This window comes from Bradyrhizobium sp. BRP19 (assembly GCF_020194195.1).
In the GTDB taxonomy this organism is placed as follows: domain Bacteria; phylum Pseudomonadota; class Alphaproteobacteria; order Rhizobiales; family Xanthobacteraceae; genus Bradyrhizobium; species Bradyrhizobium yuanmingense.
In genome coordinates this window covers 1-112,939 of the sequence record NZ_JADYVZ010000006.1, presented here as the reverse complement: position 1 = coordinate 112,939, position 112,939 = coordinate 1, and the positions used below count along the sequence as shown (strand labels likewise).

General features: G+C 65.1%; 108 protein-coding genes and 1 tRNA gene (1 of these 109 cut by a window edge). 37 read left to right on the top strand and 72 right to left on the bottom strand.

The window, feature by feature from the left end; all coding sequences use genetic code 11:
* Positions 1-198, top strand: the end of a protein-coding gene (locus I6F36_RS20450) for a glycoside hydrolase family 5 protein (protein ID WP_225172029.1). The gene continues 822 nt to the left of window position 1, outside the view; the window shows 198 of its 1,020 coding nt (coding positions 823-1,020); its start codon lies beyond the left edge, outside the window; the stop codon is at positions 196-198.
* 231 nt (positions 199-429) lie between these two features.
* Complete coding sequence (locus tag I6F36_RS20445) at positions 430-1,269, top strand: outer membrane protein (RefSeq protein ID WP_225172028.1); 840 nt, start codon at positions 430-432, stop codon at positions 1,267-1,269.
* 36 nt (positions 1,270-1,305) lie between these two features.
* On the opposite strand, the gene I6F36_RS20440 is transcribed toward I6F36_RS20445, so the two are convergent.
* Together I6F36_RS20440 and I6F36_RS20435 are read right to left on the bottom strand one after the other, a co-directional pair.
* The gene (locus I6F36_RS20440; protein WP_036009173.1) at positions 1,306-1,932 is read right to left on the bottom strand and encodes a GNAT family N-acetyltransferase; all 627 of its coding nucleotides are present in this window, start codon (positions 1,930-1,932) and stop codon (positions 1,306-1,308) included.
* 96 nt (positions 1,933-2,028) lie between these two features.
* Positions 2,029-2,664 (bottom strand): TetR/AcrR family transcriptional regulator, encoded by a 636-nt coding sequence (locus I6F36_RS20435; protein WP_057026598.1) that lies wholly within the window; start codon positions 2,662-2,664, stop codon positions 2,029-2,031.
* Positions 2,665-2,981: 317 nt separating this feature from the next.
* On the opposite strand from I6F36_RS20435, the gene I6F36_RS20430 reads away from it, so the two are divergent.
* Genes I6F36_RS20430 through I6F36_RS20420 form a run of 3 tightly spaced genes read left to right on the top strand, consistent with a single transcriptional unit; the run spans position 2,982 to position 6,550 of the window.
* Positions 2,982-3,785, top strand: coding sequence for an SDR family NAD(P)-dependent oxidoreductase (locus I6F36_RS20430; RefSeq protein WP_225151962.1), 804 nt, complete (start codon positions 2,982-2,984; stop codon positions 3,783-3,785).
* Positions 3,786-3,823: 38 nt separating this feature from the next.
* Positions 3,824-4,954: a DUF5938 domain-containing protein gene (locus I6F36_RS20425; protein WP_036024411.1), complete on the top strand. Its 1,131-nt coding sequence runs from the start codon at positions 3,824-3,826 to the stop codon at positions 4,952-4,954.
* Between the two features lie 57 nt (positions 4,955-5,011).
* Positions 5,012-6,550 (top strand): AMP-binding protein, encoded by a 1,539-nt coding sequence (locus I6F36_RS20420; protein WP_225172027.1) that lies wholly within the window; start codon positions 5,012-5,014, stop codon positions 6,548-6,550.
* A gap of 101 nt (positions 6,551-6,651) precedes the next feature.
* Here I6F36_RS20420 and I6F36_RS20415 read toward each other — a convergent pair whose 3' ends face one another.
* From I6F36_RS20415 to I6F36_RS20405, 3 genes are read right to left on the bottom strand one after another with little or no spacing between them, the layout of a single operon-like run.
* Positions 6,652-7,572, bottom strand: a complete 921-nt coding sequence (locus I6F36_RS20415) for a xanthine dehydrogenase family protein subunit M (RefSeq protein WP_225172026.1) — start codon at positions 7,570-7,572, stop codon at positions 6,652-6,654.
* Complete coding sequence (locus I6F36_RS20410) at positions 7,569-10,256, bottom strand: molybdopterin-dependent oxidoreductase (RefSeq protein WP_225172025.1); 2,688 nt, start codon at positions 10,254-10,256, stop codon at positions 7,569-7,571. The genes I6F36_RS20415 and I6F36_RS20410 overlap by 4 nt, the downstream gene beginning before the upstream one ends.
* Complete coding sequence (locus I6F36_RS20405) at positions 10,253-10,894, bottom strand: TetR/AcrR family transcriptional regulator (RefSeq protein ID WP_225172024.1); 642 nt, start codon at positions 10,892-10,894, stop codon at positions 10,253-10,255. Before I6F36_RS20405 ends, I6F36_RS20410 begins: the two co-directional genes overlap by 4 nt.
* A gap of 917 nt (positions 10,895-11,811) precedes the next feature.
* On the opposite strand from I6F36_RS20405, the gene I6F36_RS20400 reads away from it, so the two are divergent.
* The 3 genes from I6F36_RS20400 to I6F36_RS20390 all read left to right on the top strand — a co-directional run bounded on the left by I6F36_RS20400 (position 11,812) and on the right by I6F36_RS20390 (position 14,033).
* Positions 11,812-12,840 carry a restriction endonuclease gene (locus I6F36_RS20400; protein WP_225172023.1) on the top strand — a complete coding sequence of 343 codons (1,029 nt, stop codon included), beginning with the start codon at positions 11,812-11,814 and terminating at the stop codon, positions 12,838-12,840.
* On the top strand, positions 12,840-13,352 hold the full coding sequence (locus I6F36_RS20395; RefSeq protein WP_225172022.1) for a hypothetical protein: 513 nt from the start codon (positions 12,840-12,842) through the stop codon (positions 13,350-13,352). The genes I6F36_RS20400 and I6F36_RS20395 overlap by 1 nt, the downstream gene beginning before the upstream one ends.
* A 186-nt stretch (positions 13,353-13,538) precedes the next feature.
* A complete protein-coding gene (locus tag I6F36_RS20390; RefSeq protein WP_225172021.1) occupies positions 13,539-14,033 on the top strand; it encodes a hypothetical protein in 495 nt (164 codons plus the stop codon).
* Between the two features lie 243 nt (positions 14,034-14,276).
* On the opposite strand, the gene I6F36_RS20385 is transcribed toward I6F36_RS20390, so the two are convergent.
* The 8 genes from I6F36_RS20385 to I6F36_RS20350 form a co-directional block, all read right to left on the bottom strand.
* Complete coding sequence (locus I6F36_RS20385) at positions 14,277-14,549, bottom strand: DUF1150 domain-containing protein (RefSeq protein ID WP_007598581.1); 273 nt, start codon at positions 14,547-14,549, stop codon at positions 14,277-14,279.
* Positions 14,550-14,599: 50 nt separating this feature from the next.
* Positions 14,600-15,025, bottom strand: coding sequence for an Hsp20 family protein (locus tag I6F36_RS20380; RefSeq protein WP_024338612.1), 426 nt, complete (start codon positions 15,023-15,025; stop codon positions 14,600-14,602).
* Between the two features lie 268 nt (positions 15,026-15,293).
* Positions 15,294-16,382 (bottom strand): sn-glycerol-3-phosphate import ATP-binding protein UgpC, encoded by a 1,089-nt coding sequence (locus tag I6F36_RS20375; RefSeq protein ID WP_225172020.1) that lies wholly within the window; start codon positions 16,380-16,382, stop codon positions 15,294-15,296.
* A 108-nt stretch (positions 16,383-16,490) separates the two neighbouring features.
* Positions 16,491-17,339 (bottom strand): sn-glycerol-3-phosphate ABC transporter permease UgpE, encoded by an 849-nt coding sequence (ugpE, locus tag I6F36_RS20370; protein ID WP_225172019.1) that lies wholly within the window; start codon positions 17,337-17,339, stop codon positions 16,491-16,493.
* Positions 17,339-18,220, bottom strand: a complete 882-nt coding sequence (gene ugpA, locus I6F36_RS20365; protein ID WP_036009149.1) for a sn-glycerol-3-phosphate ABC transporter permease UgpA — start codon at positions 18,218-18,220, stop codon at positions 17,339-17,341. Before ugpA ends, ugpE begins: the two co-directional genes overlap by 1 nt.
* A 47-nt stretch (positions 18,221-18,267) precedes the next feature.
* Positions 18,268-19,584, bottom strand: coding sequence for a sn-glycerol-3-phosphate ABC transporter substrate-binding protein UgpB (gene ugpB / locus I6F36_RS20360; protein WP_036009146.1), 1,317 nt, complete (start codon positions 19,582-19,584; stop codon positions 18,268-18,270).
* 282 nt (positions 19,585-19,866) lie between these two features.
* Complete coding sequence (locus I6F36_RS20355; RefSeq protein ID WP_225172018.1) at positions 19,867-21,069, bottom strand: CaiB/BaiF CoA-transferase family protein; 1,203 nt, start codon at positions 21,067-21,069, stop codon at positions 19,867-19,869.
* Positions 21,070-21,246: 177 nt separating this feature from the next.
* Positions 21,247-21,672: an organic hydroperoxide resistance protein gene (locus I6F36_RS20350; RefSeq protein WP_225172017.1), complete on the bottom strand. Its 426-nt coding sequence runs from the start codon at positions 21,670-21,672 to the stop codon at positions 21,247-21,249.
* A 155-nt stretch (positions 21,673-21,827) separates the two neighbouring features.
* On the opposite strand from I6F36_RS20350, the gene I6F36_RS20345 reads away from it, so the two are divergent.
* Positions 21,828-22,286 carry a MarR family winged helix-turn-helix transcriptional regulator gene (locus I6F36_RS20345; RefSeq protein ID WP_074447577.1) on the top strand — a complete coding sequence of 153 codons (459 nt, stop codon included), beginning with the start codon at positions 21,828-21,830 and terminating at the stop codon, positions 22,284-22,286.
* Between the two features lie 3 nt (positions 22,287-22,289).
* On the opposite strand, the gene I6F36_RS39875 is transcribed toward I6F36_RS20345, so the two are convergent.
* From I6F36_RS39875 to I6F36_RS20330, 3 genes are all read right to left on the bottom strand, one after another.
* Positions 22,290-22,526, bottom strand: coding sequence for a GIY-YIG nuclease family protein (locus tag I6F36_RS39875; protein WP_225172016.1), 237 nt, complete (start codon positions 22,524-22,526; stop codon positions 22,290-22,292).
* A gap of 158 nt (positions 22,527-22,684) precedes the next feature.
* Positions 22,685-22,760, bottom strand: a tRNA-Ala gene (locus tag I6F36_RS20335).
* A 97-nt stretch (positions 22,761-22,857) separates the two neighbouring features.
* Positions 22,858-23,265 carry a TIGR02300 family protein gene (locus I6F36_RS20330; RefSeq protein ID WP_036009126.1) on the bottom strand — a complete coding sequence of 136 codons (408 nt, stop codon included), beginning with the start codon at positions 23,263-23,265 and terminating at the stop codon, positions 22,858-22,860.
* Positions 23,266-23,423: 158 nt separating this feature from the next.
* Here I6F36_RS20330 and aroA point away from each other — a divergent pair, with 158 nt between their 5' ends.
* The 12 genes from aroA to I6F36_RS20270 all read left to right on the top strand — a co-directional run bounded on the left by aroA (position 23,424) and on the right by I6F36_RS20270 (position 35,760).
* Positions 23,424-24,761 (top strand): 3-phosphoshikimate 1-carboxyvinyltransferase, encoded by a 1,338-nt coding sequence (gene aroA / locus I6F36_RS20325; protein WP_225172015.1) that lies wholly within the window; start codon positions 23,424-23,426, stop codon positions 24,759-24,761.
* On the top strand, positions 24,758-25,396 hold the full coding sequence (cmk, locus tag I6F36_RS20320) for a (d)CMP kinase (protein ID WP_036024437.1): 639 nt from the start codon (positions 24,758-24,760) through the stop codon (positions 25,394-25,396). The genes aroA and cmk overlap by 4 nt, the downstream gene beginning before the upstream one ends.
* 266 nt (positions 25,397-25,662) lie before the next feature.
* Positions 25,663-27,369 (top strand): 30S ribosomal protein S1, encoded by a 1,707-nt coding sequence (rpsA, locus tag I6F36_RS20315; RefSeq protein ID WP_036009120.1) that lies wholly within the window; start codon positions 25,663-25,665, stop codon positions 27,367-27,369.
* Between the two features lie 376 nt (positions 27,370-27,745).
* Positions 27,746-28,726, top strand: coding sequence for a signal peptide peptidase SppA (sppA, locus tag I6F36_RS20310; RefSeq protein WP_036024439.1), 981 nt, complete (start codon positions 27,746-27,748; stop codon positions 28,724-28,726).
* A 172-nt stretch (positions 28,727-28,898) separates the two neighbouring features.
* Complete coding sequence (locus I6F36_RS20305) at positions 28,899-29,204, top strand: integration host factor subunit beta (protein ID WP_025032949.1); 306 nt, start codon at positions 28,899-28,901, stop codon at positions 29,202-29,204.
* A gap of 82 nt (positions 29,205-29,286) precedes the next feature.
* Entirely contained in the window at positions 29,287-29,679 is a 393-nt protein-coding gene (locus tag I6F36_RS20300; RefSeq protein ID WP_036009133.1) for a lipopolysaccharide assembly protein LapA domain-containing protein, read from the top strand.
* A 67-nt stretch (positions 29,680-29,746) separates the two neighbouring features.
* Positions 29,747-30,418, top strand: a complete 672-nt coding sequence (locus tag I6F36_RS20295) for a phosphoribosylanthranilate isomerase (RefSeq protein ID WP_225172014.1) — start codon at positions 29,747-29,749, stop codon at positions 30,416-30,418.
* Positions 30,415-31,629, top strand: coding sequence for a tryptophan synthase subunit beta (gene trpB / locus I6F36_RS20290; protein ID WP_225144107.1), 1,215 nt, complete (start codon positions 30,415-30,417; stop codon positions 31,627-31,629). Before I6F36_RS20295 ends, trpB begins: the two co-directional genes overlap by 4 nt.
* On the top strand, positions 31,626-32,462 hold the full coding sequence (gene trpA / locus I6F36_RS20285; protein WP_036024448.1) for a tryptophan synthase subunit alpha: 837 nt from the start codon (positions 31,626-31,628) through the stop codon (positions 32,460-32,462). Before trpB ends, trpA begins: the two co-directional genes overlap by 4 nt.
* 171 nt (positions 32,463-32,633) lie before the next feature.
* Positions 32,634-33,575 carry an acetyl-CoA carboxylase, carboxyltransferase subunit beta gene (gene accD / locus I6F36_RS20280; RefSeq protein ID WP_225128048.1) on the top strand — a complete coding sequence of 314 codons (942 nt, stop codon included), beginning with the start codon at positions 32,634-32,636 and terminating at the stop codon, positions 33,573-33,575.
* Positions 33,572-34,915, top strand: a complete 1,344-nt coding sequence (locus tag I6F36_RS20275; protein WP_225128049.1) for a folylpolyglutamate synthase/dihydrofolate synthase family protein — start codon at positions 33,572-33,574, stop codon at positions 34,913-34,915. Before accD ends, I6F36_RS20275 begins: the two co-directional genes overlap by 4 nt.
* A 104-nt stretch (positions 34,916-35,019) precedes the next feature.
* Positions 35,020-35,760: a metallophosphoesterase gene (locus I6F36_RS20270; protein WP_225172013.1), complete on the top strand. Its 741-nt coding sequence runs from the start codon at positions 35,020-35,022 to the stop codon at positions 35,758-35,760.
* Between the two features lie 99 nt (positions 35,761-35,859).
* Here the strand turns inward: I6F36_RS20270 and I6F36_RS20265 are convergent, their stop codons facing one another.
* From I6F36_RS20265 to ubiE, 12 genes are all read right to left on the bottom strand, one after another.
* Positions 35,860-36,867 carry an ATP-dependent DNA ligase gene (locus tag I6F36_RS20265; RefSeq protein WP_225128106.1) on the bottom strand — a complete coding sequence of 336 codons (1,008 nt, stop codon included), beginning with the start codon at positions 36,865-36,867 and terminating at the stop codon, positions 35,860-35,862.
* A 156-nt stretch (positions 36,868-37,023) separates the two neighbouring features.
* Positions 37,024-37,344: a thioredoxin gene (gene trxA, locus I6F36_RS20260; protein WP_008540017.1), complete on the bottom strand. Its 321-nt coding sequence runs from the start codon at positions 37,342-37,344 to the stop codon at positions 37,024-37,026.
* A gap of 70 nt (positions 37,345-37,414) precedes the next feature.
* A complete protein-coding gene (gene addA, locus I6F36_RS20255) occupies positions 37,415-40,924 on the bottom strand; it encodes a double-strand break repair helicase AddA (RefSeq protein WP_225128051.1) in 3,510 nt (1,169 codons plus the stop codon).
* A complete protein-coding gene (gene addB / locus I6F36_RS20250) occupies positions 40,918-44,061 on the bottom strand; it encodes a double-strand break repair protein AddB (protein ID WP_225172012.1) in 3,144 nt (1,047 codons plus the stop codon). The genes addA and addB overlap by 7 nt, the downstream gene beginning before the upstream one ends.
* A gap of 197 nt (positions 44,062-44,258) precedes the next feature.
* A complete protein-coding gene (locus tag I6F36_RS20245; protein ID WP_036024455.1) occupies positions 44,259-44,981 on the bottom strand; it encodes a nucleotidyltransferase family protein in 723 nt (240 codons plus the stop codon).
* A 119-nt stretch (positions 44,982-45,100) separates the two neighbouring features.
* Positions 45,101-45,418, bottom strand: a complete 318-nt coding sequence (locus tag I6F36_RS20240) for a PilZ domain-containing protein (protein ID WP_036024457.1) — start codon at positions 45,416-45,418, stop codon at positions 45,101-45,103.
* 87 nt (positions 45,419-45,505) lie between these two features.
* Positions 45,506-47,023: a tRNA (adenosine(37)-N6)-threonylcarbamoyltransferase complex ATPase subunit type 1 TsaE gene (gene tsaE / locus I6F36_RS20235; protein ID WP_225172011.1), complete on the bottom strand. Its 1,518-nt coding sequence runs from the start codon at positions 47,021-47,023 to the stop codon at positions 45,506-45,508.
* Positions 47,020-49,524 (bottom strand): PAS domain-containing sensor histidine kinase, encoded by a 2,505-nt coding sequence (locus I6F36_RS20230; protein ID WP_225142417.1) that lies wholly within the window; start codon positions 49,522-49,524, stop codon positions 47,020-47,022. Before I6F36_RS20230 ends, tsaE begins: the two co-directional genes overlap by 4 nt.
* Before the next feature lie 205 nt (positions 49,525-49,729).
* Positions 49,730-50,185: a dUTP diphosphatase gene (gene dut, locus I6F36_RS20225; RefSeq protein ID WP_225142415.1), complete on the bottom strand. Its 456-nt coding sequence runs from the start codon at positions 50,183-50,185 to the stop codon at positions 49,730-49,732.
* The gene (gene coaBC, locus I6F36_RS20220) at positions 50,182-51,624 is read right to left on the bottom strand and encodes a bifunctional phosphopantothenoylcysteine decarboxylase/phosphopantothenate--cysteine ligase CoaBC (protein ID WP_225142414.1); all 1,443 of its coding nucleotides are present in this window, start codon (positions 51,622-51,624) and stop codon (positions 50,182-50,184) included. Before coaBC ends, dut begins: the two co-directional genes overlap by 4 nt.
* 56 nt (positions 51,625-51,680) lie before the next feature.
* The gene (ubiB, locus tag I6F36_RS20215) at positions 51,681-53,255 is read right to left on the bottom strand and encodes a 2-polyprenylphenol 6-hydroxylase (RefSeq protein WP_225142412.1); all 1,575 of its coding nucleotides are present in this window, start codon (positions 53,253-53,255) and stop codon (positions 51,681-51,683) included.
* The gene (gene ubiE, locus I6F36_RS20210; protein WP_225142410.1) at positions 53,252-54,013 is read right to left on the bottom strand and encodes a bifunctional demethylmenaquinone methyltransferase/2-methoxy-6-polyprenyl-1,4-benzoquinol methylase UbiE; all 762 of its coding nucleotides are present in this window, start codon (positions 54,011-54,013) and stop codon (positions 53,252-53,254) included. The genes ubiB and ubiE overlap by 4 nt, the downstream gene beginning before the upstream one ends.
* A gap of 81 nt (positions 54,014-54,094) precedes the next feature.
* On the opposite strand from ubiE, the gene mutM reads away from it, so the two are divergent.
* Positions 54,095-54,976, top strand: coding sequence for a bifunctional DNA-formamidopyrimidine glycosylase/DNA-(apurinic or apyrimidinic site) lyase (gene mutM, locus I6F36_RS20205; protein ID WP_036009051.1), 882 nt, complete (start codon positions 54,095-54,097; stop codon positions 54,974-54,976).
* Between the two features lie 234 nt (positions 54,977-55,210).
* Here the strand turns inward: mutM and I6F36_RS20200 are convergent, their stop codons facing one another.
* The gene (locus I6F36_RS20200; RefSeq protein WP_225172010.1) at positions 55,211-55,954 is read right to left on the bottom strand and encodes a ParA family protein; all 744 of its coding nucleotides are present in this window, start codon (positions 55,952-55,954) and stop codon (positions 55,211-55,213) included.
* 273 nt (positions 55,955-56,227) lie between these two features.
* Positions 56,228-57,586, bottom strand: a complete 1,359-nt coding sequence (locus I6F36_RS20195) for a serine protease (protein ID WP_225172009.1) — start codon at positions 57,584-57,586, stop codon at positions 56,228-56,230.
* 106 nt (positions 57,587-57,692) lie between these two features.
* On the opposite strand from I6F36_RS20195, the gene I6F36_RS20190 reads away from it, so the two are divergent.
* Entirely contained in the window at positions 57,693-58,496 is an 804-nt protein-coding gene (locus I6F36_RS20190; protein WP_225172008.1) for a molybdopterin-synthase adenylyltransferase MoeB, read from the top strand.
* A gap of 401 nt (positions 58,497-58,897) precedes the next feature.
* Here I6F36_RS20190 and I6F36_RS20185 read toward each other — a convergent pair whose 3' ends face one another.
* Positions 58,898-59,899, bottom strand: a complete 1,002-nt coding sequence (locus I6F36_RS20185; RefSeq protein ID WP_036009043.1) for a D-glycerate dehydrogenase — start codon at positions 59,897-59,899, stop codon at positions 58,898-58,900.
* Between the two features lie 323 nt (positions 59,900-60,222).
* Between I6F36_RS20185 and I6F36_RS20180 the strand changes: the two genes are divergently transcribed.
* A complete protein-coding gene (locus I6F36_RS20180; RefSeq protein ID WP_225172007.1) occupies positions 60,223-60,753 on the top strand; it encodes an SH3 domain-containing protein in 531 nt (176 codons plus the stop codon).
* 179 nt (positions 60,754-60,932) lie between these two features.
* On the opposite strand, the gene irrA is transcribed toward I6F36_RS20180, so the two are convergent.
* Positions 60,933-61,421, bottom strand: coding sequence for an iron response transcriptional regulator IrrA (gene irrA, locus I6F36_RS20175; RefSeq protein ID WP_036009037.1), 489 nt, complete (start codon positions 61,419-61,421; stop codon positions 60,933-60,935).
* A gap of 348 nt (positions 61,422-61,769) precedes the next feature.
* Here irrA and fabA point away from each other — a divergent pair, with 348 nt between their 5' ends.
* The 3 genes from fabA to fabI all read left to right on the top strand — a co-directional run bounded on the left by fabA (position 61,770) and on the right by fabI (position 64,491).
* Positions 61,770-62,291, top strand: coding sequence for a bifunctional 3-hydroxydecanoyl-ACP dehydratase/trans-2-decenoyl-ACP isomerase (gene fabA, locus I6F36_RS20170; RefSeq protein WP_036009034.1), 522 nt, complete (start codon positions 61,770-61,772; stop codon positions 62,289-62,291).
* A 39-nt stretch (positions 62,292-62,330) separates the two neighbouring features.
* Positions 62,331-63,554, top strand: coding sequence for a beta-ketoacyl-ACP synthase I (gene fabB / locus I6F36_RS20165; protein ID WP_036024480.1), 1,224 nt, complete (start codon positions 62,331-62,333; stop codon positions 63,552-63,554).
* 136 nt (positions 63,555-63,690) lie between these two features.
* Complete coding sequence (gene fabI, locus I6F36_RS20160) at positions 63,691-64,491, top strand: enoyl-ACP reductase FabI (protein WP_225128065.1); 801 nt, start codon at positions 63,691-63,693, stop codon at positions 64,489-64,491.
* Positions 64,492-64,621: 130 nt separating this feature from the next.
* Here fabI and I6F36_RS20155 read toward each other — a convergent pair whose 3' ends face one another.
* The 4 genes from I6F36_RS20155 to I6F36_RS20140 are packed head-to-tail and all read right to left on the bottom strand — an operon-like array spanning position 64,622 to position 67,543.
* Positions 64,622-65,218, bottom strand: a complete 597-nt coding sequence (locus I6F36_RS20155) for a glutathione S-transferase family protein (protein WP_225128066.1) — start codon at positions 65,216-65,218, stop codon at positions 64,622-64,624.
* A 12-nt stretch (positions 65,219-65,230) separates the two neighbouring features.
* A complete protein-coding gene (locus tag I6F36_RS20150) occupies positions 65,231-66,094 on the bottom strand; it encodes a hypothetical protein (protein ID WP_225128067.1) in 864 nt (287 codons plus the stop codon).
* 47 nt (positions 66,095-66,141) lie between these two features.
* Positions 66,142-66,609 carry a GNAT family N-acetyltransferase gene (locus tag I6F36_RS20145; RefSeq protein WP_225128068.1) on the bottom strand — a complete coding sequence of 156 codons (468 nt, stop codon included), beginning with the start codon at positions 66,607-66,609 and terminating at the stop codon, positions 66,142-66,144.
* Between the two features lie 7 nt (positions 66,610-66,616).
* The gene (locus I6F36_RS20140; RefSeq protein ID WP_036009013.1) at positions 66,617-67,543 is read right to left on the bottom strand and encodes a hydrogen peroxide-inducible genes activator; all 927 of its coding nucleotides are present in this window, start codon (positions 67,541-67,543) and stop codon (positions 66,617-66,619) included.
* Positions 67,544-67,657: 114 nt separating this feature from the next.
* Between I6F36_RS20140 and katG the strand changes: the two genes are divergently transcribed.
* The gene (gene katG, locus I6F36_RS20135) at positions 67,658-69,832 is read left to right on the top strand and encodes a catalase/peroxidase HPI (protein WP_036009010.1); all 2,175 of its coding nucleotides are present in this window, start codon (positions 67,658-67,660) and stop codon (positions 69,830-69,832) included.
* Between the two features lie 64 nt (positions 69,833-69,896).
* Here katG and I6F36_RS20130 read toward each other — a convergent pair whose 3' ends face one another.
* The 9 genes from I6F36_RS20130 to rimP all read right to left on the bottom strand — a co-directional run bounded on the left by I6F36_RS20130 (position 69,897) and on the right by rimP (position 81,201).
* On the bottom strand, positions 69,897-70,628 hold the full coding sequence (locus I6F36_RS20130) for a superoxide dismutase (protein ID WP_275945398.1): 732 nt from the start codon (positions 70,626-70,628) through the stop codon (positions 69,897-69,899).
* Positions 70,629-70,833: 205 nt separating this feature from the next.
* Positions 70,834-72,996, bottom strand: coding sequence for a polyribonucleotide nucleotidyltransferase (gene pnp, locus I6F36_RS20125; protein ID WP_225157641.1), 2,163 nt, complete (start codon positions 72,994-72,996; stop codon positions 70,834-70,836).
* Positions 72,997-73,373: 377 nt separating this feature from the next.
* Complete coding sequence (gene rpsO / locus I6F36_RS20120; RefSeq protein ID WP_008540131.1) at positions 73,374-73,643, bottom strand: 30S ribosomal protein S15; 270 nt, start codon at positions 73,641-73,643, stop codon at positions 73,374-73,376.
* Positions 73,644-73,645: 2 nt separating this feature from the next.
* A complete protein-coding gene (gene truB / locus I6F36_RS20115) occupies positions 73,646-74,764 on the bottom strand; it encodes a tRNA pseudouridine(55) synthase TruB (protein ID WP_036009001.1) in 1,119 nt (372 codons plus the stop codon).
* Positions 74,761-75,192 (bottom strand): 30S ribosome-binding factor RbfA, encoded by a 432-nt coding sequence (gene rbfA, locus I6F36_RS20110; protein WP_036008998.1) that lies wholly within the window; start codon positions 75,190-75,192, stop codon positions 74,761-74,763. The genes truB and rbfA overlap by 4 nt, the downstream gene beginning before the upstream one ends.
* Positions 75,193-75,349: 157 nt before the next feature.
* Positions 75,350-78,055: a translation initiation factor IF-2 gene (infB, locus tag I6F36_RS20105; protein ID WP_225128072.1), complete on the bottom strand. Its 2,706-nt coding sequence runs from the start codon at positions 78,053-78,055 to the stop codon at positions 75,350-75,352.
* 70 nt (positions 78,056-78,125) lie between these two features.
* Entirely contained in the window at positions 78,126-78,809 is a 684-nt protein-coding gene (locus tag I6F36_RS20100; protein WP_025032907.1) for an RNA-binding protein, read from the bottom strand.
* 23 nt (positions 78,810-78,832) lie between these two features.
* A complete protein-coding gene (nusA, locus tag I6F36_RS20095; protein WP_036008974.1) occupies positions 78,833-80,443 on the bottom strand; it encodes a transcription termination factor NusA in 1,611 nt (536 codons plus the stop codon).
* A 2-nt stretch (positions 80,444-80,445) separates the two neighbouring features.
* Positions 80,446-81,201: a ribosome maturation factor RimP gene (gene rimP, locus I6F36_RS20090; protein WP_225172006.1), complete on the bottom strand. Its 756-nt coding sequence runs from the start codon at positions 81,199-81,201 to the stop codon at positions 80,446-80,448.
* Between the two features lie 368 nt (positions 81,202-81,569).
* On the opposite strand from rimP, the gene I6F36_RS20085 reads away from it, so the two are divergent.
* Positions 81,570-82,652 carry a DUF2336 domain-containing protein gene (locus tag I6F36_RS20085; RefSeq protein WP_225172005.1) on the top strand — a complete coding sequence of 361 codons (1,083 nt, stop codon included), beginning with the start codon at positions 81,570-81,572 and terminating at the stop codon, positions 82,650-82,652.
* A gap of 165 nt (positions 82,653-82,817) precedes the next feature.
* On the opposite strand, the gene trmB is transcribed toward I6F36_RS20085, so the two are convergent.
* From trmB to I6F36_RS20020, 13 genes are all read right to left on the bottom strand, one after another.
* Entirely contained in the window at positions 82,818-83,528 is a 711-nt protein-coding gene (trmB, locus tag I6F36_RS20080; protein ID WP_225172004.1) for a tRNA (guanosine(46)-N7)-methyltransferase TrmB, read from the bottom strand.
* Positions 83,525-84,682, bottom strand: coding sequence for a M20 family metallopeptidase (locus tag I6F36_RS20075; protein WP_225172003.1), 1,158 nt, complete (start codon positions 84,680-84,682; stop codon positions 83,525-83,527). Before I6F36_RS20075 ends, trmB begins: the two co-directional genes overlap by 4 nt.
* A gap of 85 nt (positions 84,683-84,767) precedes the next feature.
* On the bottom strand, positions 84,768-85,181 hold the full coding sequence (locus I6F36_RS20070; RefSeq protein WP_018319423.1) for a helix-turn-helix domain-containing protein: 414 nt from the start codon (positions 85,179-85,181) through the stop codon (positions 84,768-84,770).
* A gap of 219 nt (positions 85,182-85,400) precedes the next feature.
* Positions 85,401-87,014, bottom strand: coding sequence for an apolipoprotein N-acyltransferase (gene lnt / locus I6F36_RS20065; protein ID WP_225172002.1), 1,614 nt, complete (start codon positions 87,012-87,014; stop codon positions 85,401-85,403).
* Positions 87,011-88,129, bottom strand: coding sequence for a hemolysin family protein (locus I6F36_RS20060; RefSeq protein WP_036008986.1), 1,119 nt, complete (start codon positions 88,127-88,129; stop codon positions 87,011-87,013). Before I6F36_RS20060 ends, lnt begins: the two co-directional genes overlap by 4 nt.
* A gap of 1 nt (position 88,130) precedes the next feature.
* The gene (ybeY, locus tag I6F36_RS20055) at positions 88,131-88,640 is read right to left on the bottom strand and encodes an rRNA maturation RNase YbeY (protein WP_036008983.1); all 510 of its coding nucleotides are present in this window, start codon (positions 88,638-88,640) and stop codon (positions 88,131-88,133) included.
* 59 nt (positions 88,641-88,699) lie between these two features.
* Complete coding sequence (locus I6F36_RS20050; protein WP_036008958.1) at positions 88,700-89,695, bottom strand: PhoH family protein; 996 nt, start codon at positions 89,693-89,695, stop codon at positions 88,700-88,702.
* A gap of 64 nt (positions 89,696-89,759) precedes the next feature.
* A complete protein-coding gene (gene miaB, locus I6F36_RS20045; RefSeq protein ID WP_225172001.1) occupies positions 89,760-91,154 on the bottom strand; it encodes a tRNA (N6-isopentenyl adenosine(37)-C2)-methylthiotransferase MiaB in 1,395 nt (464 codons plus the stop codon).
* 190 nt (positions 91,155-91,344) lie between these two features.
* The gene (locus I6F36_RS20040; RefSeq protein ID WP_225128083.1) at positions 91,345-92,025 is read right to left on the bottom strand and encodes an HAD family hydrolase; all 681 of its coding nucleotides are present in this window, start codon (positions 92,023-92,025) and stop codon (positions 91,345-91,347) included.
* 5 nt (positions 92,026-92,030) lie between these two features.
* Positions 92,031-92,486 carry a Fur family transcriptional regulator gene (locus tag I6F36_RS20035; protein ID WP_036008950.1) on the bottom strand — a complete coding sequence of 152 codons (456 nt, stop codon included), beginning with the start codon at positions 92,484-92,486 and terminating at the stop codon, positions 92,031-92,033.
* Between the two features lie 39 nt (positions 92,487-92,525).
* Entirely contained in the window at positions 92,526-93,011 is a 486-nt protein-coding gene (rimI, locus tag I6F36_RS20030) for a ribosomal protein S18-alanine N-acetyltransferase (RefSeq protein ID WP_036008947.1), read from the bottom strand.
* Entirely contained in the window at positions 93,008-93,703 is a 696-nt protein-coding gene (gene tsaB, locus I6F36_RS20025; RefSeq protein ID WP_225172000.1) for a tRNA (adenosine(37)-N6)-threonylcarbamoyltransferase complex dimerization subunit type 1 TsaB, read from the bottom strand. The genes rimI and tsaB overlap by 4 nt, the downstream gene beginning before the upstream one ends.
* A gap of 337 nt (positions 93,704-94,040) precedes the next feature.
* Positions 94,041-94,682, bottom strand: coding sequence for a carbonic anhydrase (locus tag I6F36_RS20020; RefSeq protein WP_036008941.1), 642 nt, complete (start codon positions 94,680-94,682; stop codon positions 94,041-94,043).
* 101 nt (positions 94,683-94,783) lie between these two features.
* Between I6F36_RS20020 and I6F36_RS20015 the strand changes: the two genes are divergently transcribed.
* Positions 94,784-95,665 carry a CoA ester lyase gene (locus I6F36_RS20015; protein ID WP_036008938.1) on the top strand — a complete coding sequence of 294 codons (882 nt, stop codon included), beginning with the start codon at positions 94,784-94,786 and terminating at the stop codon, positions 95,663-95,665.
* A gap of 41 nt (positions 95,666-95,706) precedes the next feature.
* Here I6F36_RS20015 and I6F36_RS20010 read toward each other — a convergent pair whose 3' ends face one another.
* Both I6F36_RS20010 and I6F36_RS20005 read right to left on the bottom strand, forming a co-directional pair.
* Positions 95,707-96,519 (bottom strand): Crp/Fnr family transcriptional regulator, encoded by an 813-nt coding sequence (locus I6F36_RS20010; RefSeq protein WP_036024531.1) that lies wholly within the window; start codon positions 96,517-96,519, stop codon positions 95,707-95,709.
* Positions 96,520-96,897: 378 nt separating this feature from the next.
* Positions 96,898-97,653 (bottom strand): SDR family NAD(P)-dependent oxidoreductase, encoded by a 756-nt coding sequence (locus I6F36_RS20005; RefSeq protein ID WP_225171999.1) that lies wholly within the window; start codon positions 97,651-97,653, stop codon positions 96,898-96,900.
* Between the two features lie 194 nt (positions 97,654-97,847).
* On the opposite strand from I6F36_RS20005, the gene I6F36_RS20000 reads away from it, so the two are divergent.
* On the top strand, positions 97,848-98,741 hold the full coding sequence (locus I6F36_RS20000) for an AraC family transcriptional regulator (protein ID WP_225128089.1): 894 nt from the start codon (positions 97,848-97,850) through the stop codon (positions 98,739-98,741).
* Positions 98,742-98,752: 11 nt separating this feature from the next.
* Positions 98,753-99,526: an N-acyl homoserine lactonase family protein gene (locus I6F36_RS19995; RefSeq protein ID WP_225128090.1), complete on the top strand. Its 774-nt coding sequence runs from the start codon at positions 98,753-98,755 to the stop codon at positions 99,524-99,526.
* A 9-nt stretch (positions 99,527-99,535) separates the two neighbouring features.
* On the opposite strand, the gene I6F36_RS19990 is transcribed toward I6F36_RS19995, so the two are convergent.
* From I6F36_RS19990 to I6F36_RS19975, 4 genes are all read right to left on the bottom strand, one after another.
* Complete coding sequence (locus tag I6F36_RS19990; protein WP_036008979.1) at positions 99,536-99,955, bottom strand: hypothetical protein; 420 nt, start codon at positions 99,953-99,955, stop codon at positions 99,536-99,538.
* A 237-nt stretch (positions 99,956-100,192) separates the two neighbouring features.
* On the bottom strand, positions 100,193-100,978 hold the full coding sequence (locus I6F36_RS19985; RefSeq protein WP_036024535.1) for a hypothetical protein: 786 nt from the start codon (positions 100,976-100,978) through the stop codon (positions 100,193-100,195).
* 79 nt (positions 100,979-101,057) lie between these two features.
* The gene (gene leuD / locus I6F36_RS19980; RefSeq protein WP_027573022.1) at positions 101,058-101,663 is read right to left on the bottom strand and encodes a 3-isopropylmalate dehydratase small subunit; all 606 of its coding nucleotides are present in this window, start codon (positions 101,661-101,663) and stop codon (positions 101,058-101,060) included.
* 171 nt (positions 101,664-101,834) lie between these two features.
* Entirely contained in the window at positions 101,835-102,233 is a 399-nt protein-coding gene (locus I6F36_RS19975) for a metallopeptidase family protein (protein ID WP_225171998.1), read from the bottom strand.
* A 156-nt stretch (positions 102,234-102,389) separates the two neighbouring features.
* Between I6F36_RS19975 and I6F36_RS19970 the strand changes: the two genes are divergently transcribed.
* The 3 genes from I6F36_RS19970 (at position 102,390) to I6F36_RS19960 (ending at position 103,679) form a co-directional block, all read left to right on the top strand.
* A complete protein-coding gene (locus tag I6F36_RS19970; RefSeq protein WP_036008907.1) occupies positions 102,390-102,665 on the top strand; it encodes a hypothetical protein in 276 nt (91 codons plus the stop codon).
* 26 nt (positions 102,666-102,691) lie between these two features.
* Complete coding sequence (locus I6F36_RS19965) at positions 102,692-102,952, top strand: hypothetical protein (RefSeq protein ID WP_036008904.1); 261 nt, start codon at positions 102,692-102,694, stop codon at positions 102,950-102,952.
* Positions 102,953-103,139: 187 nt separating this feature from the next.
* A complete protein-coding gene (locus I6F36_RS19960) occupies positions 103,140-103,679 on the top strand; it encodes a hypothetical protein (protein WP_036040773.1) in 540 nt (179 codons plus the stop codon).
* Positions 103,680-103,903: 224 nt separating this feature from the next.
* Here I6F36_RS19960 and leuC read toward each other — a convergent pair whose 3' ends face one another.
* From leuC to ffh, 6 genes are all read right to left on the bottom strand, one after another.
* A complete protein-coding gene (gene leuC, locus I6F36_RS19955) occupies positions 103,904-105,310 on the bottom strand; it encodes a 3-isopropylmalate dehydratase large subunit (RefSeq protein ID WP_036024581.1) in 1,407 nt (468 codons plus the stop codon).
* 324 nt (positions 105,311-105,634) lie between these two features.
* Complete coding sequence (gene rplS / locus I6F36_RS19950; protein WP_036008895.1) at positions 105,635-106,015, bottom strand: 50S ribosomal protein L19; 381 nt, start codon at positions 106,013-106,015, stop codon at positions 105,635-105,637.
* A gap of 110 nt (positions 106,016-106,125) precedes the next feature.
* A complete protein-coding gene (trmD, locus tag I6F36_RS19945; protein ID WP_225171997.1) occupies positions 106,126-106,881 on the bottom strand; it encodes a tRNA (guanosine(37)-N1)-methyltransferase TrmD in 756 nt (251 codons plus the stop codon).
* A gap of 115 nt (positions 106,882-106,996) precedes the next feature.
* Positions 106,997-107,554, bottom strand: coding sequence for a ribosome maturation factor RimM (gene rimM, locus I6F36_RS19940; protein WP_036024556.1), 558 nt, complete (start codon positions 107,552-107,554; stop codon positions 106,997-106,999).
* Positions 107,555-107,563: 9 nt separating this feature from the next.
* Positions 107,564-107,896 (bottom strand): 30S ribosomal protein S16, encoded by a 333-nt coding sequence (gene rpsP / locus I6F36_RS19935; protein ID WP_025032875.1) that lies wholly within the window; start codon positions 107,894-107,896, stop codon positions 107,564-107,566.
* Positions 107,897-107,996: 100 nt separating this feature from the next.
* On the bottom strand, positions 107,997-109,547 hold the full coding sequence (gene ffh, locus I6F36_RS19930; protein WP_036024559.1) for a signal recognition particle protein: 1,551 nt from the start codon (positions 109,545-109,547) through the stop codon (positions 107,997-107,999).
* Positions 109,548-110,000: 453 nt separating this feature from the next.
* Here ffh and I6F36_RS19925 point away from each other — a divergent pair, with 453 nt between their 5' ends.
* Entirely contained in the window at positions 110,001-111,065 is a 1,065-nt protein-coding gene (locus I6F36_RS19925) for an MBL fold metallo-hydrolase (RefSeq protein WP_225171996.1), read from the top strand.
* 175 nt (positions 111,066-111,240) lie between these two features.
* A complete protein-coding gene (locus I6F36_RS19920; RefSeq protein ID WP_225113772.1) occupies positions 111,241-111,651 on the top strand; it encodes a hypothetical protein in 411 nt (136 codons plus the stop codon).
* 89 nt (positions 111,652-111,740) lie between these two features.
* Here I6F36_RS19920 and I6F36_RS19915 read toward each other — a convergent pair whose 3' ends face one another.
* Together I6F36_RS19915 and I6F36_RS19910 are read right to left on the bottom strand one after the other, a co-directional pair.
* Positions 111,741-112,445 (bottom strand): SIMPL domain-containing protein, encoded by a 705-nt coding sequence (locus tag I6F36_RS19915; RefSeq protein ID WP_036024562.1) that lies wholly within the window; start codon positions 112,443-112,445, stop codon positions 111,741-111,743.
* A gap of 5 nt (positions 112,446-112,450) precedes the next feature.
* The coding region (locus tag I6F36_RS19910; protein WP_225171995.1) for a GyrI-like domain-containing protein at positions 112,451-112,939 on the bottom strand (489 nt) is incomplete at its 5' end.

Here is a 112,939-nt window from a genome sequence, read left to right as displayed (position 1 = left end):
CTCGGTGAGTTCGGCGTATACGAGGCCGCGCCAGCCGAAGCACGGACGAGATATCTGTCGTTCGTGGCGCGAAGCGCGGAGCGGCTCGGCTGGGCCTGGGCCTATTGGCAATTCGATCATGATTTCGCAGCCTTCGACAGCGCGCGTCAAAGCTGGAAGCCGGAGATCATGCGGGCGCTGATTCCGGCGGGGCGGTGAGGCAGGGGCGTGACCTGAACTCGGCCGCGCCGGTGCGAAGCCATCCGACGATCGGATAGTTCAGCCTGGAGCGCCGTCATCAGGCTTAAGGCGCCGTGTTGCGGCGCGTTGTGATCAAACAGTATCGAAGTACCAAATGTATCGGAGTGTTGCTCCTCGAATACAGCGCGCGGAGGCCGGCCGATGTACCTTACCGGAGATTTCTATCGCTGATTGCTTCGGGGGTGACGAATGAAACGACTGCTGCTGGCGACGTCGGCTCTGATTGTCGCAGGCTCCGCTCAAGGTGCCGATCTGGGAGCTCGTCCCTACACGAAAGCGCCGGTTGCGGCGGCCGTGCCTTTCAGTTGGACCGGCTGCTATGTCGGGGGTCATGTCGGCGGCGGTGCGAGCCGAACGGGCTTCACGGATCCCGGCATCGGAACGGGGGCGGTCATCTCGCCTGCAATGACTATAGGCAGTGTGCCTGGTGATCGCATTGGGGTGAACGGAGACGTCGGAATTGTAGGAGGCGTTCAGGTAGGTTGCGACTACCAATTTGCCAGCAATTGGGTGCTCGGGATTGCCGGCGATTTCACGGCCACCGATCTTCACGGCACCGCCAACGATCCCTTCTTCGCCGGAAAGACCGGCGCGCCCGCCACTCTATCGAGCCGCACCGAGTGGGTCGCCAGCGTCACGGGTCGGGTCGGCTACACATGGGATCGCTTGCTCGTTTATGGCAAGGGCGGCGTCGGGTTTGCGCATGACCGATACAATCTGAACAATTTCTCGTCGATTGGCGGCTTCTTTTGTCCCGGTGTGGGATTCCTCGTTTTTGAGCCCTGCAATTCAAGCGCCAGCACCGATCGTGTCGGCTGGGTGGCAGGTGCCGGTGTCGAGTGGGCCTTCGCCCCGAACTGGTCGGCCTTGGTCGAGTACACTCACTACGGCTTCGACAGCAAGCGCGTGGGATTCGCCAATCCAGCCGCCGCCACCACCGCGTTGATCGATATTCGTCAGGACATCGATATCGTGAAGGTAGGTATCAACTATCGGTTCGGCGGGTCACCCGTCGTCGCGAAGTACTGATTGATCGCTTAAGCAGACAAAGGGAGCGGCCGGGGCTCAACCTCGCGCCGCTTCCATGCGATTCACGATCCGCTGCCCGATCGGGCTCTTCAACCAGGCCTGGAAACCGGGCCGGTCCCAGATCATCCGACGCAATACCAGAAGCGATCCATCCGTATGCGATCGCACCGGTTTTTCGGGTTCGGGCTCGAGCGTCCATCCGAGCTTGGACAGATATTGAATGGTCGTCTGATTGCGCTCCAGCACGAACGCGCGGATGCGGCTCAGCTTGAGATCGTCGAACACGAATCTGAGCAGCGGAATGAAGGTGTTCACCGTCGCTCCGGCATTGCGGTGCTCCTTTTCTCCGATCACGGCGCTGACGAGCGCCTCGCTCGCCGCCGCGTTGATGTCGAGGCGGATGAAGCCGACATGGATGCGGCTGCCGCGCTCGAATATCCCGAGCAGGAGCCGTTCGCGCTGATCGAAGGATTTGATGTAGTCGGCGATCTCCGCCTTGGTCATCGCGCGCGGTGACGTGTTGAGGACATGCACGGTCCAGGGATCGGACAACCAGTCCGCCCAGCGCTGCGAGGCGTCATCGCGCTTGATGGTGCGCAGAAAATAGCGCCCGGCCGGAAACCACAATTGCTGCTTGGGCAGACGTTCGACTTTCGGCGGCATGCCGCATCTAAGCAGTTTCGAGTCGGACGATCAATTTGGATGGCGTAACGTGCAGGCCTCGAGCGGCGACGCCTTCGTGGGCGCCACTTCCGCGCTTCAGCAGACCGTCGGCAGCAGGCGCCGGACTTCGTCGAGCAGTTCGGGGACCGCCCTCCTGTCACCCGCGAGGTGCTTGAGCAGCGCACTCTGGAACAGACCGTCGAACAGCGCGTAGAGCGCGCCTGGCGACGACGCCGGCCGCTTGCCGCCGAGCTCGGCATAGCGAGAGGCAATGCGCCAGATCATCGCCTCCAGGCTCTTGTCGATCTCGAGGACATCCTTGCGAAACGCCGCCTCGAACATCGCCTGCGAGCGCAAATCGTACCAAAGCCGGTGCATGCGGGCTTCGTTCTGCAGCGTTGCTGCGAGCTTGGCGAGGAAGCCTTCCGTCAACTCGTCGCGGCTCGTTGCCGTCGCGACGACCTCGTCATAGCGCGTCACGCACTTGGCCTTGTAGTGGCGAACGCAGCAGCAGATCAGGTCGAGCTTGTCGCTGAAATAATAGTGGAACACGCCGTGCGTGAACGCCGAGTTCTGCGCGATCTCCCGCAGGCTGGTCCGGGCGAAGCCGAGCTCTCCAAGCGTTTCGAGCGCCGCCTCGGCAAGCTCGATGCGTCGCGCGTTGAACTTGTCGTCCCGCACGATCTCCGCCACGGCCTCTCGCTTCGCCGCTCCTGTCGCTTGCCGCGCCATCGTCGCGCTGTCTCCCGTCTCTTGGTCACCACGATCACGTCGTCGGTCATCGTCTACAGACCATCCTCTTTGACAACTGTCAAATTTTTTCCTTGACAACTGTCAAGTTCCAGGAGGAGTGTGCGCGCCAAGAAATTTGGACAGTCGTCAAGACGTCAGCAAATGGAGGAAATGCACCCGCCGGCGCCGCGCCGCCGGAACGGACTCGCATGCCGTTGCGCAACCGCGCCGGCACCGTGCTGCCAATCGCAGCGCGCACCGATCATCAGCGAACAGATCAGTCCAACAGATCAGTCCAAGCAAAGGGAGGACGTGCGATGAGTGAGAAGAGTCTTGATGGCCGCAAAGCCCTGGTCACCGGCGGAGCCCGCGGGATAGGAGCGGCTATTGCAGAAGCACTGGCGCGCTCCGGTGCGGCGGTCATGATCGGCGACATTCTCGATGACGCCGGCAAGGATAGCGCCGGCAAGATCGCCAGGCTCGGAGTGAAGACCGGCTTCGTGCATCTCGATGTCGCCGACGATGCGCAGTGGGAGAAAGCGACTGCTGCGACGGTCGCCACCCTCGGCGGCTACGACATCCTCATCAACAATGCCGGCATCGAGATCACGTCGCTGGTCAGCGAGATCAGGGCCGAGGATGCGCGGCGGATGTGCGACGTCAACATCGTCGGCACCGTGCTCGGCATGAAGCACGCCTTCCGCGCGATGCGGCCGGGCGGAGCGGCGGGCAAAGGTGGCGCGATCGTCAATATCGCGTCTGTCGCGGCGACGATCGCCTTCCCGAGCATCGCGGTCTATTCCGGCACGAAATCTGCGGTCGATCGCATGACGCGGGTCGCGGCGATGGAGGCCGGCAAGCTCGGTTATGGCGTCCGCGTCAACTGCATCTATCCTGGCTTGATCCCGACCGACATGGGCCTGCAGCTCGCCAACGACATCGTCAAGATCGGTCTCGCGCCCGACGTCAACGCCGCGGTCGGCTCGGTGGTGGAGCAGACGCCTCTCGGCAAGCTCGCGGAGGTCGGCGACATCGCCAATGCTGCGGTGTTCCTGTGCTCGAACGAAGCCCGCTTCATCACCGGCATCGGACTGCCGGTCGATGGCGGCATGGGAATGTGAGCTGCAAACCCGACAACGAACATTTCGGAGGAACGAGAATGAGCGCGAAGAAGCCCGTCATCGTCTATGGCGCGTCCGGCTACACCGGCCGCCTGGTCTGCGAATACTTACGCGAGTACAACATCCCCTTCATCGCCGCGGGGCGCAGCGCGGAGAAGCTCAACGCCGCAATGAAAGCGAACGTGGCCGGTATCGAGACCGCCGACTACGAGGTGGTGGAAGTGCCGCACACCGTGAGCGCACTGACGGAGCTGTTCAACGGCGCCTCGGTGGTGCTCAACACCGTGGGCCCCTTCGCCAGGTTCGGTGCCGAGGTGGTGCAGGCTTGCTGGGCGTCCCGATGCCACTACACCGACACGACAGGCGAGCAGGACTGGCTGATCACGCTCGAGCAGGAATGGGGCACCAAGTTCGCCAATGCCGGCCTGCTGCTCGCGCCGGGCATCGCGCAGATGTACACCACCGGCGAGATCGCCGCGCAGCTGTGCCTGGAGACGCCCGGCCTCGACACGCTCGACATCGCCGTGTTCTGGGGCGGCAGCCCGACCATCGCCTCGACGCAGACCATCCTGGTCAACGCCGCGATGGCCAAGGCCTACTATCTGGAGCAGAACAAGTATGTCGAGCATCAGGCGGATGCCGGCCTCTACAACCTCGCCATCCCCGGCCAGCATGAGCTCGCCCTGGCGCTGCCCTGGGGCGGCACCTCGCACCCGGTGTGGTTCAAGCGCGATCCGCGCGTGGCCAACGTGAAGGTGCTGGGCGGCGTGTTCAACCGCGCGCTGATGCTGGGCGTGCCGCAGATCGTCGCCGCCGCGCTGGACGCGACCAAGAACATGAACCCCGACGACCGCTACACTGCTTTGGCGCAGACCGCCGCCGGCGTGATGAACACCATGCCGCCGCGCGAGAACCCGCGCGTCAACAAGTCGCTGGATTCGGTGCATGCCTCCGGCCCGCTCGGACGCGCGCACTGCGTCATCAACGGCAACAGCAATTACAAGCAGACCGGCTTGTTGCAGGCCTATGCCGCGGCGCATCTGCTGCAGCAGCCGCCCAAGCGCGTGGGTTTCGCCTCCGGCTGCCAGGCATTCGGTCACCACGAGCTGCTCGGCCAGCTGCGCAGCTTCGGGCTGGTCAGCAGACCGATCCTCACCGTGCACGACTGAGCAAGATCACGGGTGGCGCGGCCGCGCGCCACCGGCCAGCTGCTTCCGGGATTGATCATGCGCTTCATCGATTACCTCGACAAAGGTGCCTCGCTCGGCGCCGATGCGCCGTGCCTGACCATGGACGGTCGCGATCTCAGCTATCGCGAGGTGCAGCAGCTGAGCTACCGCGTCGCGCGCGGGCTCGCGCGATCGGGTATTGCTGCCGGCGAGAAGGTCGCAATCCTGTCCGGCAACGATCCGGTCGCGTTTGCATGTGTGTTCGGCATTTCCCGCGCGGGCTCGGTTTGGTGCCCGATCAATCCACGCAACGAGGCTGCCGAGAACCGGCTCGTCCTCGACCAATTCGACTGCAGCCTGCTGCTGTTTCACTCGAGCTTCGCGCCGATGGTCGAGGCGGTGCGTGCAGAGCTGCCGAAGCTGCGCGTCCTCGTCTGCCTCGATGCCGAGTTGCCCTTCGCGCCCTCGTTCGACGGCTGGCTCGCTGGCCTTGCCACCGACCAATATCAACGCGAGACGGTCGACGATCTCGCGATGCTTCCGGGCACCGGCGGCACCACCGGAAAACCGAAGGGGGTCATGCTGTCGGGCCGCAACATCGAAGCCATGACGGCGCTGACGCTGATGGGCTATCCCTTCAGGGGGCGTCCGATCTATCTCGCGCTCGCGCCGTTGACCCATGCGGCCGGTGTGCTGTGTTTCCCGATTATGGCGCTCGGCGGTCGCATCGTGATCATGCATCGCCCCGACATCGCGGAATTCCTCGAATTGATCGAGCGCTACCATGTCACGCACACCTTCCTGCCGCCGACATTGATCTACATGCTGCTCGATCATCCCAAGCTCGACTCGGCGAAGCTCGGGTCTCTGCAATGCTTCTGGTACGGCGCGGCACCGATCTCGGCCGCACGGCTTGCGGAGGCGCTCCGGCGCATCGGGCCCATGGCGCAGTTGTTCGGTCAGACTGAAGCCCCGATGATGATCTCGATGATGGCACCGGATGAGCATTACAATGCCGATGGCACGATCGCGATGGAGCGCCTCGCCTCGGCGGGGCGGATCAGCCCGTTGGTGCAGGCCGGCATCATGGATGGCGACGGCAATTTGCTGGCGACCGGCTCACGCGGCGAGATCGTGGTTCGCGGCTCGCTGGTGATGGAAGGCTACTACAAAAATCCCGAAGCCACGGCGGAGGCCTCCGCGCATGGCTGGCACCACACCGGCGACATCGGCTACATCGACGACGATGGCTACCTCTACATCGTCGATCGCGCCAAGGACATGATCATCACCGGCGGGTTCAACGTCTATTCGATCGAGGTCGAGAACGCGCTGCGGGCGCATGAGGCGGTACAGGATTGCGCCGTGATCGGCCTTCCGGACGAGAAATGGGGTGAGCGTATCGTTGCCGTGGTGCAGCCCCGTGCCGGCCAGAGCGTCGATGCGACGGCGCTGGCGGCCTTCGTCAAGCAGCGGATCGGCAGCGTCAAAACACCGAAGCAGATCGAAGTCTGGGACGATCTGCCGCGCTCCAAGGTCGGCAAGGTGCTGAAGCCGGATATCCGTGGGCGGCTGGCAGGTCGCTCAGGCGGCTAGCTAAAGCATGATCCTGAAAAGTGCGAAGCGCTTTTCCGGAGAGATCATGCGTGAACAACAACCTAAAGCGCGATGATGATTCATCCCATTCTCATCGCGCTTTAGTCCGAAAGCCGCTCTAGCACGTCGCGCACCAGCCCTTGCAGGAGATCGAGCTTGTAGGCCGTCATCGGCAATGGCTTGGCACCTGAGCTCGCCGCTTTCGCCGCCTCTGCGATCGATGCCGCATTGGCAAGCTTGCCGCTGAGCTGGACTTCCACGGCGGTGAGGCGAAGCGGCACGGGCGCGACGCCGCCGGCAGCGAGACGCACCAGCTGGAACTTGCCGCCGGCGATCACGACGCGGGCGCAGAGTTCCACCAGCGGCCATTCGGCATAGGTCCGGCTGATCGCCCGCTTGTAGGAAGCGCGCTCGCCTTGATGCGGAGCAGGAAGCGCAATGCTCTTGATCATCTCGCCTGCTGCGAGTGCGTGATCGGCGTGTGAGAGCGAGCCGTCGCCGAGCAGGCCGGCAATCGTCAATCCGCTGCGCCGGTCGGTGGTGATGGTCGCATCATAGGCGAGCAGAGCCGCCGCCATGGTCGAGGGATGCGGCGCGATGCACGGTCCGAGATCGAAGGCAACGCCATAGAGATGATTGCCGGAACGGGCAGGGCAGGTGCTGCCGCCTTTCTTCAGGCAATCGATGTCGGCCCGGCGGAAATACCAGCAGCGTGAACGCTGCGCGAGATTGCCGCCGAGCGTTGCAACGTGGCGCACCTGTGGCGTGGCGAGTCCCTGCGCGCTCGCCGCAATGCCGGGATAAGCGGCGAGGATGCGAGCGTCGGTCGCGATCGTGGCGATGGTGGCGAGCGCGCCGATCCGGGCCGCTCCATCGGCTCCCCAGCTGATCGTCTTGTCGCCGCTGGTCGAGATATCGATCAGCATTCCCTGCGACACGCCGCTGCGGCGGCGTTCGCTGAAGTCGGTGCCTCCGGCGCGGAATTCAGGCGTGGGATTGGCGGTGATGACGGCGACACTCATGCTGCATCCCTCCCTTTCAGCGCGGCCACAAGACGATCGGGCCGGAACGGAATTTCAGTCAGTCTCACGCCGATCGCATCGCGGATGGCGTTGGCGATCGCGGGCGAGGTCGGCACGGTGGCGACTTCGCCGATGCCGACGCTGCCACCCGGCACATGCTCGAAACCGGCCTCGTCGAAATGCACGTCCAGTTTCGGCATGTCGGCAATCCCCGGGATGCGGTAATCCTCCATGCTGCCGCTCAAGATGTGGCCGCTCGAGGGATCGGTCTCCCGCGTCTCATAGAGTGCGTAGCCGATGCCCTGGATCACCGCGCCCGCGGCCTGGCTTCGCGCCAGCGCCGGCGCGGCGAGCTTGCCGACCGCGAGGCCCGTATAGGCGTTGAGCACGCGCACATGGCCGAGCCAGGTATCGACCTCGACTTCCATCACCTGCACCGAGCTCGGCACGCCGGCGCCGACCACCATGTGATTTATCAGACGCAGCACCCAACCGAACACCCGGCCCATGATGCCCGCCTCGTGCAGCGCGGGCCTGACGCCGGGCGGCGGCTTGCCGTCCTCCTGGCGTTTGGCCGACACGGCGATATCAGGGGAGGCCGCGATCATCTCGCGCCACGGCGCGTTCGAGCCCGGAGCAGGTGTGCGAGACGCCGTGCGCCTGATTTCCGCTTTCAGCTTGTCGATGGCGAGCAAGGTCGGCGGCACCACTGAGGCGGTGACGCGGCTGCCGCCGGAGCCCGGTCCGCGCGGCAGGCTGGAGCGGCCGATGCGAACGTCCACATCATGCGGCTCGAGATCGAACGCCTTCGCGACGGTGTTCGCGATCACGCTGCGTGTGCCCGTGCCGATATCCTGGACCGCGCAGCTTGCGACGATGCGGCCGCCCTTGATCGCGAGTTCGACCGAGGAGCCGGTCTGCCACAGATAGAGCCAGTAACCGGTGGCGACGCCGACGCCGCGCCGGTAGCGGCCGGTCTGCGATGCGGCCGGCTTGCGGTTCTTCCAGACGTCGAGGCCGGCAGCCCAGTCGTACAGTCGCTGGCGGTTGGGATCGGGGTCCCAGAGCTTGCGCAGCTGAATCGGATCCATCTTCATGCGCTGCGCCGCTTCGTCGACCGCCTGCTCCAGCGCAAACGACATCGGCGGACCGCCGGGGCCGCGGAACGGCGCGCCGGGCGGCAAATTGCTGAGCACGTCGAAGTCGACGAGCTCCTTTGCTTCGGCCGGATAGATCAGCCGCGCCAGGCCCGCGATCAGCGAGTTCACGGCGGCGCCGGTGTCTGCATGGGCAGTGAGCGACAGCGCCTTGAGGCGGCCTTCCGCAGAAGGCAGCAAGGACAGCTTCAGCTCGGCGGCCGGACGATAGCCGGTGACGGAAAGCTCCTCTTCACGATCGAAGGCGACGCGCACCGGCGCTTTCGCGGCGCGCGCAAGCTCGATCGCGGCGATGGTCTCCAGCCCAACGCTGCCCTTGGAGCCGAACCCGCCGCCGACATGATCGGCGATCACACGCACCTTGTCGTGCGGAAGGCCATAACGCTTGGCGATCTTCTCCATGCTCTCGTGGATGGCTTGGGTCGAGATGTGCACAATGAGCTGATCGCCATCGAACCTGGCCACGGCGGCATGTGGTTCGAGGCTTGCGTGCTGTTGCGTCGAGACGCGAAAGGTCTCCTCGACCAGCAGCGGATTGCGTTGCTGGCGCGCCTCGTCAAGCCAGCTCTTGGCGCGCTTGGCTTTCTGCGAGAACGGCGCAGAAGGCCCGCGCACATTGCCCTTCCACGACACCGGAGCGCCACCTGCGCCCTCGGACACGTTGCCGGCACGCTTGCGGTCCTTCTTTTCGAACACGACCGGTGCATCGTCGCGTCGCGCTGCATCGAGCCCGATCACAGCGGGCAAAGGCTCGGGCTTGAAGCTGATCGCGGCGATGGCCTGCAGTGCGGTGCGGCGATCCTTGGCCGCGACGGCTGCAATCGGCGCGCCGACGAAGCGGACCATGTTGTCGTCGTCGAGCAGCGGAACGACCGCGGCAACACCGGCAATGGCGCGCGCCGGCGCCAGATCAAGGCCGGTGATCCTCGCATGCGCGACGTGCGCGCGCAGGATGACGCCTTCGAGCTGGCCGTCATGGTGGACGTCGACGGTGTAGCGGGCGAGGCCCGTCACCTTGTCGCGGGCTTCCAGCCGCGGCGCGATCGGCTCGATGCCGTCGAAGCGGCCCGAACAAGCCTCCGCCACAGCGCGAAAAATGCCTTCATAGGCGCCGCAGCGGCAGAGATGTCCAGATAGCGCGGCGGCGATCTCCTCGCGCGAGGGTGTCGCCGCGCCCCTGGTCGCGCGCCAGCCGTCGTGGAAGGCGGCGGCTTCGACGACGAAGCCGGGTGTGCAGAAGCCGCATTGCAGGGCATCGTGCGCCATGAACGCCTTCTGCACCGGGTGCAATCCGGCGGCTCCGACGCCCTCGACGGTCGTCAGCGATTTGCCCGCGGCCGCCTGCGCCGGCAACAGGCAGCTCACGACCGGCGTGCCGTCGAGCAGCACGGTGCAGGCGCCGCAGACGCCGGAGCCGCAGACGAGTTTGGTGCCGGTGAGGCCGCCATCGCGGATCACGTCGATCAAAAGCGCATCCGGATCGTCGGGCAGCGCCAGAGGCCGTCCATTGATGGTCGTGCTGGTCATTTTCGAACTCCCGTTTTGCGTTGGGACTTCTTTGCGGACGGCGCCATCGCGCCGGCGATCAGCATGCGCAGCATGGTCTCGAGCTGTTTCAGGAACGCGTCAACCGGCTGCATGGCAGGGAAAGCGGATTTGGTGCCGTGGATCGCCATCTCGACGCAGCGCGCGAGCTCGCGCACGCTGACGCCGCTTTCGAGGTTAAGCTTTCGCTTGCGGCACACCCGCGCGATCGTGGTTGCGATCTCTTCGGCGAAACGGCTGGAATAGCTCTGGTAGAGGTCGCGCGCCTGCGCGAGGTGCTCGGAAAACAGCTCCTCGGTATGGGGCGAGTCCTTCAGCGAAGCGAGCAGCGACTGCATTCGCGCGCCGATCTCGGCGACCAGGATGTCGGCAAGCTCGAGGCCCGCTTCTTCCGCCGCCTTCGCGGCCGCGATTTCCGCAGCGAGCCCCTGCGCGTAGATCCGCTCGAGCACGGCGCGAAACAGCGCCTCCTTGGAGGCGAAGTGATGATAGAGCGCCTGCCGCGTCAGTCCGGCTTCCTCCGCCGCCAGCTCGATCGAGGAGCGGCGGAAGCCGTGGCGCCGGAACACGCGCAAGGCAGCGTCGAGGATCCGGTCCTGGGGAGGGGCCTTGGCCTGCATTTTGTCAGATTTGACAAACGCGAACGAAATGTCAAATCACGGATTGATGACGGGTCTCGTGTGTGAGTAAGCCGGGTGCTTCGCCGGGGTGGTCATCTGGCTTGACTCCCCATCGCGCCGTTCTACGCTGGTTGCATGGGGGAGACAGATAAAGCGGTACGCGAGTGCCGCATTCAGATTGCAGTCGAGATCGAGCGCCAAGGCGGTGACAGCGATGCCTTCGCTGCCGAGTTCCTATGCGCGATGATTGCCCAATCTCACCGCCAAGGCGAGCGTACCATACGGGCGCTTGCCAATGAGGTTGATGCGTGGCGCCGAGCCCGCCGTACCTCGCGGCATCATTTTTCGAGTTGGGCACCGGTTAGGCGCTAATGAGTAGGTGGCTCGCCATATTGGTGGTAGGGCTCGCGTTAGGCGGTTGTGGTGCGGTCAACACGGTCATGCCAGTGAACGCAGACGACGTATCTGCCTGTCTTCAGCAAGGAACCTATTACGATCGCGCCACTCGACAGTGCGCACCGGTCCGGCCCGCACCTCCGCCAACGGCCGAGGAGCAAGCGGCACAAGCGGACTTCCACAGACGGGTGCAGGCTCGTGCGGCGAAATGCACGACCGGCTCTAAAGAGATGTGTCGCGTCTACGCTGAGCAAGAAGAGATCGGAGCGCGGGATTTCTGCCTAGGGTCATACGGCTCAGCGGCGTACAACATCGTTGGTTATCGGACTATTGGCTGGCCGGCGGAGATGACTGCCGAAACCATTGCTAAGGCCGATGCGAGGTTTCCGCCCGATCTCCTCGCGCGACTTGTTCGCGCGGGTTACGCGGACAAGGCGAGATCGGCGGAAGACTTCCAGCGCGAAGCGCGGCAGCGATGTACGGACGGCAATCCTTTTTGATCGGTGACGAGGGCGCTAGAAATGGCATTTTGGGTTGTGAGGGCCGGCAAGCACGGCGTCAACGAAGACTACGCGGTTGAAAACAACGTTGCCGTCATCGGTTGGGACTCGGTAGGCGATCTGTCTGGTATCGCCACAAAGGAGGCGATGCTAGCGCACGTTCAAGGCGTGTATCATGAGAAGTCGCTAGGTGTGCAACGCATCTGGGCGGGCGAGCTATGGGCATTCAAAGACAAAATTCGCAACGGCGACTGGATCGCAGTGCCTCTAACATCGCGCTCGGCAATCGCCATCGGTCGGGTCGCGGCATCGTATCGATACGTTGCGGATGCGCCAGCGGGCGCTGGTCATCAACGTCCTGTGGAATGGGTCCGGACTGATCTACCGCGATCAGAGATTGACCAAGACCTTTTGTATACTCTTGGCTCAACACTGACGGTGTTTCAAGCCAAGCGCAACAATGCCGAAGAGCGACTTGCCGCGCTGGTGCAAGGGCGTACATCCGCGAGCAGCCTTCCAAGAAATGCCGTTGACGCCGAGCCGACAGACACAGCGGACGATGGCGCAATTGATATCGAGCAGTTCGCTGCCGATCAGATTACAAAATTCATTGGTCGAAATTTTGCGGGCCATGAACTAGCACGCCTTGTCGGCGAGATTCTGAAGGCAGAAGGCTATCAAGTTCAAGTCTCAAAGCCGGGCGCGGATGGCGGCGTTGACGTGATAGCAGGAACCGGACCGATGGGTTTCGGTCAGCCGCGCATCGCAGTTCAAGTTAAGTCCGGGGCGACACCGGCTGATGTGAGCGTTTTGCGTGAGCTTCAAGGCGTCATGCCGCGCTTTGGTGCCGATCACGGTCTGATCGTGTCTTGGGCAGGCTTCAAGGATTCTGTTATTCGCGAAGCGCGACAATTGTTCTTTGAAGTGCGGCTTTGGGATGCGGGCGACCTTGTCGCAGCGCTTCAGAAGAACTTCGATGCCCTGTCGGAAGAGCTGCAAGCGGAGCTGCCGATCAAACGCATCTGGCTATTGGTCGAGCCGGAGTCCTGATGCACCTCTCAGTCGATCTATTCCCGCGCGACCCGTCTTTAGAGGCTTTCGTCAACCATTGGTCACGCGGCTACCGGGATGCAGACCGCGATGCATCGCTCTACGAACCCAACATCTTGAAGGACCTTGAGACGGAACGCCTCGCGCTATGGCCTCTGTTCGAGTGGAAAAACGGCACGCGTCTGTCCGATGCGAAGCGAGAGACCGTGCGCATCAATTACGTTGAACGTTGGAAACTGGAGCAGAACCTTGAGCAGTGCTATCTCGATCCCGCCCAGCCGGGCCATCGAGCGGTTTGGAATATTTTCTATCTGCATTGCCGGCGCCCCGACGTTTATCCGATCTATGATCAGCACACCTATCGGGCGATGCGCTACATGACAAAGCAGTCGATCGCCGAGATACCCGGAGCTCAGGCCCAGGTTTACGCGACCTACTCGATATATCGGGGCTTCGTCGATCAACTGAGCGCGTCGTTGCAAACCATGATGCGCGAAACGCCATCCGCATAATCGATCAGGCGCTCTTCTCGTTCGGCAAGTTTTTGAAGGTTGCTAAAAGGTATGCGATCGAGTCGTTGGTCGTCCCGGAGGGATAAGTCCCACACATTCACGGTTCTTTCGCGCGCAAGCGAGTCGCCGCTAGGCCGAGAGAGGTTCACACCGTACTACGTTGAGGGCGTGAGAGGAGAACTCGCCATGACCAATAGCGAAGACGAACAATCGGAATTCGAGCGACGGCAGTTGGAAGACGTTTACGCTTCAGTTGCTGCCGACCTCCAGCGTGCCGAGCCGATCTACAGCCACGCAATCAACGCATTGTGGGCCGGTAACGGTGCTGCAAGTCTTGCTGTTGCGACCGCGATGAAGGGAGGCGGACTGGGCAAGGCTGCACTTCTGCCACTTGCCTGCTTTCTACTAGGTCTGATTTGCATGTGTGCCGGATCAATGGAGTCGCTTATCCGGCTGTCCAGCACCGTCAGGCGCAAGGAGCGGGCGTCCTCGATCCTGCAATTCCGCATCGATGATTTTAAGTCGCCATCCGAAACTGCCGGCCTAAGCCTGCGTCATCCGCGAACACGTTGGGCTCTGATCGCTGGCTCGTTGTTCATTCTTGGCTGCATCTTTGGCTTTCTTGTGTTGGCCTTCGATGCTGGGACGCCAACGATCGCGTCTATTCCGGCAGAAAAATGATCCGAGCCGATTTGCGCAGCGTCGCGACCTCTCATTTGGATAGATTTTTCAAAAACGGACTTCACAACATAGTTGCGATCAGGAGCTAGGTATGATCCGGACCCGGACGGCCGCGATAGCGGAAAGTGTCAGCGGTTTTCCGAAAAGATCAAAGGGCGAGGCCGCATTTCACAAATGATAACGGGCACGCCTTCGTGCGAAGGCATGCCCGCCAAAACTCTCTTCGCGCGACGCTTGCGCGCTTCAGTGCACGCTCACCGCTTGCAGCTCGTTGCTCCAGGCGTTGGCGATCGCAGCTTCGCGGCTGTCGGTCAGCATGATCGGCGTGCCGTCGGCGGCGTGGAGCGCGAAAAGCTTGAGGCCCGGCGCGATCTTGGGCGCCTCGGGGAACAGGCCCGGCACGTCCTCGGAGCGGATCTGCTTCACATAGGCGATATGGCCTTCGCCCAGGGTTGCCAGTGTCTCCGGAGAGACGTTCTTGGCTTCGTATTCGAACGCAACGTGACCTTCACTCATGGTCTCGACTCCTCTGGAACACTAAGCGGTCGAGTCCGCTACTCGTTCCATTATTCGTGCTCATTGATAGCGATTGTCTTAACGATCCGCTCCGGTTCAGGCCGGGCCAGATCGATCGACAACAACCCGTTCTTCAGATCCGCACCCAGCACCAGCATCCCCTCCGCCAGCACGAAGGTGCGCTGGAAGTGGCGCGCGGCGATGCCGCGATGGATGTATTGCCGGGTCTTGTCGTCCTGCTGCCGCCCGCGGATCACGAGCTGGTTTTCCTCAATGGTTACATCGAGTTGGTCGCGCGTAAATCCGGCGACCGCCAGCGTGATGCGCAAACGCTCGGGCTGGCCGTCCGTGCGGTCGCACCTCTCGATATTGTAGGGAGGATAACCGTCGGCGCCTTTGACGACCCGATCGAGCACGCGCTCGATCTCGTCAAAGCCCAGCAGGAAGGGACTGGAGAGCGTTGGAACACGAGACATAGTTTACAAAGTCCTCTCGAAGCGACTTTGGTGCATCAGGGCCCGCGAGCGGCGCCCCTTGATCAGCAATATGGGCATGTTCCCCTGTGGGTTCAAGCAGGTAGCGGGGGAGGCTGTGGACGGACCACTTTCCGCCATCGCCCGAATGCCTGGTTCGTCATGGTTGGCATGACGCGTCGTGCGAGGCGATTTATCCCAACGAAAACAGAGCCCCTTCTACTGTGCATGGGGTTGTTTTCGCACTTTTGTCGTCGGGCCCCGGAGCCGCTCAGCCCTTGAGCCGCGTCCGCCCGTCGTCACTGAACAGATGCAGCTTCGCCCGCACCGCCGCGACACGGATTCTCGCGCCGATGGCGGGCGCTTGGGTTCCTGGAATGCGGACGATGACCTCGCCGGGCGGCAGCTCGCCGGGCGTGGCGGCGACGCCCTGGTCCTCCTGCTCGCGGGAGCCGTAGACGAAGGTCTCGGCGCCGACGCGCTCGATGGCTTCGACGGTGAGCGGCAGGGCGAGGCCGCCGGCCGGCGTCTCGTCGGTGATGACAAAATCCTCCGGGCGGATTCCGACGATGCCGGCATCGGCCGCGGCGCTGCCGGCGAGCTGCGACCGGATCTCCTCGGGCCGCGTCGACATCAAGTTCATCGGCGGCGCGCCAATGAAGGAGGCGACGAAGGTCGTCGCCGGTTTCTCGTAGATATCAAGCGGATTGCCGACCTGCTCGACCTGGCCGCCGTTCATCACCACGAGGATGTCAGCCAGCGTCATCGCCTCGAGCTGGTCATGGGTGACGTAGATCGACGTCGTGTTGAGCCGGCGCTGCAATTTGCGGATCTCGACCCGCATCGCGATGCGCAGCTTGGCGTCGAGGTTGGACAGCGGCTCGTCGAACAAAAACACCTTCGGCTGGCGCACGATGGCGCGGCCCATGGCGACGCGCTGGCGCTGGCCGCCGGAGAGCTGGCGCGGCTTGCGCTCTAGCATGGCGGAGAGCTCGAGCACGCGCGCGGCTTCCTCGACGCGGGTCTTGATCTCGGCCTCGGCCATGCCGCGGTTGCGCAGGCCATAGGCCATGTTGTTGTAGACGGTCATATGCGGATAGAGCGCGTAGTTCTGGAACACCATCGCGATGTCGCGATCGGCGGGCTCTACTCCGTTGACGACGCGGCCGCCGATGTCGATCTCGCCGCCGGTGACCGTCTCCAGCCCCGCGACCATGCGCAGCAGCGTGGACTTGCCGCAGCCGGAGGGGCCGACCAGCACGCAGAACTGTCCGTCGCCGACATCGACATCGACGCCCTTGATGGCCTCGAAGCCGCCGGGATAGGTCTTGCGGACGCTGCGCAGGGTGACGTTAGCCATGGGTTGCACCGGCGAGTAGCGAGTAAGTAATGGCGAATGGGGACTTGTTAGCACGCAAGGCGGACGCCGCGACCCCATTCGCCGCTCGCCCTTCACTATTCGCCATCTTCACTTTTCCGTCTCGACCAGGCCGCGCACGAACAATTTCTGCATGGCGACGACGACGAACACCGGCGGCAGCATGGCCAGCACGGCGGTTGCCATCACGATCGGCCATTCGGTCAGCGCGTCGGTGGTGGTGATCATCTTGCGGATGCCGATCTGGATGGTCTGCATGTCGTCGCGCGTGGTGATCAAGAGCGGCCAGAGATATTGATTCCAACCGAGGATGAACAGGATCACGAACAGCGCCGCCATGTTGGTGCGCGACAGCGGCAAGAGCGTATCCCAGAAGAAGCGGAAGGGGCCGGCGCCGTCGATGCGCGAGGCCTCCAGCAGCTCGTCCGGCACGGTCATGAAGAACTGGCGGAACAGCAGCGTCGCGGTGGCCGATGCGATCAGCGGCAGCGACAGGCCGGCATAGCTGTCGAGCATGTGCAGGTCGGCGACGATCTTGTAGGTCGGATAGATGCGGACTTCGACCGGCAGCATCAGCGTGATGAAGATCAGCCAGAACAGCGCCATCCGGAACGGGAAGCGGAAATACACGATCGCATAGGCCGAGATGATCGAGACCGCGATCTTGCCCAGCGCGATCAGCAGCGCCATCACCAGCGAGTTCAGCATCATGTTGCCGACCGGCTCGCGGGTCGAGCCGCTCGTGCCGATGAAGATGGTCTGGTAGTAGGTCTGGAAGAAATGACCCCCGGGCAGCAACGACATCTGCCCGTTGGCGATTACCGCGTTCTCCTGGGTCGACGCCACGAAGGCGAGATAGACCGGGAAGGCGACGATCGCGATCCCGATCCAGAGGATGATATGGGCAATGTAGCGCCGAAAGCCTTCTTCCTCGACCATCAGTAGGTCACCTTGCGTTCGACGAAGCGGAACTGGATGCCCGTCAGCACGATCACCATGATCATCAGGATCACCGATTGTGCCGCGGAGCTGCCGAGGTTTCCGCCGAGCAGGCCGTCGGTATAGACCTTGTAGACCAGCGTCTCCGTCGACTTGCCCGGACCGCCGCGGGTCATGGTGTCGATGATGCCGAACGTGTCGAAGAAGGCGTAGACGATGTTGACGACCAGGAGGAAGAAGATGGTCGGCGACAGCAGCGGGAAGATCACGGTCCAGAACCTGCGCATCGGGCGGGCGCCGTCGATCGCAGCCGCCTCGATCACGCTTCTGGGGATGCTCTGCAGGCCGGCGAGGAAGAACAGGAAGTTGTAGGAGATCTGCTTCCAGGCGGCGGCCAGGATGATCAGCGCTGCGGCCTGGTCGCCGTCGAGCAGTGGATTCCAGTCGATGCCCAGCGCCCGCAGGTAGCGCGAGAGCACGCCGAGCGAGGGATGCAGCATGAAGATCCAGAGCACGCCGACGACCGGCGGCGCCACCGCATAGGGCCAGATCAGCAGCGTGCGGTAGAGCATCGAGCCGCGCAGCGGCTTGTCTGCCATCACGGCCAGCAGCAGCGCGAACGACAGCGACGACACCGCGATCGCGAATGAGAAGAAGAAGGTGCGCAGGATCGCCTCGAAATAGGCGGGCTCCTTGAACAGCTCGATGTAGTTCTCGAACCAGACGAAGCTGGTCGACAGGCCGAAGGCGTCCTGCAGCAGGAACGACTGGATCATCGCCTGCAAGGCCGGCCAGTAGAAGAAAATCAGGACGATCGCGAGTTGCGGCGCAACCAGCGCATAGGGCAACAGCTTCGATTGGAAAATGGCTTGCTTTTGCATGATGCCCCAGCGCGGCAGGCCGGGGGACCGGCCTGCCGCTTGTCGCCTTACTTCACGGCGGTCTTTTCGAACTGGCGCAGCATGGTGTTGCCGCGCTCGACGGCCGCGTCCAGCGCCTGCTTGGCGGTCTTCTTGCCGGCCAGCGCCTGCTCGATCTCCTCCGCCCAGACGTCACGGAGCTGCACCATGTTGCCGAGGCGCAGGCCGCGCGAATTCTCGGTCGGCTCCTTGTTGGTCAGCTCGAGCAGCGGCGTCTCCAGATAGGGCTGGTCCTTGTAGAAGCCATCCGCCTTGGCCTTCTCATAGGCCGCCTTGGTGATCGGCAGATAGCCCGAGGCCTTGTGGATGTAGACTTGGCGATCGGTGTCCGAGAGGAAGGAGAAGAATTTGGCGACGCCCTTGTAATCGTCCGCCGGTTTGCCGCCCATTACCCAGAGCGAGGCACCGCCGATGATCGAGTTCTGCGGCGCGCCCTTAGCGTCCGGGTAATAGGGCATCGGCACCGCGGTGAAGGCAAACTTGGCCTGCGCCTTGACGTTGCCGAAGAACGCGGACGAGGTCAGATAGAGCGGACATTCGCCCGACGTGAAGCGGCCTTCGCCGGTGTTGGTGCGGCCGGCATAGTCGTAGGTCTTGTCCTTCTGGAGCTCGACCAGATTTTCGAGATGCTTGACCTGGAGCGGACCGTTGAAGGACAGCACGGTGTCGAAACCGTCGAGGCCGTTGGCCTTGCTGGCGAGCGGCACGTTGTGCCAGGCGGAGAGCTGCTCGAGATTGACCCAGGTGACCCAGGAGTTGGAGAAGCCGCAGGTGGCGTGGCCGGCCGCCTTCAGCTTCTTGGCGGCGTCGAACACTTCGGGCCAGGTCTTCGGCACCTCGACATTCGCTTTCTTCAGTGCGTCGAGGTTGACCCACATCACGGTCGAGGACGAGTTGAACGGGAAGGACAGCATCTCGCCCTTCGAGGTCGAGTAATAGCCGGTGATCGCAGGCAGATAGGCCTTCGGATCGAACTTCTCGCCGGTCTCGGCCATCAGCTTGTAGACCGGCTTCACGGCGCCGGTCGCGGCCATCATGGTGGCGGTGCCGACCTCGAACACCTGCATGATGTGCGGCGCGTTGCCGGCGCGGAACGCGGCGATGCCGGCGTTCATCGTGTCGGCGTAGTTGCCCTTGTAGGTCGGGATCACCTTGTAGTCGCTCTGCGTGGTGTTGAAATCGTTGGCGAGCCTGACGATGACGTCGTTGTTGGCGCCGGTCATCGCGTGCCACCACTGGATTTCGGTCACGGCAAGCGCCGGCGACGCCCCGAGACCAATTGTGAGTGCGACGGCCGCCGCCGTGCCAAAATGTCGAAGAGCCATCAAGAACCTCCCTTGCCCGTCACTAAAGAAGCGCTTGCGCTAGCAGCGCCATATGACGTTCACATGACTGTGTAAGCGGGAGAAACGAAAGCAGCAAGCGCGGCCAAATGGGAAGTTGTCAAATAGGCCAAGACGGAGCCGTCAGCCAACTCGTTCGCGCTGCACATGCGTGCGCGCGCCGCAGTGCGGCATTGAGATGAGGCACTATCGCGCCGCGGGCTCCGAACCTCTCCCACTTGCAAGCGGGAGAGGGAGCGCACCACCGTTGACGCTCGCCTTAGCTCAGCGTTTCCGCTCGGGACCGCAGACCGTGCCTTTTTCGACCATCGCGTCGATCTCGGCCTTGGAGTAGCCGAACTCGCCCAGCACCTCGGCCGCATGCTGGCTGAATTTCGGCGGCACGCGGCGCAGGCTCGGCTTGCTGCGGTCGAGCCGGATCGGCGAGGCAACGCCCTTGTACCAGTCCTTCTCAATAATATCGCCACGCGCGATCGTGTGCGGATTGGTCAACGCCTGGTCGATCTTCTGCACGGGACCTGCAGGCAGGCCGGCCGCGAGCAGGCGGTTGCACAGCGGCTCGGCCTCGTGCTGGCTGAACACGGCGGCAAGCTCGGCGCGCAGTGCCTCGCGATTGGCGATGCGGTCCTTGTTGCGGGCAAAGCGCGGATCGGAGCCGAGCTCGGGCTTGCCGATCTCCTTCGCCAGCTTGCGGAAGGTGCCGTCATTGCCGACGCCGATGAAGATGTTGTCGGTCTTGGTCGGGAAGATCGCGTAAGGCACGAGGTTCGGGTGCTCGTTGCCGGTGAGACCAGGCGGCTTGCCATGCATGAAATAATTCGCGGTGTGCGGATGCATGATGGCAAGGCCGGTCTCGTACAGCGTCGTCTCCAGGAACTGCCCCTTGCCGGAGCGCTGCCGCTCCGACAGCGCCATCAATATGCCGATTGCCGCATAGAGCCCGGTGGTGATGTCGACCAGGGGCACGCCGATCCGCATCGGCCCGCTCTCGGGCGAGCCGGTCGCTGCGATCATGCCGGTCATGGCCTGGATGATGGCATCGTAGCCGGGGTTGCCGCCGCGCGGGCCGTCGGCGCCGAAGCCGCAGATCCGGCAATGCACGAGGCTGGGATATTTCTTGCTGAGGACGTCGTTGCCGATGCCCCATTTCTCCAGCGTGCCCGGCTTGAAATTCTCGATCAGGACGTCGGCGGTCTCCAGCATCTTGAGCAGCACGATTCGGCCGCCCTCGGAGGCGAGGTCGAGGCCGATCGAGCGCTTGTTGCGGTTGATGCCGACGAAATAGGCCGCATCCTCCTCGTGGAACGGAGGGCCCCATTCGCGCACCTCGTCGCCCGCGGGCGGCTCGACCTTGATCACGTCGGCGCCGTGGTCGGCGAGGATCTGGGTGCAGTAGGGACCGCCGAGCACGCGCGTGAGATCGATGACGCGCAATCCGCTCATGGCGCCCGTTGCTGCTTCAGTCATGCCTTCGCTTCCCTGTGTCGATCATTGGATCACAGGCCTAGCGAGGTTTGTTTGCGCCAGCAATGGCGCCGAGCGTGGAGCCGTATGCGCCGCCGAGCAGCCATGCCGCGGGGTGGCAAATTCCCTCGTAAGCGGCCGGCCCGAGGGGGCCCCGGGCCAGCCGATCCGCGCTGCCGATCAGACCACCGTCAGGCGAACGTCGACATTGCCGCGCGTGGCATTGGAGTACGGGCACACCTGGTGCGCCTTCGCCACCAGCGCCTCGGCGTCTGCGCGGGTAAGGCCCGGCAGCGAGACCGCGAGGTCGATATCGAGGCCGAAGCCGCCCTCGGAGCGCGGGCCGATGCCGACGGTCGAGGTGACCGAGGCGTCGGCAGGCACCTTCGGGCCGCCCTGCGAGGCCACGAACTTCATCGCGCCGATGAAGCAGGCGGCATAGCCGGCCGCAAACAGCTGCTCGGGATTGTTGCCAGCGCCGCCGCCACCGCCGAGCTCCTTCGGCGTGGTGAGCTTGACGTCGAGCGCGCCGTCGAGGGTCGCAGCATGGCCGTCGCGGCCGCCGGTGGCCTTGGCGCTGGTCTTGTAGAGGACGTTCACGGACATTGTCGTCTCCTCGGGTCTTTCCGGGTTGGGGTGTAAGCTTTATCGCAGACAATTAGATTGCGCGCAATCTAATTCGTCGCGCCTCACATTTAATTGTTCGCAATTGAATGTGGCGCCGGCCGGGCCCAGAATGGGAGAAACGCGCAGGATTCTTCATGGCCCGGAAATCAACGGCGGTAGACCCGCTTCGTCTCGACAACCAGATCTGCTTCGCGGTCTATTCCGCTACGCACGCCTTTAACCGCGTCTACAAGCCGCTGCTCGATCGGCTCGGCCTGACCTATCCGCAATATCTGGTCATGCTGGTGCTGTGGGAGCGCGACGACGTGCCGGTCAAGGAGATCGGCGAGAAGCTGTTCCTGGATTCGGGCACGCTGACGCCGCTGCTGAAGCGGCTCGAGGCCGCCCATCTCGTCAGGCGCACCCGCTCGCGTGAGGACGAGCGTCAGGTTCTGATCGCCCTGACGCCGCAGGGCCATGCACTGAAGGAGAAGGCCCGCAGCGTGCCGCAATCGATCCTGGCGGCATCGGACTGCTCGGTGTCGGAGCTGGTCGCGATGAAAGACGAGATCGTCGCGCTGAGGGATCGGCTGAATGCGGTGATCGGGGAGTAGGGGCTAAAGCCGCTTCTTGGCGAAGGAGCCGCCTGATGCTGACTTCAAGTACTTTTCGAATGCGACGGCCTGCTTCTCGTCGCTGAATGCGACGTAAGTCTTGAGCCGCCAAGGTCCGTATTTCGAAGTGTGGGGCACCTCGCCAGCATTGTGCTTTGCCAGTCGGGCGCGGAGGTCGTCAGTGATCCCGACATAGAAGTGGAGAGAATCAAGGCTCTCAAGGATGTAGACGTACTTCACGGGCACACTCCTCGGTAGGCGAGGAGAGCTTACACCCGCTCTTGTTTTGCTGAAGCCCGGCTTCGCCCTTCGGGCTTCGCCGCGGCAGCCTTCGCTAGCTTCGCCACGAGGGAGCGGAGCTGGCTTGCCGAGCCGTAGCTGGCGAAGCCAGCGAAGGCTGGTGGAGCCAGGCGGGATCGAACCGCCGACCTCTTGCATGCCATGCAAGCGCTCTCCCAGCTGAGCTATGGCCCCTTAGTCCAAATGGGAGGATCCTGGGGGACCCGTCCCGGCCGGCGAGCGCTCTAGGCGACTCGCGCGGTGCACCCTTTTTCACAGATCAGGGCTGATCTCAAGTCTCTTCATCACCGCCGACATCACCAATGATGTCGGTCACGTCCTCATCGCCCTCTTCCTCGTCGGCAATGAAGGTCGAATCGTCGTCATCATCGTCGTCGAGGGTCTCGTCGACCTCGATATCGTCCTCCGATTCGGGCACGACCGCCTTGACCTTGCCGGTGTTCTCCTCGGCATCGGCCTCCTCGAGCGAGACCAACTCCTCGGTCTCCGCCGGCTCCGGCGCGTTGTCCTGGGCCATGTTGCGGGCCTCGGCCGCACGGGGGCCGCGGGCAGGAGCGACCGGGGCGATCGGCACCACTTCGCCGGTATAGGGCGAGATCACCGGATTCTTGTTGAGGTCATAGAATTTCTTGCCCGTGGTCGGGCAAATACGTTTGGTTCCGAGTTCGGACTTGGCCACGGCAGGAATCCTGGGAATGTCTGAAAAGCGGTGCTTCACTTGGCTAGTTGGCGGCCCGCTGTCAATAGCGCATTACGGGAGAACGACATGCCCGTGACGGGGCGCGGACCATGTGGTACCTGCGCGCCAGCCCACCGGGCCTATTCAAGGACACAATCTTGACCCATTCCGATCAACCGAGGCCGCTCCAGTCTCGCGCCAGCGGTCCCCTGACCGGGAAAGTACGGGTGCCCGGCGACAAGTCGATCTCCCACCGCGCCCTCATCCTGGGCGCGCTGGCGGTCGGCGAGACCAGGATTTCGGGCCTGCTCGAGGGCGAGGACGTCCTCAACACCGCCAAATCGATGCAGGCGCTGGGCGCCAGCGTCGAGCGCACCGGCGATTTCGCCTGGACCGTCAACGGCGTCGGGGTCGGAGGCTTCGCCCAGCCCAAGGCAGCACTGGATTTCGGCAATTCCGGCACCGGCTGCCGGCTGGTCATGGGCGCCGTCGCCGGCTGCCCAATTTCGGCGGTGTTCGACGGCGACGCCTCGCTGCGCAGCCGTCCGATGCGCCGGATCCTCGATCCCCTGGAAAAGATGGGTGCCAGAGTCACCGCCGGCGGCGAGGGCGGGCGCCTGCCGCTGACCCTCCAGGGCGCGCGCGCCCCCCTGCCGATCGTCTACAAGACCCCGGTCGCCTCGGCCCAGATCAAATCGGCCGTGCTGCTGGCGGGCCTCGCCGCTCCCGGCACCACCACGGTCATCGAGACCGAGGCCAGCCGCGACCACACCGAGCTGATGCTGAAGCATTTCGGCGCCGACATCACCTCGGTCCAGGAAGGCCGGCACGGCCGCCGCATCACGCTGGTGGGCCAGCCCGAGCTGCATGGCGCCAATGTCGTGGTGCCCGCCGATCCCTCTTCGGCCGCCTTCCCGATCGTCGCGGCGCTGATCGTGGAGGGCTCCGATGTCGTGCTGTCCGACGTCATGACCAATCCGCTGCGCACCGGGCTGTTCACCACGCTGCGCGAAATGGGCGCCTCCATCGAGGAGAGCGAAGTGCGCGGCGATGCCGGCGAGCCGATGGCGCGCTTGCGCGTGCGGGCGTCGAAGCTGCGCGGCGTCGAGGTGCCGCCGGAGCGCGCGCCGTCGATGATCGACGAATATCTGGTGCTGGCGGTGGCGGCGTCGTTCGCCGAAGGCACCACGATCATGCGCGGCCTGCAGGAGCTGCGTGTCAAGGAATCCGACCGGCTTGAAGCCACCGCCGCCATGCTGCGCGTCAACGGCGTCAAGGTCGAGGTCTCCGGCGACGATCTGATCGTGGAGGGCCGCGGCCACGTCCCGGGCGGCGGCACTGTCGCCACCCATATGGACCATCGCATCGCGATGTCTGCGCTGGTGATGGGCTGCGCCTCCGATCAGCCCGTGACCGTCGACGACACCGCCTTCATCGCCACTAGCTTCCCGGACTTCATTCCGATGATGCGTTCGCTAGGGGCCGAGTTTTCATGATCATCGCCATCGACGGGCCCGCGGCTTCGGGCAAGGGCACGCTCGGCAAGCGTCTCGCCCACCATTACGGCTATCGTCATCTTGATACCGGCGTGATCTATCGCGCGGTCGCCTACGCCTTGATGCAGTCGGGGCACGATCTCAACGATGAGGCGGCCGCGGTGCAGGCCGCGTTGGAGCTCGATCCCGAAAAGTTCGGTAATCCTGCGCTGAAGACCCAGAAGGCCGGCGAGGGGGCCTCGATCGTCTCGGCAATCCCTCGGGTTCGCGAGGTCCTGGTCAATTTCCAGCGCCAGTTCGCCGCCGATCCGCCCGGCGCCGTGCTCGACGGCCGGGATATTGGAACCGTGATCTGCCCCCATGCCGACGTGAAGATCTTCGTGGTCGCCGACCCCAAGGTCCGCGCGCGGCGCCGCACCATGGAGGCCAAAGCGCGGGGCGAGGAGGCGGACGAGGCGGCCGTGCTCGCCGACATCCTCCAGCGTGACGAACGTGACAAGAATCGGCCGATTGCGCCTCTGAAACCGGCCCCGGATGCTTACTTGCTAGATAACTCCCAACTGGATATAGAAGGCGGCGTCCGGGCCGCCATCGACATTATCGAGGCTGTCCGAGCGGGCCGGTCGCGGGGTTAAGCCGCCGCCGTCATTGGAGGAAGTGCCCGCTCCCGCTCTTTGAGGTCGATACGCTTCGTCCCGGTTTCGGGACCGGCGCGATCCAGGTTCCGGACAAGCTTTCAACGTATCGAACGCGCGGGCCTCAGCCGGCCCGCTTCCGCTGTTCTGGTCGCTAGATCAGGGCAACGAGCGGTCGCTCGAAGGTCTTGCGGACCTTCCGACACTGCGCGCGCGATGCGCCCATGAACCCAACGGCCGGCAAGACATCCGCAACTGGAGAACAAATGGCTTCGACTTCTGCTGATACCTATAGCCCGTCGCGCGACGATTTCGCCGCGATGCTCGACGAGTCCTTCGCAGGTGGCAACCTGCAGGAAAGCTCCGTCGTCAAGGGCAAGGTGGTTGCAATTGAAAAGGACATGGCCGTCATCGACGTCGGCCTGAAGACCGAGGGCCGCGTCGCGCTGCGCGAATTTTCCGGCCCCGGCCGTGAGAGCGACCTCAAGGTCGGCGACGAGGTGGAAGTGTTCCTCGATCGCATCGAAAACGCTCTCGGCGAAGCCGTGCTGTCGCGCGACAAGGCGCGACGCGAAGAGAGCTGGGGCAAGCTGGAGAAGGCGTTCCAGAACAACGAGAAGGTCAACGGCGTCATCTTCAACCAGGTCAAGGGCGGCTTCACCGTCGACCTCGACGGTGCCGTGGCCTTCCTGCCGCGCTCGCAGGTCGACATCCGGCCGATCCGCGACGTTGCGCCGCTGATGAACAACTCGCAGCCGTTCCAGATCCTGAAGATGGACCGCCGCCGCGGCAACATCGTCGTGTCCCGCCGCACGGTGTTGGAAGAGACCCGCGCCGAGCAGCGCCAGGAGCTGGTGCAGAACCTCGAAGAGGGTCAGGTCATCGACGGCGTGGTCAAGAACATCACCGATTACGGTGCGTTCGTCGACCTCGGCGGCATCGACGGCCTCCTGCACGTCACCGACATCGCGTGGCGCCGCGTCAACCACCCGACCGAGGTGCTCTCGATCGGCCAGACCGTGAAGGTCAAGATCATCAAGATCAACCACGAGACGCACCGCATCTCGCTGGGCATGAAGCAGCTGCTGGACGATCCGTGGCAGGGCATCGAAGCCAAGTACCCGCTGGGTGCCCGCTTCACCGGCCGCGTCACCAACATCACCGACTACGGTGCGTTCGTCGAGCTCGAGCCGGGCATCGAAGGCCTGATCCATGTCTCCGAGATGTCGTGGACCAAGAAGAACATGCACCCCGGCAAGATCGTGTCGACCTCGCAGGAAGTCGACGTGCAGGTGCTGGAAGTGGATTCCGTCAAGCGCCGCATCTCGCTCGGCCTCAAGCAGACCATGCGCAACCCCTGGGAGGTCTTCGTCGAGAAGCACCCGACCGGTTCGGTGGTCGAGGGCGAGGTCAAGAACAAGACCGAGTTCGGTCTGTTCCTGGGCCTCGAGGGCGACGTCGACGGCATGGTCCACCTCTCCGATCTCGACTGGAAGCTTCCGGGCGAGCAGGTGATCGACAACTACAAGAAGGGCGACATGGTGAAGGCCGTGGTGCTCGATGTGGACGTCGAGAAGGAGCGCATCTCGCTCGGCATCAAGCAGCTCGAAGGCGATCCCTTCGCCGAGCCGGGCGATGTCAAGAAGGGTGCGGTCGTGACCTGCGAAGTGCTCGAAGTGAAGGAAAGCGGTATCGAGGTGAAGATCGCCGGTACCGACTTCACCACCTTCATCAAGCGCTCCGAGCTCGCCCGTGACCGCAACGACCAGCGCGCCGAACGCTTCGCCGTCGGCGAGAAGGTCGATGCCCGCGTCATCCAGTTCGACAAGAAGGCCCGCAAGGTCCAGGTGTCGATCAAGGCGCTCGAAGTCGCCGAAGAGAAGGAAGCCATCGCGCAGTACGGCTCCTCGGATTCGGGTGCGACGCTGGGCGACATCCTCGGCACCGCGCTGAAGAACCGCGACAGCAAGTAAGCGAAACGTCCGTTTTGCGACATCAAGGCCCCGGCGCAAGCCGGGGCTTTTTTGTTGCTGTCTCCACGAACTCCGCTGTCGTCCCGGACAAGCGACGCGAAGCGGAGCGCCGATCCTGGACCCATAACCCCAGGGAGAAGTTTGACGAAGACTCGGAGTTGCCAGCTCGCTCGACGACTCCTCCTTGGGGTTGTGGGTCCCCGCCCCCGTGCGCAATTGCGCACTAGGCGGGATGACGACCGAGTCTGCGACGACTTGCTTGCCCCACACGAGGCCTTGTTTTCTTCAAATTGCGCCGCAATTGATGTATCGAGATAGGCCAATGGTCACGCCGTGACGGCACAACGCGCCTGATCTTTCATTTGGAGATATTCCGATGTCGCTCGATTCGGACATCATCGTCGATCGCCGCAGGATCCGCCGCAAGCTGACGTTCTGGCGGGTGATGGCGGCGCTGATCGCGATCGCGGCGATTGCAAGCTTCGCGCTGATTGCGACGCCCGGTGCACGCGGCACCCTCGCATCCGCCGGCTCGATCGCGCGCGTCCAGATCGAGGGATTGATCCGCAGCGATTCCGACCGCACGCAGGCGCTGGAGCGGCTCGAGAATTCGCAGGCCGCCGCCGTCATCGTTCACATCAACTCGCCCGGCGGCACCACCGCCGGCTCCGAGCAGCTCTATGACTCGCTGGTCCGTCTCAAGGCGAAAAAGCCGCTGGTGGTGGTGGTGGAGGGGCTGGCCGCCTCCGGGGGCTACATCACCGCGATTGCGAGCGACCACATCGTCGCCCAGCAAAGCTCCCTGGTCGGCTCCATCGGCGTGCTGTTCCAGTACCCCAACCTCTCCGAGCTCATGAAGACGATCGGCGTCAAGGTCGAGGAGGTGAAGTCCTCGCCGCTGAAGGCGGCGCCCAACGGTTTTGAGCCGACCAGTCCCGAGGCGCGCGCCGCGCTCGATGCGCTGGTGAAGGATTCCTATGCCTGGTTCAAGGGGATGGTGAAGGAGCGGCGTGGCATGGATGACACGCAGCTCGAAAAAGTCGCCGATGGCCGCGTCTTCACCGGGCGCCAGGCGATCGATCTCAAGCTGATCGACCAGATCGGCGACGAGAAGACGGCCGTGACCTGGCTGGTCGAGCAGAAGGGCGTCAAGAAGGGGCTACCGGTGCGCGACTACAAGCTCCAGCCGCGCTTCGGCGACCTGCCGTTCCTGAAGACGGCGGCCGCATTGACGCTGGAAGCGCTCGGTTTGGGCTCGATCGCGCACCAGATCGGGCAAACCGGCGTCGCGCAGGCGGTAGATCGGCTCGGAATGGATGGAATGCTGGCCTTGTGGCAGCCGGCTGCGTCCAACTAACCGTCGGCAGGCGAGTTTCAGAGCTTTTTCGCGTCTGACGCGTGCTGGCGCAGCCTGCTTTTTCGGCATTTGTCACGCATTTTCACGACGCCCATCCTTGATTTAGCGTCTTGACAGATCACGGTATTTTCACGGAAATGGTCATCCGCACGCTCCCGGGTCCTATCTCTCGATGATCAAATCCGAACTTGTTCAGCGTATCGCCGAGCACAACCCGCATCTGTACCAGCGGGATGTCGAGAACATTGTGAATGCGATTCTCGAAGAGATCGTAGCGGCGCTTGCACGCGGTGACCGCGTCGAGCTGCGCGGCTTCGGTGCCTTCTCGGTCAAGCATCGCCCTGCGCGCGCAGGGCGCAATCCACGCACCGGCGCCCATGTGCCCGTCGATCAGAAGAGCGTTCCGTTCTTCAAGACCGGCAAGGAAATGCGCGAGCGGCTGAACCGCGACCATCCGGATCCCGGCGGCGTAGACTGAAGCGCGACGTGAGCGCGCTTTGGGGTTTTTCGCGGTCGCACAGGATGCGGCCGCAAGCTTGATTCAAGGCGAGCGAAGCCAGATGCGAAAGTTCCTGACCGCGCTGATCGTACTTCCGCTGGGCCTGATCCTGGTGGCGTTCGCCGTCGCCAACAGGCATTTCGTCACGGTCTCCTTCGACCCCTTCATTGCCGACGACCCCTCGCTGTCGATCACCCTGCCGCTGTTCCTGTTGCTGATCCTGGCGGCGGCCCTGGGCGTTGTCGCGGGCGGCTCCGCCGTCTGGCTCGGCCAGCGGCGCTGGCGGCGCGCCGCGCGCCGGAATGACGCGGAGGCCCGGGCCGTCAGGGCCGAACTGGCCGATCTGCGGGCCCAGGCGACGGCAGCGAAGGCGGAGTCCCAGCGCCTTCCCGTTCCCTCCGGGATGGGCCTGTACGGGCCCGTCGGGCGAGACAAGCAGCGCGCGACGTTGTAGAAGCGGCCCCGACCGAAAAGCCCCGTTTTCCGGCCGCGGACCCGCGGCCTCTACCCGCTTTGAGACCATGTCCCTGCTCGTCAAGATCTGCGGCCTGTCCACGCCCGAGACGCTCGAAACGGCGCTCGAGGCGGGCGCCGACATGGTCGGGTTCGTGTTCTTTCCGCCGTCGCCCCGGCACCTGTCCCTGGAACTCGGCCGTGACCTCGGCCGTCAGGTCAAGCGGCGCGCGCTCAAGGTGGCGCTCACGGTCGATGCCGATGACGCAACGCTCGACAACATCATGGACGCGCTGTCGCCGGACATCTTCCAGCTCCACGGCGGGGAGAGCGTGGCGCGGCTGCGCGACCTCAAGCAACGCTTCGGCCGCCCGGTGATGAAGGCGGTCCCGGTCGCGACAGCGGCCGATCTCGCGGTGCTGCCCGGCTACGCCGCGGTCGCCGATCGCATCCTGTTCGATGCGCGCGCGCCGAAGGACGCGACGCGGCCCGGCGGCCTCGGGGAGCCCTTCGACTGGCACCTGCTCGAAAAGCTCGATCTGAAACTGCCCTATATGGTTTCGGGGGGGCTGCACGCCGAGAATCTCGCCGAGGCCCTTCGTGTCACCCGCGCCAGCGGCGTCGACGTGTCCTCCGGTGTCGAGAGCGCTCCCGGCGTGAAAGACCCAGAGATGATCAAGGCCTTCGTCCGCGCCGCGCGCGCAAGCAAAGATGCCAGTCAAGAGTTGAGCGTCCGATGAACATTGCCAAGCCAAATTCCTACCGCAGCGGCCCCGACGAGCGCGGCCATTTCGGCATTTTCGGCGGGCGCTTCGTCGCCGAAACCTTGATGCCGCTGATCCTCGACCTGGAGAAGGCCTACACCGCGGCCAAGGCCGATCCGGCGTTTCAGGCCGAGATGAACGGCTATCTCAAGAACTATGTCGGCCGGCCCTCGCCGCTCTATTTCGCCGAGCGCCTGACCGAGCATCTCCGCGGCGCCAAGATCTACCTCAAGCGTGAAGAGCTCAACCACACCGGCTCGCACAAGGTGAACAACGTGCTCGGCCAGATCATGCTGGCACGGCGCATGGGCAAGAAGCGCATCATCGCCGAGACCGGCGCGGGCCAGCACGGCGTTGCCACCGCGACGCTGTGCGCGCGCTTTGGCCTCGAATGCGTGGTCTATATGGGCGCCGTCGACGTCGAGCGGCAGCAGCCCAACGTCATCCGCATGGAGATGCTGGGCGCCAAGGTGATGCCGGTGCAGTCGGGCACGCGCACGCTGAAGGACGCCATGAACGAGGCGCTACGCGACTGGGTCACCAACGTGCACAACACGTTCTATTGCATCGGCACGGTGGCCGGTCCGCATCCCTATCCGACCTTGGTGCGCGATTTCCAGTCGGTCATCGGCGACGAGACCAAGGCGCAGATGCAGGAGATCGAGGGGCGCCTGCCGGATTCGCTGGTGGCCTGCATCGGCGGCGGCTCCAACGCGATGGGCCTGTTCCATCCGTTCCTCGATGATCCCTCCGTCGAGATCTTCGGCGTCGAAGCCGCCGGCCATGGCCTGACGCAGCTGCATGCGGCCTCGATCGCGGGCGGCCGTCCCGGCGTTCTCCACGGCAACCGCACCTATCTCTTGATGGATGCCGACGGCCAGATCCAGGACGCGCATTCGATCTCGGCCGGTCTCGATTATCCCGGCATCGGCCCCGAGCATTCCTGGCTGCACGAGGTCGGCCGCGTCAATTATCTCTCCGCGACCGATGACGAGGCGCTCGCCGCGTTCCAGCTGCTGTCAAAGCTCGAAGGCATCATCCCCGCGCTCGAGCCCGCGCATGCCATCGCCAAGGTGATGGAGCTCGCGCCGAAGCGGCCGCGGGACCACCTGATGGTCGTCAATCTCTCCGGCCGCGGCGACAAGGACGTCCCGCAGGTCGGCGACATCCTGAGGGGCAAGAAGTGACCACGCGTATCGATACCCGTTTTGCCGAGCTGAAAAGCCAAGGCCGCGCGGCCTTTGTCACCTATGTGATGGCCGGCGATCCCGATCCCGCGACCTCGCTCGAGATCGTCAAGGCGCTGCCGAAGTCCGGCGCCGACGTCATCGAACTCGGCATTCCCTTTACCGATCCGATGGCGGACGGTCCTTCGATCCAGGCTGCAGGCCTGCGTGCGCTCAAGATCGGCATGACCTTGAAGAGGACGCTGGAGCTGGTGCGCGACTTCCGCAAGGACGACAATGTCACGCCGCTGGTGCTGATGGGCTATTACAATCCGATCTACATCTACGGCGTCGACAAGTTCTTGGCTGATGCCAAGACGGCCGGCGTCGACGGCCTGATCATCGTCGATTTGCCGCCGGAGGAAGACGACGAGCTCTGCATTCCCGCGCTGAAGGCGGGGCTCAACTTCATTCGCCTGGCGACGCCGACCACCGACGACAAGCGCCTGCCTGCGGTGCTCGCGAACACATCAGGCTTTGTCTATTACGTCTCGATCGCCGGCATCACCGGTGCAGCGGCGGCGGACGCCAATGCCGTCGGCGAAGCTGTCGCGCGCATCAAGCGGCATACCAGGCTGCCGATCTGTGTCGGTTTCGGCATCCGCACGCCGGAGGCGGCGCGCGCCATTGCCGAGAAGGCCGATGGGTCGGTGGTCGGCACCGCGCTGGTGGACGCCCTCAAGAACAGCCTCGATGCCGAGGGACGGGCGACCGCCAAGACCGTTAACGCCGTCGCCGAATTGACGGCCGCTCTGGCCCAGGGCGTCAAGGGCGCGCAGCAGGCGGCGGAATAGGCCATAATTCCGCTGTAGCTCTTTAGTTTGGGCATGATCTGGTCGGAAAACCGCTTCACACTTTTCCGGATCATGCTCTAACGCGGGCGACACGGCGGCTTGCCGGGCAGATGTCCGGCCGCCATATATCCTTCAGGCGATTCCCGGCGGGATCGCACATCGGAGCAAACCATGAACTGGCTTACCAACGTGGTCCGGCCGAAGATCCGCAACATGCTGCGGCGGGAGACGCCGGAGAACCTGTGGATCAAGTGCCCGGATTCCGGACAGCTCGTGTTCTACAAGGACGTCGAGGCCAACCAGTTCGTCATCCCCGGCTCGAACTATCACATGCGCATGGGCGCGGTCGCGCGGCTCAAGTCGATCTTCGACAACGAGACCTGGTTCGACGTGGCGCTGCCCGAGGTCACCCCTGACCCGCTCAAGTTCCGCGACGAGAAGAAATATGTCGACCGCGTCAAGGATGCGCGGGCGCGGACCAATCTGAACGATGCGGTCAAGGTCGGCTACGGCAAGCTCGAAGGCTCCGCCGTCGTCGTCGCCGTGCAGGATTTCGACTTCATGGGCGGCTCGCTCGGCATGGCCGCGGGCGAAGCCATCGTGCGCGGGATGGAGCTCGCGGTCGAGAAGAAGTCGCCGTTCATCGTGTTCGCGGCCAGCGGCGGCGCCCGCATGCAGGAAGGCATTTTGTCCCTGATGCAGATGCCGCGCACCACCGTAGCCGTGCAGATGCTGCGCGAGGCAAAGCTGCCCTACATCGTCGTGCTGACCAATCCGACCACCGGCGGCGTCACCGCGTCCTATGCGATGCTCGGCGACGTCCAGATCGCCGAGCCCGGCGCGCTGATCGGCTTTGCCGGTGCGCGCGTGATCGAGCAGACCATCCGCGAGAAGCTGCCTGAAGGTTTCCAGCGCGCCGAGTACCTTAAGGAGCACGGCATGGTCGACATGGTCGTGCATCGCCACGAACTGCGGCCGACGCTGGCGCGGCTCTGCCGCCTCTTGACCAAGGCGCCGGCGCAGGAGGGTGCATCGAAGTCCGTGCAGCCGGTCGCAAGCCCGGCGCAGATCGTATCGGCCGCCGACACGGCGCCGGCTGCGCCGCACGCGTGAACGCCTCCCCTGACAGTGCAAAGACACCGCTCGATGAAGTGATCGGGCGGCTGTCGGCCCTGCATCAGAAGCGAATCGATCTCGGGCTGGAGCGGATGCACCGCCTGCTCGCTCGGCTCGGCCACCCCGAGCGCAAGCTGCCGCCGGTGATCCACATCGCCGGCACCAACGGCAAGGGCTCGACGCTCGCTTACCTGCGCGCGACGCTGGAGGCTTCAGGTCTGCGCGTCCACGCCTATACGTCCCCTTATCTCGTCCGCATCAACGAATGCTTCCGGCTCGGCCGCTTCAGTGGCGGTGTGCTCGTCGGCGACGACGAGCTGCGCGCGGCGTTGGAAGAGGTCGAGCGCGTCAATGCCGGCGAGGCCGCGACATTGTTCGAGCTGAAGACGGCGGCCGCTTTCCTGCTGTTCGCGCAGAACCCGGCCGACATCGTGCTGCTCGAAGTCGGCCTCGGCGGCCGGCTGGATTCGACCAACGTGGTCGATCAGCCGGCGGCCTCTGTGATTACGCCCGTCAGCATGGATCACATGGATTTCCTCGGCGATACGTTGGCGTCGATTGCCGGCGAGAAGGCCGCGATCATCAAGCGCGGCGTGCCCGTGATTTGCGCCGAGCAGATGCCGGAGGCGATGGCCGTGATCGAAGCGCAGGCGAGGCGCATGCGTGCGCCGCTGTTCGCCGCAAACGAGAGCTGGCACGTCAATGTCGAGCGCGGGCGTCTGGTCTATTCCGACGACCGCGGCTTGATGGATCTGCCGGCGCCGCGTCTGTTCGGCCGCCACCAATTCGCCAATGCCGGGCTTGCGATCGCGACGCTACGTGCGCTGCCGACCATCAAGGTCAACCACGCCGCGTTCGAGGCCGGCATCGTCGGTGCCGACTGGCCGGCGCGGATGCAGCGCCTCACCTCGGGCGAGTTGCTGTCCTGGGGTCCGCAGGGCTCGGAGATCTGGCTCGACGGCGGCCACAATGCCGAGGGCGGGCGCGTTGCGGCGGCCGCGCTCGGCGACCTCGAGGAGCGGGTGTCGCGGCCGCTGGTGATCATCGCCGGCATGATGGCCAACAAGGATGCGCACGCCTTCCTCGCCAATTTCGCCGGCCTCACCCGTCACATCATCGCAGTGCCGATTCCCGACACGGAGAATGCGATGCCGGTCGACCGTCTCGCCGATGCCGCGCGCAGCCTCGGCATGCGCGTCGAGCCCGCCCCCGGCGTCGAGGCCGCCCTGCGCGCGCTGGCGCAGCTCGCCTACGAGTTGCCGCCGCGGATCCTGATCACCGGCTCGCTGTATCTCGCCGGCCACGTGCTGGCCATCAACGGCACGCCGCCTGCATAGAGGTTGCCGTAGCCCGGATGGAGCGAAGCGCAATCCGGGATCGTGCCACAAGCAAGGAAGGTCCCGGATTACGCTGCGCTCCATCCGGGCTACAGGAAATGCCAATGCGCTTCGCCGCGATTGCCGATGTCCACGGAAACTATCTCGCGCTGGAGGCCGTGCTCGCCGACATCCGCGCGCTCGGTATTGCCGACATCGTCAATCTCGGCGACATGCTGAGTGGCCCGCTCGATGCGCGCCGCGCCATCGAGATCCTGATGCCGCTCGATGCCGTGCACGTCCTAGGCAATCACGACCGCTATCTGCTCGACCGTCCGCCGGAGAAAATGGGCTCGTGGGATCGCCCCGCTTACGAACAGCTCGACGCTGTGCACCTCGACTGGCTGCGCGCGCAGCCGATGGCACGGGTCTTCCGCGACCAGGTGTTCCTCTGCCACGCGACGCCCGGCAGCGATGAGGTGTACTGGCTCGACAGCGTGCATCCCGACGGCACGGTGGCGCTGTCCGCGCTCGACCACATCGAGCCACTCGCCCAAGGCATCACGCAATCGCTGATCCTGTGCGCCCACACCCATCTCGCCCGCGCGGTGCGCCTGCGTGATGGCCGGCTGATCGTCAATCCCGGCAGCGTCGGCAGCCCTGGCTTTCGCGACAAGCATCCGTACCCGCATGTCGTCGAGGCCGGCACGCCGCACGCGCGCTATGCGATCCTCGAACGCGTCGATGCTGCCTGGCAGGTGACGTTCCGCCACGTCGCCTACGATCACGAAGCCATGGCCGCGCTGGCGCGGCGCAATGGTCAGCCGGAGCTTGCGAACGCGCTGGCGACGGGGTGGATCAAGTAGGTGTTGCTGCGTAGCCCGGAGGGAGCGGAGCGCAATCCGGGGCCATCGTTGCTTGGGGCATGATTCCCGGATTACGCTCCGCTCCATCCGGGCTACGGGCTACTTCAACAGCTTCATCGGATCGGCCGCCTTCTGCTTCAGCTGCTCGAATGTGCATTGCCGCGGCGCCTTGTCCGGGCGCCAGCGCAGGATCGAGGTGCCGTGGCGAAAACGTTCGCCGCTGAAATGGTCGTAGCAGACCTCGATCACCAGCTTCGGCTTGAGCGGACACCACTTTGCGGAACGCTCGGTCGACCAGCGGCTCGGCCCGCCCGGCGCGTTGCCGGTGAAGCCGGGCTCGCCGATCAGTGCTTCGAGCCGATCGGTCATACCAGGCTTCGCCTCCGCCTTGATCGCCGAGGTGAAGCCGACGTGATGCAGCAGGCCGTCATCGTCGTAGAGCCCGAGCAGCAGCGAGCCGACGACGTTCCGGCCGGCGATCTTGTTGGTGGCATAGCGGAAGCCACCGACCACGCAATCGGCGCTGCGGAATTTCTTGATCTTCTGCATGCCGTCGCGATTTCCCGCCTGATAGGGCAGATCGATGCGCTTGGCGATGACGCCGTCCGAGCCGCCGCCGGATTGCGCGAGCCACTTTTTGGCTGTGGCGTAGCTCGTCGTCGTCGGCGAAAGACGGAAGAGGCTGCCCTTGAGGTTGGCTTTCGCGAAGGCTTCCAGCGCCGGCCGCCGTTCGCGCAGCGTCTTCTCAGCCAGGCCCTTCTGTCCGGATGTCGCGAGCAGATCGAAGACGAGGTAGAGCGCCGGTGTCTCCACCGAGAGCTTCTTCACGCGGCTTGCCGCCGGATGAATGCGTTGCAGCAGCGCGTCGAAGGAAAAGCTCTTGCCGTGCGGCACGACGATTTCGCCGTCGAGCGTGAAACGGTCGGCCTTCAGCTCCAAGGCAGCAGTGACGACTTCCGGGAAGTAGCGCGCGAGGTCTTCGCCGGATTTGGAGCGCAGGTCGACGTTGCTGCCGTTGCGCGCCAACAGGCAGCGGAAGCCGTCCCACTTGGGTTCATATTGCCATTCACCGCCGCGCGGGATCGCGTCGACCGAGCGCGCCTCCATTGCGGCGAGAGCGGTGGGCTTGCGGTCGCGCTTTCGGGGAGGAGCAGGCAAGGGCGGGACTCGTCATACGCTGAACACGTCCCATCAACGCCAAACGGCCGGCTTTCGCCGGCCGTTGTCGAAAATAATCTTGCGCCAATAATCCTGGCCAGTTGATCAGACCGCGGAGGTGATCCACTGCTGCAGCTTCGCCTTCGGCGCGGCGCCGACCTGGCGCGAGGCCATCTCGCCGCCCTTGAAGATCATCAGGGTCGGGATCGACATCACGCCGTACTTCGAGGCGGTCTTCGGGCTCTCGTCGACATTGAGCTTCACGATCTTGACCTTGTCGCCCATCGCGCCGGCGATCTCGTCGAGCGCGGGTGCGATCATGCGGCAGGGGCCGCACCATTCGGCCCAGAAATCGACGACCACGGGGCCGTTCGCCTTGAGCACTTCGGCTTCGAAATCGGCGTCGGAAACCTTGCTAACGGCCATTGGGAGTACCTCACTCGGTTGAAAGAGAATCGGCGCGACCTGGAATCGCGCCCGGGATCATGCGGTCAACCTATGAACGGCCCCTTGCCGGGTCAAGGACGCTCACACCGAGATGAAGGGATGCCAGCGCCGCGTCCAGCGCGGGGGGCGAAATCTCCATATATTCAAGGGCCTCGGTCCAGAGCAGGACGGCCCTGACCGGCTTTTGGGGATAAAGCCGCGACAGCACCGCCCGGTACAGCGCAAGCTGGAGGACATAGGTCGCCGGCGCCTCGGCCGCGCTTTTGGGCGCTGCCTGGTTGGTCTTGAAGTCGACGATCAGGACCTCCTCGGGGCGCACGACCAGCCGGTCGATCTGCCCCGACACCAGGGCCGGCGTGCGGCCCGGCCGCTCCAGCCGCCCGGCGATCGCGACCTCCGCCCGGCTGCCGGCGGCAAAGACGGGCGCGAAACGCGGCTCCGTGATCAGGGCGAGCACCTTGTCGGCCAGTGCGATGCGATCGGCCTCCGGCCAGTCCGCGGCGTTGCGCGCCATGAAGCCGAGCGCGGCCTCGCGCCGGCGCTCGCCGGCGATCTCGGGCAGCGATTGCAACAGGCGATGCACCAGCGTGCCGCGTTGCAACGCCAGCGCGCGCGACTGCACCGATTCGCCCGATCGGACGCTGCGGCCCTCCTCGGCAGGCTGGCCCGAGGGGCGCACGGGATCCTCGTCGATGGTCTCGCGCGGGGCCGGTGTCCGCAGCCACTCCGGCAGCGCGATGGTCTGGTGCACGGAGGCCGCCGGCGCGCCCAGCGCCGCGACGTCCTCAGGACGGGCGAACCGGGTGACCTTGCCGAGCGGCGTCTCGATCACCTGCTTGTCGAGGCCCGAGCCTTTGAGCCCGGTGTCGACGAGGTCGTACCAGCTCAGCTTGCGCACCGTCTTCATGTTGCCGGGCATGCAGCCGCCGACGATCAGCCGGTCGGCCGCGCGCGTCATCGCGACATAAAGCAGGCGGCGATATTCGTCCTCGGTCTCCTCCAGCATCGCCTTGCGCGCCTCGGCGACAGGCTTGGGATCGTCGGCCTTGCGTCCGGCCCAGACCACGACCTCGCCGCCATTGCCGCGCGGTACCTGGATCAGCCGCAGCCGCTGCGAGTCCGCGGGCGAAGACGTGGTGTCGACCATGAACACGACCGAGGCCTCCAGGCCCTTGGCGCCGTGTACGGTCATGACCCGCACCTCGTCGCGCGAGATCTCCATGTCGCGCTTCACTTCGGTGTCGGCCGAGCGGAGCCAGGCCATGAAGCCCTGCAGCGAAGCCGGCGCCTTGCGCTCGTAGTTCAGCGCGAGCTCCAGGAATTCGTCGAGCGCGTCATTGGCCTCGTGGCCGAGCCGGCGCAGGATGCGCGCACGCCCGCCATCGCCGCCCAGCAGCCAGGCGTAGAACGCGAACGGCGTCTCGTCGCGGGCGCGGATCTCGCAGGCTTCCAGGCGACGCAACGCCGTGGTGAATTTTTCGCTTGTGGCCGCGTGCTCGCCGAGCGCGCGGCGCAGCGAGCCCTTGCGGTCCCAGGCGAGAGTGAACAAATCGTCGTCATCGAGCCCGAACAGCGGGCTCTTCAGCGCCACCGCGAGCGCGAGATCGTCCTGTGGCAGCAGCAGCGCGTCGGCCAGGTTCATCAGGTCGATGATGGCGATGTGCTCGGTCAGCTTGAGGCGGTCGGCGCCGGCGACCGGGATACCAGCGTGCTTCAGCGCCTGGATCACGGCGTCGAATGCGTTGCCGCGCCGGCGCACCAGGATCAGCATGTCGCCATAGCGAAGAGGACGACGCTCGCCCTCGTGCCCGGTCAGCGTGCCGCTCTCGACCAGCCGCTTGATCTCGGCCTGGATGCGTCGGGAAAGCTTGACCTCGGGGCTGGTGACGGCGACGCCGTCGAATGGCGCACGCCAGCCCTCGATGTCCTGCCGATCGTCGGCCTCGGCGAGATCCCACAGCTCGATCACGCTCGGGCCGGCATCGCTCAGCGAATTGTGCAGGGGATGGCCGATCTCGACCGAATGGATGCTCTTGTAGATCGCGGGATCGCGGAAGACGTGGTCGACCGAATGCAGGATCGTCGCGCCCGAGCGGAACGAATAGGTGAAGGCGACCGGATCGAATTTCAGGCCGGCGGCGGTGAACTTGCGATGCAGCTCGCGCCTGCGCGCGTCGAACTCGTGGGGAGCTGCGCCCTGGAACGAGAAGATCGACTGCTTCTCGTCGCCGACGGCGAAGATGGTGCGGTTCAGCCCCTCGCGCGCGCCTTCGCCGGCGGTGAACTCGGAGATGATGTGCGCGATGATGTCCCATTGGCGCGGGCTGGTATCCTGCGCCTCGTCGATCAACACGTGATCGACGCCGCGGTCGAGCTTGTAATGCACCCAGCCCGAGGCGATGCGGTCCAGCATCGCCAGCGTCTTGTCGATGAGGTCGTCGTAGTCGAGCAGGCCGCGCTCCTGCTTCTCGCGGCGGTAATTCGCGGCGGCCGCTGTCGCGATATGCAGCAGGGCCGCGGTGCGGTCCCGAACCGTCACGGCGCGGCGCTTTTCGATCAGCCCTGCAAGGCGCTGCGCCTCGGCTTCGAACAGGCGGGCCACGGAGGGATTGTGATCGCAGAACTTCTTGGTCAGCACTGCCTTGCGCGGCAGCTTGTCGTCCGTGAGGAAGACGGACAGATAGGCGTCGACCTGATCGCTGCCGGAAAACACCTTTGCCGCGCGCAGCCGCCCTGCCTGGTCATTGTCGGATTTGCTGCCGTCCTCCAGCGCGAAGGCAATGTCGTCCCAGCGCGCGCGCGGCAGGAACGGGCCGTCGAGAATTTCCGTCTCGACGGCTTCGATACGGTCGCCGATGTCAACGCCCAGCACCGCAGCCATCTGCGCCGCTGCGGCTTCCGCATTGCCGGCCTGGTCGGTCCAGGCCATGAAATGATCGCGGCTGAGGCACGCCTCGCGCACGACCTCCTTGAAGGTGACATCCGCGGCGCTCGCCATCGCCGTCAGCAGCGCGCGGCCGGTGACGCTCTCCGGATCGCGTGCGGCTTCCAGCAGCACCTTCAAATTGGCGCGTTCCATCATGTCGGTCTGGTCGCGCTCGTCGATCACGGCGAAGCGTGCGGGAACGTTGGCCTCGAACGGAAATTGCTGGAGCAGGCGGGTACACAGTGCGTGGATGGTCTGCACCTTCAGCCCGCCCGGCGTCTCCAGCGCGCAGGCGAACAGTTTTCTCGCGTCGCGGCGCAGTTTTGCGCCGGGATGCGGGATGCCGACCGCGCGGATCGCCGCGTCGAGCGCGTCATCGTCCAGCGTCACCCAATGACCGAGCGTGGTGAACACGCGCTCGGCCATGTTTGCGGCGGCAGCTTTTGTGAAGGTGATGCAGAGAATTTTCTCCGGTGGCACGCCCGAGAGCAGCAGGCGGATCACGCGCTGCACCAGCACATGCGTCTTGCCCGAGCCGGCGTTGGCCGAGACGAAGGCCGACGCGGTCGGATCGGATGCGCGCGCCTGCCGCGCGCGCACCTCGTCGGGGATGGGACGCGGCGCCTTCACCATTCCTCGATCCCCAACCCGCCGGCCGCCGACCATTCCTTGATCCGGGCAAGGTCGTCATAGGTGCCGTAGCGATTCGCCCACATCGGCAGGTTCAGCGATGTATAGGCCTGGTTCTCGTCCTCGAAGGCGCGGATCAGCGCTTCCAGCTTTGCCCTCGCCTCGGCGGCCGCGGTGTCCGGCGGCTGCGGCTCGTCGCCCGGCTTGAACTTGAGCTCGAGGATGCGCTCCTCGCCGGGTGGATTGTTGCCGCTGAGGCGGACATAGACGAGCTGGCTCACGGAGGCGCCGGCGTCGATGTCGGGAAAACCGCCCTCGCGCAGGATCGCGGCTTCCAACGTCAGCTGCGGCGACAGGCCCATGCGGACCTGCTTGCCGGTCGGCGGCTGGCCGGTCTTGTAGTCGAGGATGGCGTAGCCGCCGCCCTGGCGGCGTTCGATGCGGTCGGCGCGCGCGGAAAGGCGGAAGCTGCGCTGAGGATCGAGCATGAACGAGATCTCGCCACGGGTCTCCGCGACGATCGCCGCGATCGCCTCGCGCCGCGCCGTCTCCCATTCGCCGAACCAGCGCGCGATGCGCTGGAAGCGCGGCCACCACAGCGCCCGTGCTTCGGGCCGCTCCATCAGCGGTGCAAAGTGCTTCTCGCCGATCGCGCGCAGCACCCGCGCGGGATCGTCGGGCAGACGCGCCGCATAGCTTTCCGTGAATTCGCCGATGGCATCGTGAATCGCCGATCCGCGGTCGGCGGCCGAGAGCGGCATGTCGACGGGATCGAGCGCATCGAGCCGCAAGATGCGTTTGGCGTAGATCGTGTAGGGGTCGCGCAGCCAGTCTTCGATCTCGGTGACGGACATTTTGAGCGGGCGTGTCGCGCGCGGCGGCCGTGGTTCCGGCTGCTTGATCGGCTTGACCTCGTCGGGCTGGTCGAGCGCCGAAGCGAACTGCACATATGTCTCGCCGGCGCGAACGGCCGCCTGCCAGAGCTCATCGCCGGCCACCGCCTCCAGCCGATGAAGGAAGCGCGAGGCCACCGCCGGCGCGCCGCCGGCCTTTGCGGAATGAGTGAGAATGACCTCGTCGCCGCCGAGCAATTGCGCGAAGTCATGGGCGGACAGGCCGATGCGGCGCTCCGGCAGATCGAGCCCGAGCTCGTGCCGCATCGGCCGGCTCAGCCAGGGATCGATGCGCGGCGCCGGCGGCCAGACACCTTCGATCAGGCCGCCGACGATGATGCGGTCGGCCTGCATCAGGCGCGATTCCAGCGGGCCGTAGATTTGCAACCGTGCGCCCGGCCTGTCGCGCCGCCGCACCGCGCGGTCCCCGAAGGCGGTCTGGAACACGCCCGCGTAGTCCGCTAGCTGCACCATCAATCCGCTGGTCGTGCCGCCGCGCAAGAGATCGTCGAAGGCGCCGGCGAGCGCGAGTCCATCGCGATCCTCGAAGGCGAGCGGAATGCCCTGATCGTCGCGCGACAGCTCGATCATGATCTCGCGATGCCGATGCGCAAGCTCCGCGAAATCATACGGCTTCGCCGGCGGCAGGCTCTCGATCGACGCCAATGCCTTTTGCAGGGCGTCGATCAGAGCCTGGATGCGATCGAGATCCTCGGCCTTGAGACGCGCCCGCGGCTCGGCGCGATGCAGTGCGGAGACCTCGCTGCGCCACAGCTTTGCCAGCTCCTCGCGGAAGCGGTTGAACTCGCGCAGGAGGCCGGCCGTGCCTGCCGGCGGGCGCGTGCCGCGCAGCAGCGCAAGCTCCAGGCTCTCGATTGCCATCTTCCACGCGCCCGGCGCGCGGCCGAGCCGGCACAGCGGATGCTTCAGCATCGCCAGCAGCGTCGGCGGCTCCAGGCCCTTGGTCGCCGCCTCCGCCGCAAGGCGCGCAAACGTGCCAGCGGATGTCTCCATCAAGACGTCGCCGCCGGAATCATCGAAGGCGAGATCCCATCGGGTCAGCGCCGCCATCACCCGCCGCGCCAAGGCGCGGTCGGGCGTGACCAGCGCCGCGGATTTGTCCAGGTGTCTGGCCTCGCGCATGGCGATGGCGATGGCGAGCGCTTCCATTTCAGGATTGGGCGCTTCGACCACCGCGAGGTTCTTCATGCCGCCCGCGATCTTCGCGGCAACATCGGGCTGCTTCAGCCGGTCGTGCCAGACCTCGGTCTTGGCGGACGGCCGCATCGATTCCGACGCGAGCAGGTCGCGGCCGTCTTCCGCCGGCGGCTGCAAAATCTCGACATCGCTGCGCTTGATGCCGAAGCGATCGAGCAGCGCATGCATCGCATATTGCGGATGGTTCGACGCCGGATTCTCGGTGATGCCCAAGAGGTCCCTGCTGCCGCCGATGCTGCGCCAGGCATCCTCGTCGAGATCGGTGTCCAGACCGGGCAGCACCACGGCGCCATGCGGCAGCGAGGCGACCGCATGCAGGAACTTTGCGGTGGCCGGCATCGAGCCGGTCGAGCCCGCCGCGACCACGGGTCCACTTGGATGCGCGGTCAAGCGCCTCGCTTCCGCTGCGATCAGAAGATCGCGCCGCGCGGCCGGCTCGATCCGGTTGATCTCGGCGAGGTGATTGGGCCAGGCGATGCGGGCAATGCGCAGGAATTCGAGCGAGTGCTGCCAGTAGCGGTCGAGGTTGTCAGGCACGAGGCCGTCAAGGGCGCTCCAGTCGACGCCGCGCGTCACCATGTCGTCGATCAGGCGCGCGAGATCGGACGCCAGCGCCAGCGTCGAGGCGGGGCCGCCGACGACCAGCGGCGCAAGCACCGGGCCCTTGGCCCAGGCGGCGACGAGCTGCGCCAGCGTCAGACGCCGTTCGAGCTCGCCCAGGCGCGGCGGAATGTCGAGCGGCGCGGTCCCGGAAAACTGTTCGCTCTCGCCCGCGAAAGCGAGCTCGTCCTCGTCGATGTCGCCGAGCGCGACGATGCGCGGCAGCACGACGGCATCCGCCTTCATCTCGTCGAGAAAGATCTCGCGCACGATCCGCATGGCGCGCCGCGTCGGCAGATACAGCGTGGCGTCCGCCAGCCGCGCCGGTTCCTTGCGCGCCTCGAATCCCTCCACCAGCCGCCCATCGAGCAGGGCGGTGACGACCGTGCGCAGGAACGGAACTGAGATGGGAACGCTGAAGACGCGCATGGGCTGCCTGATTCGAAGGATCAGGCAATATAGGGAGGCGGGGTCAAATGGTCATGGGTGGAGGAGGAGTCGTCCCCGCTGTTCGCCGAGGTTCGTAGCCCGGATGGAGCGCAGCGCAATCCGGGATGCTGCTCCGCGGCGAGAGGCCCCGGATTACGCTACGCTCCATCCGGGCTACGGCCTCTTCGAGGCAGCCCCTACGCCACGCTCTCCAAAAACGCCTCTTCCGCGGCGTGCACGGCATCGGGCGTGCCGACATGCATCCAGACGCCGTCGAGGCGCAGGCCGAACAACCGTTCCTGCTCGCCCGCGCGATCGAACATCTTCGTCAGCGAGAATTCGCCCTTGGGTGCGTCCACGAAGATCGCGGGCGACATGATCGCTGCGCCGGCATAGACGAACGGAACGACCTCCTTCTCCTTGCGCTTGCGCAAGGCGCCGTCGGGCAGCATGCCGTAATCGCCGCGGCCGCCATAGCCGATGCTGGTCGCCGTCGGCGCCATCAGGAGCAGGATGTCCATTCGATCGGGATCGAAGTTTTCGGCGAGCCGCGTCAGGTTGGAGCGCACGCCGTCGATCCACAGCGTGTCGGAATTGACGTGGAAGAACGGCGCATCGCCGAGCAGCGGCAGCGCCTTGACGACGCCGCCGCCGGTGCCGAGCACCTGGTCGCGCTCGTCGGAGATCGTCACGCGCGGAAGCTGGCGTGATGCGACGTGGTCGATGATCTGGTCCGGCAAATAGTGCACGTTGACCACCGCCTCGGTCACGCCGGCCTGGCCGAGCTTGTCGAGCACGTGGTCGAGCAGCGGCTGGCCTGCGACCGGCACCATCGGCTTCGGCATCTTGTCCGTCAGGGGGCGCATGCGCAGGCCAAACCCTGCGGCGAGCACCATGGCTTTGGTCGGCTTGACGGACATCCTTCCCCTTCTCAGGACCTTTCGCGTTCGCGGCAATCCTAACACGAGGCTCGATCTGCCGCACCGCATCTCAACCGCCTTAACCACCCGCCGTGACGGTTGTACGACGGGTGTTGCCGTCACGCCCCAACGGCTGTGGAACGTAGCTTTTTCTTCTTGTCGCCCACTTTCAGGAAATTGACACCGATCTGGTCGCCATTGACCCAGGCCAGCTCGCAACGCCGGTAGGCGAGCCCCGTGGAGGACAGCAGGAGAAAGAATTCCTTCAGATGCAGACCTTCGACCGAGCCGTCGATGGTCAGCTTGGCGCCGGTCTCGGAGACGTCCTCCATGGTGCAGTCGCGCCGCCAGGTGCCGTCGATTCCCATCATCTGTGCCGAAAACCCGCGCTCGAAAATAACCCGGCTATTTCCGCGCTGATCCGCTTTCGCTGCCATCTGCCCCGCTCCAGCCCCGCAATGTTCCGGCTCCCTCGGCGCCAGAATAGCGACATCTTGGCTAACGGCCGGTAAATCGGTCCTGAATCAGCCCGGCGGCGGGACGTTGGCGAGATACCAGTCGCGCAGATGGGCGAGCGCGGGATGCGCCAGCGAGCGCTGGAGATAGGTCCAGATCCGCGGCTGATGGCGCAGGTAATGCGGCTTGCCATCGCGGCGGTTGAGCCGGGCGAAGGTGCCGAGCAGGCGCGTGTTCCGCTGCGCCGACATGATCGCGTAGAGCTCGGCGAAGCCGGCGGCGTCGAAGCTCGTGTCCTGCGCCCGCCGCGCCTTGATGTAGCGCGACAGCAGCGTCAGCTCGATAGTCTCGGGTACGTCGATGCGAGCGTCCTGGAGCAGCGACACCACGTCGTAGGATTGCGGCCCCAGCACGGCATCCTGGAAATCGATCACGCCGACGCGTTCGATGCCGCTGCGGTTGCCGAGCCAGATCAGGTTGGGCGAGTGATAATCGCGGATGATCCACGTCCTCGGCGCCGCCAGCGGTCTCTTCAGCAATTCGCGCCACATCGCAAAAAATTCCGCGCGCGTCTCATCGCTCAGCGGCGCGTTGCGATCGGGCAAATACCATTCCGGCATCAACCCGATCTCGATCAGCAGCGCCTCGACGTCGAAGACGGGGATCGCGTAGGTCTGCCCGTCCAGCGGCAGCGTCTCCGGCAGCGCCTTGCCGTGCAGCATCGCCAGCACGTCGGTGGCGGCTTCGTAACGCTCGAGAATCGGCCGCGGCGGATCGCCCTCGATCACGCCCTCGCTGCCGAAATCCTCGGAGATCAGAAAGCCCTGGTCGAGATCAAAATGATGGATCGCAGGCGCGGAGATCCCCTGCGCCCGGAGGCCTTCGTCGATGGCGACGAAGGGTTTTACGTTCTCGGCCAGATGCACCGCGGCGCTGTAGGATTTGCCGTTGTAGAGCGCCGCGCCGTCGGGCCGCTGCGGGAAGTTCATGAGGATGACGATCTCCTCATCGCGCACGAGCCGCGCGTAGGAGCGCGTCGAGGCGTCGCCCGGCATGCGCCTGCGCGTCGCATCGATGTAACCGGATGCGTCGAGGAAGTCGCGCAGCGCCTTCAGCCGCGCAACTATAGCTGCGCTCTTGCCGTGGCCGGTGATGTCGGCGGCACGCGCGTTCGAGCCCAGCGCCGGCCGATGCGTCAGCGCGATGTCGATGCGGTTCTCGGGCATCGCCGACGGGGCGCGCTCCGGCCATTCGATCAGCACCAGCGTGGCATCGGGCAGCGGCGACAGCCCGATCTCCTCGAGCTCGCTCTCGTCCTCGACACGGTAGAGATCGGCATGCAGCACCGGGAAGGGTGGCAGCTCGTAGCCCTGCACCAGCGTGAAGGTCGGGCTCGGCACTTCCAGCGCATCGTCTCCGGCGAGATAGCGGATCAGGCTGCGCGCCGCCGCGGTCTTGCCGGCGCCGAGATCGCCGGTCAGCGTAATGACGTCACCGGGACCGACCAGCAGCGCGAGGTCGGCCATTAATTGCGCCGTGGCCGTCTCGTTGTGAAGCGCGACGGAGAATGTGGTTGTTTCCGTCATTCGGCGGCGTCGCGATGCGCCGCCTGGTCGGTCGGGAAATCGCAGATCACGACCGTGCCCCGGCCGACGATCGAATCCACCCGCACCTTGCCGCCATGCAGCTCGACGAAGGAGCGCACCAGCGACAGGCCGAGCCCGGCGCCGCGGTGACGCGAGCCCTGCGAGCGGCTTTCGAACCAGTTGAACACCTTGTCTTTCATGTCGGCAGGTATTCCAGGGCCCGAATCTGTCACGGTGAAGACCACGCTGCGTTCGGTGCGCCGCGCGCTGATGCCGACGGTGGAATCCTGTGGAGAAAACCCGACGGCGTTGGCGAGGAGGTTATAGAGCACCTGCACCACGCGCTTCTCGTCGCCGACGAAGCTGCCGACGTCGGGCGCGATCTCGACCTTGAGGCGGATGCGGTCGGTGGCGAGCCGGTCCTGGATGCCCTCGGCGGCAAGCTCGATGGCCTTGCTGACGTCGACCTGCCCGAGTTCCAGCTTCATCGCGCCGGCGTCGATGGTGGCGAGATCCAGGATGTTGTTGGTGAGCGCGAGCAGAGCGTTGGTCGATTTGGTGACGTAGTCGAGATATTCGGCCTGCTTCGGCGTCAGCGGTCCGGTCGAGGGATCGCTGAGGAAATGCGCGAAGCCGATGATAGTGGTGAGCGGCGAGCGCAGCTCGTAGGAGACGTGGTGGACGAAATCCACCTTCATCTGGTCGGCCGCCTCCAGCGCCTCGTTGCGCTCGCGCAGCGCGCGCTCGACATTCTCGGTGTCAGTGATGTCCTGGAAGGTCAGCATGGTGGCGCCGTCCGGCAGCGGCCGGATCATGCCGTCGAGCACGCTGCCGTCCTTGCGCTCCAGCTTCAGCGGCAGGTCGGCGCGGTTCTCGATCGCGGTGATGGCCTCGCGGATCTGGCGCCAGACTTGCGGATCGTCGAACAGCTGATGGCACCAGCCTTCGACGGTCTGGATATGCGGCTCGTCGCGCATGGCATCGCTCGACAGCTTCCACATCCGCACGAAGGCCGGATTGAACAGCTGCGCCTTGCCGTTGCTGCCGAACACCGCGACCCCCTCGGCGAGGCTGTCCAGCGTCTCGCGCTGGACGCGGATCAGGCCGTCGAAGCGGCGGGCGAGGTCGAGGCTTTCAGTGACGTCGTCGAACAGATAGGTGACGCCTCCTTCCGGGTTCGGCGTGGTGACGACCGAAAGCGCGCGTCCGTCAGGCAGGAACCAGGTGTCCTTGGCGGTCTCGACCGCGCGATAGGCCTCGTGCAGCTTGGCCTTCCAGGCGCGGAAATCCGGCTGCTCCGGCAATTTGCGCGCGGCGCGGAGCTGGTCGAGCACGCTGGAATCGTCCGGATGGGCGTCGAGGAAGTTGCGATCGAGATCCCACAGCCGGCGATAGGAATCGTTGTAGAAGGCAAGGCGCCGCTGGCCGTCGAACACGGCAACGCCGGAGGAGAGCTGGTCGAGCGTGCGGCGGTGCGCCTCCGCCATGCGCACCAGCGCCGAGCTCAGCGCATCCGCCTCGCTGGCATCGATGGCGACGCCGACGCTGCCGCTGCCGACATTGACGGCGCGCACGTCGTAGATGCGCCGTTCGCCGCCGACCACGATCGGCAGCCGCGAGGTGAAATTGGCGGCTTCCTTCAGCCCCCGCTCCATCGCATTGCGGTCGTCGCTGTCGAGCAGCTCGAGCTTGCGCTCCTGGGCATCGATGGCGCTGGTCGCTTCGGTGGCGCGCACATAGGCCGGGTTGGCGTAGGTCAGCGCGCCGTTCTCGCCCTTTGCCCAGATCGGCCACGGTGCGGCCGCGGCAAAGCCGCGAAGCATCTCGGTCTCGTTGGAGAGCGCCTTGTAGCGCAGATTGGTTTCGGCCAGATCACGGCGCAGGCCCGAGAGCTCGCGAATGCGGACGATGGCCTGGCCGCCGATGGCGCGCCCGATCGCTTCCAGCATATGGCCGTGCGCGGTGGTCAGCGTCAGCTGGAACCCGTCGCCGCGCTCGCGCAGCGCATCGACCGCGTGGTCCATCAGCAGCGCCGGTTCCGGCGGCAGCCAGGTTCCGAACGCCAGCACGCGCTGCGGCGAGGAATCGCGCGGCAGCACCAGCGCGATATCGCCGGAAATCTGCGCGCGGTTGTCGCCCGCCGGCCATGAGATCAGTATCTGCGGCTCGGCGAACAACAGTGCGCCGAAGCGGTCGGCCTGGAGCTGAAGTTCCCCGATCCGCGCGCGCAGCCGCGCCTCGTTCTTCGCCGTGCGCACCCGCGTCCGCATCAACAGGATCGCGGCCATCACCGAGAAGCCGAGCAGGGCCAGCGCGGTGGCGAGCACCGCGAGTTCCTGCCGGTTGAGATCCATCACGAGGGCGAGGGTGTCGATGAGGTCGGCGGCCTTGGCCGGCGCAGCCGGCAGCAGCGCTGCGAGAGCGCCTCCCACCAAGCCGTTGCGCGCCAGCGATGTGCACGACAACAGCGTCCGACGCATCGACACGATCACGCCTGACATAGTTGCCCCAAGACGCGGAAATTCAAGACCGCACGAATCTGCGCGCGGCGACCCCCGTCGCGCGCGAATCAAAAGACAATACCCTCACCGCGACTCCGCCGGTAAGAGTCCAGATCGTGAACGCAAAGGCGGCCCCAAAAAAATGCGGGCCGCGCGGTTCCAAGGCGCGTGATTCTGCGGATGATTCGGCTGGAGTTGTCTTGGGTTAGCGCCCGGTCGAACCAAAACCGCCGGCGCCGCGGTCGGTCGACGACAATGTGGCGACGGGAACCAGCGCGGCCTGCAGCACCGGCGCGATCACCATCTGGGCGATGCGCTCGCCGCGCTTGATCACGAAAGGCGCGGTGCCGTGGTTGATCAGGATCACCTTGATCTCGCCGCGGTAGTCCGCATCGATCGTGCCCGGCGAATTCAGCACGGTGACGCCGTGCTTGGCCGCCAGCCCCGAACGCGGCCGCACCTGCGCCTCGTGTCCGGGCGGCAAGGCGATGGCAAGGCCTGTCGGCACCAGCGCGTATTGGCCTGGTGCGAGCGTCATGGGCTCGTTGTCCGGCACCGCGGCCATCAGATCGAGGCCGGCGGCCTCGCTGGTCTGATAGGCCGGCAGCGGCAGGCCCTCAGCGTGGGCGAGGCGTTGCAGCTCGACGGTCATCGTGCTCAAGATGCGGACTCCAGGGATTTGCCGGTCACGCTCTTCGCGATCTGCGCGACCAGTTCGATCGCGACCTGTTCCTTGGTCATCGCCGGCCAGGAATCAACTGCAATCTCGCCGTCCGGCGCACCGGTCTTGCGGCTGAGCAGGTGGACCGTGTTGCGGTCGCCGCCCATCACGCCGGTGGCGGGCGAGACGTCGTTGGCGACGATCCAGTCGCAGCCCTTGCGCGCGAATTTTGCTTTGGCGTTGTCGATCAGGTGCTCGGTCTCGGCGGCGAAGCCGATCACGAGCCTCGGGCGCTTGTCGGTGAGCTTGGAGATCGTGGCGAGGATGTCGGGGTTCTCGACCAATTGCAGCGGCGGCATGCCGGCCGCGGTTTTCTTCAGCTTCTGCTCGCCTTCATTGGCGACGCGCCAGTCGGCGACTGCGGCGGCGAAGATCGCGACGTCGGTAGGAAGCGCGGCCTTGACCTGCTCCAGCATCTGCCGCGCCGATTCGACATGCTTCACCGTCACGCCCGGGGGATCGTCGAGGTCGACCGGGCCGCTCACCAGAGTAACCTCGGCGCCCGCGGCCTGTGCAGCGGCGGCAATGGCAAAGCCCTGCTTGCCGGAGGAACGGTTAGCGATATAGCGCACCGGGTCGATCGCCTCATGGGTGGGACCGGCGGTGATCAGCACGCGCGTGCCCGCGAGCGGCTTCGGCGTCGGCGGCCGCAGCAGGCGCTCGGCGGCATTGGCGATCTCGATGGCTTCCGACATGCGGCCCGTTCCGGCTTCGCCGGCCTCGGCCATCTCGCCCGCGTTCGGGCCGATCAGCACAACGCCGTCGCCCTGGAGCTGGGCGACGTTGCGTCGGGTCGCCGCGTTGCTCCACATCAGCGGATTCATCGCCGGCGCCAGCAGCACCTTGCGGTTGCTCGCGAGCAGGATGGCGCTGGCGAGATCGTCGGCATGACCGTTCGCCATCTTCGCCATCAGGTCGGCCGTGGCCGGCGCCACCACGATCAGGTCGCAGTCGCGCGCGAGGCGTATATGGCCGGCATCGAACTCGCTCTGCGGGTCGAACAGGTCGGTATAGACGCGCTCATGCGACAGGGCGCTCGCGGCCAGCGGCGTCACGAACTGCTGCGCCGCCTTGGTCAGCACGCAGCGGACCTCGATACGGCGCTCCTTCAGCCTGCGGATCAGGTCGAGCGACTTGTAGGCCGCAATCCCGCCGCCGATGATCAGGGTGACGCTTGCCTCGGGAACGGCGCCACTGCGCTGCGGCGTCGGGGCGGCGGAGGGCACCGCAAACGGCGTCAGCGGCTCCTCGCGGCCCTCGATCAGCTCCCGCAGGATGACCCGGACCTCCTCCTCGACCGACCTGTGGTTCTTGGCCGAGCGCAGCCGCAAATAGGTTTTGACGGCGTCGTCGAGCTTGCGGATGGTCAGGCTTGCCATGACGCCCTCCGGCACGGAATGATAGCGATGCTATCACTCCAGTGATTGCAGTGCAATCACAGATTCCGGACGGCGATCAGAATCCCGATGAAGGTCGCGGCGATGATCCAGAGCGCCACGGTGCGCCAGCGGTTCTTGCGGCCCTCGCTGCGTCCCATCGCCGCGATGCTCTCCGGCGACAGCCTGATGCCCTCCCGCGTCATGGTCTCGAGCTGCTCGAGCACCTTCACCGACCGCTCGGCGATCTCAGGCAGGCGCATCAAGACCCGCGCGATGTCCCCGGTCCCTGTGAGGGCGCCCTCGATGCGGCCGATCGGTCCGAGGTTGCGCTCGATCCATTCGCGCACCACGGGGTCGGCGATTCGCCAGATGTCGAGCTTGGGATCGAAGCCGCGCGCCACGCCCTCGACCACCACCATGGTCTTCTGCAGCAGGATCAGCTCGGGCCGCGTCGTCATATCGAACAGGCCGGTGACCTCGAGCAGCAGCGTGAGCAGCCGCGCCATCGAGATCTCTTCCGCCGTGCGGTTGTGGATCGGCTCGCCGATGGCGCGGATGGCTTGGGCAAAATTCTCGACCGAATGATGCGCGGGCACATAGCCGGCCTCGAAATGCACCTCGGCCACGCGGCGATAATCGCGGGTGATGAAGCCGAGCAGGATCTCGGCGAGGAAGCGCCGCTCCTTCATGCCGAGCCGGCCCATGATGCCGAAATCGACCGCGACGAGGCGGCCGGCGTCATCCAGGAACAGATTGCCCGGATGCATGTCGGCGTGGAAGAAGCCGTCGCGCAGCGCGTGGCGCAGGAAGCTCTGGATCACCTTGCGGCCGAGATCGGGCAGGTCGACCCGCGCCTCGGCGAGGCGCTTGTGATCGTTCAGCGCGATGCCGTCGATCCATTCCATCGTCAGCACGTTGTGCGTGGTGCGGTCCCAGTCGACGGCGGGCACGCGGAAATCGGGATCGTCGCGCGTGTTCTCCGCCATCTCCGACAGCGCGGCAGCCTCTAACCGTAGGTCCATCTCCATCGCGACCGAGCGCGACATGGTGTTGATGACCTCGATCAGGCGCAGGCGCCGCGCCTCGGCCGAATAGGCCTCAGCCTTGTGCGCGACGTAGAAGAAATCGGAGAGATCGCGGCGGAAGCGCGCGGCGACGTTGGGTCTCAGCACCTTGATCGCGACGGACTTGCGGATGCCGTCGCGCACCACCTCGCCGCGATGCACTTGCGCGATCGAGGCCGCCGCGACCGGCGGGCCGAAGCTCACAAAGATGTCCGTCAGCGGCCGTTCCAGCGAGGTCGCGATCGTGGCCTCGGCTTCCTGCTGCGGAAACGGCGGCAGGCGGTCCTGCAGGCTTTCGAGGTCGCGCGCCATGATGACGCCGACCACGTCGGGGCGCGTGGCCAGGAACTGGCCGAGCTTGAGATAGGCCGGGCCCATCCGCGTCAGCGCGCGCGAGATCCGCGGTCCCTGCTTGGCGCCACGGCGCTCGATGATGCGCGCCAGCTTCAGCGCGAGCTGTCCCGGCGGCGGCACCAGGCTCGGATCGACCGCGCCGAACACGCCTTCGTGCGCAAAGACGAACGCGGCGCGGATCAGGCGCGCAATGTGGGTGACGGCAGAGATCACAAACGCCAGCCCGAATGCAGTGCGACGATGCCGCCGGAGAGTGTCTGCCAGCTGACGCGGGCAAAGCCGGCCTCGCGGATCATGTCGGCGAAGGCGGCCGGCTTTGGAAATCTGCGGATGGACTCGACGAGATACTGGTACGATTCGGCGTCGCCCGTGACCATGCGCCCGAGCGGCGGGATCACCTTGAACGAGAACAGATCATAGAGCTTGTCGAGGCCGGGCATCTCGACAGTGGAGAATTCCAGGCACAGGAAGCGGCTGCCGGGTCTCAGCACGCGATAGGCCTCGCGCAGCGCAAGGTCGATCCGGGGCACGTTGCGGATGCCGAAAGCGATCGTATAGGCATCGAAGCTGCGATCGGCGAAGCCGAGCGATTCGGCATTGCCTTCGACGAAATCGACCTGGGTGTCCAGATGACGCTTGGCGGCGCGTTCGCGCCCCACGGCCAGCATGTCCGCATTGATGTCGCACACCGTGGCGTGGAAGCCGGGGCCGGCGGCCTTGGCGGCGCGGAACGAGATGTCGCCGGTGCCGCCGGCGACGTCAAGCAGCGCGAACGGCCGGTCGCCCCTCGGCGGATCCAGCGCGGTGATCATGATGTCCTTCCAGACCCGGTGCAGGCCACCGGACATCAAATCGTTCATCAGGTCATAGCGCGACGCCACGCTGCGAAACACATCGTTCACCAGCGTCTGCTTGTCCCCGAGGGGAACGTCCCTGAAGCCAAAATGCGTGGTTTCGCCCGGCCGATCCATTACTCTACTCCACTCGGCGGACCATAGCCCGCCCGCCGCAATGGCGCTATCACACCGCCTTCATAAGGTGAATGCCCGACCATGCCTGAATTGCCCGAAGTCGAGACCGTCCGCCGCGGCCTTCAGCCCGTGATGGAGGGCGCGAAAATCCTCGATGCGGAGGCCCGCCGGCCGGATTTGCGCTTTCCGTTCCAGCCCGACTTCGTGGCCCGGCTCAAGGGGCAGGTCGTCACGGGCCTCGGGCGCCGTGCAAAATATCTCATGGCCGATCTCGCCTCCGGCGACGTGCTCTTGATGCATCTGGGCATGTCGGGCTCGTTCCGCGTCATCAAGCCGGACAACGAGGCTCAGCCCGGCGAGTTTCACTATCCGAAGGCCAAGGATTCCGCCCACGACCACGTGTTGTTTCGGATGTCCTCGGGCGCCGACATCGTCTTCAACGATCCGCGCCGCTTCGGATACATGAAAGTGATTGCGCGTGGCGCGCTCGAAGACGAGCCGCTGCTGCGCGGGCTCGGCCCCGAGCCGCTCGGCAACGAATTCGACGCCGCGATGCTGGCGCGCTCCTGCCAAGGCAAGACCACGAGCCTGAAGGCCGCGCTGCTCGACCAGCGCGTGGTGGCCGGGCTCGGCAACATCTATGTCTGCGAGGCGCTGCACCGCTCGCATCTGTCGCCGCGGCGCATTGCTGCGACGCTATCCACCAGGAAGGGCGAGCCGACGGATCATGCGCAGCGCTTGGTCGGCGCGATCCACACCGTGCTGAACGATGCCATCAAGGCCGGCGGCTCCAGCTTGCGCGACCATCGCCAGACCTCGGGCGAGCTCGGCTATTTCCAGCATTCGTTCAGGGTCTATGACCGCGAAGGCGAAAAATGCACGACGCCGCGCTGCGGCGGCACGATCAAGCGGTTCGTGCAGAACGGTCGTTCGACGTTCTGGTGCGCGAAATGTCAAAAGTGACCGTCGGGATTGCCGCAGCGTCGTAGCCCGGATGGAGCGCAGCGTAATCCGGGGCCGGCCTCTCCGCGGAGAGACCTTCCTGGATTGCGCTTCGCTTCATCCAGGCTACGGGAGCCCTCGCTACAACGCACGAGGCGAAGCAATCCGGCCGGGCTGGTGGCCGAACTGCTTCGTCGCTTGGGCCCGTTCACCGGATGGCGAAGAGCCCGACTGTCGTCCGAGCGATCGCCCCCCTCAGGACGCCAGTGCCGTGGTCTCGTCCGCCGCCTGTTCCGCAGCGATCTGCAGCATGCCGTGCGCAGCCGAGATGACCTGGTCGATCAGGACATTGGTGGTGGCTTCGAGCTCGAGCCGGGTCTCGATCCAGCGCCAGAGGCCGCGGATCTCGTCCGCCGATTTGCCGTTCGGCGCGAATTCACTCACGGCAAGGCCGCTCGCAAGCGCGTCCTGGTGATCGTTGCGCATCACGATCAGCGGACGCGCGAGCACCTCGGCAAGATCGAGCGCGGCTTCCTCGGCGAGCGCGGTCGCGGCGTTGTCGATGCGCTGCCCGCGGATCGGCGTCTGGTTGAGCACGAAGCTGTAAGGCCGCTTCCAGGCGCGGGCGACGCTGAGCGTCGAGACGGTCGCCTCGATGTCGGCGACGCTGGGACGGGCCGGGATCACGCAGAGGTCGGAATGGCGGATCGCGGCGGTGGTGGCGGCGCTGAGGCCGGCGGCGGTGTCGACGATCGCGAGCTGGAGGCCGCTGTCGGCGAGCATCTTGAGACGCGGCGCGATATCGGCGGCGTGATAGATCGGCTCGACGACGAGATCGTCGGTAGAGCGGCGGCGCTGCCAGTTGGAGAGGGTGCCCTGCGGGTCGGTCTCGATCAGGCGGACGGTGAAGCCGGCCTGCTTGGCGGCCAAGGCGAGGCCGACGGCGAGCGTGCTCTTGCCGCTGCCGCCCTTTTGGGTGGCCAGTACGATCGTGTGCATTGAAGGTCAATCCTTTGGAGTGCTGGGTCAGGGATACGCCACGCGAACGTGCATCGCTTCTGGATGCTGAGCGCTTCTCGCTCAGGACGTGCCGGCCCGATCCAAAGGGGATCGCGGAGGTCCGAATCAACGGCAACGATGATGGCGGAATCGCGAATGCCAGCGAATCCGTACCATTACCGGCTCCGTAATCGTACGTAAGGTGGCCCGCACGGCCGTGCCCCGGCTCTGCGCGGCAGCGCAAGCGCTGCAACGCGTCCAGGGGCACGAGACCTACTTGCGCACGCAGATCACGCGCACGACGGCGGCTTTGGCGTCGGTCGACGTGCCATTCGGGCTGACGCCCTTCGCCTTGAGAAACCCGCGCACCGCCTCGGCAGAGACCATCATCGCCTGTGATGCCGGCACCGACGTCGCGGGTCCCGCGACCACCGCCGGCTTCAGCAGCGCGATGCCGGCGAACTTGCCGTCGCCGTCGACGGCTGGGCTGCCGGAGAAGCCGACCGCTGGCGGCGGCGAGAGCGCGGAATTGCTGCTCATCGCCGGCGTCAACGCGGCCTTGAGGTTCGACACGGCGGCGGCGCCGCCCTGGCTTTGCGGATCGGCGATGCCGACGACATCGACATTGGTCTTCGCGGCCCCTCCGGCGAGGCTGAGCGGCCTCAGGTCGCGCGCGCCGTAGATGCGCAGCAGCGCGAGATCGTGCTCCTTGTCCTCGGCGAGACGGTCGGCGCTGCCATGGCCGGCGATCGTGATCGCAAGGCAGCCGTCGGTGACGAGGCGGTCGGTGACGATCGCGCCGTCCTCGCTGACGACGATGCCGGTGCCGTATTCAACGGTCTTGCGCGGCGGCGGCCCGGCCAGCGGTCCCGACGGAAACGCGTTGAACGCGCTCGACATCGCGATCACGACCGGCTCGACCGTATTCTCTGTCGCCTGGTCGTAGAGGATCGTCATGGTGCGGACCTCGTCACCCTTGAAGGTGCCGCGGACGTAGAACTTCTTCTGGCCCTGCAAGCCCGACAGCACGAAGAAATCCGGCTTCACCACGGTGTAATCGACCTTGCGGCCGGACGGCTCCTTCTCGAGATCGGCGAGCTTGGCCGAGGTCGGGCTCACTTCCTTGCGGCGGCTGAGAACCACCTGCACCGTCCCTGTCGGCGAGGTCCATTTCGAGCCGTTGGCGTCGCTTGCCTGCTGCGGCACCAGCTTGCCGGGAATGCCGAGCCGGGCGCCGCTGGTCGGCTCCGTCACGATCTTCCAGCCGACGCTCTCCTGCTTCTTGCGTGCCGCCTCAGTGAGCGCGGTGCGCTCCTGCGGATTGAGCACGCCGGTCGGCTTGCCGCCCTTGGCCTTCTGGTACTCCTTGATGGCGTTGACCATGCGCTCGCTGACGTCGCCGGTGATGGCGCCGTTATATTGTCCGACCCAGGCGAGGTCGGACTGGAGCGCCAGCCGCTCGGCTTTGGCCATGCCATCGGCCGTCGCGGACGGCGTCTGCATCGCAGGGGGCTTGACCGGAACGGTCTGGACCGTTTTCGGGGTGGCGCCTGGCACTTGGGGCGTCCTCATCTGGGCGTGCGCGCCCGTGGCGGCCGCAAACATCAAGGTTGCCGCAAGCATCGATCTCATGACAAATCCAGCCAGCCCGTTGAACGCCAAAACATTGAAAATCATGCGATTGAAGCACATCTCGTTGGTCGCGAACAATGACGGTGCGGTTCAGGAGTAAGAGAAGGTGCTTAGCCCGGACGAACTCGAACGCTATGCCCGCCACATCGTGTTGCGCGATGTCGGCGGCCCCGGCCAGGCGGCGCTGAAGCGGGCCTCGGTGCTGGTGATCGGCGCCGGCGGGCTCGGCGCGCCCGCGCTGATGTATCTGGCCGCCGCCGGCGTTGGCACGCTCGGCGTGGTCGACGACGACGTGGTGTCGCTGTCCAACCTGCAGCGCCAGGTGATCCATACGACGCCCGACATCGGCCGGCACAAGGTCGAGAGTGCGGCCGAGCGGATCGCGGCGCTCAACCCGCATGTCCGCTTCGTCGGCCATGGCACCTGGCTCAACGCGGATAACGCGCTCGGCCTGATCGGCGATTACGACCTGGTGCTCGACGGCTCCGACAATTTCTCGACGCGCTATCTCGTTTCCGATGCCTGCTTCTTCGCCAAGCGGCCGCTGATATCAGCGGCGCTCGGCACCTTCGACGGCTCGCTGACCACCATCCGCGCGCATGAGACGAACGAGCAGGGCGAGTTCAATCCGACCTACCGCTGCCTGTTTCCGGAAGCGCCGCCGCCCGGCACGGTGCCGGCCTGTGCAGAGGCCGGCGTCATGGGCGCGCTCGCGGGCGTGCTCGGCTCGATGATGGCGCTGGAGGCCATCCGCGAGATCGTCGGCTTCGGCGACGGCCTCGTCGGCCGCCTCCTGATGATCGATGCGCGCGCGATGCGCTTCGAGACGCTGCGCTATTCACGCGATCCCGCCAATCCGCTCAACGGCGACGGGCCCGTGTTCGAAGACTTGAGCATCCACCGCGAGTAGGACACCGGCCCAAAATTCGAGCGGCACCGAGAGCACTATGCGAACAGTAGAACTCGACGCCAGTACTTGGAAAACAGCTCAGGATTTTCGATCGAGTCTCAAGGCAGCGATAGGGGCGCCGGAGTGGCATGGCGACATTGTGGCTGCCTTTTTGGATTCCATCTTCGGGGGCGGAATGAACGCACTCAAGCCCCCTTACATCATCAAGATCGTAAACACGGCCCGCCTCGCACCAGACGTTATGGAGCTGATCCGAGACCTTTCGTCACGCATGGAGGAGACGCGAAGACGTCGATTTGCACGTACGGGTGAGGACGTGGCGGCTAGTCTTGAAATCGCGAGCTAGGTTCAATTTGCCCGGAAGCACGTAGGAGAAACCATCCGTCCGCCGGAGCACCGCCTCACAGCATGCTCGGCAGCACGCGGTCCGGCGGCTTGTGGGCGTCGAGGAAGGTGCGGATGTTGATGATTACCTTCTCGCCCATCTCGACGCGGCCTTCGATCGTGGCCGAGCCCATATGCGGCAGCAGCGTCACCTTGCCAGCCCTGGCGAGCCGCACCAGCTTCGGATTGACCGCGGGCTCGTGCTCGTAGACGTCGAGGCCGGCGCCGCCGATCTCGCCGCCTTCGATCAGCTTGATCAGCGTGTCCTCGTCGGTGACCTCGCCGCGCGCGGTGTTGACGATATAGGCGTCTTTTCGGATCAGCTTCAGCCGCCGCGCCGAGAGCAGGTGATAGGTCGCCGGCGTGTGCGGACAGTTCACCGAGATGATGTCCATCCGCGCCAGCATCTGGTCGAGGCTTTCCCAATAGGTCGCCCCTAACTCCTCGGCGATCACGGGGGCGACGGGACGGCGGTTGTGATAGTGGATCTGCAGGCCGAAAGCGCGGGCTCGGCGCGCCACCGCCTGGCCGATGCGGCCCATGCCGATGATGCCGAGGCGTTTGCCGCCGATGCGGTGGCCGAGCATCCAGGTCGGCGACCAGCCGGCCCAAGGCTTGCCTTCGGTCAGGATCGAGGCGCCTTCGATCATTCGCCGCGGCACCGCCAGGATCAGCGCCATGGTCATGTCGGCGGTGTCTTCGGTCAGGACCTTCGGCGTGTTGGTGACGGTGATGCCGCGGGCATGGGCGGCGGCGACGTCGATATTGTCAACGCCGTTGCCGAAATTGGCGATCAGGCGGAGCTTGCAGTCGGGCTGGTTCACGACCTCGGCGCTGATGTGATCGGTCACGGTCGGAACCAGCACGTCGGCGGTGCGGGCGGCTTCCGCGATCTGCTCGGGCGACATCGGCGTGTCGTCGAGATTGATCCGCGCATCGAACAGCTCGCGCATCCGCGTCTCGATCGAATCCGGCAGCTTGCGCGTCACCACGACGAGGGGCTTTTTCTTCACCGACATGTCCTGCTCTCATGAGACATCGCAGGCCGCCTCTGTCGCCAAAGGCCGGTCGTTGAGGCCTCATTAACCCGGTTGTTCGACACTGCCCTTGCCGTGTCCGTCCCCGGCGTTTCCTCCAAGCTCACCCGACATTTCCGGCCGGAAAATCGGGGCCAATTGGTTGCTTAAGTGCCCGCTCTCTCTAGCAGAAGGCCGGGCCAAGACAAGAACCACGGCTTTGGGCTTGGAACCCGCGTTGGGCGGGGAGAAGGGGCAGGCGCGGCAGGGTTTTTGGAATTTGGGGTGAGGGCCCGGTCTGCCGGGTCTTCGAAGGAGACGGGTTGATGGCGTTGGGGCGTTTTTGTTCGGTGATGGCGCTCGTTTGCATGTGGTTGAGCGCCTCGGTCGACCCCTCGCATGCGGCGAAGGACAACACCCCGCAGACCACCAGCGGCCTGCCGGTGCCGCGCTATGTCAGCCTCAAATCGGATCACGTGAACGTCCGCGCCGGCCCGACCAAGGACAATGACGTCGCCTGGGTCTACACCCGCGCCGGCCTGCCGGTCGAAATTACCGCCGAGTTCGAGAACTGGCGCCGGGTGCGCGATTCCGAAGGCGCCGAGGGCTGGGTCTATCATTCCCTGCTGTCGGGCCGCCGCACCGCGGTCGTCACCATGAAGCACAAGGACGATCTGGCTCCGATCTATGACCGGCCCGATCCCGACAGCGCGGTTGCGGCCAAGCTCCAGGCCGGCGTCGTCACCCAGGTCAAGAAATGCGCCGCAGGCTGGTGCCGCGTCATCGGCAATGGCTTCGACGGCTGGATCCAGCAGGAGCGCCTCTGGGGCGTCTATTCGGACGAGCAGGTCAACTGACGCCGGGCGGCGGAGCAATCTGCCGCCCCAACGTCATGCCCGGGCTTGTCCCGGGCATCCACGCTCTTCTGACTAGTCCCAAAACGTGGATGGCCGGGACATAGGCGAGCGCAAGCGACGCCGTCCCTTTGGACGGCTATGCCCGGCCATGACGACCAAATCAGTGATGCAGGATTAGCTCAGCGCTTCTTGCGCAGGCGCACGACCATGTCGATGCGGGAGATCTCGTAGCCCTCGGGCACCTCCGGCATCTTGGACAGCGCCAGATGCGGATCCTCGATGTCGACCAGCTCGTGGCTGTTCTCGAGATAATAGTGGTGGTGGGTGGTGACGTTGGTGTCGAAATAGGTCTTCGTGCCGTCGACGCTGACCTGGCGCAGCAGGCCGGCATCGGTGAGCTGGTTCAGCGTGTTGTAGACGGTCGCCAGCGACACCGGGACCTTGGCGAGGGTGGCTTCCTCGTAGAGCATTTCAGCCGTGAGGTGGCGTGCGCCCTTGCCGAACAGCAGCCAGCCCAGCGCCATGCGCTGGCGCGTCGGCCGCAACCCCGCGGACTGCAGCATTTCGTTGACGTCGTGCCAGGGACACCCGGTCAGGGCCGGCTGGCGGCCGGACAGGAGGGCCGCGGCATGGTCGTCGTCGTGTTGGGACGCGGTATTCTCGTTCATTTCCAAGATTTCGGGCACGCGTGAACAATATCTCCCTGTAACATAAGAAGAGAAAGATGCAGATGCAAGTTTCTCGCAACTAGAGACGTTCTAATTAGGCTCGGAACCGGTTGGGGGAGCCCGTCATTTTACCTTCATCTCTGCGCTTTGCTACCCGAAATGGCCTGTGTTAGAGAGCGCGCGGTTCCGCTTAGCCGATTTTGGCGCAGCCGGGCATGGAGGTCCGGTTGGCAATCCATGCGAAGCTTGCGCAAGTCGCGGCCGGCGGTGGCGATTGGCGGTCCGATCGAGACGGGCCCATTTTCGCCAGGAACGCCGCTCAATCGGGATTTGAACAGAGGCTCGTGAATGCTGAACAGGCGCAACGGTTACGACTATGAAGATCTGCTGGCCTGTGCCCGCGGCGAGATGTTCGGCCCAGGCAACGCCCAGCTGCCGCTGCCGCCGATGCTGATGTTCGACCGCATCACCGACATCAACGACAATGGCGGTGAGTTCGGCAAGGGTCTGGTGCGCGCCGAGCTCGACGTGAAGCCCGACCTCTGGTTCTTCGGCTGCCATTTCAAGAACGATCCGGTCATGCCCGGCTGCCTCGGCCTCGATGCGCTGTGGCAGATGGTCGGCTTCTACCTCGGCTGGAGCGGGGGGGAAGGCCGCGGCCGGGCGCTTGGCCTGAGCGAGCTGAAGTTCGGCGGCCAGGTGCTGACCGACGCCCGCAAGGTTGTGTACAACGTCGATATCAAGCGCGTGATGCGTTCGAAGCTCGTGCTCGGCATCGCCGACGGGTGGCTTTCGGTCGATGACCAGATTATCTATCGCGCCAAGGATCTGAAGGTCGGCCTGTTCAAGCAGGGCACGAGCCTGGGCTGAGCGCATCACTAAGAAGACAACGATTGAGGCGAGGCTGTCATGAGGCGGGTTGTGGTCACCGGGATGGGCATCGTCTCGTCGATCGGAAACAACACCCAGGAAGTGCTTGCGAGCCTTCACGAGGCGAAGTCGGGCATTTCGCGGGCTGAGAAATATGCCGAGCTGGGCTTCCGTTCGCAGGTGCAAGGCGAGCCGTCGCTCGATCCGTCGACGGTGGTCGACCGCCGCGCGATGCGCTTCCTCGGCCAGGGCGCGGCGTGGAATCACATCGCCATGGAGCAGGCGATCCAGGATTCCGGCCTGTCGCCCGACGAAGTCTCCAACATCCGCACCGGCATCATCATGGGCTCCGGCGGCCCCTCGGCGCGCACCATCGTCGAAGCCGCCGACATCACCCGCTCCAAGGGACCGAAGCGCGTCGGCCCGTTTGCGGTGCCGAAGGCGATGTCCTCCACGGCATCCGCGACGCTCGCGACCTGGTTCAAGATCAAGGGCGTGAACTATTCGATCTCATCGGCCTGCGCGACCTCGAACCATTGCGTCGGCAATGCCTATGAGACCATCCAGATCGGCAAGCAGGACGTCATCTTCGCCGGCGGCTGCGAGGAGCTGGACTGGTCACTGTCGGTGCTGTTCGACGCCATGGGCGCGATGTCCTCGAAGTACAACGACACGCCGGCCACGGCCTCGCGTCCCTACGATCTCAATCGCGACGGCTTCGTCATCGCCGGCGGCGCCGGCGTGTTGGTGCTGGAAGAGCTCGAGCATGCCAAGGCGCGCGGCGCACGCATCTATGGCGAGGTGGTCGGTTATGGCGCGACCTCTGATGGCCACGACATGGTGGCGCCGTCGGGCGAAGGCGCCGAGCGCTGCATGCGCATGGCGATGTCGACGGTGAAGACCAAGGTCGACTACATCAACCCGCACGCGACCTCGACGCCGGCCGGCGATCCGCCGGAGATAGAGGCGATTCGCAAAGTATTCGGCGTCGGCGAGAAGTGCCCGCCGATCTCGGCGACCAAGGCGCTGACCGGCCATTCGCTCGGCGCCACCGGCGTGCAGGAAGCGATCTATTCGCTGCTGATGATGAACAACGGCTTCATCTGCGAGAGCGCGCACATCCAGGAGCTCGACCCCGTGTTCGCCGACATGCCGATCGTGCGCAAGCGCATCGACAACGCCAAGATCGGCACCGTGCTGTCGAACTCCTTCGGCTTCGGCGGCACCAACGCCACGCTGGTGTTCAGCCGGCTGGATGCGTGATCTCTGACTTTGTCATGCCCCGCGAAGGCGGGGCATCCAGTACGCCGCGGCTTCTCTATTTATCACGACGGTCTCTGGAATACTGGATCGCCCGCCTGCGCGGGCGATGACGTCGAAAATAGGAGCGATGGCGGCAATGGAAGCTTTGATGAAAGGCAAGCGCGGTCTGATCATGGGCATCGCCAATGATCATTCCATCGCCTGGGGCATGGCGCGGACGCTTCATGCCCATGGCGCCGAGCTTGCCTTCACCTTCCAGGGCGAGGCGCTCGGCAAGCGCGTCAAGCCGCTGGCGGAGCAGCTCGGCGTCGATCTGGTGCTGCCTTGCGACGTCGAGGACATCGCCAGCGTCGATGCCACCTTCGCGGTGCTCCGCGAAAAGTGGGGCAAGCTCGACTTCGTGATCCACGCGATCGGCTTTGCCGACAAGAACGAGCTGAAGGGCCGCTATGCCGACACCAGCCGCGAGAATTTCTCGCGCACCATGGTGATCTCCTGCTTCTCGTTCACGGAGGTCGCAAAACGCGCCGCCGAGCTGATGACGGAGGGGGGCAGCATGATCACGCTGACCTTCGGCGCCTCAGAGCGCGCGATGCCGAACTACAACGTGATGGGCGTGGCCAAGGCGGCGCTGGAGGCCTCCGTGCGCTATCTCGCCGCCGATTTCGGACCGCGCGGCATCCGCGTCAACGCGATCTCCGCCGGCCCCATCCGCACGCTCGCCGGCTCCGGCATCGGCGAGGCGCGGGCGATGTTCGCCTTCATGCAGAAGCATTCGCCGCTGCGCCGCGGCGTCACGCTCGACGACCTCGGCGGCTCGGCGCTATATCTGTTGTCGGATCTCTCCGGCGGGGTGACCGGCGAAGTCCATTATGTGGATTCCGGCTACAACGTCATCCTGATGCCGCGGCCGGATGATCTGAAGTCATCGGAATAGCTTCGTAGCCTGGATGGAGCGCAGCGAAATCCGGGACGGGCTCATCCGCGGATGCGATTGCCCCGGATTGCGCTGCGCTCCATCCGGGCTACTGCAGCTACTTCGCTTTGCCTACCCTACGAGAGCTTGCTTAACCCGCCGCGATCTTCTCCGCGCGCTGGAACGCCGGCCGCGCCGTGCAGCGCGCGAGGTAGGCGTCGAACGCGGGGCGCGACGGCACCATCTTGAACAGGCGCACCGCGAAATTCAGGCCGGAGCCGATGACGACGTCGGCTGCGGAAAATTCCCCGCCGAGAATCCACGGGCCCTTCTCGAGCGCGGCCTCCAGCACGTCGAACACCTGCGTCGCGCTGCCCCACGCCGCGGTCGAGGTCGGGATCTCGATCTTGGTGAAGATCTGGATAATGGCGGGCTCGATGCAGCCCGGCGAGAAGAACAGCCATTGCAGGTAGCGCGCCCGGCGCGGATCGGTCAGGGCTGGCGCGAGCTTGGTTTCGGGATAGCGGTCGGCGATGTAGGCGCAGATCGCCGCGGCTTCGGCGAGCGCGGCATCGCCGTCGGTCAGCGCCGGCACCTTGCCCATCGGATTGATCTTCAGATAGTCCGGCGCTTTCTGCGCGCCTGTCGAGATGTCGGTCAGCACGCGCTCATAGGGCAGGCCGCTCTCTTCCATCAGCCAGAGCGTCGTGAACGAGCGCGAGCGGGGCGACCAATAGAGTTTGATCATGGCGGCGAACCTTTATTGCTGGAGCAGCTGAGGTAGCGTTTTGTCGAGACTCGTCGTCAGCAGCGTGCGGACACCATCGCGCAGCGCTTGGTTGCCCGCCACCTCGTTGGCAGACGCCGGAAAGGCCGTCTCATCCAATTCCTTGTTGGGGCCGCTGATCGGGTTGATCCCGATCAAGCGTGATATCATGGGTTCGGCATCCGTTGACGCCGCGCCTTTCTTGACGACCTCGAACGACTGTCCGCCGTACACGGTGATATAGGTCAGCGCGAACAGGAAAGTGCGTCGCTTGATGGGATTGCCCCACTTCACGATGCCAAATCCTTCGACCGATTGATTCGTGTTGCTGAAGCCGTTCTGAAATCTCTCGACCAGGACATAGAGCTGACATTTGGTGCCTGCCGCGCTCTGCTGAACGAATTCCTGCCGCTCCTGGTTTCGTCTCAGCATCGGCGATCCGGATCCGCCGGCCTGCGTCCAGGCGCTCGGTGAATAAGCGAGGCGCTTGACAGATTTGCCGGCCGCGGCCGCGCGAACCCGCGACATGACGATGTCATCAAGTCCCCAGCCATCGATCGCGACGGGCACGTACTCGTTGCCAAACATGGTGAAGCCAACCTGCTGAACACCGAACCGGTTGCCGACGACGGAAATGAGACCAATCCCGCACGGTCCTGCATCCGCAGCGGCAGCCTGTTTGGAGCTCGGGGCGGCTTTGGGCGTGGTGCTCTTGGCTGGCCGAGCCGGCGATGGAGCGGATTGGGCCGCCGCGCCGGCGATGAGCCCTAACAGAAAGATCGTAGTCAAGCAGATGCGAAACATGGGACGGCTGATGCGGGTTGCGGCTTCCAGGATATTCTCATCGACGAGAGACATCTACTAGTGCGCGCCGATGACAACCGCAAGGTGAAGACCCGCTCGTCCTACCCGCCGCCTGGCCGTTGCCGCTTCCACCGATAACACTTCATCACGAACCCGTTCGACGGCTCGATCTCTTCCTTCTCGAGCACAAAGCCCTCGCGCTCGTACCAGCGCCAGGCCTTTTCGTTCTCGCGGACGCAGCGCAGATACATCTCGTCGGGCATTTGCGTGCGCGTGAAGGCGAGCAATTTCCGGCCGAGCGATCGGCCCTGATAGGCGGGCGCGACGAACAGCATGTCGAGATAGAGCTTCGGCAAATGCAGCGCGAGCATCGCTCCGATCGTGCCGCGATCGTCGGCGACGAACAGGCTCCAGCCGTTCTCGATCTCGCGCTTGATGCGCGCACGCAAATTGGCCAGCAGGAAGTCGCTGGCTTCGCCGAGCCCGGTCGAGACCCAGCTCTCCATCCAGACGCGGCCGATCTCATCGTATTCGTCGGAGCGGGCGAGGCGGATGACCGGATGCGACATGAGCCAGTCAAGCCTTCTGGCCGCGCAGGGATTGCCGCGCGCGCACCTTGCCCGCGGACAGGCACACCACCTCGGAGATCTGCAGCAGCTGCCGCGACAGCGGGCTGGTCTTGCGCCAGACCATGCCGATGGTGCGCGACGGCTCGGGGTCGCGGAAGCGCGCCAGCGAGACCGAGGCGGAGCGCGTCTCCACCGGCACCGCCATCTCCGGGATCAACGTGACGCCGATGCCGGCGCTGACCATCTGCACCAGCGTCGATAGCGAGTTCGCATCGAGCATCTCGCGCGGCGGCGCGGCCTGCATGTTGCAGAAGGAGAGCGCCTGGTCGCGGAAACAGTGCCCTTCCTCGAGCAGCAGAAGCCGCATCTCGCGCATCATCTCGCGCGACGGCACCGGCGTGCCTTCATCGGCGCCCGGCCGCACCAGCAGAAACTTCTCCTCGAACAGCGCGACCTCGGTGAGCGAGGGCTCCGACACCGGCAGCGCCACGATGGCGGTGTCGAGCCGGCCCTCCACCAGCTCCTGGATCAGCCGCGGCGTCATGGTCTCGCGCACGCGGATGTCGAGCTCCGGGTGCATGCGCGTGAGGTTCTTGGTGATCTTGGGCAGCAAATAGGGCGCGATGGTCGGGATCATGCCGATGCGCAGGCGGCCGGCGAAGCGGTCCTGCGAAGCGCGCGCGAAATCGCCGAGCTCGTCGACCGAGCGCAGGATGTCGCGGACCCGTTGCGCCAGCTCCTCGCCGAACCGGGTCAGCGCGACCTGGCGCGCGCTGCGCTCCAGCAACAGGCCGCCGAGCGTCTCCTCCAGTTCCTTGATCTGCATCGACAGCGCCGGCTGCGAGATCGAGCAGGCCTCGGCGGCACGGCCGAAATGGCCGTGGCGCGCCAGCGCATCGAAATACCGGAGCTGGCGCAGCGTCAGATTGATCATCAGAAAATCCTATCGCAGCGATCACTAAAGTCAACTTCCCCTGATAGGACGCGACGCTTAGAGTGGTTCTACCTGGCCAAGGGCGCGAGTTCGACGCCGCCAGAGGAGGTATTCATGGACGACACTTCGAAGTGCCCGTTTTCGGGCGGAAAACCCACGCGCTCAAACCGCGATTGGTGGCCGACGCAGCTCAACATCGAGGTGCTGCACAAGAATTCCGACAAGTCCGATCCGATGGACAAGGACTTCGATTACGCCAAGGAGTTCAAGTCGCTCGACCTGAACGCGGTCATCAAGGACCTGACCGCGTTGATGACGGATTCTCAGGAATGGTGGCCGGCCGACTTCGGCCACTATGGCGGCCTCATGATCCGCATGGCCTGGCACAGCGCCGGCACCTATCGCACCACCGACGGCCGCGGCGGCGCCGGCGCCGGTCAGCAGCGTTTCGCCCCGCTCAACAGCTGGCCCGACAACGCCAATCTCGACAAGGCGCGCCGTCTGCTCTGGCCGATCAAGCAGAAATACGGCCAGAAGATTTCCTGGGCCGACCTGATGGTGCTCGCCGGCAACGTCGCGCTCGAATCGATGGGCTTCAAGACCTTTGGTTTCGCCGGCGGTCGCGTCGACGTCTGGGAGCCGGAAGAGCTCTATTGGGGGCCGGAAGGCACCTGGCTCGGTGATGAGCGCTACAGCGGCGAGCGCCAGCTCGCCGAGCCGCTCGGCGCGGTGCAGATGGGCCTCATCTACGTCAATCCGGAAGGCCCGAACGGCAAGCCGGATCCGGTCGCCGCGGCCAAGGACATCCGCGAGACCTTCGCCCGCATGGCGATGAACGACGAGGAGACCGTCGCGCTGATCGCTGGCGGCCACAGCTTCGGCAAGACCCATGGCGCCGGCGATCCCTCGCTGGTCGGTCCAGAACCGGAAGCCGGTGCGCTTGAAGACCAGGGCCTCGGCTGGAAGAGCAAGCATGGGGCGGGCCACTCCGCCGACTCCATCACCAGCGGTCTGGAAGTGACCTGGACGAAGACGCCGACGAAGTGGAGCAACAACTTCTTCGAAAATCTCTTCAACTTCGAATGGGAGCTGACGAAGAGCCCGGCCGGCGCTCAGCAATGGACCGCCAAGAACGCCGAAGCGATCATTCCGGACGCGTTCGATCCGTCGAAGAAGCATCGGCCGACCATGCTGACGACCGACCTCTCGCTGCGCTTCGATCCCGCATATGAGAAGATCTCGCGTCGCTTCCTGGAGAACCCGGATCAGTTCGCGGACGCCTTCGCCCGTGCCTGGTTCAAGCTCACCCATCGCGACATGGGTCCGATCCAGCGCTATCTCGGCCCGCTGGTGCCGAAGGAGACGCTGATCTGGCAGGATCCGATCCCCGCCGTGAACCACGAGCTGGTCAGTGAGCAGGACATCGCGGCCCTCAAGTCGAAGATCCTGGCCTCGGGCCTGACGGTGCCGGAGTTGGTCTCGACGGCCTGGGCCTCGGCCTCGACGTTCCGCGGCTCGGACAAGCGCGGCGGCGCCAACGGTGCGCGCATCCGCCTTGCTCCGCAGAAGGACTGGGAGGTCAACGAGCCGGCTCAGCTCGCCAAGGTGCTCGGCAAGCTCGAAGCGATCCAGAAGGACTTCAACGCCTCATCCGGCGCCAAGAAGGTCTCGCTCGCCGACCTGATCGTGCTCGGCGGCACCGCCGCCGTCGAGAAGGCTGCCAAGGATGCCGGCGTCGACGTCAAGGTCGGCTTCACGCCGGGCCGCATGGATGCTTCGCAGGAGCAGACCGATGCGGCCTCCTTCGCCCCGCTGGAGCCGCGAGCCGATGGCTTCCGCAACTACATCGGCAAGCGGCATCAGTTCATGCAGCCCGAAGAGGCCCTCGTCGACCGCGCCCAGCTGCTGCGGCTGACCGGTCCGGAGATGACGGTGCTGGTCGGTGGCCTGCGTGTGCTCGGCGCCAATGCCGGCGGGTTGAAGCACGGCGTCTTCACCTCGAAGGTGGGAACGCTAAGCAACGACTATTTCGTCAACCTGCTCGACATGAGCACGCAGTGGGCACCGCCCGGTGCGGACGGCGTCTACGAAGGCCGCGACCGCAAGACCAACACCGTCAAGTGGACCGCAACGCGCGTCGATCTGATCTTCGGCTCGCACTCGCAGCTTCGCGCCTTCGCCGAGGTCTATGCCACCTCGGACTCCAAGGAGAAGTTCGTGAAGGACTTTGCGAAAGCCTGGACCAAGGTGATGAACCTCGACCGCTACGACATCGCGGCGCGATCCTGATCGGGGGCCCGCAAACAAAAGGGCGGCCGAGAGGCCGCCCTTTTTTCATCATCCCGGATCGGCGTTACACGTCGAGTGTGCCGGCCTTCGCGGCAGCGTAGCGCTCGCCCACCGCCTTCCAGTTCACCGTATTCCACCATGCCTTGAGATAATCGGCGCGCCGGTTCTGGTAGTTCAGATAGTAGGCGTGCTCCCAGACGTCATTGCCGAGCAGCGCCCGCTTGCCGTCCATCATCGGATTGTCCTGGTTGGGTCGCGTTTCGATGGCGAGCTTGCCATCCTTGCTGACAGTCACGAACACCCAGCCCGAGCCGAAGACCCGTCCGCCGGCAGCGTTGAAGTCGGCTTGCAATTTCTCCATGCCACCGAGATCGCTGTCGATCGCGGCGAGCAGGGCGCCTTCCGGCTTGCCGCCGTTCGGTCCCATGATCTGCCAGAACATCGTGTGGTTGGCGTGGCCTCCCATGTTGTTGCGGACGCCGGTGCGGATCGCGTCGGGTACGGCGCCGAGATTGCCGAGCACCTCGCCGACCGGCTTTCCAGCGATCTGCGGATTGTCCTTCGCGAAATTGTTCAGGTTGGTAATGAACGCCTGGTGATGGCGGCCGTGATGAATCTCCATCGTCTTGGCATCGATATGCGGTTCCAACGCGTTCGGCGGATAGGCCAGCGGATCGAGTTTGAACGGCCCTGTGGGCGCCATGGCCGCCTGCGCAAACGCCAAGCGCGGGGCAGCGGCGGCCGCAACGAGGCCGGTGGCTGCGAACATGAGACGGCGCCGGGATATGGATGACATCTGGTTCTCCTGTCTGGGACGATCCGCTGAGTGAAGCGTATGGCGGTAGACGTAGATACGCGGTTGCAGCCACTGCGGGTTTCGAACGAAGTGGCTGTGATGGTGCGACGGAATCGCGCATGGCGTTCGACGAAGCAGGTAGCAAACGGCCAAAAAAAGAAGGGCGGCCTTTCGGCCGCCCTTGGTGTTCAGATGTTCCGAGAGGTTACTCGCCGGCGGCTTCGCGCGGGGCCTTTTCGCCCTCGGCGGCCTTCTCCTTGCCCTCGAGATCCTCACCGGTGGTCTGGTCGACCACCTTCATCGACAGGCGGGTCTTGCCGCGATCGTCGAAGCCGAGCAGCTTGACCTTGACCTTGTCGCCTTCCTTGACGACGTCGGAGGTCTTCTGCACGCGGTTGGCCGCGAGCTGGCTGATGTGGACGAGACCATCCTTGGAACCGAAGAAGTTCACGAAGGCGCCGAACTCCATCACCTTGACGACAGTGCCGTCATAGATCTGGCCGACTTCCGGATCGGACGCGATCGACTTGATCCACTTGATCGCCGCCTTCATCGCCTCGCCGTCGCTGGAGGCGACCTTCACGGTGCCGTCATCCTCGATGTTGACCTTGGCGCCGGTCTTCTCGACGATCTCGCGGATCACCTTGCCGCCGGTGCCGATCACCTCGCGGATCTTGTCGGTGGCGATCTTGAAGGTCTCGATGCGCGGCGCATATTCGCCCAGCTCGGCGCGGGCCGCGGTGAGGGCCTTGGCCATCTCGCCGAGGATATGGATGCGGCCGTCCTTGGCCTGAGCCAGCGCGACCTTCATGATCTCTTCGGTGATGCCCTCGATCTTGATGTCCATCTGGAGCGAGGTGATGCCCGCTTCCGTGCCGGCGACCTTGAAGTCCATGTCGCCGAGATGGTCCTCGTCGCCGAGGATGTCCGAGAGAACCGCAAAGCGCTTGTCTTCGAGGATCAGGCCCATCGCGATGCCGGCGGTCGGCCGCTTCAGCGGCACGCCCGCATCCATCAGCGCCAGCGAGGCGCCGCAGACCGAAGCCATCGAGGACGAGCCGTTGGACTCGGTGATCTCCGACACCACGCGCGTGGTGTAGGGGAATTCATGGTGCGGCGGCAGCACCGGACGAATCGCGCGCCAGGCCAGCTTGCCGTGGCCGATCTCGCGGCGCTTGGTGCCGCCGAGGCGGCCGGTCTCGCCGACCGAATAGGGCGGGAAGTTGTAGTGCAGCAGGAACGTTTCCTTGTAGGTTCCGGACAGCGCGTCGATGTACTGCTCGTCCTCGCCGGTGCCGAGCGTGGTCACGACCATCGCCTGGGTCTCGCCGCGGGTGAACAGCGCCGAGCCGTGGGCGCGGGGCAGCACGCCGACTTCGGCGACGATGTTGCGCACCGTCTTGCTGTCGCGGCCGTCGATGCGCTTGCCGGTATCGAGGATATTCCAGCGAACGATCTTGGCCTCGAGCTCCTTGAACACGCCGGCGACACGGAGCTTGTCGTATTTCGGCTCCTGGCCCTCCGGGAAGTAGTGGGCCATCACCTTTTCCTTGGCGACGCCGACGGCGGCATAACGCTGCTGCTTGATCGGAATCGCATAGGCGGCGCGCAGCTCCTGCTCGACCAGGCCGAGCATCTCCTTCTCGAGTGCGGCGTTGTCGATGACGGTGACTTCGCGCGGCTCCTTGGCGGCCTTCTCGGCGAGCTCGATGATCGCGTTGATGACAGGCTGGAAGTGGCGGTGACCGAACATCACCGCGCCGAGCATGATGTCTTCGTTCAGTTCCTTGGCTTCCGATTCCACCATCAGCACGGCGTCGGCAGTGCCGGCGACGACGAGGTCGAGCTGGGTGTCGACCATCTCGTCGAGCGTCGGATTGAGAATGAACTCGTCATTGGCGAAGCCGACGCGGGCCGCGCCGATCGGGCCCTTGAACGGCACGCCGGACAGCGTCAGCGCCGCGGAGGCTGCGACCATCGCCACGACGTCGGGATCGTTCTCCATGTCGTGCGACAGCACGGTGACGATCACCTGGGTCTCGTTACGCCAGCCGTCGACGAATAGCGGGCGGATCGGTCGGTCGATCAGGCGGGAGACCAGCGTCTCCTTCTCGGTCGGACGGCCCTCGCGCTTGAAATAGCCGCCGGGAATGCGGCCCGCAGCGTAGGCCTTTTCCTGGTAATCGACGGTCAGCGGCAGGAAGTCGACGCCCTCGCGCGGCGCCTTCGCCGCGACGACGGTGGCGAGCACCACGGTCTCGCCATAGGTGGCGACGACGGCGCCGTCGGCCTGGCGGGCGATCTTGCCGGTTTCGAGCTTGAGTGGGCGTCCGCCCCAGTCGATCTCGACTGAATGCTTATTGAACATAGAGGTCTTCTTTCATGGGTTCTCGAAAGAAGGGACGGCTCTCGAAAAACAAAAACCATGCGCAAGATTGCGGGACGCTGATCGGAGCGGATGATCAGCGTCCTGCGATCCTGCCATGGTTTTTGGATGTCGGATGGCGTCCATCCTTTCGGGTCATACGGGCGCCTTGCCCGTTGTGCCCAGCCGCCGGATTGCTGCTGGACTGTCAGTCGGCACGAATGCAAACACCGAAACTTCGATCTTCGCTCATCATGCCCGGACGCGAATCAACAATCCGCATCCGACGCGCACGCAACCTCGATCAAAAAGCTTAAAAACAAGCGCTTTCGTTCGAAACCACGCGCGAAAACGCGCGCCGGTGGCGCGCGCAGGAACTCTTAACGACGGATATTGTGCTTCTCGAGCAGCGCCTTGTACCGCGCCTCGTCCTTCTTCTTGAGGTAGTCGAGGAGCGAGCGGCGGGTCGAGACCAGCTTCAAGAGGCCGCGACGCGAATGGTTGTCCTTCACGTGGGTCTTGAAATGGTTGGTGAGGTTGTTGATGCGTTCCGACAGGATCGCGACCTGAACCTCGGGCGAGCCGGTGTCGCCGGCCTTGGTGGCATTCGTCTTGATGACTTCCGCTTTGCGTTCTGCGGCAATCGACATCGTCAATTTCTCTCGTTGCGACCGGGGCTGGCAGTCAGGCCGGTCAGGTTGAACACACGCTTGGGGATGATTTCGCCATTGCCAACTTCGGCAAGCGCCAAAAGACGGCCTGCCACCGTGACATAGACTGTGCCGCTACAAGTGGGCGCATCCCGTCCGCGCAACAAAACGGCCTGGCCCCGATGGAGCCTTGCCGCATCAGCCCGAGTGACGGCCAGTGCCGGGATGTCGTCCAGCGCGGTCTCAACGGGCAAAAGCGCGTCGGCGAGGCTGCCCTCGCCGGACGCGGCTCTATCGCACAAAGCCTCCAACTGATCCAGCGGAATCATGTCGTTTTCGCCAAATGGGCCGACCAGGGTCCGCCTCAGCGCGCAGATATGGCCGTAAGTGCCGAGAATCCGGCCCATATCGCGGGCGAGCGCCCGCACATAGGTGCCCTTGCCGCATTCGGCCTCGAACACGGCCCGGTCGTTATCTGGTTGATCGACAAGGGTTAAATGGTGAATCTCGACCGGGCGGGGCGCCAGTTCCACAACCTCGCCGTCGCGGGCGAGATCATAGGCGCGCTCGCCCTGGACCTTGATCGCCGAATAGCGCGGCGGGATCTGCTCGATCACCCCGGTGAAGCGGGGCAGCAGCGCCAGGATCGCCTCCCGGCTCGGGCGCTGGTCCGAGGTCGCGGTCACCCGGCCCTCGATGTCGTCGGTGTCGCGCTCCTCGCCCCAGCAGACCGTGAAGCGGTAGCGCTTGCGGCCGTCCATCACGAAGGGGACGGTCTTGGTGGCTTCCCCGAGCGCGATCGGCAAGCCCCCCGAGGCGAGCGGATCGAGCGTGCCGGCGTGTCCGGCGCGCTTGGCGTTGAACAGGCGCTTGAGCACGGCGACGGCCTGCGTCGAGGTCATGCCGATCGGCTTGTCGAGCACGACCCAGCCATGGACGTCGCGGCGGTCGCGGCGGACCTGGTTGCCCTTCTGCTGCTTGGCGCGCGGATCGTTGTTGACGCGGCGCGGCTCCTGATGCGGCTGCGAATTGCCGCCCATCTCCGCGAAATCGTTGGTCTGCGCGTCGCGCTGATCGGTGTCGTTGCCGCCGATCGTGCCGTGAGCGGGGTCCATGGTCATTGCTCTTCTTCCCGATCCGAATGCGGATCCTGTTCCAAATCCTTCTGCACCGCAGGCGTTCGCAAAAGCTTCTCGATCCGTTCCGCTTCGTCGAATCGTTCGTCGACGCGGAAGCGAATGTCAGGTGCAAATTTCAGGTTAACGCGCCGCGCGACCTCGCCGCGCAAGAACTTCTTGTTGCGCTCGAGCGCAGCGATGACGATCTCGGTGTCGCGGCCACCGAGCGGCATCACGTAGACCGTCGCGAGCTTCAGGTCGGGCGACATCCGCACCTCCGGCACGGTGATGATGTGACCTTCGAGGTCGGCATCATGCACATTGCCTTGCGCCAGAATATCGGCCATCGCGTGGCGAACCTGCTCGCCGACGCGCAGCTGACGCTGCGAGCCGCCGGGCGCGGAACTCTTCTTCTGATGATGCCGTGGCATTTTTTCGAAAATCACCTCGTCATGCCCGCATCTGGGACACGGGCATTGTCATTTGTCCTGTTGAAACGAAGAGGGGGTGGATGGCCGGAAAAAACCGGCCATCGCACTCCCGCAATCTCAGTTCAAAAAGATCCGAACGCTTCGGTAAGATTTGGACTTACAGGGAGCGCTGGATCGTCTCCACGCGATAACACTCGATCACGTCACCGGCACGCATGTCGTGGTAGTTCTCGAAGGCCATGCCGCATTCCTGGCCGGATTGGACTTCCTTCACTTCGTCCTTGAAGCGCTTCAGCGTCGACAGCTTGCCTTCGTGCACGACGACGTTGTCGCGGATCAGGCGCACATTGGCGCCGCGTTCCACGGTGCCATCGGTGACGCGGCAGCCGGCAACCTTGCCGACCTTGGAGATGTTGAAGATCTCCAGGATTTCGGCATTGCCCAGCATGGTTTCGCGCAAGGTCGGCGCGAGCAGACCGCTCATCGCCTTCTTCACGTCGTCCACGAGGTCGTAGATGATGTTGTAGTAGCGGATCTCGATGCCGTTGCGCTTGGCGGCCGCAGCGGCCTCCTTGTTGGCGCGAACCGAGAAGCCGATGATCGCGGCGTTGAAGCCTTCGGCCAGCGTCACGTCGGATTCCGAGATGCCGCCGACGCCGGCATGCAGGATGCGGGCGGCGACCTCGTCGGTGCCGAGCTTCTCCAGCGAGCCGAGGATGGCTTCCAGCGAGCCCTGCACGTCGGCCTTGACGATCAGCGGGAATTCCTTGCGGCCCGCCGTCTTCAATTGCGACATCATCTGCTCGAGCGAGCCGCGCATGCCGGAGATCGAGGCTGCCGCGTTCTCGCGCTTCTGGTGCGCGCGGTAGCTGGTGACCTGGCGGGCGCGGGCTTCGTTCTCGACCACCGCGAGACGATCGCCGGCCTCGGGCGGGCCGTTGAAGCCGAGCACCTCGACCGGCACCGAGGGGCCGGCCTCCTGCACGGTCTCGCCCTGATCGGAGATCAGCGCGCGGACGCGGCCCATTTCGGCACCGGCGACGATGATGTCGCCGACGCGAAGCGTGCCGCGCTGCACCAGCACGGTCGCGACCGGACCGCGGCCGCGATCGAGCTTGGCCTCGATCACGGTGCCTTCGGCGGGACGCTCCGAATTGGTCTTCAGGTCGAGGATTTCGGCCTGCAGCGCGATCATCTCGAGCAGCTTGTCGAGATTGGTCTTGTTCTTGGCGGACACCTCGACGTCGACGACTTCGCCGCCGAAGGATTCCACCTGCACCTCGTGCTGGAGCAGCTCGGTGCGCACGCGCTCGGGCTTGGCATCGGGCTTGTCGATCTTGTTGATGGCAACGATGATCGGCACGCCGGCCGCCTTGGCGTGATTGATGGCTTCGACCGTCTGCGGCATCACGCCGTCATCGGCCGCGACCACCAGCACGACGATGTCGGTGACCTTGGCGCCGCGGGCGCGCATCGCGGTGAACGCTGCGTGGCCGGGCGTGTCGATGAACGTGATCTTCTTGCCGGTTTCAGGCGATGTCACCTGATAGGCGCCGATGTGCTGGGTGATGCCGCCGGCTTCGCCGGAGACCACGTTGGCGTGACGGAGCGCGTCGAGCAGCGAGGTCTTGCCGTGGTCGACGTGACCCATGACGGTCACCACGGGCGAACGGGTCTCGGTGTCGGTCGAATCGTCGGTCGCGTCGAACAGACCTTCTTCAACGTCGGAGGCGGCAACGCGCTTGACGGTGTGGCCGAGCTCTTCGGCAATCAGCTGCGCGGTGTCGGCGTCGATCACGTCGGTGATCTTGTGCATCGCGCCCTGCTTCATCAGCATGCGGATGACGTCGACCGCGCGCTCGGACATGCGGTTGGCGAGTTCCTGGATGGTGATCGCTTCCGGAATGACCACTTCACGGATGAGCTTTTCCTTGGGCTCGTTCGAGGCGTGGCCCTTCAGGCGCTGGGTGCGGCGGCGGAACGAGGCGATCGAGCGCTCGCGCACCTCATCGGCATTGAGCGCGGTGACGACGGTCAGGCGGCCGCGCTCCTTCTGCGGGCCGGGCTTGTGGGTGGGCTTGGGGGCTACCACGGGACGCGCGGCGCCGCCGGGACCGCGGCGGATCTGGCGCGGCGCCTCGTCGTCGTCAGCTTCGGCCGCAACGGCGGGGCCGCGGCCAGCCGGTCCACCCGGACGCTGCGCGGTCGTGGTTGCAGGGCGCGCCGTCGTGGTTCCCGGACGTGCTGTGGTGGTGGTCCCAGGCCGGGACGCAGGCGCACCGGGGCGCGGTGCGGAGGCGGCCGGTGCCGCGGCGGCGGGACGCGGTGCGGACGGCTGCTCGCCTTCGCCAAAACGCTTCTTGGCCTCGGTCTCGGCCTTCCGCTTGGCTTCGTCCTCGTGACGGTGGCGCTCTTCCTCGGCCTTGCGGCGGGATTCGGCGGCTTCGCGCTCGGCGCGCTCGGCAGCCTCACGGGCGGCGCGGCGCTGGGCCTCTTCCTCGGCCTGGCGGCGTTCCTCGACCTCGCGCAGCTTGGCGTCGGCGAGCGCGCTGGCACGGGCCGAACGCTCATCCTCGGTGAGGGTGCGAAGCACCACGCCGGAACCGGCGTTGCGCGGCGGGGGCGGAGCCGGACGCGGCGGCGCGGCGGGTGCGGCCGGCGCCGGCTTTGCCGTCACCTCGGGCGCGTGCGGCTCGGGTCCATCGCCAATGCGGCGCTTGCCGCGCTTCTCGACCACGACCTGCTTGCTGCGGCCATGGCTGAAGCTCTGGCGCACGGTGCCCGTTTCGACGCGCGGCTTGAGCGATAGCGTCTTGCTCGGAACGCTCAGCTTCTTGTCGCCAGGGGTCTTGGTATCAACCATTCAGCAGTCCTAATCCTGATTTATCAGTGTTGTGCGTTGCCGCACCATCCAATCGGGTCGTCGTTGTCTCTCAGAAATCCTGGCCGGGTTTTTCGGCAGTCTTGTCGTCGTCCGCCATCCGGTATCGGACCAGGATCTGGCTACGTGACAGGAATGACTTGCTCGCCGGGCCCGCGAGCAGGGCAGCATGTATCACATTTGACCGGGTCAGTGCCAAATCCAATTCTACCGATTTCAGAGCGGTGACGACGGGAATCTGCGCCTTAGCACCGCGATTCCCGGCATTCTGACGCGCCAGCATGTCCAATTTGCGGATTCCGTCCGCGGCCCCGTCGCTGGCATGGATCAGGACCTCGACCGTTCCTTCCCGGAGGGCGCTCTCGACCTTGCCGAAACCGGCCACGACCTGGCCCGCCTTGGCGGCGATCCCAAGGGCTTCGGTCACGCTCCGGACCAGGAGCGCCTCGATGTCGGTGGGAAGCGTCTGAGGGATGCGCAGCTCGCGCTTGAAGGCCTTGCTAAATTGGTGACGCCGCACCGCTTCCGCAACCGTCTTGCGGGAGGCGGTGAGCCACATCCCGCGTCCAGGCAGCTTGCGCTTGAGATCGGGAACTATTTGTCCGTCAGGCGATGCGACGAAGCGGATCAGCTCGTCGATCGGCCGGACCTCGCGGCTGACCGCGCACATGCGCATGGTCGCGGACCTTTCGGTCCGCGGGCCATGGTCAAGTTCGAGGTCGGAATCTGCAAGCATCCGGGCGACATTCTCCTTTGTCCTTAAGCCGGCTGATCTTCGGTCGCCTCGGCCTCCTCAGTGGGCTTGGCGAGATCGGCCTCGGTGATCCAGCCGGCCTTGACGCGGGCCTGCATGATCATCGCTTCGGCGTCGTCACGGGAGATGTCGATGCCATCCAGCGCACCGGCGTGCTTGGTCGGCTCGCTGCCTTCCTTGCGCTCGGTCCAGCCGACCAGATCGTCGGTGGCGCAGCCGGCGAGGTCCTCGACGCTCTTGATGTCGTTCTCGCCGAGCTTCACCAGCATCTTCGAGGTCACGCCGGGCACGTCCTTGAGCGCGTCCTCGACGCCGAGCTCCTTGCGCCTCGCCTCGAGCTCGGCTTCCTGCTGCTCCAGATATTCGCGGGCGCGGTTCTGCAGCTCCTGCGCGGTCTCCTCGTCGAAGCCCTCGATGCCGGCGAGCTCCTTGACGTCCACCATCGCGAGCTCCTCGACCGAGGTGAAGCCCTCGGACGCCAGCAGCTGGCCGACCACTTCGTCGACGTTGAGCGATTCCATGAAGACCCGGGTCGAGTTCTCGAAGTCGGCCTGGCGGCGCTCCGATTCCTCCTGCTCGGTCAGGATGTCGATATCCCAGCCGGTGAGCTGCGAGGCCAGGCGCACGTTCTGGCCGCGGCGGCCGATCGCGAGCGAGAGCTGGTTGTTGGTGTCGGGCACCACGACCTCGATGCGCTCGCGGTCCTCGTCGATCACGACCTTGGAGACTTCCGCCGGCGCCAGCGCGTTGACCACGAAGGTCGCGATGTCGGGCGACCACGGAATGATGTCGATCTTCTCGCCCTGCAGCTCGTTGACCACGGCCTGCACGCGCGAGCCGCGCATGCCGACGCAGGCGCCGACCGGATCGACCGAGGAATCGCGGGAAATCACGCCGATTTTCGCGCGCGAGCCCGGATCGCGGGCCACCGCCTTGATCTCGACGATGCCGTCATAGATCTCCGGCACTTCCTGCGCGAACAGCTTCGCCATGAACTGAGGATGGGTGCGGGAGAGGAAGATCTGCGGGCCTCTCGTCTCGCGGCGGACGTCGAAGATGTAGGCGCGAACGCGGTCGCCGTTGCGGAATACTTCGCGCGGCAGCATCTCGTCGCGGCGGATGATGGCTTCGCCGCGGCCGAGATCGACGATCACGCTGCCATATTCGACGCGCTTGACGACGCCGTTGACGATGTCGCCGATGCGGTCCTTGAATTCCTGGTACTGCCGGTCGCGCTCGGCCTCGCGCACCTTCTGCACGATGACCTGCTTGGCCGATTGCGCGGCGATGCGGCCATATTCCAGCGGCGGCAGGGTGTCGGCGATGGTGTCGCCGACCTGGGCGCCGGGATTGGCGCGCTGCGCGTCCACCAGCGAGATCTGGTTGGAGTGATTCTCGACCTTGTCGACCACCAGCATGTGGCGCGACAGCCGCAGCTCGCCCTTCTTCGGGTCGATCTCGGCATGAACGTCAGTCTCGCTGCCGTAACGTGCCCGCGCCGCCTTGGCGATGGCGTCCTCCATCGCCGCGATGACGATGCCGCGGTCGATCGACTTTTCGCGTGCGACGGCGTCGGCGATCTGAAGCAATTCGAGTCGGTTGGCGCTGACTGCCATGGCTAGTCTCCTTGGTCAGGCTCGATCTCGCCGCGCCGCGCGCGTTCGGCGGCAAGGCGATGTTTCTTCGTGTTGGTCGGGGCCGGCTTCTTCTTCGGCTTGGTGTTCTTGGTGATCTTCGCACTGATCTCCGCGTGCGGTGCAGCCGGCGGCTCCAGTCCGAGATCCCTGCGCATCTTGCGCTCCTCGGCCTTGCCACGGCGCATGGATTCCGCGATCAGCTCATCGGTCAGCACCAGGCGTGCCTCGCCGATATCCTCCATGGTCAGGAGAACGTCGGCATCATCGCCGGCCTTGGCATCGTCGCGATGCAGATGCACGCGGTCGCCCTCGACCGGGCCGAGCGTGCCGCGGAAGCGCTTGCGCCCCTCATGCGCGACCGCCATCTCGATCTTCACCAGGTGCCCGGAATAGCGCTCGAAATCGGAGCGGCGCACCAGCGGGCGATCGATTCCCGGCGAAGAGATCTCGAGGCGATAGGCGCGGTCGATGGGATCGGCGACGTCGAGCACAGGCGACAGGGCCCGCGAGATCGCCTCGCAATCCTCGATCTGCATCGAGCCGTCCGGCCGCTCGGCCATGATCTGCACGGTGCAGCCGGCCTCGCCGGAAATGCGGATCCGGACCAGGCGGTAGCCCATGCCCTGCAGCACGGGAGCTGCCACCGCGGACACCCGTGCCGCGACGCCGGGCTCGACCACGAGCCGCGGCTCGGCCAGCAATTCGGCATCCGTGGAACCAGGGTTCGGTTCGGTCATGTCCAGGGTCAGAGCGCTCGTTGGTTAAGGCTTGGGTTAAGGCTTGGTTACGATTTCAAAGCCCGCTTCGGAACTTTCCCGACGACACGTCGGGCGCATCTCCCGCCGAGCCGCGTTCAGGTAATAAAAAAGAGCGGGTCCTTGCGGGCCCACTCTCACTACGCGGATCGTATGAGAAGATGAATTGGCGCTGATATAGCCCTTTCCGCTTCTCCGGACAAGGCCCATTGCAGCGGGAACGGGGCCTTTTTGCGCCCGTCTGCGGGCCCTGCAACGCTTCCTTCATCAAGCAGGCCTAGATTTCCCGATTGTGGGGCGGCTTGGACCTAGGGCGCACCCGCGGCGTGCCCCGTTCGAGTTGCGTTTTCATGACCGTTGCCACGTCGCTCATTCCTGGACTGGACGATATCGTCAAGCGCGGCGATCCGCGCCGCCGCGGCGAGATCGCGCGTGCCATCTCCCAATTGTTCTTTCGGGATGCGGACAAGCTCCGCCCCGAGGTGATCGATCTCTTCGACAATCTCCTGATCGATCTCGTGCCCCATGCCGAACTCGCCTCGCGCGCCGATCTGGCCGAGCGCTTCTCGCACCTGAACAACGCGCCGCCGCACCTCGTCAACCAGCTCGCGCGCGAGAACGAGATCATGGTGGCCGGCCCTGTGCTTCGCCGCTCGCCCGTGCTCGAGGAGGCGGCGCTGGTCGAGATCGCGCGCTTGAAGGGCCAGGGTCATCTGTTGGCGATGACTGAGCGTCCAGCTTTGTCTCCCGCCGTCACCGACGTGCTGGTCGAGCGCGGCGATCGCGACGTGGTGCGCCGTGCCGCCGCCAATGCCGGTGCGGTGTTCTCGCCGGGCAGCTATTCCGAGATGATCAAGCGCGCGGCGCAGGACGGCGTGCTGACGCTGAAGATCGGCCAGCGCAACGACCTTTCCGGCGAGCACCTGAAGCAGCTGCTCGATGGCACGCTCGACGTCATCCGCCGCCGCCTCTCCACCGTGGTCAATCCCGCGCGCCAGGTCGAGATCAAGCGCGCGATGGCGGCGATCGAGGAGGCCGCGCTGCCGCCGGGTCCGCGCCGCGATTTCTCCGCGGCACAGCGCACGGTGCTGACCTTGAATGGCGAAGGCCATCTCGGCGAGAGCGCGCTGCTCGGTTTCGCCAAGGCGCACAAATACGAGGAATCGGTCGCCGCGCTGTCGGCGATGTCGGGCGTTCGCCTCCAGGTCCTCGACCGCCTGATCGCAGGCGACCGCTACGATCCGCTGCTGATCCTCGGTCGGGTGCTGAACCTCGGCTGGCCCACGGTACGCGCGCTTATCCTGCTCTGGTACGGCTCGAACCGCACGCCGGCCGACGCCGACATCGAGGCCGCCCGCATCAACTTCACGCGCCTGATGCCGACGACCGCCGAACGCGTCGTGAATTTCTGGCGCAACCGGCAGACGATTTGAAGAACAGGCTTTGTCGTCATGGCCGGGCATAGCCGTCCGAAGGACGGCGTCGCTCGCGCTCGCCTATGTCCCGGCCATCCACGTTCTTCGTCACACGGAGAGGAAGTGCGTGGATGCCCGGGGCAAGCCCGGGCATGACGACTGCGGATGGAGTGCACGCGAAATCTACACGCGCCTGAACCGCAGATAAGCCGCCTTGCGTCCCTCGCGCGCGGCCTTTCGGCCGTAGCGCGTCATGGTGTAGCCCGGCCATGGAAGCCGGAAATCGTCGGCGCATTCGGCGAGCCAGACGAAGTCCTGCGAGCGCGCAAGATGCGACAGTGTCCAGGCGCAGTAATCGTCGATGTCGCAGACGAAGCGGAATTCGCCGCCTCGCTTGAGCACGCGCGCCATCGCCGCAATGGTGCGGTCCTGGACGAAGCGCCGCTTCCAGTGTCGCCGCTTCGGCCAGGGATCGGGATGGATCAGGTCGATCCGCGACAGCGACTCCTTGGGAAGCCAAGCCAAGAGCTCGGCGGCATCGCCCGCGAACAGGCGGATGTTGCCGATGTTGGCCGCCTCGATCTGCGCGAGGATCTTGGCCATGCCGTTGACATAGGGCTCGCAGCCGATGAAGCCGGTGGCGGGGAAGTTTTGTGCCTCGGCCGCGAGATGCTCGCCGCCGCCGAAGCCGATCTCGAGCCTGACGTCGTCGGCTGCGGGATCGAAGATGTCGCGCGCGTCCTCCGGCGCCTCACCGTCGATATCGAGGGCAAGATGCGGCAGCAGCTGCTCGATCAAGCCGGCCTGGTGCTGCCGCAGCTTGTGGCCCTTGCGGCGCCCGAAGAAGGCGCGCTCGCTGTCGTCGCGGTCGGGGCCTGATTTACGTTCGCTCATCGCAGCGTCTGATAAAGCCGATGGAGCAGCCGCGCGCGCGGGGCGAGCGAGGAGACATAGAGCTGCTCATAATGGGTGTGTGCACCCTTGCCGTCGACGCCGAGCCCGTCGAGCGTTGCGGTGAAGGGAGCGGTGAAATTGCCGTCCGAGCCGCCGCCGGTGTGGGTGTCGATCAGCTCGAAGCCGATCTCGCCGGCGAGCGTCTTGGCATGCTCGTACAGCGCGGCGCCTGCATTGCTTTTCTCGTAAGGCGGCCGGTTGAGCTCGCCCGTGACCGTGACGGTGACGCCATCGGTCTTCGAGGTCAAAGAGAGAATCTTGCCGACGAACTCGTCCGCGTCCTTGAGGCTCACGACGCGCAGATCGACTTCGGCATAGGCCTCCTCGGGCGTGACGTTGGGGCGCGTGCCGCCGCGCACCACGCCGACATTGACGGTCACGCCGCGCGCAACATCGTTCATTCCTTCCAGCGCCAGGATGACGTTGCCGAGTTCGCGGACGGCGCTGCGGCCGTCTTCGGGCCGCGAGCCGGCATGCGCGGGCACGCCCTTGATGAATACCCGGAAGCGTCCGACGCCCTTGCGCCCGGTGACGATCTTGCCGCCGTCGCGCGCCGGCTCGGTCACCAGCACGTATTTGGCGTTGCGCCCTTCCTGCTCGATCAGCGCGCGCGAGGTCGGGCTGCCGATCTCCTCGTCGGACGTGAACAGATGCGTGATGCCGAGCGGCGAGCGATCGCCTGTCGCGCAAAGCGCGCGGAAGGCGTGGTGGGCGATGTAGGCGCCGCCCTTCATGTCGTAGATGCCCGGACCGAACGCGACGTCGCCTTCGACCTTGAACGGCAGGCGCTCGATGAAGCCGATGGGATGGACGGTATCGAGATGGCTCAGCACCAGGATGCCCGGCCGATCTTGCCCCCAATTCGTGCGCGCCACGAGATGATCGCCGCAGCCGTCCGTGCCGGCGATGCGCTCGAGCGTGACGGGCAGGTCGCCGTATTGCTCCGCGACCACGGAGACCAGCTTGTTGACCTGTTCAGGTGCTTCCGTCGGCGTCTCGATCTCCACCCAGCGGCGGATGCCATCTAGAATAGTTTGTGAATCGAACCAATTGGAGCCGGTCATGGACGCATCTGTGCCTTTGAATCGCATCATCGAAGCGGACGCGCATCAAAGCGCGGTCGTAAATGACGACATAGGCCAGATTTGATGCAGTCTCAAATCGCGGGGGACATGAGCTTCAACGCTTGTCCGGACCTTCGCGGGCCGCAATCTGCTCGACGAGATCGACGATCGAGCGGCGCATCTTCGAATCAGTGATTCGCGTGAACGCCTTGGTCAAAGCGAGCCCTTCGGAGGTGGCGAGAAAGTCCGAGACGTAAGAGGGCGAGGCGCCTTCGCTGAAGCCATCCGGACCCGGCACGCCGCTCGGGCCGCCCTCGAACAGGAAGGACACCGGCACCTGCAGAATCTCCGCGATCTGCTGGATGCGGCTTGCGCCGACCCGGTTGGTGCCCTTCTCGTACTTCTGAATCTGCTGGAAAGTCAGGCCCAAAGCTTCACCGAGCTTCTCCTGGCTCATGCCCAACATGATGCGGCGCATGCGCACGCGACTGCCGACATATTTGTCAACAGGGTTGGGCGCTTTCGACATTTCCTCAGCCCTCCAAACACCACCTTCGGCGCAATGATCAAGCATGCCTCGGGTGCAGCACCGTCAAAATCAAACCCTGTTATTGGGAAACATTGCGGAGAAATTTAGCAATGCACCGCCATCTTTCGCAGCCGGTGCAGAATGGGGAGCCCGCGTGCAGTCTGTCAACCGTGGGACTACGGTTGTCAAAGGATTCCGGCCGCTGCGGCGGCGGTGCGATCAGGGCTGGCGTTTGCCTATTCGTCGGCGGACCGCCAACAGCACGGCCACCGCGACGAGCATGATTGCGGGCACATCACCCACCCGTGCATAAACCGTCGGTGGGATCGCGGCCGGCAGGTTTGCGTCCAAAATGCCTTCGAGGCCGAGACCGAGGCTCGCGACGGTGCGGCCGACCGGATCGATCACTGCGGAGATGCCGGTATTGGCCGAGCGGACCAGCGGCAATCCGAGCTCGATCGCGCGCATCCGCGACTGTTCCAGGTGCTGGTAGGGACCGGTCGAGATGCCGAACCAGCCGTCATTGGTCAGGTTCACGATCCAGCCCGGACGTTCGTTGCGTACAGCCACTTCGTCGGGAAAGATCGCCTCGTAGCAGATCAGCGGCAACGCGGGCGGCGCGCCGGCAACGGGGAGCGCATGCCGCACGGTGCCTGGAATGAAGCCGCCGCGCACACGCGTCAGTTGCTCGAAACCGAGCTTCTCCATCAACGACTGGTACGGAAGAAATTCTCCGAACGGTACCAGATGCAGCTTGTCGTACACGGCGAGCACGCTGCCGTCGTGATCGATCACGTAGATCGAGTTGTAGGCGCGCGTGATCGGCGTGCCCCGCGGCACATCGGGCGCGCGGACCGATCCCGTGATCAGCACCGTGCCCTTCGGCAACAGATCGGCGATTTGCGCCATCGCGTCGGCTTCGCGGGTCAGGAAGAACGGAAAGGCGGATTCCGGCCAGATCAGGATGGTGGCATCGCGCACGCCGGTCGATTGCGGGCCGGAGGCGCGGTCCGACAGCGCAAGGTACTTCTTCATCACCTCCGGCTTGGCGGCATAGTTGAATTTCTCGTCCTGCTGCAGGTTGGGCTGCATCAGGCGCAGCTTGGCGCCGGATACGATCGTGGTCGGATGCAGCGACAGGCGGATTGCGCCAAAGATGCTCATGACGAGCAGGAGCGCGACGGCCGCGGCCGGCACCCGCCATTGCAGGCGCCGATCCGGCGTGCGGTCGATCAGCGTCGCCGGGCTCGCGAAGATCGCAATCGTCAGGAACGTCATGCCCCACAGGCCGATCAGCGAGGCCGTCTGCGCCAGCGGCAATGGCTCGGACAGCGCATAGCCGAACGTGTTCCAGGGAAAGCCGGTCAGCGCATGGCCGCGCAGCCATTCGCTGATGGTGAGGCTCGCTGCGAGCGCCAGCACGCGCGTGGCGTTCTTGCTCCAGAGCAGGCGCGCCAGCGCAAAGCCGATCGCCGTGAACATCGAAAGATAGGCCGGCAGGCCCAGCACCGCGAACGGCGTCAGCCAGGCGAATGTGTCGGCTTCGACGAAGAAGGCGTAGCCGATCCAGTAGAGGCCGGGCACGAAATAGCCGAGCCCGAACCAGTAGCCGGTCAGGGCGGCGGCGGGCACGCCGCCATAGCGGCCGGCCCCGGCGCCGTCGATCAGCCAGATCAGCACCGGGAAGGTGACGAACAGCACCAGAAAGAGGTTGAACGGTGCCAGCGCCAGCACCGACAGCGCTCCGGCCGCCATGGCGACGACTGCGCGCTGCCATCCCCAGGTGAGGATGATGGCGAGCGCAATTTGCCGAAGGCGCTGCGATGGGCTCACTGCGAGGCGGCCCCGTCGCGCGGCGGCGATGTCGGCGTGTCGCTGGCCGGCGCTTGTCCGCTCTCCGGCGTGGCTTCACGCCGCCGGCTCTCGCGCTGGGTGCGGGGCGCCGGGCGTTCCTTCCGCGTCGCGATGCGCAGCCGCTTGACGCGGCGCGGATCGGCATCGAGCACCTCGACCTCGTAATTGCCGGGGCCCGAGATCACCTCGCCGCGCACCGGCAGGCGCCCGACGAAGCTGACGAGATAGCCGCCCAGCGTCTCCACCTCCTCGCCGGCCTCGCCGGTGACGAAATCCTCGCCGATCACCGAGCGGACGTCGTCGAGGCTGGCGCGGGCGTCGGCGATGAAGGCGTTGTCGGGCAGGCGCACGATCGAGGGCGGCTCGTCGCTATCGTGCTCGTCGTCGATCTCGCCGACGATCTGCTCGACGATGTCCTCGATCGAGACCAGCCCGTCGCTGCCGCCATATTCGTCGACCACCAGCGCCAGATGGATGCGCGAGGCCTGCATCTGCGCGAGCAGGTCGATCGCCCGCATCGACGGGGGTACGTAGAGCAGCTTGCGGATGATGTGCGCCTCGTGAAGCGGCAGCGCGAGATCGACCGCGCGCAAATCGAGCCCGGCCGGCAGCGGCTTCTTGCGCTTGGTCTTGGTGGCTTCCGACACGCGGGCGCGCGCGGTCATGAAGGCGAGCAAATCGCGGATGTGGACGATGCCGACGGGATCGTCGAGCGTCTCGTTGAAGACGACGAGGCGCGAATGGCCGGCGCTCTCGAAGCGGTCCATCAATTCCCCGAGCGGGATGTCGCGCTTCACCGCGACGATGTCGGCGCGATGCACCATGACGTCGGCGATGCGGCGCTCGTGCAGGCTGAGGATATTGCGCAGCATGGTGCGCTCGACCGCGGAGAAGCCGGTGTCGTCGGGCGTCGAGGCGTCGAGCACGACCTGGAGGTCGTCGCGCACCGACCCCGCCTTCCAGCCGAACAGCGTGCGGATGGCGCGCAGCAGCCAGCTTTCGGCGCTCGGGCGCAGCACCTCGCCCGGCGTCACCACAACCGGCAAATTGGCCGTGGTGCGGGGATTGTCGTGGGTAGGCTCGGAATCCGGCATCTCAGTGCGTCCCCGGGCGGTCGGCATACGGATCGGGGATGCCGAGATGGGCGAGGATCTCGGTTTCGAGCGCTTCCATCTCCTCGGCGTCGCCCTCGTTCTCGTGGTCGTAGCCGATCAGGTGCAGGAAGCCGTGCACGGCGAGGTGGCTCAGATGATGGTCGAACGGCTTGTGCTCCTCGTCCGCCTCGCGCCGCATGGTCTCGTAGGCGATCGCGATATCGCCGAGCATGCGCGGAGCATCGCCCGGCTTCCACGCGCCCTCCGGCTGCAGCGCCGGGAACGACAGCACGTTGGTCGGCTTGTCGATGCCGCGCCAGTTGCTGTTGAGCGTGCGGATGCCGGCATCATCGGTCAGCATCACGGCCACTTCGGCGTCGGCAACATCTTCGTCGACGCTCTCCGCGGCCGCCGCCAGTGCGCGCTGGATCACGGCTTCGGAATCGGGCTCGCGCTGCCAGCAATCGGCGACGACGAGGACCTCGGTCATGGGAAGGTTGGAATGGGACATTGTGTTGTCTCGGACGAAGGGCGCGGTGCTCGCACCCTCTTTGGTCCGGTGCTGCCTCGTCAGGATTGACCGGTGGCCGGCCGCTGCGGCGGCCCTTCATAGGCGGCGACGATCCGCGCCACGAGCTCGTGGCGGATCACGTCCTCCGCCTTGAAATGAACCTGGGCGATGCCCTCGACGCCGCTCAGGAGGCGGGTCGCCTCGGCCAGGCCCGAGGTCTGGCCGTTCGGCAGGTCGATCTGGGAGGGATCGCCCGTCACGATCATGCGGCTGTTCTCGCCGAGACGCGTCAGGAACATCTTCATCTGCATCGACGTGGTGTTCTGGGCCTCGTCCAGGATGATGGCGGCGTTGGTCAGGGTGCGGCCGCGCATGAAGGCGAGCGGCGCGATCTCGATCTCGCCGGTCTGCAGCGCGCGCTCGACGATGCGCGCATCCATGAGGTCGTAGAGCGCATCATAGATCGGCCGCAGATAAGGATCGACCTTCTCGCGGAGATCGCCGGGCAGAAAGCCGAGCCGCTCGCCGGCTTCCACCGCCGGGCGCGACAGGATGATCTTGTCGACCTCCTTGCGCTCGAACAGCTGCGCGGCATGCGCGACGGCGAGCCAGGTCTTGCCGGTGCCGGCGGGGCCGATGCCGAACACCAGTTCGTGCCGCTTCAGCGCGCGGATGTAGGAATCCTGCGCCGCCGTGCGTGCCCGCACCGGACGCTTGCGCAAGTTGATGCTGTCGAAGGTCGATTTGGCCGATTTGGCGTCGAACTCGAACAGCGAGCCCTGCGCGATCACGGCGCGGATCGCGCCCTCGACCTCGCCCTGGTCGAGATCGTGCCCCTTCGCGGCCTGCGCGTAGAGCATCTCCAGCACGCGGCGCGCAGCGTCGCAGCCGTCGCGGGTGCCGCCGATCGTGATGTGGTTGCCCTTGGAATCGACGATGACGCCGAGCCGCCGCTCGATCTGCGCCAGGTGCTGGCCGTAGGGGCCGACCAGCGCGGAAGCGGCGCGGTTGTCGTCGAAGTCGATGACGACCTGGGTCTCGGGCGGAACTTGCATGTCGCGGTCAAATTTGCGGCTGGGAGCGAACGAAGACGAATCCGATGCGCTTTTGGGCAAGGGTTCAGGCTCCACTGGCTTGCGATAAAGCGGGCTCGCGCGCCTTGCGCGGCATCACGAGCTCGCCGAGAAAACTGTAGCGCTCGAGGCTGTCGATTCTGACAGGCAGGATCTGTCCGATGATGTCGGGCGCGGCCATTACGTGGGCGGGCTGGAGGTAGGCGGTGCGGCCCACGATCTGGCCCTCCTTGCGCGCCGGACGCTCGAACAGCACGTCGACCGTTGAGCCAATCGCGGCCTTGTTGAAGGCCGATTGCTGGCTGTCGATCAGTTCCTGGAGCCGCTCCAATCGCTGGTCCATCTCGGCGGGGGACACCGTCTCCTGCATGTCCGCGGCCGGCGTTCCCGGCCGGGCGGAGTATTTGAACGAATAGGCCGCAGCGTAGCCGATTTGCGTGACAAGCGCGAGGGTGGCGAGAAAATCTTGCTCGCTCTCGCCGGGGAAGCCGACGATGAAATCCGATGAAAAAGCAATGTCTTGGCGTGCGGTACGAAAACGGTCGATGACCCGCCGGTAATCATCGGCGGTATGTTTGCGGTTCATGGCCGCCAAAATGCGGTCCGAGCCCGACTGCACCGGCAGGTGCACGAACGGCATCAGGGCACCGAGAGCGCGATGGGCCGCGATCAGGCTGTCGTCGACATCGCGGGGGTGGCTGGTCGAATAGCGCAGCCGCGCGATGCCGGGAATCGTCGCCAGATGTTCGAGCAGCCGGCCGAGCGGCCAGGTTTTTCCGTCCGGCCCCTCGCCGTGATAGGCGTTGACGTTCTGCCCGATCAGCGTGAGCTCGCGCACGCCGTTGTCAGCGAGCCGCTTCACGTCCTCGACGATCTTCGCCACGGGGCGCGAGACTTCGGCGCCGCGCGTATAGGGCACGACGCAGAAGGTGCAGAACTTGTCGCAGCCTTCCTGCACCGTGACGAAGGCGGAAATGCCGCGCGCGCGGATCGCGTCCGGCTTCGGCTGGGCCAGGAAGCCGAACTTGTCGGCGGCGGGAAATTCGGTCTCGATCGCGCGGCCTTCGTCCTCGGCGCGCTTCAACAGCTCCGGCAGATGATGATAGCTCTGCGGGCCCACCACGACGTCGACGACAGGCGCGCGCCGCACGATCTCCTCGCCCTCGGCCTGCGCCACGCAGCCCGCCACCGCGATCTGCATCGCGCGGCCTGCACGCGCGGCCTCGTCCTTGGCGACGCGTAGCCGGCCGAGCTCGGAATAGACCTTCTCCGAGGCCTTCTCGCGGATATGGCAGGTGTTAAGGATGACGAGGTCGGCCTCCTCCGCGCTCGCCGTCTCCACGAATCCTTCCGGGGCCAGCGTGTCCACCATGCGCTGGGCATCGTAGACGTTCATCTGGCAGCCATATGATTTGATGTGCAGCTTGCGCGGCGGCGTCATGGAACCCGAAATGGCGGTGGAGGACGGCCCTCAGATATAGGCTGGAGGGCGGAAAATCCAGCGAATGGAGCCATTTCCGCCCGTCATTCCGGGGCGCGCGCCGGCGCGAACCCGGAATCCAGAGGTTTTACTGCGAGATTCCGGGTTCACGCGCGTCGCGCGTGCCCCGGAATGACGGTTCGGGGCAACATCAGCCCGCCAGAGCGTCCGCCGCGACCCGCCGGACCAGCTCGGGCAGCTGATGCATGTCGGCAAAGAGCAGGTCGGCGCCGGCCAGGCGCAGAGTTTCGGCATAGCCGTCGCGGCAATGGCTGCCCCCGTAAAAGCCGAAAACCGTCATGCCGGCGGCGCGGGCGCCGGCGATGCCGGCCAGGCTGTCCTCGATCACGACGCAGCGCTCGGGCGGCACGCCCATTTGGCTCGCCGCGAACAGGAACAGGTCCGGCGCCGGCTTGCCGTTCGTCACCTGCGAGGCCGAGAAGATGTTTGGCGCGAGGCGTTCGTACAGCCCGGTGCTCCCGAGGCTCACGCGCATGCGCTGATGCGAGCCGCTGGAAGCAACACAGACGGCTTGCGTGACGACATCCAGCACGTCGTGGATGCCGCGGATCGCTTCGAGGTCGGCTTCGAATGCGCGAAACAGCTCGTCTTGGAGATCGCCGTGATAGGCCTCGGGCAGCTTGCGGCCGAGCTCGGTCTCGATCTCGAGATTGGCCTGCTTTGTCGAGCGGCCGAGGAAGCGCGCGAACACCTGCTCCGACGTGATCGGATAGCCGTGGCGCGTCAGCACGTCCGCATGCGCCCGGCAGGAGATCACCTCGCTGTCCACGAGCACGCCGTCGCAATCGAAGATGATGAGATCGATGGGCACTAAACTCAATTCGTCGGCTTGTCGTCGTCGAGCGGGACGCAATAGAGCTCGAGCCGGTGGTCGACCAGGCGATAGCCGAGCTTGCGGGCGATCTCCGCCTGCAGTTTCTCGATCTCCTCCGAGGTGAACTCGATCACCTTGCCGTCGCGCAGGTTGATCAGGTGGTCGTGATGGCTGTCGCGCATCTGCTCGTAGCGCGCGCGGCCCTCGCGGAAATCGTGGCGTTCGATGATGCCGGCGTCCTCGAACAACTTCACGGTGCGATAGACCGTCGAGATCGAGATCTTGTCGTCGACCGCAACGCAGCGCCGGTACAGTTCCTCGACATCGGGATGATCGATCGCTTCGGCCAGCACGCGGGCGATGACGCGGCGCTGCTCGGTCATGCGCATGCCCGTTGCGGCGCAGCGCGCCTCGATCTCGGATGTCTTGGACGCAGAAGAATGTTTCAGTGTGGTCATAGCGTTGTCTGCCTGGGCGGGCGCTTTCTGCCGCCGATGTTACGACAAGTCACGCCGCATCAGAAGGGCGTTCAATTGTTCCCCGTTGGGCTGCTTATAGTAGCGATCGCGGCGTCCGACCACCACGAATCCGGCTCGATCGTAAAGCCGCCGCGCCGGCTGGTTGTTCTCCTCCACTTCCAGAAATATGGTGCGTACGCCGCGCCCGGCGAGGTGGCCGAGATGGGTCATCAGCAGCGTGCGGGAGAGGCCGCGGCCGCGATAAGCCCCGTCCACCGCGATCGAGAGAATCTCCGCTTCGTCCGCGCCGATCCGCGACACCGCAAAGCCGATCGTCTTGCGGCCGAGCCGCAAGCGATGCACCAGCGTGTTGCGCTCGCTCATCATGCTCTCGAACTCGCCTTCGCCCCAGCCGTGCGCGAAGGAGGCGCCGTGCAGCTGCGCGAGGCGCGCGGCATCGCGCATGGTCGCGGGCTCGACGGCGGCGGTGCCGCCGCGCCACCACTCCGACAGCCATCCCATCATGAGGTCGCGGCTTGTGCTGCGAGCGGCGTCGATGCCGCCGGCTTGGCGTCGGGCGCTTTCAGATAGAACGGCCGCGCCGGATTGGTGTCGGGATTGGCCGCCGCGCCGAGCCAGGCGACCCAGCTGATGTCGGGCGCGGGCTGCGCGTCGACCGCAATTGGTTGCGGTCCGTCCTTCGGCCAGCGACCTGCGAGGATCCCGGCGGCATTGCCGACCAGATGCGGCGCACCGAATTGCGAGGCCGCGATCGCCGCGTCGATGGAGGCGACAGCCGGCCGCACCAGCTGGCTGCCGTCGCCGGCGACGATCTGGAAATAGACGTGATCGTGCCGCGCATCGATCGCAGAGATCACCGGCGCCGTTCCGCTCTTGGCGACGACCCCAGCGGCATAGGCCGACAGCGTCGTCAGCCCGACCGCCGGCCGTTTTGCCGCCAGCGCAAGGCCCCGCGCCGCCGAGATGCCGACGCGCAGGCCGGTGAAGCTGCCGGGCCCGACGGTGACGGCGATGCGGTCGAGCGAGGTGAAGGCGAGGCCGGCCGATTGCATCACGCGCGCGATCATCGGCATCAGCGCCTCGGCATGGCCGCGCTTCATCAGCTGCGATTCCCGTGCGAGGAGCTCGCCGGCCTCGGTGTCGAGAACGGCGGCCGCGCAGGCTTCGAGCGCAGTATCGATGGCAAGGATCAGCATGATGGAGCAAATGGCGAGTGGCGAATGGAGAACACTCTAGCGAACCAGGCGCCTGTCCGCCATTCGTCAGGCAGGATTTGCACTTCCGATATGCCCTATTGCGCAAGGAGGGCTATCGCTTTGAGAGTTTTTCCCTGCGGCCATCCATCGAGACGCCCGCTGGGGCGGGATCCTCAGGATGAGGGCGGAGTGCGCGGCAACAGTTTCAAGGAGCACTGACGCTGATTAGCCTCATCCTGAGGAGGCGCGTAAGCGCCCTCTCGAAGGACGAGGCGTGCGCGCAGGCCGCTGCCACAAATCATATGCGATAGCCCCGCATTTCGCAGGGTGAGCAGGATTATCCCTCGCGTGCGTTCCTGAATTCCTTGGTCGCCTTGTCCAGCACGAACAGCGATCCCTCCGCCACGCCGAAATAGGCGCCGTGGGTCTGCATCCGGCCGCTCTCCACGGCCTTGCGGACGAACGGGAAGGTCATCAGGTTTTCCAGGCTGCGGAACACGGCGGCCTTCTCGATGCGCTCGACGAATTGCGCCATGGTCTCGTGCTCGCGCTGCTCCACGACCTCGCCCGGCTTGATGAACATCTGCATCCAGCGGCCGATGAAGTCGCCGGGCGTGAGCGGCTCGATCTTGTCGATGAAGGCACGGATGCCGCCGCATTGGGCGTGGCCGAGCACCACGATGTGCTTCACCTTCAGCACTGTCACCGCAAACTCCAGCGCTGCCGAGACGCCGTGCGCGCCTTCGTCAGGCTGATAAGTTGGCACCAGATTGGCGATGTTGCGGACGACGAAGAGCTCGCCTGGTCCCGCGTCGAAGATCACCTCGGGGGAGACCCGGGAGTCGCAGCAGCCGATCACCATGGTCTCAGGCGACTGCCCTTTGACAGAGAGCTCACGGTACCGGTTCTGCTCGGTCGGCAGCCGCTGGGTGGCGAAGGCCTTGTAGCCTTCCAGCAAATGCGTCGGGAATGTCGTCATGGCCCATGCCTAATCACATACCGCCAAGGCCGACAAGCCTTTCGAATGGGCAGGCCAAATGCTATCGGCTGGGGGACGACAGACCAGGAAGGAACGCCAGCATGACCCGCCCGCGCCGCAGCCATCTGTTCATGCCCGGCTCCAACCCGCGCGCGCTGGAAAAGGCGCGCAATCTCGCCGCCGACGGCCTGATCCTCGATCTCGAGGATTCCGTCGCCCCGGAGGCCAAGGCGGCGGCGCGCGACGGCATTGCGGCGGCGATCGCCGCCAAGGGTTTTGGCAGGCGCGAGGTCCTGATCCGGACCAACGGCCTCGATACGCCCTGGTGGCCAGATGACGCCGCCATGGCCGCCAAGGCCTCGCCGGACGGCATCCTGGTTCCAAAAGTTTCAAGCGTCGAGGATCTCGACGCCATCGGCCGCAAGCTGGCCGAGCTCGGCGCCGCGCCGACCGTCAAAGTCTGGGCCATGATCGAGACCGCGCGCGCCGTGCTGCATGCCGAGGAACTGGCCGCCGCCGGCCGCGATCCTTCGCGCCGTCTCTCGGGCTTCGTGTTCGGCCCGAACGACATCTCGCGCGAGACGCGGATCCGGATGCTGCCGGGCCGTGCCGCGATGATCCCGATGATCACCCATTGCATCCTGGCGAGCCGCGCGCACGGCCTCGAGATCCTCGACGGCCCCTACAGCGACATCGCAAATTCCGACGGTTTCGCCACCGAATGCGCGCAAGGCCGCGACCTCGGCTTCGACGGCAAGACGCTGATCCACCCCTCCCAGATCGACGCTTGCAACGCCATCTTCACCCCGCCGGAGGAGGAAGTCGCCCGCGCGCGAAAAATCATCGCGGCGTTCGAACTGCCGGAGAACGCCTCGCGCGGCGCGATCCGCCTGGATGGTGCGATGGTGGAACGCCTGCACGCCGACATGGCCCGGCGCACGATCGCGATTGCGGACGCGATCGCTGCGATGGGGAAGGGCTGAGGCGCGAGATCCACTTCTCCACGCGCCGCAGGTTTTGCACTCTATCGTCCCGCCCGCGAAACGGCTTTGAATTCACCGCCTGCTCCGTGGGAGGCGGCGATGGCGCTTTGCCGGAACCGCGCATCGGCAGGCTGCGGCGCCGCCAATTCCTGGCAATACATTCGATCGATCGTGCGCTGCATGAGCGCATAGCAATCGCATGCGATCCTCTCGAGCCGCGACCGATGGATCTCGACAAACCCGCGCCGCTCGGACGGGATGGCGCCGGCCTCGCGTAGCTTGCTCATCGTCAAAGTCACCGTCGTCCGCCGGACCCCAACCAGTTGCGCCAGCGCCTCCTGCGTCACCGGAAGCAGGTCCTCTGGAACGCGGTCGTGAAGCTGCAGGAGCCACCGCGCCATGCGGCCATCCACCCGGTGCAGCGCGTTGCAAGCGGCGACATGCTGGAGCTGCAGCAACACGGCGCGGGCGTGGACCTGCACGACATTCCTGATCGCTGCGCTTTGCGCATGGGCAGCGCGAAATTTGGCGGCGGAAATCACCGATGCAGTGCCGGCTGTGCGGGCAATCGCGGTCACGGATGAAGGCGAGGGGCCGAGCACGGAGAACGAGGCCAAAGCGCCTTCGCGTCCCATCAAGCTGGTCGCGACCGTTTGCCCGTCCGGCATATCGAGCATGAAGGCGATCGCGCCGCTATGGGGAAAATAGACGGGGTCGAGTTCGTCGCCCGATCGCACCAGGACGGCATCGGGTTCGAACGAGACCTTCTGGAAGTGGGGCGTCAGCAAAGCGAGATCCGCCGGCGGCAGCGCCGCCAATAGCCGATTCCCGATGCCCTTGCGGTGGGCAGTCACGGTGTCCTCTGTTGAACGAGCACCCAACGAACGACGGGAATCATCTGTTTCATTCGCCATGATTATCCGAAATGCGAATTGCGGAACGGTAGCGATCCAAACAGAGCTAATAATCGAGATCAAGCACGGATATTTGCGGTGAGCTTTCCCCGCATCCTCGCCGCGCAAACAGTCATACTATTTACGCCCGTTGCCATCCGACGATGCGCACAAGCGAAAGCTCTGCTGTACGCTGCCATCAGCGGTCCGGCAGATGGTCGGGTCTTTCTCGGTGACGGTAGCGGTGACGAAATCGCGGATGCGATCGCGGTGATGCGGAAGGGCTGAGGGCTCGCACACTCCGTCGCCTCGCGACGGAGTGCGCCAATGCCGCCGCACTCAGATCGTCTGGCCGCCGGACACCTCGATGCGCTGGGCCGTAACCCAGCGATTCTCCGGACCGAGCAGGCTCGCGACCATCGGCCCGATGTCGTCGGGCACACCGACGCGGCCAAGCGCGGTCATTTGCGCGAACTGCTTGTTCAAATCCGGCATGTCGCGGACGGCGCCGCCGAGGAAGTCGGTCTCGATCGCGCCCGGCGCTACGACGTTGGCGGTGATGCCGCGTTCGCCGAATTCTTTTGCCATGTAGACGGTCAGAACCTCGATGGCGCCCTTGGCGGCGGCATAGGCCGAGAAGCCGGGGAAAGACACGCGCGTCAGCCCGCTCGAGAAGTTGACGATCCGGCCATTGTCGCCAAGCAGCGGCAGCAAGGCCTGCGTCAGAAAGAACGGCCCTTTGACATGGGTGTCGAAGAGCGCGTCGAACTGCTGCTCCGTCGTCTCGGCTATGGCGGCCATTTCGCCCTGGCCGGCATTGTTGACGAGATGATCGAACTTGTCGGCGTGCCAATGCTCCGCCAGCGCCGACGCGACTTTTGCGGCGAACGCCGGAAAGGTCGATACGGAGTTGACGTCGAGCTGGAGCGCGACCGCTTTTCGGCCGAGCGCCTCGATCTCGGTGACGACCTCGCGGGCGGCGGCGGCGCCGCTGCGATAGGTCACGATGACGTCGCCGCCGTGACGCGCGATGGCGATTGCGGTATTGCGGCCAAGGCCCCGGCTGGCGCCGGTGACGAGCGAAATGGTGGGCATTTGAGGCTTCCTCGTGAAGTTTCGGTGGGGCCTTTCTGCCTGTGATCGAGCATCCGATGTTGCCGGATGCTCCGATCGTCTTGCCCAATCCTCCAGGAATGCGGCCGGCGGCAGCCTTGCCTGAAACTCCCGTCTTCTTGCCCGATCGCCCCTCGGCAATTGCCGGCATGCTTGGCGCGGCCTAGATTGGGCCCGTGACCGAAACGCTGCTCCAGATCGCCAGCCGTTACGCCGCAGCTCACGCCGACGGCAAAGGCCTTGCGTGCACGCCTTTCGCAGGCATCTCGATCATTCGTGAGACCGCGCCGAGCGCGCTCCAATTTGCGATCGCCAAGCCCCTGGTCGCTTTGGTGCTGCAAGGTGCCAAGCGTGTTGCGGTCGGCGCCACGTCGTTCGACCTGGGTGCGGGCGATTCGCTGGTGATCTCGAGCGACGTGCCGACGGTCAGCCAGATCACGCGCGCCACAGCCGCGGTGCCCTATTTGTCGCTCGTCGTCGAGCTCGATCCCATCGTCATCGAGGGGCTGGTCGTCGAGATGGGGGCCGCGCCTTATGTTCCGTCGCAGCCGCTTCGGGTCGAGCCGACGGAGCGGGATGTGAGCGATGCGGCGCTGCGGTTGTTGCGCCTGATCGATCGGCCCTCATCCGCCTCGATCCTCCAGAGCCAAGTGCTGCGGGAGCTGCATTATTGGCTATTGGCCGGTCGGCACGGGGGTGCCATCAGGGCGCTCGGTATGGCCGACAGCCATGCGCAGCGGATCGGCCGTGCGGTTGCGATCATTCGCGCCGACTATGCCAAGCCTTTGCGTGTCGACCGGCTCGCCAAGGCCGCGGGGATGAGCCACTCGGCCTTTCACCTGCACTTTCGCAGCATCACCTCGCTGACCCCGCTTCAGTTCCAGAAGCAGCTGCGCCTGATCGAGGCGCGCCGCACCATGCTGGCCGATGGCGCGAGCATCGCGACCGCCTCTCATCGGGTCGGCTACGAAAGCGTCACGCAGTTCACGCGGGAATATTGCCGATTGTTCGGCATGCCGCCTGGGCGCGACATGCGCGAGGCGAAGCGGCGCGTCGAATCGGCGGCTTGAAGAGTTCTCACATGGCGACGATCGACAGGATCTACATCCTCGACGGAGGCATTGCTGAGGTCGAAGACGGTTCGATCTATTCTCCCGGCATCAATGTCGGCATTCCCATGACATTGAGCTGCAATGCCTATCTCATTCGTCACCGCGGCGAGTGGCTGATCTGGGATACGGGAATAGCAGATGAGCTGGCGAAGTATCCGGAAGGGCGCATCATCGCACACGGCATACGCGGCATCGTGCGTCGTCCCATCGCGGACCAATTGGATGAAATCGGGGTGCGGCCCCGCGATATCGGCACGATCCTCCTCTCTCACGCGCATTTCGATCATATCGGAAATGTCGACCTGTTCGAAAACGCAAGATGGATCGCTCAACGGGCCGAGTTCGAAGCCATGTTCGGACCTGACCCCGACGAGTTCGGCTACTCACTGCCGCACTACGAGGCGTTGCAGGAGCGGCCTTTCGAGATTGTCGATGGCGACCACGACATATTTGGCGACGGCGCGGTGCGCATGATCTTCACGCCCGGCCATACTCCCGGGCATTGCTCGCTGCTGGTGAAGCTGCCGCGGCGCGGCGCCGTGCTGCTGAGCGGTGACGTCGCGCACAACCGGGAGAACCTCCGGCACATGCGCGTGCCGTCGTTCAATGCCGACCCGCAGGCGACGGTTGCGTCGATGGCCAAGGTGGTCGAGCTGCTACGCGTCGAGAACGCCGAAATCTGGATCAATCACGATACGGCGCAAAGCCAGGGGATGGCTTACGCGCCGAAATGGATCGAGTAGCGCAATGCCTCACCGCGGCACGAGGTCGGCACGCTCGAGCGTCTCCAGGGTCGAGGCGTTGGCGCAATAGCCGTGGTAATTCTCCGCGGCGGTGCCCTCAGTGAGATCGCGGTCGCACTGTCCCTTGTGATTGCAGAGCGAGCAGACCCGCTCGAGGTCGCGGAGCAGCAGCGGCTGCGCGCGGCCGAGCGCCTCACTGCTGATGCCGAGCTGTTCGAGCATCTTCGGCAGCTCGTCGGCGGCGTGCCGGCCATGACGGACCAGCTCCTCCAGATCGTCCGGCGCGATCCTGAGATCATTGGCGATCCGGTCGAAATCGGCGCGGTCGAGCTGCCGCATTTCGTTGATCTCGCGGCGGTGCTTCACCCAGTTCGCGAAGGACTCGATGAGATCCTGGACGATGGGGTAGGGCCTGGTTGCGGTGCTCATGGAAAGCTCCATTCGGACGGTCGGAATTGGAGCGAGATAAGCACAATGATGCAGAAGCGCGTTGCGCTGGATCAAACAGGAAAGAGCGGGGTTGCCGACCTCTCCCGCTTGCGGGAGAGGTCGCGCCGAAGGCGCGGGTGAGGGCTCTTTCCTCTGGGGGATTGTCCCATTGCGGAGATACCCTCTCCCCGACCCTCTCCCGCAAGCGGGAGAGGGAGCGCACCTCCTGCGCCGCAGCTACCTGAATCTCTCCGCCGCCCACGCATACAGGCTGCCGGGAATCGGCTTCTCGCCGCCGCGTCCCTTCGGCGAGATGTGCAGGCCGATGATGGCGGGGTCGGTGACCAGGCCAAGATAGCTCGAGGGATCGAAGAACAGCTTTGGCTCGGCATGCACGGCATAGAACGATTGCTTCGGCAATGCGTTCTGCAGCTCGCCGGTGCGGCGCGCGAGCGCGGTGAGTGCCGCGGGCCCGTAGATCGCGACGCGAACATCCGAGAGCCGGTTCGAGCCGCCGCGCAAACGGCGCATCATGAAGGTGATGCGATGGCGCAGCGACAGCCAGTTCGGCGTCAGCTCCTCCTGCTCCATCAGCTCCGCGAAGGCGGCAACGATGCCGTGCGCGGGCGGCAGATAGAGCACGGAATTGCCGAGCTGGCGCGGCCGCTCCCAGGCGAAGTACGGTTTGGCCGGATCGATCTCGACCGGCCTCAACAGCAGCACGTCGGCATCCAGCCAGAGGCCGAGGCCCTTCGCCATCAGCTTCATGCGGAAGAAGTCGCTGAACTGCAGAATGGTCCAGTCGCGCCAGCTGCCGTCCGGCTGCGGCGGGCGCAGGCGTTCGGAGAACGCATGCGGCAGGATCGCCTCGGCCTCGGCATTCGCGACGCCGGCCGGCAATCCGGGAATAGTGTCGAAGCTGTAGACCGTGACCTTGTGCCCGGCAGCCAATTGCGAGCGCAGACAGGTCTGGCGCAGCGCATCCATCGGGCCATGCCAGAAGGTGACGATCTCGGGCAGCATGCGGGAAGTCATAAGGGATAATCAGAACAAAGAAAAAGCCCCGGCGCTTGCGGCACCGGGGCTCAACAAAAACTTGCGATCAGGCCCAGGCGCGCTCGCGCTTGAGCTTGTCCTCGTAGGAGTCGATCGAGGCCTTCTTCTCCATGGTGAGGCCGATGTCGTCGAGGCCGTTGATCAGGCAGTGCTTGCGGAACGGGTCGATCTCGAACTTGACCTTGCCGCCGTCGGGGCCGCGGATCTCCTGATTCGGCAGGTCGATCGTCAGCGTCGCATTGGCGCCGCGCTCGGCGTCGTCGAACAGCTTGTCGAGGTCTTCCTGCGACACGCGGATCGGCAGAATGCCGTTCTTGAAGCAATTGTTGTAGAAGATGTCGCCGAACGAGGTCGAGATCACGCAGCGGATGCCGAAGTCGAGCAGCGCCCAGGGCGCGTGCTCGCGGCTCGAGCCGCAGCCGAAATTGTCGCCGGCGACCAGCACCTTCGCGTTGCGATAGGCGGGCTGGTTGAGCACGAAGTCCGGATTCTCGCTGCCGTCGTCCTTGTAGCGCTGCTCGGAGAAGAGCCCCTTGCCAAGGCCGGTGCGCTTGATGGTCTTGAGGTACTGCTTCGGAATGATCATGTCGGTGTCGACATTGATGATCTTCAGCGGCGCCGCGACGCCTTCCAGCGTGGTGAACTTGTCCATGGTTGCGCTTTCCCGCACGTGGTTCAGGGAACCGGCTATTTATCGCGATCGGGCCGGAAATCCTAGGCCGAATTCGGCAGATCTAATCTGCCGTAGGGGGTTTGAAGCCGAACTGGCGCGGCATCGGAATTTCACCTCTCCCCGGTGGGGGAGAGGTGGACCGAGAGCGTCCTACTCCGCCTTAGCCTCGATCGCGGCCATATCGTCGTCCGACAGACCAAAATGGTGGCCGATCTCGTGGATCAGGACATGGCGGACGATGTGGCCGAGGCTTTCGTCGTGCTCGGCCCAATAATCCAGGATCGGGCGGCGGTAGAGCCAGACCATGTTGGGCAGCCGTGCCACGTCGCCAAAGCTCTGCTGGGGCAGGCCGACGCCCTGGAACAGGCCGAGCAGGTCGAACTCGCTCTCGCATTCCATCTCGTCCAGGACCTCCTCGGTCGGGAAGTCCTCGACGCGGACGATCACGCCCTCGCAAAGCTTGCGAAATTCCGCCGGCAGGCGCTCGAACACGTCGTGAGCCATCGCTTCCATTTCGGCCAGCGAAGGGGCTTTCAATTCCGTCCACATGAGCACCTCTTAGCGCGGGTTTCCCGCTGATGCATCTGGCTTTATAAGCGCGGCGAGGTTGACGGGCGCCGCCAAAACGGGGAGCGTGGGTCGTCAACGGGACGGTTCAGGGTGGGCGGAAAAATGCGAACGAAAACAGCGCTGACTCTACTGTGCATGGGGTTGTTTTCGCAATTTTGCGTCGGCGCCGAGGCGCAGGCCGCCAGTTCCGAAATCCGGATGGCCCAACTGGTCTCGCCGGACGATGTCCCCCCGCCGCGCAAGCGGCCGCGCCTGCGCATCACGCCCTATTACAGCCCGGACGGCGTCTATCCCCGCTACAATCCCGGCCCCGACGCGGTCCGGGTCTGCAACGCCACCTATGTGCAGGAGTACCGGCCGAGCGGCACGGTGATCGTGCCGCGCGTGAGCTGCTACTGGCGTCGGGGCTGACTTCGCGGCGACCTCGTGAGGGTGTGATGGCGAGATGGATCGCATGGGCCTTTGCCGTCGCGCTGGCCACTGGGCTGCCTCGCGCGTCCGCCGCGCCAAGGGCGACGGTCCCGGAGGCATCGGCGGGAATCGCGGTTTTCGATGTGCGACGACACGCGCGAACCTATGACATCGCACGGCCTGCCATACGCCGCGATCCGCGCTATTACGCGCGGCCTGTCTACTATCGTCCCTATCCCTACGGCGTGCCGGCACCGTTTGTGTTCACCTACGGCCCCTTCTGGTAAGGCGCCGCTTTGGCGTCCGGCTTTGCGATCACGCGAGGCATGGGGTCGCATCGCGGCGCCGCGCCTTGTTCATTCATGGCGCGTTCACATCGCTGTCCGCAACTTGATCCCGGGAGCGACCGCAATTGAACGGCAATGGCGCGGCGGAGACGTCGCAGCTCTGCCGTCCGGATTCAGGGAGGATTCCATGCTGAGGATGTTGGGCCGCCGGGTCGGCTCGGTGCGCTTGCTCGGGCTTGCGGCCGCTGCGACGCTGATGCTGTCGGCCGGCAGCGTGCGCCGCGCTGAAGCGCTCACCTTGATCAATCCGGCGACGTCGCCGATGACGAAGGCCGCGACCGACGATCTCGTCACGCAGGTTCGCCGTGGCGGGCACGGCGGACATGGCGGCGGGCATTTTCACGGCGGCGGTTTTCGCGGCGGCGGCGGGCATATCGGCCGCGGTTTCCACGGCGGTGGCTTCCGCGCCGCGCCGGCCTTTCACCACAGACATGTCGGCATCCATCGCCATGGCGGCTTTCGCCACGGCGGATATGGCGGGGTCCACCGGCACTGGGGCCATCACCGCCCCCATTTCCGGCATCGTCACTTCTACCGGCCCTATTATGTCGGCGGCTACTATCCTTCCTACTCTTATCCGCGCCGCTGCCGGATCATCTGGACCTATTACGGCCCGCGCCGCGTCTGCCACTGGCCGCGGTGGCACTATCCGTACCGCTATTGGTGACGTGCGTGAATTGCTGGCTCTGCATTCGTCATGGCCGGGCATAGCCGTCCGAAGGACGGCGTCGCTTCCGCTCGCCTATGTCCCGGCCATCCACGTTCTTGGGGCTTGTGCAGAGAGTTCGTGGATGCCCGGGACGAGCCCGGGCATGACGGAGAGACTGGTTAGAGCCAATCCTTCAGCTTCCACGACGAAGCTTTCCACCGCATCAGATTGCAGGGACCAGCTTAGCGCCAGTCCCTGACGTCGACGAAGTGGCCCGCGATCGCCGCCGCTGCCGCCATCGCCGGCGACACCAGATGGGTGCGGCCCTTAAAACCCTGGCGGCCTTCGAAATTGCGGTTCGAGGTCGAGGCGCAGCGCTCTTCCGGCTTCAGCTTGTCCGGGTTCATGGCAAGGCACATCGAGCAGCCCGGCTCGCGCCATTCGAAGCCGGCCTTGATGAAGATCTTGTCGAGACCCTCGGCTTCGGCTTGCTCCTTCACAATGCCGGAGCCCGGCACGACCATGGCATTGACGTTCGCCGACACGGTCTTGCCTTCGGCGATCTTCGCCGCGGCCCGCAGGTCCTCGATGCGGCCGTTGGTGCAGGAGCCGATGAAGACGCGGTCGAGCTTGATGTCGGTGATCTTCGTGCCCGCCGTCAGGCCCATATATTTCAGCGCGCGATGCTTGGAGATGCGCTTGGCCTCGTCCGCGATCTTATCAGGATCGGGCACGATACCGGTGACAGAAATCACGTCTTCAGGCGAGGTGCCCCAAGTCACGATCGGCGGCAGCTTTGCGGCATCGAGGCGCAGCTCGTGGTCGAAATGCGCGCCGTCATCGGAGCGCAACTTCTCCCAGTAGCGCATCGCCGCGTCCCAGGCCGCGCCCTTCGGAGCCTTCGGACGATCACGCAGGAAGTCGAACGCCTTCTGGTCGGGCGCGACCAGGCCAGCGCGCGCGCCGCCTTCGATCGACATGTTGCAGACCGTCATGCGGCCTTCCATCGAGAGCGCACGGATCGCTTCGCCGGCATATTCCAGCACGTAGCCGGTGCCGCCCGCGGTGCCGATCTCGCCGATGATGGCCAGGATGATGTCCTTGCCCGTCACGCCATCCGGCAATTTGCCGTCGACGGTGACGCGCATGTTCTTGGCCTTCTTCTGGATCAGCGTCTGCGTCGCCAGCACGTGCTCGACCTCGCTGGTGCCGATGCCGTGCGCGAGCGCGCCGAACGCGCCATGCGTCGAGGTGTGGCTGTCACCGCAGACGATGGTGGTGCCGGGCAGCGTAAAGCCCTGCTCGGGGCCGATGACGTGGACGATGCCCTGACGCTTGTCGAACTCGTTGTAATATTCGATGCCGAACTCCTTGGCGTTTTCGGCCAGCGCCTTGATCTGCTCGATGCTTTCAGGGTCGGGATTCGGCTTGGTGCGGTCGGTGGTCGGCACGTTGTGGTCGACGACGGCGAGCGTCTTCTCGGGCGCATGGACCTTGCGCCCCGTGGCGCGCAGGCCTTCGAACGCCTGCGGCGAGGTCACCTCGTGCACCAGATGGCGGTCGATGTAGAGCAGGCAGGTGCCGTCCTCGGCTTCGTGCACCAGATGGTCGTTCCAGATCTTGTCGTACAGGGTGGTCGGCTTGGACATGAGCTCGAGCTCCAAAGAATGTGTCAGCGATGAGCGCGGCAGAGCGCGCGGGCAACAAAATCGTCAGCGCAGCCTTCAGGCTGCGCGGCTAAGCTCTGACGTTGCCGAGGTCGCGAAGCGTCCGAAGAACCGGCCAGGCAGCCGCGAGCGATCGTCGATGACGATGCGCTGGATGCGGGCGAAGCTGGTTAGATCTGGAAACATTCTAGGAATATATAGCAGGCCGAATTGGAAGCGCGAGTGCTTTGACGCGCACGGCTGACGCAACAAAAAAGCGCGGAGCCGAGCCCCGCGCTTTCGAAAGACCTGCCTGGTGGCGAAAGCTTACTCGCCGACGGCAGCAGCGCGGTCCTGCTTCTCGACGATGCGGGCCGACTTGCCGCGAAGATTGCGGAGATAATAGAGCTTGGCGCGACGCACCTTGCCGCGGCGCACCACCTTGATCGAGTCGATCATCGGGGAGAGCAGCGGGAACACGCGCTCGACGCCCTCGCCATAGGAGATCTTGCGCACGGTGAAGCTCTCGTTGAGGCCACCGCCGGAACGGCCGATGCAGACGCCCTCATAGGCCTGCACGCGGGTGCGGTCGCCTTCGACGACCTTCACGTTGACGATCACGGTGTCGCCGGGGGCGAATTCCGGGATGTCCTTGCCGGCCGACAGCTTGTCGAATTGCTCCTGCTCGAGCTGCTTGATCAGGTTCATGGGTAAATCTCCATCGGCGCGCCCAGCCCTGGAAACGGGGGGCTGCGCAAAATTCGTCTATCCAGCCATTGCGGATTTGGCCGCTCCTATAAGGCAAGCCGGAGCGTTTGTCACCCGTCTGTCTTGGTTTTTGGCGTTTTTTGGCCGCTCCCCCGATTCGCGGCCTTTTCCCACAAATCCGGGCGCCGGGCGGCCGTCAGGGCCTCGGATTTGGCCCGCCGCCAGGCGGCCACCTTGGCGTGGTCGCCGGAGGTGAGGACAGCAGGGATCGGAACCCCCTCGAACAGCTGCGGGCGGGTGTATTGGGGGTACTCCAGCAGGCCGTCCGAAAAGCTTTCCTCGGTTCCGGAGGCTTCCTTGCCCATCACCCCCGGCAGCAGCCGGACGCAGGCGTCGATCAGGGCTAAAGCTGCGATTTCGCCCCCGGACAGCACGTAATCGCCGATCGAGACCTCCTCCAGGCCGCGCGCGTCGATCACCCGCTGGTCGATCCCCTCGAAGCGCCCGCAGACGATCAGGGGGCCGGGGCCTTCGGCGAGCTCGACCACCCGGGCCTGGGTCAATGGCCGACCCCGGGGGCTCATGAGCAGGCGGGGACGCGCTTTTGACGGGTCTTGCCCGATCTCGGCGGCATCGATCGCGGCGGCCAGTACATCTGCCCGCAGCACCATGCCCGGCCCGCCGCCGGCCGGGGTGTCGTCGACGCTGCGGTGGCGGTCGGTCGCGGAGGCCCGGATGTCGCGCGCCTCGATCTGCCAGAGCCCGGACGCGAGCGCCCGGCCGGCGAGGCTCACGCCGAGCGGCCCCGGAAACATCTCCGGAAACAGCGTCAGCACGGTCGCGCGCCAGGGTGAGGGATTGGTCATTGCATCCTAGTCTCGTCGTCCCGGCGCGCGAAGCGCGAGCCCGGGACCCATAACCACCGCAGCCCGTTTTGCGATGGCTGGAGCGATCAGCTTAGCGAAAAATTCCGGCCTGTGGTTATGGGTCCCGGCCTTCGCCGGGACGACTCGCGGAAGAAGCTTCGTCACGATCCTCCCCCTCGATCTCCTGCGGCAACGCGATCACGACGCGGCCGCCTTTGAGGTCGACTTCCGGCACCACCGCGTTGGAGAACGGCAGCAGCATCGTCGGGCCCTTGGGCGGCGCGATCTCGATGATGTCGCCGGCGCCGAAATTATGGATCGCGAGCACGCGACCGAGCGCATCGCCATCAGTTGTGATCGCGGCAAGCCCGATCAGATCGGTGTGGTAATATTCGTCCTCGTCCGTCGCGGGCAGTTTTTCGCGCGGGACATAGAGCTCGATGCCGTTGAGGCGCTCGGCCTCATCGCGGGTCGCGACACCCTTGAATGTCGCGACCAGATGATCTTTGGCCTCGCGCACCTGCGCGATTTCGAACTGGCGCCTGCCGTCCTTGGTCGACAGCGGACCGTAGCGGCGGACGGCGAAGGGATCCTCGGTGAAGGTCCACAGCTTGACCGCACCGCGCACACCATGCGCGGCGCCGATCCGCGCGACGCAGACCAGCGCCGACATGATCCGGCCTTACGCCTTGGCGGCGGCTTCGGCCTGCGCCTTGCGCTCCTTGCGCGGCACGGCCTTCTCAGGGTTGTTGCGCGCTTCGCGCTTCTTGACGCCGGCGGCATCGAGGAAACGCGCGACGCGGTCCGACGGCTGCGCGCCCTTGGCGAGCCAGGCCTTCACCTTGTCCATGTCGAGCTTGAGGCGGGTCTCGTTGTCCTTCGGCAGCAGCGGATTGAAATGGCCGAGACGCTCGATGAAGCGGCCATCGCGCGGAAAACGCGAATCGGCGACGACGACGTGATAGACGGGACGCTTCTTGGTGCCTGCACGGGCGAGGCGGATAACGACGGACATTCAGTTCTCCTTGAAAGTGTGGTTTGCAAAGTACGTTTTGTTCGGTTGATTGGTATTTCCGCGCCGCGCGAGATGCTGATGATCCCGTGCGACGAATTCCTCATTTCTTCTTGCCGGGAAAGCCGCCCAGACCCGGAAGGGTCGGCTTGCCGCTGAGACCCGTAAGTCCCGGCAAATTCGGTAGGCCCGAGCGAAGACCAGGCGGCAGATCCTTCGGCAGATTCGGCAGGCCTTGTCCGCCGCCCGCGCCTTGCATCTTCTCCTGCAGCGCCTTCATCTCTTCGGGCGAGGGCATCTTCATGCCGCCGCCGAAGCCCATCGCCTGCGCGATGCCGGCGAGCGGGCCGCGCTTGCCCGATCCCATGGCCTTCATCACGTCGGCCATGTTCCGGTGCATCTTCAGCAGCTTGTTGACGTGCTCGACGCTCTGGCCGCTGCCGGCCGCGATGCGCTTCTTGCGGCTGGCCTTCAAGAGGTCCGGATGACGCCGCTCCTCGCGCGTCATGGAATCGATGATTGCGACCTGACGCTTCAGGATCTTGTCGTCGATGCCGGCGGCCGCGATCTGGTTCTTCATCTTGGAGATGCCGGGCATCATGCCCATCAGCCCGCTGATGCCGCCCATGTTGGCCATCTGCAGCAGCTGCTCGCGCATGTCGTTGAGGTCGAACTGACCCTTGCGCATGCGCTCGGCGGTGCGTGCGGCCTTCTCGGCGTCGATATTGGCGGCGGCGCGCTCGACCAGCGACACCACGTCGCCCATGCCGAGGATGCGGCCGGCGATACGATCCGGGTGGAAGTCTTCTAGCGCGTCGGTCTTTTCGCCGGTGCCGATCAGCTTGATCGGCTTGCCGGTGACGGCGCGCATCGACAGCGCGGCGCCGCCGCGGCCGTCGCCGTCAACGCGTGTGAGCACGATACCGGTGAGGCCGACGCGCTGATCGAACGAGCGCGCCAGGTTCACGGCGTCCTGGCCGGTGAGCGAATCCGCAACCAGCAGCACTTCATGCGGATTGGCCGCGGCTTTGATCGCGGCCGCCTCTGCCATCATCTCTTCGTCGAGCGTGGTGCGGCCGGCGGTGTCGAGCAGCACGATGTCGTAGCCGCCGAGCTTGCCGGCTTCCAGCGCGCGTTTGGCGATCTGCGGCGGCTGCTGGCCGGCAACGATCGGCAAAGTGGGAATGTCGAGGTCGCGGCCGAGCACGGCCAGCTGCTCCATCGCCGCCGGACGGTAGACGTCGAGCGAGGCCATCAAGACCTTGCGCTTGTCGCGCTGGACCAGGCGGCGGGCGAGCTTGGCGGTGGTGGTGGTCTTACCGGAGCCCTGCAGGCCCACCATCATGATCGGCACCGGCGGCACGGAATTGACGTCGATGGTCTGGCCTTCGGCGCCCAGCGTGTTGACCAGCTCGTCATGGACGATCTTCACCACCATCTGGCCGGGGGTGACCGACTTGACGACTGTGGCGCCGATCGCCTGTTCGCGCACGCGCTCGGTGAAGCTGCGCACGACTTCCAGCGCGACGTCGGCCTCCAGCAGCGCGCGGCGCACCTCGCGCATCGCGGCGTCGACGTCCTTTTCGGTCAGCGCACCGCGCCCCGTCAGACGATCGAGAATGCCACCAAGCCGTTCCGACAGATTGTCGAACAATGCCGTTGTCCTGTTGCTGTCTTCCCGATGGGAAGAGCGCTCCGTAACTCACCGCTGTCATGCCCCGCGAAGGCGGGGCATCCAGTACGCCGCAGCACCTCAGTTCAAGCCGAGCCGCCTCTGGGATACTGGATCGCCCGATCAAGTCGGGCGATGACACCTTCCTGGATAAGCATCTTCCAAACACCTTTGCGCCCGAGGGCGCACAGCGCTGTCGGGCGTTGACCTCCGGCCTCAAGGCCGGTCGGCGGGTCGAAAAGAAAGCCTTTCCGAGAAAGTGGCCGGGTTAAACGCCGCTCCCGCTCAAAAGTCAAGGAAAGTTAGGGTGTCGGCCCGCCCTTGGTAAGGCAAGGTTCTGAAAACGTGATCCTTTTGTCGCAGGTTCCTTTTCCGCCAGCCCCGCCCATATAGGCGGTGATGTCTTACCCCTCCAACCATCCCTAGAAGCCCGCCGTGCCGATCACCCGCCGCCGCCTTTTCGGACTATTCGCCGGAACCGGTGCGCTGGTCGGCATCCCCTCCCTCTGGATGTCCAGCATGAAAACCTATGACGGCCCCGCCTCCGATCATTTCGACGGCCTGACCTTCTTCGATCCGGACGGGGCGCCGCCGAAATCGCTGCGCGAGGTGCTGCGCTGGCAGCTCGGCGGCAAGCGGCAGCGGGCGACTTGGCCGGATTGGGCGCCCAGTCCCCATGCCGACACCCCGCCGGCGCGCGTTGACGGCGACAAGGTGCGGCTCTCCTTCGTCGGTCATGCCAGCTGGCTGATCCAGGCCGGCGGCCTCAACATCCTGGTCGATCCGGTCTGGTCGGAGCGGGTCTCGCCGGTCGCCTTCGCCGGGCCGAAGCGGCACAACGACCCCGGCATCGCGTTCGAGAAGCTGCCGAAGATCGACGTCGTGCTGGTCTCGCACGGCCATTACGACCATCTCGACATCGCGACGCTGTCGCGGCTCACCAAGAATTTCGCCCCGCGCGTCGTCACCCCGCTCGGCAACGACGTCACCATGCGCAGCTGGGATCCCGGCATCAAGGTGGAGGCGTTCGACTGGCATGATCGCGTCGAACTCGGCGAAGGCGTCGCGGTGCATCTGGTGCCGACAAGGCACTGGACCGCGCGCGGCCTGTTCGACCGCAACAAGGCGCTGTGGGCGAGCTTTGTCCTGGAGACGCCGGCCGGGAAGATCTACGTGGTCTGCGATTCCGGCTACGGCGATGGCCGCCATTTCCGCCGCGTCGCCGAGAAGCACGGCAAGCTGCGCCTGGCGATCCTCCCGATCGGCGCCTACGAGCCGCGCTGGTTCATGCGCGACCAGCACATGAACCCCGAAGATGCGGTGAAGGCGCTGGCCGATTGCGGCGCGGAAGCCGCGCTCGGGCATCACCACGGCACGTTCCAGCTGACGGACGAAGCGATCGACGCGCCGGCGACAGCGCTGGTCGAGGCGCTGGATGCCGCGAAGATTCCGCAGGAAAGATTCGTGGCGATGCTGCCGGGGCAGGTGGTGGAGATTTAGGTCGTGTATCCATAAACCCGGCGGCTTGATGCGACGAAAGCAATGTCCGCTTTGCTCCCATTGCGGCAGGTGCGTGCGGTTCTGCGCCGTTGAACCAGAAAGCCCATGACGCAACAAAGCACCATGGATTTCTTTTGGTCGGAAGACCTTTATTAATCGATGGATGGAGCCGGCTGTGGGATTTTTGCTGAGAATTGTGCTTGCAACCGCTCTCGTGAACCTTGCTCCGGCCGCCGCCCAGGCGAGGAACGCCGTCGCTTCTCCTGCCTTGCAGAAGGAATTCGATGGCTTCATCGAGAAGTTTCGCGCGGCGCTGAAGGCAAACGATTCCGCCGCCGTCGCCGGTATGACACGGTTGCCGTTCATGAACGACAACGCAATTCGCGACGCCGCGCAATTTGGCGCCAAGACCTATCGGACCTCGTTCACGGCGAAAAATCGCGCGTGTATCCAGCGCGGCAAGGCCGTCTACGATCGCGATGACTATAAGAACGACAGTTACTTCGTCTTTTGCGGCGAGCTCATCTTCGTCTTTACCAAGACGCCGACGGGGTTTCTTTTTACTGATATCAGCGTGAATGATTGATCGGGCAACAATGCCATCCCCTGCCGCCGGACGTATGATCGGGTCGCCGGCCCATTGGTGTTGCGGCGATGCGCCTCTTACGAAAGCGGCTACTGCCCCGGCTTGATCGCCCAGCTCACATTCACCGTCACCGTCAGCGTCTCTTCGCCCGGCGCAACTGCGGCCTGCGGGGCTGCGGCCATCCGTTCGGCCATGCGGCCCTTGAACAGCGGCACCGGGCCGCCGCCCTCGGTGACGCTGAGCGGCGCGCCCAGCGTCACACCGGCAGCCTTCGCGTAAATCTCCGCCTTGCGCCGCGCATCGGCAACGGCCTGCTCGCGCGCATCATCGAGCAGCTTTGACGCCTGCGTCACCTCGAACGAGATATTGCCGATGTCGTTGGCGCCGGCGCTGACCAGCGTGTCGATGATGCCGGCCACCTTGGTCACGTCGCGGATCTTGACGGTGACGCGGTTGCTGGCGCGGAAGCCGACCACCGGCGAGGCGCCGGTGGATTTGTTCTGGCCGTATTGCGGCTGCAGCGACAGCCGCGAGGTCTGGTAGTCCTTCTCGGCGATCCCGGCGCCCTTCAGCGCCAGCAGCACCTTGCCCATCGCGGCATTGTTGGCATCGGAGGCCTCTTTCGCCGTCTTGGCGTCGTTGGCGACGCCTGCATCGATTTGCGCGAGATCGGGCGCCGCGGATACGGAGGCTTCGCCGCTCACCGAGATCGCGGAGGGAAAATCCTCGGCGCGCGCGGGCGCGGCGAGCAGCGTGGTGGCGAGGACGGCGGCAAGTAGGGCAGGCTTTTTCATCAGTCTCACTTCAGTGGCACGAAAACATTGATCACGAGCTTGTCCTCGGACGTCTTTAGGGGATCGGTGAGGTACTCCTCGATGAAGGTGTCCTTGGCTTCCAGCCTCTTGTCGTCGAGATGATTGGTGATCGCCTCATACGTATTGTCCATGTTGTCGTAGGAGCCGCGATGGACGAATTTCAGCGCCTTGCCTTCAGGCGATTTGCCGATGCTCATGTCCTTGGACAGGTTCTTCGGGTCCTGATCGACCGGGATCTGGGCAAGAAAGGTGAAGCCGGTATCGTCCGTCGAGGTGTAGACGATCATCGAATTGCCCGATGGCTTGATGCCCTGCTTGTCGAGCAGCGTGTTCAGCGCCTTGAAGGCGTCGATCAGCGTGTCGAAGGCGGAGTCCCAATTGGCGGTGCCCTTGACCATCACGACCTTCTTCGGCTCGAGCGTGGTCTCGAGGCCAAAGGGATCGGCGGTCTGAACCGGGGCGGGGGACGCGGC

Coding starts and splice junctions, on each gene's coding strand:
- I6F36_RS20410 (WP_225172025.1), bottom strand. CDS start 10,256: ATGACCAGCACGACCATCAATGGACGGCCTCTGGCGCTGCCCGACGAT.
- I6F36_RS20375 (WP_225172020.1), bottom strand. CDS start 16,382: ATGGCTAACGTCACCCTGCGCAGCGTCCGCAAGACCTATCCCGGCGGC.
- I6F36_RS20265 (WP_225128106.1), bottom strand. CDS start 36,867: ATGGAGGCGCGCTCGGTCGACGCGATCCCGCGCGGCGGTGAATGGCAA.
- I6F36_RS20385 (WP_007598581.1), bottom strand. CDS start 14,549: ATGAGTGAAGGTCACGTTGCGTTCGAATACGAAGCCAAGAACGTCTCT.
- I6F36_RS20390 (WP_225172021.1), top strand. CDS start 13,539: ATGACCAATAGCGAAGACGAACAATCGGAATTCGAGCGACGGCAGTTG.
- tsaB (WP_225172000.1), bottom strand. CDS start 93,703: ATGCTGATCCTTGCCATCGATACTGCGCTCGAAGCCTGCGCGGCCGCC.
- I6F36_RS20295 (WP_225172014.1), top strand. CDS start 29,747: ATGTCCCTGCTCGTCAAGATCTGCGGCCTGTCCACGCCCGAGACGCTC.
- I6F36_RS20085 (WP_225172005.1), top strand. CDS start 81,570: ATGACCGTTGCCACGTCGCTCATTCCTGGACTGGACGATATCGTCAAG.
- trpB (WP_225144107.1), top strand. CDS start 30,415: ATGAACATTGCCAAGCCAAATTCCTACCGCAGCGGCCCCGACGAGCGC.
- I6F36_RS20185 (WP_036009043.1), bottom strand. CDS start 59,899: ATGTCGGTGAAGAAAAAGCCCCTCGTCGTGGTGACGCGCAAGCTGCCG.
- fabI (WP_225128065.1), top strand. CDS start 63,691: ATGGAAGCTTTGATGAAAGGCAAGCGCGGTCTGATCATGGGCATCGCC.
- trmB (WP_225172004.1), bottom strand. CDS start 83,528: ATGAGCGAACGTAAATCAGGCCCCGACCGCGACGACAGCGAGCGCGCC.
- I6F36_RS20435 (WP_057026598.1), bottom strand. CDS start 2,664: ATGGCGCGGCAAGCGACAGGAGCGGCGAAGCGAGAGGCCGTGGCGGAG.
- I6F36_RS20195 (WP_225172009.1), bottom strand. CDS start 57,586: ATGAGATCGATGCTTGCGGCAACCTTGATGTTTGCGGCCGCCACGGGC.
- nusA (WP_036008974.1), bottom strand. CDS start 80,443: ATGGCAGTCAGCGCCAACCGACTCGAATTGCTTCAGATCGCCGACGCC.
- I6F36_RS19985 (WP_036024535.1), bottom strand. CDS start 100,978: ATGCTGCCCGAGATCGTCACCTTCTGGCATGGCCCGATGGATGCGCTG.
- I6F36_RS20230 (WP_225142417.1), bottom strand. CDS start 49,524: ATGTCAGGCGTGATCGTGTCGATGCGTCGGACGCTGTTGTCGTGCACA.
- I6F36_RS20395 (WP_225172022.1), top strand. CDS start 12,840: ATGCACCTCTCAGTCGATCTATTCCCGCGCGACCCGTCTTTAGAGGCT.
- katG (WP_036009010.1), top strand. CDS start 67,658: ATGGACGACACTTCGAAGTGCCCGTTTTCGGGCGGAAAACCCACGCGC.
- addB (WP_225172012.1), bottom strand. CDS start 44,061: ATGCGCGTCTTCAGCGTTCCCATCTCAGTTCCGTTCCTGCGCACGGTC.
- rplS (WP_036008895.1), bottom strand. CDS start 106,015: ATGAACCTGATCAAGCAGCTCGAGCAGGAGCAATTCGACAAGCTGTCG.
- I6F36_RS19965 (WP_036008904.1), top strand. CDS start 102,692: ATGGCGAGATGGATCGCATGGGCCTTTGCCGTCGCGCTGGCCACTGGG.
- miaB (WP_225172001.1), bottom strand. CDS start 91,154: ATGACGCCGCCGCGCAAGCTGCACATCAAATCATATGGCTGCCAGATG.
- I6F36_RS19960 (WP_036040773.1), top strand. CDS start 103,140: ATGCTGAGGATGTTGGGCCGCCGGGTCGGCTCGGTGCGCTTGCTCGGG.
- trxA (WP_008540017.1), bottom strand. CDS start 37,344: ATGGCCGTTAGCAAGGTTTCCGACGCCGATTTCGAAGCCGAAGTGCTC.
- accD (WP_225128048.1), top strand. CDS start 32,634: ATGAACTGGCTTACCAACGTGGTCCGGCCGAAGATCCGCAACATGCTG.
- I6F36_RS20405 (WP_225172024.1), bottom strand. CDS start 10,894: ATGCAGGCCAAGGCCCCTCCCCAGGACCGGATCCTCGACGCTGCCTTG.
- truB (WP_036009001.1), bottom strand. CDS start 74,764: ATGACCATGGACCCCGCTCACGGCACGATCGGCGGCAACGACACCGAT.
- I6F36_RS20100 (WP_025032907.1), bottom strand. CDS start 78,809: ATGCTTGCAGATTCCGACCTCGAACTTGACCATGGCCCGCGGACCGAA.
- I6F36_RS20380 (WP_024338612.1), bottom strand. CDS start 15,025: ATGTCTCGTGTTCCAACGCTCTCCAGTCCCTTCCTGCTGGGCTTTGAC.
- coaBC (WP_225142414.1), bottom strand. CDS start 51,624: ATGGCAAGCCTGACCATCCGCAAGCTCGACGACGCCGTCAAAACCTAT.
- I6F36_RS20240 (WP_036024457.1), bottom strand. CDS start 45,418: ATGGCAGCGAAAGCGGATCAGCGCGGAAATAGCCGGGTTATTTTCGAG.
- I6F36_RS19975 (WP_225171998.1), bottom strand. CDS start 102,233: ATGTGGACGGAATTGAAAGCCCCTTCGCTGGCCGAAATGGAAGCGATG.
- I6F36_RS20140 (WP_036009013.1), bottom strand. CDS start 67,543: ATGATCAATCTGACGCTGCGCCAGCTCCGGTATTTCGATGCGCTGGCG.
- I6F36_RS20015 (WP_036008938.1), top strand. CDS start 94,784: ATGACCCGCCCGCGCCGCAGCCATCTGTTCATGCCCGGCTCCAACCCG.
- tsaE (WP_225172011.1), bottom strand. CDS start 47,023: ATGACGGAAACAACCACATTCTCCGTCGCGCTTCACAACGAGACGGCC.
- rpsO (WP_008540131.1), bottom strand. CDS start 73,643: ATGTCGATTGCCGCAGAACGCAAAGCGGAAGTCATCAAGACGAATGCC.
- I6F36_RS20200 (WP_225172010.1), bottom strand. CDS start 55,954: ATGCACACGATCGTACTGGCCACCCAAAAGGGCGGCAGCGGCAAGAGC.
- rpsA (WP_036009120.1), top strand. CDS start 25,663: ATGGCTTCGACTTCTGCTGATACCTATAGCCCGTCGCGCGACGATTTC.
- rimP (WP_225172006.1), bottom strand. CDS start 81,201: ATGACCGAACCGAACCCTGGTTCCACGGATGCCGAATTGCTGGCCGAG.
- mutM (WP_036009051.1), top strand. CDS start 54,095: ATGCCTGAATTGCCCGAAGTCGAGACCGTCCGCCGCGGCCTTCAGCCC.
- I6F36_RS20075 (WP_225172003.1), bottom strand. CDS start 84,682: ATGATGCGATTCAAAGGCACAGATGCGTCCATGACCGGCTCCAATTGG.
- rimI (WP_036008947.1), bottom strand. CDS start 93,011: ATGATGGGATGGCTGTCGGAGTGGTGGCGCGGCGGCACCGCCGCCGTC.
- rbfA (WP_036008998.1), bottom strand. CDS start 75,192: ATGCCACGGCATCATCAGAAGAAGAGTTCCGCGCCCGGCGGCTCGCAG.
- ubiE (WP_225142410.1), bottom strand. CDS start 54,013: ATGGATCGGCCGGGCGAAACCACGCATTTTGGCTTCAGGGACGTTCCC.
- I6F36_RS20425 (WP_036024411.1), top strand. CDS start 3,824: ATGAGCGCGAAGAAGCCCGTCATCGTCTATGGCGCGTCCGGCTACACC.
- I6F36_RS19970 (WP_036008907.1), top strand. CDS start 102,390: ATGGGGTTGTTTTCGCAATTTTGCGTCGGCGCCGAGGCGCAGGCCGCC.
- I6F36_RS19915 (WP_036024562.1), bottom strand. CDS start 112,445: ATGAAAAAGCCTGCCCTACTTGCCGCCGTCCTCGCCACCACGCTGCTC.
- I6F36_RS20180 (WP_225172007.1), top strand. CDS start 60,223: ATGGCGTTGGGGCGTTTTTGTTCGGTGATGGCGCTCGTTTGCATGTGG.
- I6F36_RS20305 (WP_025032949.1), top strand. CDS start 28,899: ATGATCAAATCCGAACTTGTTCAGCGTATCGCCGAGCACAACCCGCAT.
- I6F36_RS20440 (WP_036009173.1), bottom strand. CDS start 1,932: ATGCCGCCGAAAGTCGAACGTCTGCCCAAGCAGCAATTGTGGTTTCCG.
- addA (WP_225128051.1), bottom strand. CDS start 40,924: ATGGTGAAGGCGCCGCGTCCCATCCCCGACGAGGTGCGCGCGCGGCAG.
- I6F36_RS20150 (WP_225128067.1), bottom strand. CDS start 66,094: ATGTCTCTCGTCGATGAGAATATCCTGGAAGCCGCAACCCGCATCAGC.
- fabB (WP_036024480.1), top strand. CDS start 62,331: ATGAGGCGGGTTGTGGTCACCGGGATGGGCATCGTCTCGTCGATCGGA.
- I6F36_RS20035 (WP_036008950.1), bottom strand. CDS start 92,486: ATGACCACACTGAAACATTCTTCTGCGTCCAAGACATCCGAGATCGAG.
- pnp (WP_225157641.1), bottom strand. CDS start 72,996: ATGTTCAATAAGCATTCAGTCGAGATCGACTGGGGCGGACGCCCACTC.
- trmD (WP_225171997.1), bottom strand. CDS start 106,881: ATGACCAATCCCTCACCCTGGCGCGCGACCGTGCTGACGCTGTTTCCG.
- I6F36_RS20300 (WP_036009133.1), top strand. CDS start 29,287: ATGCGAAAGTTCCTGACCGCGCTGATCGTACTTCCGCTGGGCCTGATC.
- ugpE (WP_225172019.1), bottom strand. CDS start 17,339: ATGGTCGAGGAAGAAGGCTTTCGGCGCTACATTGCCCATATCATCCTC.
- I6F36_RS20270 (WP_225172013.1), top strand. CDS start 35,020: ATGCGCTTCGCCGCGATTGCCGATGTCCACGGAAACTATCTCGCGCTG.
- fabA (WP_036009034.1), top strand. CDS start 61,770: ATGCTGAACAGGCGCAACGGTTACGACTATGAAGATCTGCTGGCCTGT.
- cmk (WP_036024437.1), top strand. CDS start 24,758: ATGATCATCGCCATCGACGGGCCCGCGGCTTCGGGCAAGGGCACGCTC.
- I6F36_RS20355 (WP_225172018.1), bottom strand. CDS start 21,069: ATGACTGAAGCAGCAACGGGCGCCATGAGCGGATTGCGCGTCATCGAT.
- I6F36_RS20060 (WP_036008986.1), bottom strand. CDS start 88,129: ATGCCGGATTCCGAGCCTACCCACGACAATCCCCGCACCACGGCCAAT.
- rpsP (WP_025032875.1), bottom strand. CDS start 107,896: ATGTCCGTCGTTATCCGCCTCGCCCGTGCAGGCACCAAGAAGCGTCCC.
- I6F36_RS19990 (WP_036008979.1), bottom strand. CDS start 99,955: ATGAGCACCGCAACCAGGCCCTACCCCATCGTCCAGGATCTCATCGAG.
- infB (WP_225128072.1), bottom strand. CDS start 78,055: ATGGTTGATACCAAGACCCCTGGCGACAAGAAGCTGAGCGTTCCGAGC.
- I6F36_RS20350 (WP_225172017.1), bottom strand. CDS start 21,672: ATGTCCGTGAACGTCCTCTACAAGACCAGCGCCAAGGCCACCGGCGGC.
- I6F36_RS20020 (WP_036008941.1), bottom strand. CDS start 94,682: ATGACGACATTCCCGACGCATTTGCTGGAAGGCTACAAGGCCTTCGCC.
- I6F36_RS20415 (WP_225172026.1), bottom strand. CDS start 7,572: ATGAGTGTCGCCGTCATCACCGCCAATCCCACGCCTGAATTCCGCGCC.
- I6F36_RS20130 (WP_275945398.1), bottom strand. CDS start 70,628: ATGTCATCCATATCCCGGCGCCGTCTCATGTTCGCAGCCACCGGCCTC.
- I6F36_RS20345 (WP_074447577.1), top strand. CDS start 21,828: ATGGCCCGGAAATCAACGGCGGTAGACCCGCTTCGTCTCGACAACCAG.
- I6F36_RS20155 (WP_225128066.1), bottom strand. CDS start 65,218: ATGATCAAACTCTATTGGTCGCCCCGCTCGCGCTCGTTCACGACGCTC.
- ybeY (WP_036008983.1), bottom strand. CDS start 88,640: ATGTCCCATTCCAACCTTCCCATGACCGAGGTCCTCGTCGTCGCCGAT.
- I6F36_RS20070 (WP_018319423.1), bottom strand. CDS start 85,181: ATGTCGAAAGCGCCCAACCCTGTTGACAAATATGTCGGCAGTCGCGTG.
- ugpA (WP_036009149.1), bottom strand. CDS start 18,220: ATGCAAAAGCAAGCCATTTTCCAATCGAAGCTGTTGCCCTATGCGCTG.
- I6F36_RS20245 (WP_036024455.1), bottom strand. CDS start 44,981: ATGTCCGTCAAGCCGACCAAAGCCATGGTGCTCGCCGCAGGGTTTGGC.
- leuD (WP_027573022.1), bottom strand. CDS start 101,663: ATGGACAAGTTCACCACGCTGGAAGGCGTCGCGGCGCCGCTGAAGATC.
- I6F36_RS20420 (WP_225172027.1), top strand. CDS start 5,012: ATGCGCTTCATCGATTACCTCGACAAAGGTGCCTCGCTCGGCGCCGAT.
- irrA (WP_036009037.1), bottom strand. CDS start 61,421: ATGAACGAGAATACCGCGTCCCAACACGACGACGACCATGCCGCGGCC.
- I6F36_RS20400 (WP_225172023.1), top strand. CDS start 11,812: ATGGCATTTTGGGTTGTGAGGGCCGGCAAGCACGGCGTCAACGAAGAC.
- rimM (WP_036024556.1), bottom strand. CDS start 107,554: ATGTCGGCGCTGGTCTGCGTCGCGCGGATCGGCGCCGCGCATGGTGTG.
- I6F36_RS20005 (WP_225171999.1), bottom strand. CDS start 97,653: ATGCCCACCATTTCGCTCGTCACCGGCGCCAGCCGGGGCCTTGGCCGC.
- ugpB (WP_036009146.1), bottom strand. CDS start 19,584: ATGGCTCTTCGACATTTTGGCACGGCGGCGGCCGTCGCACTCACAATT.
- I6F36_RS20145 (WP_225128068.1), bottom strand. CDS start 66,609: ATGTCGCATCCGGTCATCCGCCTCGCCCGCTCCGACGAATACGATGAG.
- I6F36_RS20445 (WP_225172028.1), top strand. CDS start 430: ATGAAACGACTGCTGCTGGCGACGTCGGCTCTGATTGTCGCAGGCTCC.
- leuC (WP_036024581.1), bottom strand. CDS start 105,310: ATGTCCAAGCCGACCACCCTGTACGACAAGATCTGGAACGACCATCTG.
- sppA (WP_036024439.1), top strand. CDS start 27,746: ATGTCGCTCGATTCGGACATCATCGTCGATCGCCGCAGGATCCGCCGC.
- I6F36_RS20430 (WP_225151962.1), top strand. CDS start 2,982: ATGAGTGAGAAGAGTCTTGATGGCCGCAAAGCCCTGGTCACCGGCGGA.
- I6F36_RS19995 (WP_225128090.1), top strand. CDS start 98,753: ATGGCGACGATCGACAGGATCTACATCCTCGACGGAGGCATTGCTGAG.
- I6F36_RS20050 (WP_036008958.1), bottom strand. CDS start 89,695: ATGCAAGTTCCGCCCGAGACCCAGGTCGTCATCGACTTCGACGACAAC.